Raw genomic sequence first — 109,439 nt, 5'->3', positions numbered from 1 at the left:
TCAGAAAGTATCATTAAGATTTCAGGCTTTCCCATATCAGAAATTTGGTGTTCAATACGGTGTTATTCGTGAAATAAGTCGAACAACGTTATCACCATCAGATTTGCTCTCAATTACACCTCTAACCTGGACTGTTAACGAAGGGCACTATCGTGTAATTGTTGAACCTAAATTATCCTATATTTTGGCCTATGGGAAAAAAGAAACACTCCGACCAGGAATGCTACTTGAAGGGGATGTCAGCCTGGACACCAGATATTTATGGGAATGGCTAACAGAACCAATCTGGTCTCTCAAAGGAAAAGTATGATGATAAAAACAAAATTGATCGATAGAAAACCCCCCCCATGATTAGACAAACAGAATCTGCGGAATGTGGTTTGGCTTGCCTGGCGATGATATCCAGTTGGCATGGGCTATTAATTGATCTACCCACACTTCGTAACCGTTTTAATATAAGCACGCAAGGGATGACTCTACAGCGTTTAATTGATTGTGCATCAGATATCAATTTTTCATCTCGACCAGTTAGATTGGAGCCAAACGATCTTAAATCACTCAATCTTCCCTGCATACTTCACTGGAATATGAATCATTTTGTTGTACTATGTAAGGTTCGTAATAATAAATTGACAATCCATGACCCCGACAAAGGAAAGTTATCTATTTCTGTCTCAGAAGCGGGGAAACATTTTACAGGAATAGCACTCGAACTAACTCCAAATAGTAATTTTACACCTCGTAATGAAAAAACAAAAATACGATTAAGGCAGTTAACAGGAAAAACTCAAGGGTTATTTTCTTCTATGCTTCGCATAATAATTTTTGCTCTGGCACTAGAAATAATCACTCTTGCTGGACCATTAATTAATCAAATTGTTATTGATGAAGTTTTAGTTGCTGCAGATGAAAATCTATTAACTGTTATTGTTATTTCTTTAGCTTTACTATCTATAACACAGTTGTTACTTTCCCTTGCCAGACAATTAACCAGTATAAACATGTCTGTAAATTTTAATATGCAATGGACTGCTAACGTTTTTCATCATCTATTGAGGCTTCCTCTCACATGGGCTTTGTTGAATAAATCGAACTTTTGCTGAGTTGAAGGATCAGATCACGTATCTTCCCGACAACGCAGACCGTTCCGTGGCAAAGCAAAAGTTCAAAATCACCAACTGGCCCACCTACAATAAAGCCCTCATCAACCGTGGCTCCATAACTTTCTGGCTGGATGATGAAGCTATTCAGGCCTGGTATGAGTCAGCAACACCTTCTTCACGAGGCAGACCTCAGCGCTATTCTGACCTTGCCATCACGACTGTGCTGGTCATTAAACGCGTATTCAGGCTGACCCTGCGCGCTGCGCAGGGCTTTATTGATTCCATTTTTTCTCTGATGAACGTTCCGCTACGCTGCCCGGATTACAGCTGTGTCAGCAGGCGGGCAAAGTCGGTTAATGTCAGTTTCAAAACGCCCACCCGGGGTGAAATCGCACACCTGGTAATTGATTCCACCGGGCTGAAGGTCTTCGGTGAAGGCGAGTGGAAAGTCAAAAAGCATGGCCAGGAACGCCGCCGTATCTGGCGTAAGCTGCATCTCGCCGTTGACAGTAAAACACATGAAATCATCTGCGCTGACCTGTCGCTGAACAACGTTACGGACTCAGAGGCCTTCCCCGGGTTAATCCGGCAAACCCACCGGAAAATCAGGTCAGCCGCCGCCGATGGCGCTTACGATACCCGGCTATGTCACGATGAACTGCGGCGTAAGAAAATCAGCGCGCTTATCCCTCCCCGAAAAGGTGCGGGTTACTGGCCCGGTGAATATGCAGACCGTAACCGTGCAGTGGCTAATCAGCGAATGACCGGGAGTAATGCGCGGTGGAAATGGACAACAGATTACAACCGTCGCTCGATAGCGGAAACGGCGATGTACCGGGTAAAACAGCTGTTCGGGGGTTCACTGACACTGCGTGACTACGATGGTCAGGTTGCAGAGGCTATGGCCCTGGTACGAGCGCTGAACAAAATGACGAAAGCAGGTATGCCTGAAAGCGTGCGTATTGCCTGAAAACACAACCCGCTACGGGGGAGACTTACCCGAAATCTGATTTATTCAACAAAGCCTCTCACATGGTTCAATGCCAGAAGCCAAGGAAGTATTGAAGCTCGTTTCAATGCCATAAATAACATTCAGCAATCCCTAACCTTACAAGTACTTGGCGGTATTCTCGACTTTCTTTTGCTTATAACATCGTTAAGTATGATGTTGCTATACAGCCCAACAATGACCCTAATTGCATTATTATCAGCTTTGGTTTACGGGATATTGAGAATTCTTTGGCATCCAGCTATACGGCAGGCAACAGAGGATGCCTGGGATGCTGAAGCTCGGGAGTCAAGTTATTTCCTGGAAACTTTAAATGGGATCTTAAGCCTCAGAGTAAATGGCGTTACAGCACACAGAGAAGCTGCCTGGCTGAATCTCAACGTATCGAGAAGAAATACACAGTTGCAACAAAGCCGACTCATCATGGGATTTGATATTGCCAATACTCTCACAAAAAGTATTGCTTCCGTGATTATTCTATGGAAAGGCGCAGGAGAAGTTTTAGATGGCAATTTCACCGTAGGTATGCTTGTAGCCTATCTCTCTTTTCATACCCGATTTTCATCCAGTATTAGTAGCCTAACTGACTCTATTTTTTCCTGGTGCTTACTTGACATTTACAATGAGCGTCTTGCAGATATTGTCATGACTCAAAGAGAGGATAATGCAGCTCAAACTAGTATTGAGTTAAAACACGAACAGTCTCCAATTTTTAACGCAAGTATCGCCCAGACTCCAAAAATAAAAGCAGAGTACCCAGTGGTAGTCGAAAATATCTCGTTTCACCACAAAGGAGAAAAACCATTATTATTCAATAAATTATCCTTAACCCTTCACCAAAATGAAATTTTAGCCATCACAGGAAAATCCGGATGTGGGAAGTCAACTTTATTAAATATTATCTTAGGAATTAACCATCCAACTGAAGGCTCAATACTAACTTTAGGTATAAAAAACAACCACCCGGCTTATTTACACATACGTAAAAATATTGGAACCGTTCTTCAAAATGATATTTTTGTTTCGAGGTTCAATAGCTGACAACATAATCTTCTTTCATGAAGAAAAAAACCACGAAAGAATGATTCACTGTGCGCAACTGGCCTTAATCAATGACGACATAGTAGCAATGCCCATGGGATATCAGACATTAATTGGTGAAAATGGGGGTGGACTATCAGGGGGACAAAAACAACGAATACTCCTTGCCAGAGCATTATATAAAAAACCGTTTTTTTTATTACTAGATGAAGCAACAAGCCACCTGGATGTAGAAAGTGAAATAATTATCAGTCAAACACTACGCCAAATCGGGCTTCCAATATTATTGATAGCTCACAGGCCTGAAACACTTGCATCAGCAGATCGAGTCTTACTTATGGAGCAAGGAACACTTACAGCAGTCAATTACGGGCCTTCTGTAGCAGGAAATTTATCAAAACAAAATTTATAGCAAGAGATTGGATACGTACTGAATAAATTGAAGCTTAAAGCGTGTCAGCTATCGTTTCATGAAACTGACCTGAATGTTTCATTGCAACATTTATGAAACACAACTAAACCCTAATACTCGGTTCCTTACTTTTTGGGTTAGTTATGGCTGATACGCATCTTCCACCGCGGGTGAACGACGACAAACCGGTTATCTGGACGGTTTCTGTCACGCGCCTGTTCGAACTGTTTCGCGACATCAGCCTGGAGTTCGACCACCTGGCGACCATCACCCCCATTCAGCTTGGTTTCGAAAAAGCGGTGGCGTATATCCGCAAAAAACTGGCTACCGAGCGTTGTGATGCCATTATTGCGGCTGGCTCCAACGGGGCGTATTTGAAAAGCCGTTTATCGATCCCGGTGATCCTGATTAAACCCAGCGGATTTGACGTGCTACAGGCGCTGGCAAAAGCAGGGAAGCTCACCTCGTCGATTGGCGTCATTACCTATCAGGAAACCATTCCTGCGCTTCTCGCCTTTCAAAAAACCTTTAATTTGCAGCTTGAACAGCGCAGCTATATCACCGAGGAAGATGCCCGCGGGCAAATCAACGAGCTGAAGGCTGGCGGCACGCAGGCGGTAGTTGGTGCGGGATTGATTACCGATCTGGCAGAAGAAGCAGGTATGACCGGCATCTTTATCTATTCGGCGGCCACCGTGCGCCAGGCCTTTGTCGATGCGCTTGATATGACCCGCCTGACGCTGCGTAGAAACGGTCAGTACGCTTCTGGCGATACGTTACGCACCCGCTACGCGCTCGGTGATATGCGCGGTCATTCTGCGCAGATGGAACAGGTGCGACACACCATTATGCTCTACGCCCGCTCGCGTGCGCCGGTGCTAATTCAGGGTGAAACCGGTACGGGCAAAGAGCTGGCGGCACAGGCCATTCACCGTGAGTTTTTCACTCGTCAGGAGAATCGGCGCGGTAAACCCTCACCGCCGTTTGTTGCCGTCAACTGCGGAGCAATCACCGAATCATTGCTGGAAGCGGAGCTGTTCGGCTATGAAGATGGCGCCTTTACCGGCTCTCGTCGGGGAGGACGCGCGGGCCTGTTTGAAATTGCTCATGGCGGAACCCTTTTTCTTGATGAGATAGGCGAGATGCCGCTGCCGTTACAAACCCGGCTGCTGCGCGTACTGGAAGAAAAAGAGGTCACCCGAGTCGGTGGGCATCAGCCTATTCCGGTCGATGTCCGGGTGATTAGCGCCACACACTGTAATCTGGAGCAGGAGATGAAACAGGGGGAGTTTCGTACCGATCTGTTTTATCGCCTGAGCATTTTACGCCTCAAGCTGCCGCCGCTACGCGAGCGCTTGCCCGATATCCTGCCGCTGGCAGAAGATTTTTTAAAACAGTCGCTGGCGGAACTGGATGTGCCGTTTTCTGAGCCAGTACGCAATGGGCTGGGTTTAAGTCAGCCGACGTTACTGAATTATGGCTGGCCGGGGAATATCCGCGAACTGCGTAATATGATGGAGCGCCTGGCGCTATTTTTAAGCGTCGAGCCGCAGCCGGAGCTGAATGTTGATTTTTTACAACAGCTATTACCGGAACTGGCCATTGTTGCAGACTCACCACAATCATCGTCATTGCTGACGCCGCAGCAGGTGTTGGCACAATTCAATGGTGATAAAACCGCGGCTGCACGCTATCTCGGAATTAGCAGAACCACGTTCTGGCGCAGATTAAAAGAAAACCCGCCGGTACAATGACCGGCGGGAATAGTGATTTTTACAGCAGCGTATTATTTTTTCTTGTAGATATTGGCTGTGCCATGGATTTTATTATCCGTTTGACCGGAAGTTAATACCACAACATCGGCACCTTTCTCTTCGGCTTTCTTCAGCAGTTCTTCTTTGGCATCTGCGACAGAAACTTCATTACTCGTTGAGATATCACCGATTTTTGTGTACTGCGACTCAACCTTTTCAAACTCAAGCTTTGTCATAAACTCCGCGGCATATGCGTTGGTCACGACAAAAGCTAACGCACCAATAAGTACTTTAATTCCAGTTTTCATAGACCAGCTCCAGGTTTTGTTATGACGCCATCATCGATCCCTGAACATGAGATAACGCGATTCAAGGATGATTAATAACTAGTCCAGCCTGGATAAAAAATCCACACTCAGCAGAAATATATAGAAATTTTGCAGCGCAGAAAAACCGGCCGTCGAGTATCAGCACATCAACCAGATCAAAGTTTCAATAGCCAGTGTGAGTTGATCCTCAGAACAGCCAGCTCGCTGAAATTATAGTGTTAACTTTATGAATATTTGAGGAATGGTTGTCTATGGAACCGCTACACGCCGTCATGCTCACCGTCAGCCTGTTTGTTTTAACCTTTTTTAACCCCGGCGCAAATCTGTTCGTAGTGGTACAAACTAGCCTGGCATCCGGACGACGCGCAGGTGTGATGACCGGTCTGGGGGTCGCCTTAGGTGATGCGTTTTACTCCGGCCTTGGGCTTTTTGGTATGGCAACGCTAATCACCCAGTGTGAAGAGATATTTTCATTGATTAAGATTGTCGGCGGCGTCTATCTGCTGTGGTTTGCCTGGAACAGCATCCGCCATCAGGCCACGCCGCAAATGCCCACGCTACAGCAGCCGATTTCCGCCCCCTGGTATGTATTTTTCCGCCGAGGATTACTAACGGATTTATCGAACCCGCAAACCGTACTGTTTTTTATTAGTATCTTCTCGGTCACCTTAAGCGCAGACACACCTACGTGGGCCAGACTGATGGCCTGGGCAGGTATTGTGTTGTCTTCCGTTATCTGGCGTATTTTTCTCAGCCAGGCATTTTCTTTGCCTGCAGTGCGACGGGCGTATGGTCGCATCCAATGCGTTGCCAGCCGAATCATTGGCGCAATAATAGGTGTCTTCGCGCTCAGGCTTATTTATGAGGGTATTAGCCATCGATAAAAGAGTTTAACTTGACCATCGTGAGGTAATTGTCCGTAATACTGCCTGAATTTTTAATCGCACGTTGAGTGGCAGCGAGATGGAACAGATTGAACCGGTAAACGACACATTACTCCTTACAGAATGGCAGGCGCTGATACGACAAACATCGCCTGACGTTCACACGCTCCTCACATCGTTAAGCGATGAAGAGATCCACCATTTAGTGACCGTTTTTTATGACTATATGCTCTCTCATGCCCAGAGTGCATTGTTCCTCAATACAGAACAGGTCAGTACCCGCCTCAGCGGCAGTATGTTTGACTGGTTACGCAGCGTGCTCGGCAGCGCGCACGAAGATCTCTCACAGCTGCTGGCCAAACAACGCAAAATTGGCGTAGTGCATGCCCGTATCGGTCTGCCCATCGATCTGGTGAACCGCGGCGCGCGTAAGCTCAAAGATGAGCTGTATCGGGTGTTGAAAACCAAAGCTGACGACTCGTCTTCCCTGCTGAGCAATGCTATCTGTTTCAGCAGTCTGGCAATGGATACTGCGCTGGAGGCCATGACCGTCTCCTATTCCCCAAGCTACCAAAACTCCCTGCATACACAAGAGCAGTATCGTCTGCAGACTATTTACGATGACGTTAACGTCGAGCGCGAGCGGCAAATCCGTTCGTTTACCGACTGGGAAAACCAGTTTATCTATAACATTGCTACCGGAATGCCTTTCGGTGAAATGGTGTTTCTGGCGAACTCTGATTTTGGTATGTGGTTCTCACATAAGGGAAAACATATTCTTGGCAACAGCAATTTGCTCAAAGAAATGGAATCACTGATTGCAGAGATCGACACCCGTCTGACGACAACCCTGTCACCTCAGCATCAGCCCACAGAACCCGAGCGGATGAGCTTATTACAGGATGTTCGCCAGCTGTCGGCAAAAATCCATTTCCTGCTCGCTTCAATGTTTGAGGCGCTGGTCAAGCAGGAAAATGGTAAAGATTCGCTGACCCAGTTGCTTAATCGCCGCTTTATTCCGACCATCATGCGACGTGAAATCTCGCTGGCGTTACATGCGCGTAAGCCTTTTAGCCTGGCGATGCTGGATATCGACTACTTCAAGCAAATTAACGATAACTTCGGGCATAATATCGGCGATCTGACGCTCAAAAATGTCGCAGCGGTCATTTATGATCATATCCGTAGCAGCGATTATATGTTCCGCTACGGTGGTGAAGAATTTATGATTCTGCTCGTCGAGTCAGATGAATCGCAGGCCAGTATTATTCTGGAAACGCTGCGCATGAAAATTGCTGGGATGCGCATGGCAGCCTCTGCGACAGAAACGTTTTCTATTACCGTCAGTATCGGTATTGCCGAATATGATTATCATCCCGACTACAAACAGCTGGTTGATAAAGCCGATCGCGCACTTTATCTGGCAAAAAGTAATGGTCGCGACCGCGTTGAGGTTTATCAGGAATAACCATTGCCCTGCAGAGAAATAAATACCCCGTTCAGGGTATTTATCTGGCTTGCGATAAATATCGAGCTGTTATTTTTATTCAGGCATATTTGCATGATGAAAATAACAGCCACGTAATAAGATGCAAATCAAATACACCAAATCTAAATAGCGCTAGCATATCCCGGTGATAACGCCTTCTGAATGCAGAAGGGGAAATATGAGGGATAGTATAAAATCATGAATGGGAAGAAGAGAACGCGCTGGCAGCGCCGTCCTGGCACGATCGGAGGCAAACTGCCGTGGAATGACTGGCGAAATGCCAGCAGTTGGCGAAAAGCCACCCAGTTTCTCCTGCTGGCTATTAATATTTATATTGGCGTAACGTTCTATTACTGGGTCCGCTATTTCGAAACCGCCGGCACCAGCGTCTATATTCCAAGGCCTGGTGGTATTGAGGGATGGCTACCGATCGCGGGCTTGATGAATATCCGCTATACGCTGGAGACTGGTTTTCTTCCTCCTATCCATGCCGCCTCCATGCTGCTGTTAGTTGCGTTTATCCTGATTAGTCTGTTGTTAAAAAAAGCCTTCTGTTCGTGGTTATGTCCAGTGGGCACACTGTCCGAACTGCTCGGCAATCTGGGGAAAAAAGTCTTTGGTCGCAACTTCACGCTGCCCCGCTGGCTGGATATCCCGCTGCTCAGTCTGAAGTATCTGTTGCTGAGTTTCTTTTTGTATATCGCCCTGTCGATGCCTGCACAGGGGATTCAGTATTTTCTAATGTCGGCCTATGGCATGATTATCGACGTGAAGATGCTCGATTTCTTTCGCCATATTGGCTCCGCTACGCTCATCTTTCTTGTCGTTATCAGCGTCCTGAGCCTGTTTATTCGCAATGCCTGGTGCCGCTATCTGTGCCCTTATGGCGCGCTGCTCGGCCTGTTCTCGCTATTCTCGCCGTTTAAAATCCGCCGTAACGCAGACAGTTGCATCGACTGCGGAAAATGCGCGAAAAACTGCCCGTCGAATATCCCGGTCGACAGACTGATTCAGGTGCGTACCGTGGAATGCACTGGCTGCATGACCTGCGTTGAATCCTGCCCGGTAGCCTCAACGCTGAGCTTTTCACTGCAGACTCCGCCAGGAGCACAAGGCAACGGTGGTAAATCGTTATGGCGTCAGAGGACGATGTCAGGTGTTGCCATGGCGCTACTGGTGCTTGGTATTCTGTTTGCCGCCGTAGGTTATGCGGTGTACGCCAACGTCTGGCAGACGCCGGTGCCGGATCATATGTATTTCCAGTTGATCCCGAAGGCCAGAATGATCGGCCATTAATGGTTTGAACTGTCTGCATTTATGCCGGGTGGCGACAACACCCTACCCGGCCTACACAGCGGATATCACCGGTTTATTTCTTCGCCCCGGATTTACCAATGCCCCGATACAGTTCGTTAATCCGCTTCACGGATTTAATTGATCGCTGCGGCGCAGTGGAAGCGACAGACAGCACAATCATTTCCAGACACACCAGCACCGTACCGTGGAGCGGCATTTTCCCATTCTCGCCGCCGCGCGGCACGTTAATCACCACATCCGCTTCTTTACTAAAACGGGAGTCCAGCGCGTTCGTCAGTAAAATAACCGGGACACCCAACCGCCTGGCCTCGCGAATGGTCGTCAGCCCTTCCCGGTGCGGAGATTTCTGCGCCATCATGATCAGCACATCTCCACGCTGCAATGCGATCAGTTGCTCCGCGAGGTTAATCCCGGTGCGATTAAATGCTACCGCAGGCAGGCCAATACGGCTGAGCAGACGAACGGTATAATCCGCCAATACGCCGGATGCGCCAATACCAAAAATTCCCACCTGACGGGCTTCTACCAGTAATGCCACCGCCTGGGCAATTGCATAGCGGTTTTGCGGTGTAGAAAGCGCTTCACAGGTACGCTGATGCCCCTGCAAGACAAAATCAATACTGGAATTAACATCGCAAGAGAGCGTATTCACCGTGGTGGTCATCTTCTCTTCTGAGGTCACGCCAGGGCCAAACCAGTGTTCAATGGTCTGCTTTAAATCGCGCAACCCGGCAAACCCCAGCGCCTGAATTGCCCTGACCACCGTCGCGTCAGATGTTTGCGTGGCGGCAGCGATTTCTATCGCTGTAAACTCCAGCACCACTTCGCGGTTTTCGTTGATATAACGCGCCACGGCCTGCATACGTGGCGAGAGTAAATGCGCCCGGGCGCGAAAACGGTCACCATAGACATCAATACGGTTTTTGGCTTTTTTCGCCGTCAGCATGGTTATTTAGCCTCCGGTAGCCATCGTCCGGCGATGTGCGTTTGCACCTGCGCCACCATCAGACTGAGCGAGGCATAGGAATTAGATATCGCCTCTTCACGGGAGAGTAAAACGTAATGTCCGCGCTGGCAGGCGGTCAGGAACTCACACCAGCCAGGCATCACCGCATCCATCGCCGCGATTTCATCCTGCGGTTTACCGCCGGTATCGCCACGCCAGGTCGCGAAGACAAAATCGGCATCCAGTTCAGGCAGACGTTCCGCACTGACATCAATGCGCCCACCCGGCGGAATACTGTCGATAATCTTCGGGAAAGTGAAACCAGCATCACGTAAAACTCGCCCCAGGGAATGATAGGTGTGCAACGCATTGATTTTGCCCTGATTGGCCTGTATTACCGCCACAGAGATGTGCTGCGTATCGACCGTCCGCTTGAGCTGGGCTATTTCTTCACGGTAGCGCCGTTCCAGCAATGCCAGCCGGTTCTGCGTACCGGTAAGCTGCGCCAGCTTGCGGTAGATTTCCGGCGCACCGCCATCAAGATGATCGATGCTGACCGTCGGCGCTATTTTTTCCAGTTGCTCAATCGGCGTGTTACGGCTGGGTTCGGTGATAATTAAATCCGGTTTTGCCGCCACAATGGCTTCAATATCAATGTCTGCCGTACCGATATACGTCATGTTCGAATTATCAAAATCCACGCCGGTCAGCAGCACGCCGGAGCGTAAAAAATGGCTGCCATCCGGGCGCGTTCGGCCATGACTGGCCACCGGAGGCACGCCAAGTTCGATCAGCGGAATAGTGATGTCGAGATCGTGCAATGACACAATACGCTGCGGATGCAACGGCACGTTCACCACTCGCCCGAGATCGTCAGTAAATGACTGAACAGGCTCCGCCGCCTGGACGGTGCAGCCGACCAGCAGCAGCAATGAAAAGATTAAACGCATATACCCTCTTAACAATTACAAACGATCCCGGCGACGCCAGAGCAACAGCAAAAAGAACGGTCCACCGACTAGGGCAATGACGATCCCGGCGGGGATTTGCAGTGGTGCAAACGCCAGACGACCCACGGTATCGGTGACCAGCACCAGCAACGCACCGATCAACGCACTTCCCCACAGCAGCGCTGTTTGTCCGCCACGCAGCCAGAATCGTGCCATGTGTGGCGCCATCAACCCGACAAAACCGAGGCTGCCCACGCAGGCAACACTGGCGGCGGTGAGTACAACCGGCGCGAGAAAACGCAACAACGCCAGTCGGGGTAAATGGACTCCTAGCCCCGCTGCCGTCGCATTGCCAAGTAGCGCCACATCCGAAGCGCGCGCCGTGGCAAATAAGATGATGGCCGCAGGCAACGTCCAGACCAGTGCCACCAGCAGCAGTGGCCAGGTGGCGGCATGAAGGCTCCCCGCCAGCCAGACCAGTGCAGTCTGTACGTCACGGACATCGGCGGTGGTCATAAATACGCCCATTCCCGCGGCAAAGAACCACGACACGCCAATGCCTATCAACACGAAGCGAGGCCGGGAGAAATCACGGGCCAGCAGCATCACCAGTGTGGCGACCAGTGCGCCGCCGGCCATTCCCGCCAGGGGCCGCCAAACCAGACTTGCTGACGGGAAAAGCAGCACCAGGGCCAGTACCACCACGCAACTCCCTTCTTTGACACCGATGAGCCCGGGATCGGCCAACCCGTTGCGGGTGATAGATTGCATCGCCGCCCCTGCCAATCCGAGCATCGCCCCGCACAGAAGCGCCATCAGCAGTCGAGGCAGTCGTACATCCCAAACGACATACTGTTGCTGAGCCGTCAACGCCTGAGGGTCAAACACCGCCCGTCCGATAGCGGAAGCCGGAACCGGGAGCGACCCCTGCATCACGCCAAACAGCAGTAATGCGATTGCCAGCACCGTCAGGCTGAGGCTGTACAGCACGGTTTTGGGACGAATGACACGAGAAAATCCACCCACCCGCCATGCACGAAGCCCTGCACGTTGCAGCATATCGTTCATTTCAAAAACCTCGACGCAATGAAAATAAACGCCGGTGCGCCCACCAGGGCGGTCATGATCCCTGTAGCCAGCTCCTGCGGAGCCAGCACCGTGCGGGCGGCAATATCCGCCAGCAGCAGCAGCGCCGCGCCCAGCAATGCCGACGTCGGTAGCATCTGACGAATATCTTTTGTTACCAGACGGCGGGTAACGTTAGGCACTAACAGGCCGATAAATCCCAGCGGCCCCACGACAGAAACTGCCGCACCGCACAACAGCGCAATGGCGATCATCGCCAGCAAGCGTATGCGCAGAATGTTCACCCCTAACCCACAGGCCATACGGTCGCCGAGAGCCAGAATATTCAGGCCCGGCGCGATAGCGATCGCCAGCACCATACCGGCAAGCGACGGGGGAACGGCACTTTTGACACTTTCCCAACGCAGACCCGCGAGATCACCCACCAGCCAGGTGCGCATTGCCAACAGGGTTTGTTCATCCAGAATCAGGATGGCCGCAGTAAGCGATGACACCATGGCCGACAGCGCCACGCCGCACAGCGTGACCTTCAGCGGCGTTAAGCCACCGCGCCCGGCAGATGCAAGCGCCATCACCAACGAAAAGAGTGCCGCAGCACCGCCTGCCGCCAGCAATGGCTGGCTTACCCCCGTCACGCCAAGCGCGGTGCACAACACAACGACAAACGCCGCACCGGCATTCAGCCCCAGAATATGCGGTTCTCCCAGCGGATTACGAATCAACGCCTGCAACAGAACCCCCGCAACACCTAACGCCGCGCCGACCAGCATCGCCGCCGTCATGCGCAGCAGACGTAAGGAGACAATAATCCGGTGGTCGAAATTTTTCGCGTCAAAGTGGAACAGCGCCTGCACGACGGTCTGCGGGCTGATAGTGCGTGCGCCCACACCCAGATGCACCACTGCCAGAACACACAACAGCAGCGTTAACACGGGGAACGCCAGCATAATCCGGCCACGGCGACGAGCCAGTGTGCTTGCCATGACCGTCATTGCTCTTGCCCGCCCGGCGCGCGGAACGGCATAAAGAACGGTTTGCCGGTGAGAGGATTCACCGACATCTGCACGTCGACGTCAAACACGTGCTTAATCAACTCGGGCGTGCAGTTTTCGCCATCATGCACGACGCCCTGCAACGTCCCCTGTTTGAGGAACACCAGCATGTCCCCGTAATTCACGGCAAAATTCAGGTCATGCAGGACCACAACCACAGTACGGCCATGATGACGAGTCAGTGAATGCAACAGTTCGAGGATCTCCACCTGATAGCGCAGATCGAGAAACGTAGTCGGCTCATCCAACAAGATGACCGGCGTTTGCTGTGCCAGCGCCATCGCAATCCAGCAGCGCTGACGTTGCCCACCGGAAAGGCTCTCTACCGGCAAATGCGCAAAATCAGCAGTTCCGGTTAACTGGAGTGCCTGCTCCACGGCGCGTTCGTCATCGTCCGTCCATTGCGAAAGCATGTTCTGCCAGGGAAAACGCCCACGCGATACCAGTTCGAAAACGGTAAGTCCTTCGGGCACCAATGGGGATTGCGGCAGGATGCCGAGCTGGCGTGAAACCGCTTTGGTAGGCTGTTGATAAATGGCTTTTCCATCCAGCAATACGCTGCCGCCGTGCGGTTTCAACATACGGGCGATAGTGCTTAACAACGTTGATTTACCCGAGCCGTTCGCCCCCACCAGTACCGTCATTTTGCCTTGCGGAATAGTGAGACAGATATCGTGGACAATGGTGTTATGGCGATAACCCGCAGAAAGCTGTTGTAGTTCAATGCCCGTTCTGTGGGCGATATTTTCCACATGCTGTGGCATGTTCACTCCTGCGCCGCCGCATGGCAAAGCCTGCATGCGTAATTCTCTAAATAAAAATAAAACTCATTCTCTTTGTGATCTTGCTGGCTTGCACTGTAGTAGTCAAGCAATTACACCCTGTAGTTACATCACCTGTCGCCAACAACTAAAGCACAAATAAAAAACGCTGAAAAATCAATAAAAATCATTCTTTTTCAATATATTGAAAATTAAATACCCTTAAAAAAACGACGGTTAAATTGCGTCAAATCGCTTGTAGTTTCTTTTTCAATTTTACGTTTACTACTACAAACACTCATGATTGAATGATTCTCAATTACACATCTGACGCCAGTAACGCTGGCTTACAGATGGATAAATGCAGGGCTGGCAAGCCGGGCAATGAATTGAATCAACTTGTTTCCCTGCCCATTTTTGGCAGGGTCTTTTGCGGAATAAATAAAATAATGGCTGAGTTAACGACTTACTTTTCGGGGATGAAAGGGCGGGCATTGTGCTCTGCTCTCTTTCTGGGCATGACAACAACACCTGCGGTATTTGCAGCGGAGAAAGAGACGACTCCGCCTAAAGGGGAAGATACCATCACCGTTCGGGCAGATGCATCGTCTGCCGATCAGGCCGTAACATCGGGTTATCAACCGCTGAGTTCGTCCACCGCGACGCTGACATCCATGCCATTGTTGGATATCCCACAAGTGGTGAACACTGTCAGCGATAAAGTTCTGGAAGATCAGCATGTCACGACGCTGGACGAAGCGCTGTATAACGTTAGTAACGTCGTGCAAACCAACACATTAGGTGGCACACAGGATGCGTTTGTCCGCCGTGGCTTCGGCGCAAACCGTGACGGTTCGGTGATGACCAATGGTCTGAAAACCGTGTTGCCGCGCAGCTTTAACGCCGCCACCTCACGCGTGGAAGTGCTGAAAGGCCCGGCCTCAACCCTGTATGGGATTCTCGATCCCGGCGGCCTGATTAATGTCGTCACCAAACGTCCGGAAACACAGTTTGGCGGGTCGATTTCAGCAACCTCCAGCAGCTTTGGCGGTGGCACAGGGCAGTTTGACGTGACCGGGCCGATTGAAGGCACGCAGTTAGCCTATCGCCTGATTGGCGAATATCAGCATGAGGATTACTGGCGTAACTTCGGCACCAATCAGAGCAGCTTCATCTCCCCGTCCCTTACCTGGTTTGGCGACAAGGCCACCGTCAACGTGCTCTATTCACATCGCGACTATAAAGCCCCGTTCGATCGCGGCACCATTTTCGATCTCAACACCAAACACGCGGTGAATGTGGATCGCAAAACCCGTTTTGATGAGCCGTTTAATATCACCGATGGCGAATCGGATCTGGCGCAGCTGAATGCCGAATACCGTTTCAACAGCGAATGGACAGCGAAATTCGACTACAGCTTTAGTCAGGATAAATACAGCGATAATCAGGCTCGCGTGATGGCTTATGATTCTGCAAGCGGAAATCTTACCCGCCGTGTTGATGCCACTCAAGGCTCCACTCAGCGCATGCACGCCACACGTGCCGATTTACAGGGCAACGTCGATATCGCTGGCTTTTATAACGAGATCCTCACCGGCGTCTCTTATGAGAACTACGATCTGCTACGCACCGACATGATCCGCTGCAAGAACGTAAAAGGGTTCAATATTTATAATCCTGTCTACGGTACGTTGGATAAATGTACTAACGTTTCTGCCGCTGATAGCGATCAGACTATTCAACAAGAGAGCTATTCTGCGTATGTGCAGGACGCGCTGTACCTGACCGATAAATGGATCGCCGTCGCCGGGATGCGTTATCAGTACTACACCGAATACGCTGGCAAAGGCCGTCCGTTCAACGTCAACACCGACAGTACCGACCAACAGTGGGTGCCCAAATTCGGTATGGTGTACAAACTGACGCCGTCGGTATCGCTGTTCGGTAACGTGTCGCGATCCTTCATGCCGCAATATTCTATCGCCAGTTATATTGGCGAATTGCCACCTGAAACTTCAACGGCTTATGAAGTGGGGGCAAAATTCGATATCTTTGACGGTATCACCGCCAATATTGCCCTGTTTGATATTGATAAACGCAATGTGCTGTACAACGAAATGATCAATGGCGAAACTGTGGCGAAAACTGCGGGTCGCGTGCGTTCACAAGGTGTGGAAGTGGATGTCGCCGGTTCGTTGACCACCAACACCAATATCATCGCCAGCTACGGTTATACCGCCGCGAAAGTGACGGAAGATCCTGATTACAAAGGTAAGCCGCTGCCTAATGTACCGAAGCATACCGGCTCATTATTCCTCACCTACGATATTCAGAATGCCTTTATGGGCAATACCCTGACGATTGGCGGTGGGGGTCATGGGGTGAGCCGCCGTTCCGCAACCAATGGCGCAGACTATTATCTGCCGGGCTATTTTGTCGCCGATGCCTTTGCCGCTTATAAAATGAAGCTGCAGTATCCGGTCACATTGCAGCTCAATGTGAAAAACCTGTTTGATAAGACCTATTACACTTCATCCATTGCCACCAATAATCTGGGTAATCAGATTGGCGACCCACGAGAAGTGCAGTTCACGGTGAAAATGGAATTCTGATCCTCTTCATCCATTAACCCTGCCAATTCTGGCAGGGTTTCCCGTCTGTCCTGCCATTTTAAGACAATTGAACTTGTGCCATCGTGCTCTCGTTTATACAACCTTAAATATCATCCGTAATAATTTTTCTATTTTGTTATGGGCGACTGGGATCAAAATAATGAACGGGATAACATCATGACTAAAATAAAACTGGCACTGCTATTACCTCTGTTTCTGGCAGGTTGTACGATGAGTGACGGGGAATTAAGAAACGCTTACGCTCAGCATTATCAGCAACCTACCGCCTATGTAGATGCTTATAAACAGAAAATAGCCAGTATGGATATTCATGCGCTGGCCCAATACGCCGCCGCAGAAGATAAGAAAAAAATGCGTGGGCAGCCAAGACTGAAAATCGACGAATTTATTACCATTGAGAACGTACAGGCGAAAGGAAATCGGGTGGTCTACGATTACTCACTGTCCGAAAACTGGCTGGCGCTGTCCGCAGATAAACAGCGCGAGAAGCAGACCAATATGAATAAAGACCTGATCTACCGTACCTGCTCGCTGGAAACGGTACGTCTGGCGCAGGCAAAAGGGCTGGAAGAAGAGCATAACTATTACAGTCAGTACCCAGACAAAGTCGCCTTTACTCTGAGAACCAGCGCGCAGATTTGTATGCAAAACGGTTTTACACAATAACCGCAATCCACTATGCCTGATGCGCTACGCTCATCAGGCATACAATTTGCACACTGCACCAGGCCGGATAAGGCGCCAGCGCTGCATCCGGCTAAAACATCAGAATTTCCAGGACACACTGCCGACAATGCTGCGCTCGGCGCCGAAGTAGCAGTATGAGAGCGAGTTACAGGCCGCAACGTAGCGCTTGTCGGTCAGGTTGTTAACGTTCAACTGCGCACTCAACCCTTTAATACCGATATTCGTTAAGTCGTAACCAATCACCATATCCACCAGAGTGTAGGACGGCAGGGTGTGAGTATTCAGGCGATCGCTGGTAATACCGTTAACGTAGCGCACGCCTGAACCCAACGTCAGACCGTCCAGCGGACCACTTTTTACATCGTAGCTCAGCCAGGCACTGGCCTGGTTACGCGGGGCGTACACTGCGCGCTTGCCCTGCTCTTCCGGGCTGCTTTTCTTATAGCGAATGTCGGTATAGGTATACGCCGCCTGCAAACGGAAGCTATCCGTCAGTTGGCTAATTGCCTCCAGCTCCACCCCTTCAGATTCAATTTCCCCAATCGAGCGGTATGGATCGGTCGGCTCTTCTTTAGTGGCTATATTCGTCTGATTGATACGGAACACCGACGCGCTGAACTGACTGTTAAGTCCTTCCGGCTCATATTTCAGCCCGGCTTCCCACTGCTTCCCTTTCATCGGATCCAGCAGGTTGCCGTTCTCATCGGCAAAACTGGTGGGCGTAAAGGCAGTGGAGTAACTCACGTACGGCGCAAAGCCGTTATCGAACAAATAGAGCAACGCGGCGCGGGTGCTGAAGTTGTTTTTATCCAGATCGCTGCGAGTATCCTTGATCTTATCAATGTTAGAAACGCTGACCTGATCGTAGCGACCACCGAGCGTAATACGCCAGCGATCCCATGACATCTGATCCTGCAAATAGTAACCCGTCTGTCGCAGCTTGTGTTTCTCACGCGCATACATGTCGATGTAATCAGGCTTCGCGCCGTACACCGGATTAAAGGCGTCAATCGGCGGGAAAGCGCCGTAGTAACCGGTAGTATTGTTGCTGCGATCCTGATAGTCGATCCCCACCAGCAAACGGTGGTTTACCTGCCAGGTATCAAAGCTGCCGTCGAGCTGGTTATCCAGCGTAATCGCCGACATTTTTTCATCGGAGCCGGAGTAGCCGCGATTAAGCTCGGTTTCATTCAACCAGCCCGCCGCATACACCTGGTTCAGCTCAACGTCGGTATGCAGATAGCGCAGCTTTTGCCGCACCGACCAACCGCTATCAAACATATGCTCAATGTTGTAGCCCACCATGTTTTCACGGCGATCGTATTTGTCATAATCATCCTCGCCTTCGTAAAAGGTATTGGAGATCTTTTGCCCGTAATGCGGAACCACGGTGCCGTCATACGGCAGACCGGAGTGGCTTCCGCCTTCCGGGTCACGGTGCAGATAGGCCATCAGATCCAGACGCGTCTGGTCGGTGATACGCCAGGTCAGGCTGGGCATCAGCGCGTAACGTTCTTCCTTCAATGGACCAAACTGCGAGTCCGCGTAACGCGTCATCCCGCTCAATCGCGCCGCCACTCGATCGTTATCATCCAGCGCCCCGGTGACGTCAAACGCCGCGCCGCGCTGGTTATTGTTGCCAGCAAACAGCTTCACTTCACCGCCCGCATCAAACGACGGCTTACGTGAGGTCAGCGCCACAATACCGCCCGGGGAGGAACGGCCATACAGTACGGAAGCCGGGCCACGTACGACTTCGATATCTTCGAGGAACCACGGATCAACCACCAGCGAGCTGTGTGAGTTGGTGTCGCCCATCATCTTCAGACCATCGAGATAGACGTTATCCAGGCTACCGTCAGAAAAGCCACGCAGCACGATGTAGTCAAAGCGGTTGGAGGCGCCAATCTGATTGCTGTACACCCCCGGCGTATAGCTGACAGCCTGGCGCACGCTGGTTGCGCCTTGCTCTTCAAACTGTTCACGGGTAACGATCGATACCGACTGCGGCGTTTCAATATCCGGCGTGGCAAGCTTCGTGGCCCCGCTCTGCATCTGCGAGGTGACAACCACCGTATCGTTTTTTGTTGTTTCCTGCGCCAGCAGAGGAAAAGCCACGCAGCCGGTCACCCATCCCACCAGCAGCGCCAAGCGAGTCTTCGCGAACATGAATATCTCCAAAGGCATGTCTAATTGTAAGTGAGAATTATTACCTTTTTGCTGACGGAGATAGCTATGCCGGATGCCAGGTTGCCTATGCGCAGTGCCAAATTGTCAGGAAATCACGTGCGTAAAACGCAAATATGGATTAGCAAGGTTTGAGTAAATCGCCGGGCGAAAAGCCGTAACGGCGACGAAAAGCGGTAGAAAAGTTGGTGGCGTGCTGATAACCCGACATCCAGGCCGCCTGCTGTACGCTATATCCTTCCAGTAGATAGCCGCGCGCATGTTCCAGACGGCAATCGCGCAGGTAGTCGAATACCGAACAGCCATAGGCTGCACGGAACTTACTGCGCAGGCTGCTGGGGCTCATCGCCGCGCGTTGGGCCAGTTCATTAAGGGTGTAGTCATTTTCGGGACTCTCCTCCAGCAGTCGGCGAACGACCTCCAGCCGCTGCTGCTCACCGCTCGTCGCAAGACGTTTACCGCTCTCGACTTGACACATGCTGAGACCATGACCGAACAGTTGTAATATCAGCCCTTCCAGCATCAGCTGACGAGAAACATGGCTAATCGTACTCTGCTGCGCGTACTGCAGTCCGCTGAGTAAAAACCCCGGTACCTGCCAGATAAGCGTCGGCGTCTGGCATCTTTCCCACTCGCGCATCAACGATTCAAGCAACCCCGTGCGATACGCGCCGTCGGGATATAAACCGAGCGATAATGTACGGAGTTTACTATCAGCATGATGACGGGCACGCATCGTCTGGTGCTCACTCAGGCGTGAGCTAAACGCCATGCCGGAGCACACCACATGCTCCTGTCCGTTAAGCGTCAGGATCACGCAGCCTTCCAGTACCACCAGCATATACAGAGGACTGTCGTGGCGAGAGGTGGTTTCATAGGGTTGCAATACCTGTACGTCGGAGTGCGTCACGCACATCCCGCAGGGGAGAGTCATCTCCTCAATTTCACCTTGCAGAACAGGGCTGCCAGACGGCAAATCCGGTCTCTGTGCCAACAGGGGAAAGCGGTAATCGATCCCGTAGCGCTCACCAAAATCCATAAACTCGCTGACGGAGAAAGTGCGAGCGACACGTCCGGAGGCATTCAGGGCGGTGGTGTTGTTCATGCTGTCTTCTGCACAGGAAATGGGATTAACGGTTTATAACTGAAGCAACATTACCATTACCTGCACAATACGACAATAATAATGAGAACCATTATCAATATAGGTAATCAGCAAAATAAACAGCTTAATCCAGCCAGTTTAGATCTACCGAGGAAGCAGACGGCGCAGCCTCTTTTAACCAGCGATACAGCAGCTCAATATTTCTGAGCCGTGTTGAAGCCTTTGGCCAGACAAGGTAATACCCCTCGCCAGTCGCCACAGCATCTTTAAACGGTAACGCCAACATCCCTGCCTGAATGGCCGCCAGGCATAACAGCAGGTCGGCAACAGACACGCCATGACCACTCATCGCGGCAAGACTACCCTGCTCCAGGGTGTCGAACACTTTGCCTCGCGCAAGATTCAACGCCGGAAACTTCCCAGTGCGTTGCAGCCACCGACGCCAGTCGCGGCGATCCGCTGAGGGATGAATCAGTTCACAGGCAGAAAGATCGCGCTGCGCCTGCACCAGCAGTGCGGGTGAACACACCGGGATAAGCCACTCCTGAAACAGCAACCGGCTGTCGGTATCGTCACCAAAATGGCCATTCCCTAACAGGATCGCACAGTCATACGGTTCACGACTGAATGATACGGAATCGGTATCCATCCAGACGCTGGAAATTTCGATCACCGGAGTCGGATGCGCTTCACGGAAAAGACGCAGCACATCCAGAAGCCAGCGCATTGTCAACGTAGACGGCGCTTTCAGCCGCAGCTCATGACTGCTGCTGCGAAAGGCATGACACGCGTGTTCCAGACTCTGAAACCCAGCCGTCAACTGCTGCGCTAACCCTTGGCCAGAAGGTGTTATCTCGATACGCGGGCCGCTGCGGATAAATAACTCACAGCCAAACCATGCCTCCAGCGTGCGAATATGACGGCTTACCGCGCCCGGCGTCACGTTAAGCTGAATAGCGGCTTTGCTGAACGATCCCAGACGGGCTGCGGCTTCAAAAGCCCTCAGGGCATACAACGGAGGTAGCGTCATCGTGAGTTTCTATGTTGAGTTTTACTCACAGTAGAGCGCAGTTTTATTCGTTTTTCAATGCGCTACGTAAACGGAATACTGGTGGAAAATATCATCAGGATAATCAGGTATGAATTTCACTTTACTGGCTGCCTATAGCCTCAGCGTAGTAACCCTGCTGTTAACGCCGGGTCCTGTCGTGGCGCTGATTACCACCACCGCGGCGCAGCACGGCTATCGCCGGGCTTTTCTCACGCTGATTGGCACTAACGGCGCTTCTTTAGTACTGATTGCTCTGGCTGCACTGATGCTAGCTGGCATGGTTTCAATCTCTGCGATATGGCTTGGCGTACTGGGTCTTGTGGGATCGTTGTATATCGGAGTGATGGCGATTAACGGCCTGCGGGCCAGGGCCTCAAACCCCGGGCTGGGTGCGCGAAAACGCGATAACAGCGGGCTTATCCACGGATTTCTGACCGGGGTCGCCAACCAAAAAGACATTGGTAATGACTCCAACTTATTGATAGTGTTTTATGTTCAGATAATGCCCGATGACTTTGTCATGCAGCTCCACCGATTTTGAGAACGACAGCGACTTCCGTCCCAGCCGTGCCAGGTGCTGCCTCAGATTCAGGTTATGCCGCTCAATTCGCTGCGTATATCGCTTGCTGATTACGTGCAGCTTTCCCTTCAGGCGGGATTCATACAGCGGCCAGCCATCCGTCATCCATATCACCACGTCAAAGGGTGACAGCAGGCTCATAAGACGCCCCAGCGTCGCCATAGTGCGTTCACCGAATACGTGCGCAACAACCGTCTTCCGGAGCCTGTCATACGCGTAAAACAGCCAGCGCTGGCGCGATTTAGCCCCGACGTATCCCCACTGTTCGTCCATTTCCGCGCAGACGATGACGTCACTGCCCGGCTGTATGCGCGAGGTTACCGACTGCGGCCTGAGTTTTTTAAATGGCGGAAAATCGTGTTGAGGCCAACGCCCATAATGCGGGCGGTTGCCCGGCATCCAACGCCATTCATGGCCATATCAATGATTTTCTGGTGCGTACCGGGTTGAGAAGCGGTGTAAGTGAACTGCAGTTGCCATGTTTTACGGCAGTGAGAGCAGAGATAGCGCTGATGTCCGGCGGTGCTTTTGCCGTTACGCACCACCCCGTCAGTAGCTGAACAGGAGGGACAGCTGATAGAAACAGAAGCCACTGGAGCACCTCAAAAACACCATCATACACTAAATCAGTAAGTTGGCAGCATCACCCCGGAAGTTTGCTTGTTACAAACGAAGTTAATAGAAAATACCGATGATCAGGGTATGAGTTACAAAGCCCACAATCAGCGGTACGGCGGTACGTTTAACCACATCAAATGGCGTTATTTTCGCCCCACTGGAAACGGCAATCACCACGCCGGAAACCGGTGAAATTGCCCGCCCCATATGTGATGCCTGCTGCATCGGCAGGATCATGGCAACAGCGTTAGCGCCCATACTTGCCGCGATTTGCGGGATCAGCTCAACGAAAGCAAGGAATGGCGCATTACCCGATCCCATAATAATTGCTGCCGCCAGCGTCACCAGCGCAAACACCACCGCCATAGCAAATGGGGGTAATCCCACGTGCTCCGCCATCAGGATTAATTGATCAATGGCACCAATAACTTTAATCCCGTGGGCAAAAACACCTGCCGCAACCAGCAGCCCAACTACCCCGGTAAAGGCAGTGCCCATGCCTTTAAGGAAATGGCTGAATCCTTCGCATACTGACTTTAAATCACGCACCCGCAGCCATTCAATCAACATACAGACAGCCATCGAAATGAGCACAATGGTGATAATATTCAGGTTAATACCACTGACAAACATTTCCGATGATCCCACCGCCATCAGTATCGGAAGCATCGGGAGCAGCGCATAAAAAGCCGGGGCTTTTCCTGAGTCAGTCACCTCAGCGCTACCGATTTCTCGTGGAAGTGTCCCCGCTTTACGGTCGCAATGCCGCTGCCAGAAGAAATGGCAGACACCGACGACCAGCACGGTTGCCAGCGCTGCGGGTCCCTGGTGGTAAACAACGTATTCCACCACATCCATATTGACCGCTTTAGATCCCCTGATAGCATCGATGGCCGTCGGGGTATATGCCACACCAAGCGAGGTGGCAATAACCCCAGCGGCTGAGGCCGCAGAAAGCCCTAACCCCAGCATAATGGGGAACATCGTCCCCATCAGCAACACGGCTAGCCCGGTGGCGGATGGAATGGCCAACTGCAGGAGGCTGGCGAGCAGATAGGAGAAAAATAGAAGCACATAGGGCGAACGCAGCGCGCGCAAAGGTTTCGTCACAACCCGCACAACCGCTTCATTTGCCCCGATATGATCCATGTAATGCGCAAATCCCATGAGCGCCATGATCATCAGGCCGAGATCGGCGGCACGCGTACTAAAGAGATCGCGCATCACCTCGAAAGGATCGAGAAATGAAATCCCCGTACTGGCAACACCCTTCGGTAATACAGAACCCCATCCGGTTAACGCCGTACAAATCATCAACACCAGGCCAGCAATGAACAACACGGGTTCAGCGCGATAACCTTTCAGGATCAGACGCGCGACCACCACGATCACCAGTAGGGCAATTAACACCTGAATCATGACTGAGCTCTCCCCTGCGCGAACTCAGCAAAGGTTTCCTCAATGACCGCTACCACGACATCGCTGGCGGCCCGCAGTGAACGCACCGGCAGGTATTCATAAATCGAATGAAAGTTATGGGCACCGGTAAAAATATTCGGGCAAGGTAGTCCTTTCTGCGATAACACTGCGCCATCATATCCACCACGCATGGCGACAGGTTGCGGGGTAATGCCACACTTCTGATACGCGCGTAACGCAATATCAATCGGGTAGTGAGCATCGCCCTGCAAGCTATTGAACACATTGGCATAGCGATCGGTTAAATGGCAGACCACGCTGTTTTCTCCCCACAGCGCGCAGGTGCTGACGGCCAGCTGGCGGATATATGCCATACGCGCCTTATACCCCTCTTCGGTAAACTCCCGGATATCCAGCTTAAGTACCGTACGGGCACTGTTACCCTGAAGTTGTTTTACCCAGTAATACCCTTCGCGTCCTTCCGTATACTCAGGCGCCTCTCCTCCGGGCAGCATCGCAATAAACTTATGCGCCATCAGCAGAGAGTTCTTCAGCTTACCTTTGGCCGACATAGGGTGTGCGGACTGGCCGGTAAAGATGATTTCCGCATCACCCGCGTTCCAGTTCTCATAGACAAATTCTCCAATGCCGCAGCAATCCAGGGTATAGCCAAAATCAGCCCCAAACGCCGCAACATCAAATGCTTTTGCACCTCGTAATCCCTGCTCTTCATCAGGAACAAAACCGACCTTCACCGGCCCATGCTTAATCTCCGGATGTGCGACAAGGTACTCCAGGGCATTCATAATCGCGGCGATGGCGGCTTTATCATCTGCCCCCAACAGACTGGTACCATCCGTCACCAGCAGGTCATCACCGATATAATTTTTCAGTTCTGGAAATTCACTTTCGCGCAGATAAATTTTTAGCTCCTGGTTCAGACACAAATCCCCACCGCTGTAGTGAAGACGTTGTGCTTTTGGGTGATGCTGCCAACTTACTGATTTAGTGTATGATGGTGTTTTTGAGGTGCTCCAGTGGCTTCTGTTTCTATCAGCTGTCCCTCCTGTTCAGCTACTGACGGGGTGGTGCGTAACGGCAAAAGCACCGCCGGACATCAGCGCTATCTCTGCTCTCACTGCCGTAAAACATGGCAACTGCAGTTCACTTACACCGCTTCTCAACCCGGTACGCACCAGAAAATCATTGATATGGCCATGAATGGCGTTGGATGCCGGGCAACCGCCCGCATTATGGGCGTTGGCCTCAACACGATTTTCCGCCATTTAAAAAACTCAGGCCGCAGTCGGTAACCTCGCGCATACAGCCGGGCAGTGACGTCATCGTCTGCGCGGAAATGGACGAACAGTGGGGATACGTCGGGGCTAAATCGCGCCAGCGCTGGCTGTTTTACGCGTATGACAGGCTCCGGAAGACGGTTGTTGCGCACGTATTCGGTGAACGCACTATGGCGACGCTGGGGCGTCTTATGAGCCTGCTGTCACCCTTTGACGTGGTGATATGGATGACGGATGGCTGGCCGCTGTATGAATCCCGCCTGAAGGGAAAGCTGCACGTAATCAGCAAGCGATATACGCAGCGAATTGAGCGGCATAACCTGAATCTGAGGCAGCACCTGGCACGGCTGGGACGGAAGTCGCTGTCGTTCTCAAAATCGGTGGAGCTGCATGACAAAGTCATCGGGCATTATCTGAACATAAAACACTATCAATAAGTTGGAGTCATTACCGTTTTCCTAATCTAGGGAAGGTGCGAACAAGTTCCTGATATGAGATCATCATATTCATCCGGAGCGCATCCCAGAGGGACATCATGAGCCATCAACTCACCTTCGCCGATAGTGAATTCAGCACTAAGCGCCGTCAGACCCGAAAAGAGATTTTCCTCTCCCGCATGGAGCAGATTCTGCCATGGCAGAATATGACCGCTGTCATCGAGCCGTTTTATCCCAAGGCGGGCAATGGCCGACGGCCCTATCCGCTGGAGACCATGCTGCGTATTTACTGCATGCAGCATTGGTACAACCTGAGCGACGGTGCCATGGAAGATGCCCTGTACGAAATCGCCTCCATGCGCCTGTTTGCCCGATTATCCCTGGATAGCGCCCTGCCGGATCGCACCACCATCATGAATTTCCGCCACCTGCTCGAGCAGCATCAACTGGCCCGTCAATTGTTCAAGACCATCAATCGCTGGCTGGCCGAAGCAGGCGTCATGATGACCCAAGGCACTTTGGTGGATGCCACCATCATTGAGGCACCCAGCTCTACCAAGAACAAAGAGCAGCAACGCGATCCGGAGATGCATCAGACCAAGAAAGGCAATCAGTGGCACTTTGGCATGAAGGCCCACATTGGTGTCGATGCCAAGAGTGGCCTGACCCACAGCCTAGTTACCACCGCGGCCAACGAGCATGACCTCAATCAGCTGTGTAATCTGCTTCATGGAGAGGAGCAATTTGTCTCAGCCGATGCCGGCTACCAAGGAGCGCCACAGCGCGAGGAGCTGGCCGAGGTGGATGTTGACTGGCTGATCGCCGAGCGTCCCGGCAAGGTAAAAACCTTGAAGCAGCATCCGCGCAAGAACAAAACGGCCATCAACATCGAATACATGAAAGCCAGCATCCGTGCCAAGGTGGAGCACCCGTTTCGCATCATCAAGCGGCAGTTCGGCTTCGTGAAAGCCAGATACAAGGGGCTGCTGAAAAACGATAACCAACTGGCGATGTTATTCACCCTGGCCAACCTGTTTCGGGTGGACCAAATGATACGTCAGTGGGAGAGATCTCAGTAAAAACCGGAAATAACGCCAGAAATGGTGGAAAAAATAGCCTAAATAGGCTGATTCGATGTGTTTGCGGGAAAAAAATCGGCCCAGATCCGCGAAATTTTAATCAGCGAGTCAGCTTGGGAAGAAATGACCTGCTTATTCGCACCTTCCCTATACAAGCCAATCTCTATCTCAACAAAGCGTGTCCAGTCACGATGAGCCAGTGCATTTACAACAGTTTCGCGAATAGCTTCCAGTGGATAATACCAGGTTGTTTCCCGACGTAGATGCGTATCGGGTAGAGGGGCCTCTGAAGTGATAAAGGGCATGATAGTTGACATCAAACGCTCAATCAATCCACCATCGATCAAAGCCTTTCCGGCTTCCTCAGTATCAAAACGCCCAACCATTGGACCATCCAGAATATCATCGAGTAACGGTTGGTACTCCTTATCCTCGCTGGCAAACGCAAAGACTCGGATATCTGGTCGATGCGAGAGTTCAACCATTTTGATTTTGAACTCAACGGGATAATTAGGGCTTTTTTTACGCACTGTGGTTAATGATTTCATGGATAGTGTCCACCATATTTGGTGTCCACTATCCTCTCAGGAATTTCAGGATCTGCCAGACGGTGCTGAGACGACGCTTACGAATGTTATACCCCCTGCTGCAGTGGAAAGACGTGGTGACAGATACCCCTTCCCCACATTCAGGCAGCAACTCTTTCATCAGTAGCAGGCGGGAATCAATATGAGCAGGATCGGTGTGGTTAAAACGATGAAGGAGCGATTTTGTCCGCAAAGAATCCGCTTTTATGGCGGGTTCAGCAGGGAAAAAGTAATCCCCATCTTTAAGACGGACACGTTCCACCCTGGTATCAGCGCAGGGCGGCAATTTATCATTCATTAATTCTGTTTCCTCCGTATGCAGCGTGGAGCCTTTCCTGTTACCGGTTTTATCCGGATGTATGCTGTCCCGTGAAGTGGCGGGCAAACTCACTTCTAAAAAATTACGGCCAGATCTTGTCATGCCTATCACAAAGTATCATAACCGAGCATTGTGTAAAGATGAAAACCGTCAAATTGAGCGCAATCGAGCTGCATGATATGATCAGAACCCTACTAAATCAGAAGTATTGGGTATGAGATTACTTTTGAGGAAGCACGTAAATGAAACGAGTGGTTCTGTTTTCATGTGGGAGCGCTTGTCGCTCCCTGAATAGTCCATGTGACAATGAAGATTAAACAGCATCATAACCAGCATGATGCCGTTGCATTTCTTGCATATCGGCAGACTACATCAGAACCCGGTAACCTTGGATGCTGGGATAATGGCAGAGAAGAGGCACTTACTGTATCTACGGTAAAAAGCGGTTTTGTCGATGAAGTTTTAAAGGAAACCCTCCAGAAACGCTGATGAAATTGCGCAGTTTCGCTGGCCTGATGCGACAACAACTCGCCAGTAGAATGGGTATTTCTTACAAATACCTGCGCAGCATAGAAGCAAACCCATCCAGAGCGAGCATTACTACACTTAACCATTATGCCAAGAAGTGTGGTGTTAAAAGCCCTTTGATTTATCTGTAAATAAGATAAAACATGATAATTTCATCAAGTTGCATGGTAATTTATCCAGGATCCATTTGTGTCCAGGACGTAAGTCTTCACAGCTGTCGAATCAATTCTATTTCGTAAGGCGGCTCACGTTTTTATGCCCTGAGCAGTGCTTTTCCGGCTGGAACTTTCCCCCACTCATTCACTGTGATTTAATATGCTAAACCGGTTTAATTAAGTTTAGCCTTGGAGGGTTTTAGCATGAAAGCAAAAGTTTGGGTTCTGGGCGACGCAGTGGTGGACCTGCTACCGGAGAGTGAAGGGCGCTTGCTACAGTGCCCTGGAGGCGCGCCGGCTAACGTGGCGGTAGGGGTTGCCCGCCTTGGCGGCAACAGCGGATTTATCGGCCGCGTCGGCGGTGACCCGTTTGGCCGCTACATGCGTCATACCCTGCAACAGGAGCAGGTCGACGTCAGCCATATGTATCTTGACGATCATCACCGCACGTCCACTGTGGTGGTCGACCTTGATGACCAAGGTGAACGCACCTTTACCTTTATGGTACGCCCCAGCGCTGACCTGTTCCTGGCTGAAGAAGACCTGCCACAGTTTGCCGCCGGACAGTGGTTGCACATCTGCTCCATCGCGCTCAGCGCCGAGCCCAGCCGCAGTGCTACCTTCGCGGCTATGGAGAACATCAAACGTGCCGGTGGCCGGGTGAGCTTTGACCCTAATATCCGCCTGGATCTCTGGCAAGATCAGAACCTGTTGCACGCCTGTCTCGACCGCGCCCTGCGTCTGGCGAACGTGGTGAAACTGTCCGAAGAAGAGCTGATACTCATCAGCGGGAGTAATGATATCGCGCAGGGGATCGCCAGCATCACTGAGCGTTATCAGCCTGAATTACTGCTGGTGACTCAGGGTAAAGCGGGCGTCATCGCCGCATTCCAGCAGCAGTTTATCCATTTCAGCGCTAAACCGGTTGTCAGCGTGGATACCACCGGTGCGGGCGATGCGTTTGTCGCCGGACTGCTTGCCAGCCTTGCTGCCAACGGGATGCCGGCGGATATCAATGCCCTGGAGCCAACGCTCGCTCTGGCGCAAACCTGCGGTGCCCTGGCAACCCTGGCGAAAGGCGCGATGACTGCCCTGCCATACCAGCGCGATCTACACCGCCAGATTTGATCCTAAATACCGTCGTACGCGGTCCACTTTGTTGCATCCATCACACTTATTAAACCGGTTTAGCAAAATCAATTTCAAAATGTTAAATGTCGTGCTTAACATTGCAACTAAACCGGTTTAGTAAAAACACACAATTTTTTATTTTCCTTTTGGGATGCAATCAATATGTTCAGAAAAAGCACACTCGCGGTTCTTATCGCTTTGCTAACCGGCGCCGCCTCAGCCCATGCACAAACGGATCTCAGCAGTATCGAAGCCCGTTTAATTGCGCTGGAAAAACGCTTACAGGATGCCGAAAACAGAGCGCAAACGGCAGAAACCCGCGCAGAGTCGGCAGAGAAGAAAGTACAGCAGCTCACGACACAGCAACAAAAAACCCAGGACAGCACTCAGGAAGTGGCTCAGCGTACCGCCAAACTGGAGAAAAAAGCCGATGAGAAAAGCGGGTTTGAGTTCCACGGCTACGCCCGCTCCGGCGTGATAATGAATGACTCCGGCGCCAGCACCAAATCCGGAGCCTACATGACGCCAGCAGGGGAAACCGGTGGGGCTATTGGCCGCCTGGGAAACCAGGCCGATACCTATGTTGAAATGAATCTTGAACATAAGCAGACCCTGGATAACGGGGCAACGACCCGCTTCAAAGTCATGGTCGCCGACGGTCAAACCACTTATAACGACTGGACGGCGAGCACCAGTGATTTGAACGTGCGTCAGGCCTTTGTTGAACTGGGCAACTTGCCCACCTTCGACGGGCCGTTTAAAGGCTCCACCCTGTGGGCCGGGAAACGCTTTGACCGGGATAACTTTGACATTCACTGGATCGACTCGGATGTCGTGTTCCTCGCCGGTACCGGCGGCGGTATTTACGATGTCAGGTGGAACGACAGCGTTCGCAGCAACTTCTCTCTTTACGGGCGTAACTTCGGCGATATTGCTGATACCAGCAACAGTGTGCAGAACTACATCGTCAGCATGAACAATTTCATCGGGCCGGTGCAGATGATGGTCAGCGGGATGCGGGCAAAAGACAACGACGAACGCCAGGATACCAACGGTAATCCGGTCAAAGGCGATGCGGCAAATACCGGTGTACATGCGCTGCTCGGGTTGCACAACGACAGTTTTTACGGCCTGCGTGAAGGTGCCAGCAAAACCGCCCTGCTCTACGGTCACGGACTGGGTGCCGAAGTTAAAGGTGTCGGCTCTGACGGCGCGTTACGCTCGGGGGCTAACACCTGGCGCTTCGCCAGCTACGGCACCACGCCACTGAGCAAGAACTGGTTTATCGCCCCGGCGATACTGGCACAAACCAGTAAAGACCGTTATGTCGATGGCGACAGCTACCAGTGGGCAACCCTCAACATGCGTCTGATCCAGGAGATCAATCAAAACTTCGCCCTCGCTTATGAAGGCAGTTACCAGTATATGGATCTCAAACCTGAAGGTTATAACGATCGCCATGCGGTAAACGGCAGCTTCTACAAGCTCACCTTCGCCCCGACCTTTAAGGTTGGCGACATCGGCGATTTCTTCAGCCGTCCTGAAATCCGTCTTTACACCTCGTGGATGGACTGGAGCAAAAAACTCAATAATTACGCCAGCGATGACGCGCTGGGCAGCAGTGGTTTTAAATCGGGCGGCGAATGGTCGTTCGGGATGCAGATGGAAACCTGGTTTTGATGGTTAACACCTGGCGACAGTAACCGCCGGGGCGACAAAATACGTTTCGTCGCCCCGGACACAATAACAACGAAGAGAATGCGCTCCGGCTACCACGGGACGACAACTCGAAAATCAATACGCATTCAGAGGGTACTATGGATTTTGAACAGATTTCCCGCTCGCTACTTCCGCTTCTGGGAGGCAAGGAAAATATCGCCAGCGCCGCGCACTGTGCCACACGCCTGCGCCTGGTGCTGGTCGATGACTCACTGGCCGATCAGCAGGCCATCGGCAAAATTGATGGGGTGAAGGGCTGTTTCCGTAACGCCGGACAGATGCAGATTATCTTCGGCACCGGGGTGGTGAACAAAGTCTACGCCGCCTTTATCCAGGCGGCAGGGATTGGCGAATCCAGCAAATCGGAAGCTGCCGACATTGCGGCGAAAAAACTGAATCCTTTCCAGCGCATTGCCCGCCTGTTGTCGAACATCTTTGTGCCGATCATCCCGGCTATCGTCGCCTCCGGCCTGTTGATGGGCCTTCTGGGGATGGTTAAAACGTACGGCTGGGTCGACCCGGGTAACGCCATCTACATCATGCTGGATATGTGCAGCTCAGCGGCGTTTATTATTCTGCCGATCCTGATTGGCTTCACCGCCGCCCGCGAGTTCGGTGGTAATCCTTATCTTGGCGCGACGCTTGGCGGCATCCTGACTCACCCGGCGCTCACCAACGCCTGGGGTGTGGCCGCCGGTTTCCACACCATGAACTTCTTCGGCCTTGAGATTGCCATGATCGGCTATCAGGGCACGGTGTTCCCGGTGCTGCTGGCGGTGTGGTTTATGAGCATCGTTGAGAAACAGCTGCGTCGCGTGATCCCCGATGCACTGGATCTGATCCTGACGCCGTTCCTGACGGTGATCATTTCCGGTTTTATCGCCCTGCTGATTATCGGCCCGGCTGGTCGCGCGCTTGGCGACGGTATTTCGTTTGTCCTTAGCACCCTGATTACCCACGCCGGTTGGCTGGCCGGACTGCTGTTTGGCGGTCTCTATTCGGTTATCGTCATTACCGGTATTCACCACAGCTTCCACGCCATCGAAGCGGGACTGCTGGGCAACCCATCCATCGGCGTCAACTTCCTGCTGCCGATTTGGGCGATGGCCAACGTCGCTCAGGGCGGTGCTTGTCTGGCGGTGTGGTTCAAAACGAAAGATGCCAAAATCAAAGCCATTACCCTGCCCTCGGCGTTTTCTGCCATGCTCGGCATCACCGAAGCGGCGATTTTTGGTATTAACTTACGCTTTGTAAAACCGTTTATCGCAGCCCTGATTGGCGGCGCGGTGGGCGGCGCGTGGGTGGTATCCATGCATGTTTACATGACCGCGGTGGGCCTGACGGCTATCCCTGGCATGGCTATCGTGCAGGCCAGCTCGCTGCTGAACTACATTATCGGGATGGTTATCGCCTTTGGCGTCGCCTTTGTCGTCTCCCTGGTACTGAAATACAAAACGGACGCTGAATAATGTCACATCCATCACGCCTGCCTGCGATTTTGCAGGCTGTTATGCAGGGCCAGCCGCGCGCGCTGGCCGACAGCCACTATCCCCGCTGGCACCATGCGCCGGTGACCGGGCTGATGAACGATCCCAACGGCTTTATTGAATTTGCCGGACGTTATCACCTGTTTTATCAGTGGAACCCGCTCGCCTGCGATCATAAGTTCAAGTGCTGGGGGCACTGGAGCTCTGCCGACCTGCTGCACTGGCAACATGAGCCGATCGCGCTCATGCCGGATGAAGAGTATGACCGCAACGGCTGCTACTCCGGAAGCGCCGTGGATAGTCAGGGCACGCTCACCCTGTGCTATACCGGCAACGTAAAATTTGACGACGGCAGCCGAACCGCGTGGCAGTGCCTGGCGACGGAAAATGCCGACGGCACGTTTACCAAACTCGGCCCGGTATTACCGCTGCCGGAGGGCTATACCGGCCACGTGCGTGACCCGAAAGTCTGGCAGCACGAAGGTCGCTGGTACATGGTGCTGGGCGCACAGGATTTGCAAAAGCGTGGCAAGGTGTTGTTATTCAGCTCAGCGGACCTTCATGAGTGGACGAGTCAGGGCGAAATCGCCGGTTATGGCATCAATGGCCTGGACGACGCGGGCTATATGTGGGAATGCCCGGACCTGTTTGCCCTCGGCGACCAGCATGTCCTGATTTGCTGCCCGCAGGGCGTGCCTCGTGAGAAAGAGCGCTATCTCAACACCTACCCGGCAGTGTGGATGAGCGGCGATTTCGACTACCACCGCGCGGCCTTCGAGCATGGCGAACTGCACGAATTGGACGCAGGGTTTGAGTTCTACGCCCCGCAAACCATGCTTACCAGTGATGGCCGCCGTCTGCTGGTCGGCTGGATGGGCGTGCCGGAGGGCGAAGAGATGCTTCAACCGACCCTCACCAACGGCTGGATCCATCAGATGACCTGCCTGCGTGAGCTGGAGTTTATCGATGGTCAGCTATACCAACGTCCTCTACGAGAGCTGAGCGCCCTGCGCGGCGAAGCGCACGGCTGGGCAGGGAACTCCCTGCCGCTGGCACCGATGGAAATCGTTCTACAAACCACTGGGGACGATATTTTGAGCCTCGATTTTGACGGCGCATTAATCCTTGAACGCGATGCCAGCGGGATCCGCCTGGCCCGACCCAGTCTGGCCAGCGACGAGAAGCATTATCGTTACTGGCGCGGAGACGTCCGCTCGCTGCATATTTTCATCGACCAGTCTAGCGTGGAGATTTTCATCAACGGCGGCGAAGGAGTGATGAGCTGCCGCTACTTCCCGGCCTGTTCAGGGCAGCTAATGTTCTCTGGCATCACACCGGACGCATTCTGCTACTGGCCGCTGCGAACTTGCATGGTAGAATAAGCGTTTTGCCTCAAGCTCATGGCGTCGTAATGAAAACTAAACGCGTAACCATTAAAGATATCGCCGAACAGGCTGGCGTCTCAAAAGCGACCGCCAGCCTAGTACTGAACGGTCGTGGTAAGGAGCTGCGTGTGGCGCAGGAAACGCGTGAGCGAGTACTGGCGATTGCCCGTGAGCAGCACTATCAGCCAAGCATTCACGCCCGCTCGCTGCGCGACAACCGCAGCCACACCATCGGACTGGTGGTGCCGGAGATCACCAACCACGGCTTTGCGGTCTTTTCACATGAGCTGGAAATGCTGTGCCGCGAAGCAGGCGTCCAGCTATTGATCTCTTGTACTGATGAAAACCCCGGTCAGGAGAGCGTGGTGGTCAATAACATGATTTCCCGCCAGGTTGACGGTCTGATCGTCGCTTCATGTATGCACAACGATGCCGACTATCTTAAGCTCAGCCAACAACTGCCAGTAGTGCTGTTTGACCGTTGTCCTAATGAAAGCCTGCTGCCGCTGGTGATGACTGATTCGATTACCCCAACGGCGGAACTGATTTCCCGCATTGCACCTAAGCATAGCGATGAGTTCTGGTTTTTAGGCGGTCAGTCGCGTCTGTCGCCTTCACGCGATCGTCTGACCGGCTTCACGCAGGGTTTGGCTCAGGCGGGTATTGCACTGCGCCCGGAATGGGTGATTAACGGTAACTACCACCCGAGCTCAGGCTATGAGATGTTCGCCGCACTCTGCGCGCGACTTGGGCGGCCGCCTAAGGCGCTGTTCACTGCCGCCTGTGGACTGCTCGAAGGGGTACTGCGCTATATGAGCCAGCACCATTTACTCGACTCAGATATCCATCTGACGAGCTTTGACGATCACTATCTTTATGATTCGCTGTCGCTGCGTATCGATACCGTACAGCAGGATAACCGCCAGTTGGCCTGGCACTGCTATGATCTGATAAGCCAATTGATCGAGGGCGATACGCCCGAAACGCTACAACGCTACCTGCCCGCAACGCTGCAGTTTAGGCATCAGTAATAACTGAGCATTTTTGAATACCCTACAGAGGTGAAATCTGGTGCGAATCCAACAATCAAAAATCAATATTTGTAGTGATGTGATGCGGAAAGGTCTTCACTGCATCAGTAATCACACCAATCGGGTTAAACGGCAAACTGAGTGGTGGTAAAGACTGACACCGGCATTATTACTGTCACTGTGGAACATCACTCCGGCGGGTTTACCGCAAGCTTCCCACGCAATTTCCAGCGCTTTGATGTCAGCTTGCTGTCCGGTGAGAATGACATTGCCCAACCCTCAGGTTTCCTTGCGAACAGATCGAGAACAACAGCAAGGTAAGCCCAACGCTTGCCTGTCCAGATATACGTCACATCGCCGCACCACACCTGATTCGGTTCTGTCACTGCAAACTGTCGCTCAAGGCGATTCGGGATAGCGGTGTGTTCATGACCACCACGTTTATACCGGTGAGTTGGCTGCTGACAACTCACCAGACCCGGTTCTTTCATGAGCCTTCCGGCAAGCCAGCGTCCCATTCTGAAGCCTTTCAGGGTTGCCATAATCGCGATACTTCTTGCGCCAGCAGAGCCATGGCTGATGTTATGCAGTTCCAGAACCTGACTGCGTAACACAGCTCGCCTGCCGTCTGGCTTTTCGGGGCTTTTTCCCCAGTATTTGTAGCTGCTGCGATGAACCCCGAACACGTGGCAAAGTGTGACCACAGGATACTGCGCTCTGAGTTTCCCGATTAACGAGAATTGTTCAGGGAGTCTGGCATCAAGAGCGCGGTAGCCTTTTTTAATATGTCGTTTTCCATTTCAATGCGTTGTATTTTTTTCTTCAGCTCACGTATTTCAATCTGCTCCGGGGTTATAGGAAAGGCTTTAGGTATTTTGCCCTGTCGTTCATCCCGCAACTGCTTTACCCATCGCGTCATGGTAGAAAGGCCGACATCCATAGCACTGGCCGCAGCTGCAACGGTGTAGTTCTGATCAAGGACCAGTTGAGCGGATTCGCGTTTAAACTCTGCGCTGAAATTTCTTTTTTTCATTGAGGCACCTGTAATGTTCTGAGGTGAGCATATCACCTCTGTTCAGGTGGCCAAATTCAGTAAACCACTTCACTTGAGATAGGCATACGGATCGTGCCCATTATTACGGGCCGACTGGATCAAACTCATGATCGCAGCAGCGCGCTTGAGCATGCGAACCCGCGCCGAGCATTTGAGAAGGCAACGGGATGAACGCTGGCTGGATAGCCGTGGTTTTCTGGGTAAGCAGGCGAATCCATTTGTGGACGAGGTTGGCATTGAGGCTGTAGCCCAAGGCGATGTTTGCGATGGAGGCATCGGGTTCAGAACACTCCTGAATGACCTGGGCCTTGAAAGATTTGCTGTTGGTACGGCGCTGAGGGCGCATGGAAAATCCGCTTGATGGGCCATGGCCTTCGGCGGCGGTATCGGGAAGGTGTGTTGGCCGGACGGATACTGTTGAACTACGTTGTCTGGGGCAACGGAAGTGTTTCGGCCCGACTCTGGAACGCGATCCGCAGCGACGACTGGGCAATTCCGCACGTTGGCCTGAGCAGCCTCGGGGAAATCGTCGTCTGGGCGCGCCCAGACGAGTTTCCGCCAAGGAACATGCAGACAAGCAAGGGGCTGCGGGCACTCGACTACAACGTGAGGATCGGTGTTTGATCGAGGCGCCTGTGGCACACGCAGGCTGACGAGCCAGGCGCTGTCCATTGCCTGATCAGGCCGCCCCCCTGCGCCTTGCCTGAGCAGTTGACCTGCATCAATGGGGCGGGAGAACGCTGTACATTGACTCTTGACTCTTGAAGTTTGTCATGGTAGGTGTAATATTTTACAAAGTATTGCAAGGATTTCCTTGGCCGGAACCGCAAAGCGACGCAATTGGAGAGGGTGAGATGAAAGCGCACCTACAGGTGATTTTCACGCTCGATGAATTGGCTGCGTACTTGAAAGTCGGCAAGCGGACGCTTTATCGGCTCGCCGCGCACGGGGAAATTCCGGCTTTCAAGGTGGACGGGACGTGGCGGTTTCGTCAAAGTGAAATCGATCAGTGGCTCAATGATCAGACCCGAGCCGGAGCAAAGAAGGAGGTGATGCGCAAGCGTGAACAGCAGAAGTCATCCGAGCAGCCCGTGTCGCCTGGGCGCAGTGTCAAGGCTCAATTGAAATGTCCGTTATCCAGCTCAATTAAAATGACCACTTTGATCTCTCATTCTCTTTACTGATAGACTTTCCTCCGACTGAAACAACAGGATGATTGAGCCCATGCTTCGATACGAGTTAACGCCGAACAATGCAGGTTTTATACTGTGGGGAGATTCAGAAGCCCTGAATGAATTACATGAACTCATTCATTACATCGTGGATGAAAGCCCACTGATTAAAGTTAAAGACGGATTTATGTTATCCCTTGCCTATGATATTCGTAAAGCACGGGAAGGTAATCGTCGTGTTGAGCAACATCAGTATGATCAACATGATACATATAAGCTTTATGGTGTTGAGCTTTTATGGCCTCTGGTCCTGGTACAGTCCTCAATACTCAGAAACTCAATGGGTTATATTCAGACAGACAAAAACCAGCTGTCTGTCATGTATGCCTTTGAATACCTGATAGAATCAGCATTAACAGAGTCTGAGAGAACAACGTCGAATGATATTATGCTAACAGTAAAATATGCATCAGACTCTGATTTTAATTTCATTGAGGATAATATTGACAGCAGGTGCTGCTATTTTATCAGCCTATCTCCGGAGCAAAGAAAAAAGCAGTTAATCAGTATTGTTCGTTCTTTTCATTCATTATGGGGTAAGTATGCCCGTGAAAAGCAGGACATAAAGATGCTGAACGAAATGAATAATACATCATGGGTCTGGCCGGACAATATCAACTGGTGAGCAACCACTGTCCGGCCAGTGAGTACCATCAGCGGGCTCTTTTACCAAAAATGTCCTCTGAACGTGACTGAAGCTGTTTGAGTGCTTCGAGCATGTCATCATTATCCAGTGAGCGCTGGGATTTCTTCCCTTCCTGCTTTGGCCGTCGTCGGGAAGGGCCATCTCCAGCGGGAATTGACTGAGAGCGCGTGTTATCCCGCTTGCTCTGCACCAGACTGATAAACTCCAGGGTTCGGCCAAGACGCTTGTTATCGACAATCGCGCCCTGGTCGATTTCTGACAGTCGGTCGTAGGTAGAGTAGGGAAGTAGCGTACCGTTCAGGCGCAGCTCTTTTCTGCCATCAGGATAGTGATACACATCGATATATTTACCTATTGCACGGCGACTCAGTTCGCTGTCTTCAATCAGGTACAACATTTTATCATATTGTATCGTCAACGATTTTGAGACTTTACGTTTTTCACGAACAGTGAAAATAAGCCCCAGGTCCTCATCATGTTCTACAGCACGGTGTACGTCAAAATCATGTCGCGGTACTTTGCCAAAACGGCGGTTATAGTCAGCCATATAGGCCTCAGCGAAGTCATTTGCAGCCTCCATTGAACAAATGCCCTGTAACCGCAGCTCTTTGACCAGACGATCCTGTAAAGTGAGGTGAGCTCGTTCTACACGCCCTTTGGCGGGACTGGTTTCTGCACAGATAGTCTGGATGTTCAGTTCATGCATGGCTCGCCCAAACTGAGTATGCCCGTCTCCGCCTGTGGCGTGTTTATTGTTAACACGAAAAACACCGGCTTTATCGCTGTACAGTGCCAGCGGTTTACCATGCTTATCGATATAGCGCCGCGTGGCTTCGAAGTAAGAAAACGTGGACTCCGATTTAACAAACAACAGTTCCATCAGTTTGCTGGTTGCATCATCAACATAGACCAGCGCGGTGCAGGCCGGGCCACGGCCTTCAAACCAGTCGTGATCACAGCCATCTATTTGTATCAGCTCACCAGTACACGGACGCCGGTACCGTGGTTGAGGGATCCTTGCGGCACGTTGTTTACGGGGAACCCATAAGCCAGCCCGCACCATGATGCGCCGGACAGTTTCTTTGCCAAGAAACAGTCCGTGGAGTTCTTCGAGCTTTTCACGCGCCAGAGTCGGACCGAAATCAGCATAACGCGTCTTGATCAGTTCCAGAGCCTGATCTGCGAGCCCGGGTGGCAACTGGCGGTTACCACGCATGCCACATCGTCTGCTGGCCATACCAAGCGGTCCGCCTTCACGGTAACGGGCAAGAAGTCTGCGGCATTGCCTGTCGCTGATACCGAGGTGCTCGGCCGCACGGCGCGTTGTGATGCGACGTTCAATGACGTCCTGTATAATCTTGATCCGGTTGATCTCTTTCAAAGTAAACACTCCTGAGCTTTCTGCGCTCATGATATGCCTCCCGGTAGTTTAAACGGACCAGTGAAGCTTACCATAGCGCGGACATCTGAATTGAGCCACAGGCGGACATTACTATTGAGCCATTACATGCAGTGCCCGTCGCAGCAGGCAAAGGGCTTGAGTAACTCGTTTTCCAATTTTTCTGGAGGTATGACATGGACATCGATTTCAAGAAGTTGGCTCCCTGGAACTGGTTCAAGAACGAGCAGCAAGAGCAGCAGACCGCCTCTTCCCTGCCAGTGCAGCGCAATGACCTGCCAGCGGCTAGCGGGCCAGTCAGCCCGATCCTGCAACTGCATCGGGAAATCGACCGGCTGTTCGATGACGCATTCCGGGGCTTCGGTTTTTCGGCGTTGAACATGCCGCAGTGGCCATCCGATTGGTCGGGCATGCTGAAGCCGGCCCTGGACATCCAGGAAACCGACAAGCAGTACAAGATTGCCCTGGAAGTGCCCGGTGTCGAGGAGAAGGACATCCAGATCACCCTCGACAACGACGTGCTGATGGTGCGTGGCGAGAAGCGCCAGGAACAGGAGAAGAAGGAAGGTGGCTTCCACCGTGTGGAGCGCTCCTACGGCAGCTTTCAGCGTGCCTTGAACCTGCCTGACGACGCCAACCAGGATTCGATCAAGGCATCGTTCAAGAACGGGGTGCTCACGGTCACGATCGACAAGCGCGAGGTCAGTGCGCCGAAGCAGGGACGCTCGATCCCGATCAACGGCTGACGTCGCCGGCTCGTTCGTCACAAGAAAAACCCGGCCCGAGACGAGGTGTCGCGGCTCGCGATGCCTCGTCGCCTCAACCTTGTCAACCTTCTCAGGAGCATCAGCATGGCCAGAAAACAATGCCAGGTCTGCGGCCAACCCGCCACCGTGCGGGTGGAAGCCAATCTCAACGGTCGTCACAGCACCATGCTGTTGTGCGACGACCATTACCGGCAATTAGTGCGCCAGCAAAAGCGCACCGTTTCGCCGCTGGAAGCCTTGTTCGGTTCGCGCAGTGGCCTGTTCGAGGACTTCCTCGGCAGTGACTTCTTCCGCATCGGCGACGACGCGACGCCAGTTGCCGCCGATACCGATGACGTGGTCGATGCCTCGTTTGGCGAGCCCGCCGCCGCAGGTTCGGGTGCGCCGCGCCGTCGCGGCAGTGGGCTGGCCAGCCGCATCAGCGAACAGTCGGAAGCCTTGTTGCAGGAGGCCGCCAAACACGCTGCCGAATTTGGCCGCTCCGAGGTGGATACCGAACATCTGCTGCTGGCGCTGGCCGACAGCGACGTGGTCAAGACCATCCTGGGTCAGTTCAAGATCAAGGTCGATGACCTCAAGCGGCAGATCGAGTCTGAGGCCAAGCGCGGGGACAAGCCCTTCGAGGGCGAGATCGGCGTGTCGCCGCGCGTGAAGGATGCGCTCAGCCGCGCCTTCGTGGCCTCCAATGAACTCGGCCATTCTTATGTCGGTCCAGAGCATTTCCTGATCGGTCTGGCCGAGGAAGGCGAAGGGCTGGCCGCCAACCTGCTGCGCCGCTACGGCCTGACGCCGCAGGCGCTGCGCCAACAGGTCAGCAAGGTGGTCGGCAAGGGCGCCGAGGATGGACGCGCTGAGACGCCGACCAACACGCCAGAACTCGACAAGTACTCGCGCGACCTGACCAAGATGGCGCGCGACGGCAAGCTCGACCCGGTGATCGGCCGCGCGCAGGAGATCGAAACCACCATCGAGGTGCTGGCCCGGCGCAAGAAGAACAACCCGGTGCTGATCGGCGAGCCGGGTGTGGGTAAGACCGCCATCGTCGAAGGGCTGGCGCAGCGCATGGTGGCGGGTGAAGTGCCCGAGACCTTGCGCGACAAGCGCCTGGTGGAACTCAACATCAACGCCATGGTGGCCGGCGCCAAATATCGCGGCGAGTTCGAGGAGCGCGTGCAGAAGGTGCTGAAGGAGGTGACCGAGCACCAGGGCGAGCTGATTTTGTTCATCGACGAGGTGCACACCATCGTCGGTGCCGGCCAGGGCGGTGGCGAAGGCGGGCTGGACGTGGCCAACGTGTTCAAACCGATGATGGCGCGCGGTGAACTCAACCTGATCGGCGCCACGACGCTGAACGAGTACCAGAAATACATCGAGAAGGATGCCGCACTGGAGCGGCGCTTCCAGCCGGTGACGGTGCCCGAGCCGACGGTGGCCCAGACCATCATGATTCTGCGCGGCCTGCGCGACACCTTCGAGGCGCACCACAAGGTCAGCATCTCCGAGGACGCGATCATCGCGGCGGCCGAGTTGTCCGACCGCTACATCACGGCGCGCTTCCTGCCGGACAAGGCGATCGACCTGCTCGACCAGGCGGCCGCGCGCGTGAAGCTGTCGGCCACGGCCCGGCCGGTGGCCGTGCAGGAGCTGGAGTCCGAACTGCACCAGCTGCGGCGTGAACAGGATTACGTGGCCGCGCGCAAGCAGTACGACCAGGCCGCCGAGCTCGGCAAGCGCATCGAAGCCAAGGAGGCCGAGCTCAAGAAGCTCGTCGAGGACTGGGAGCGGGAGCGGGCCTCCGGCAGTGCCGAGGTAAAGGCGGAACACGTGGCGCAGATCGTCTCGCGCCTGACCGGCATCCCGGTCAACGAGTTGACGGTGGAAGAGCGCGAAAAGCTGCTGCACTTGGAACAACGGCTGCACGAGCGCCTGGTGGGACAAGACGAGGCGGTCCGTGCCGTGGCCGATGCCGTGCGGCTGTCCCGCGCCGGCCTGCGCGAAGGCAGCAAACCGGTGGCTACCTTCCTGTTTCTGGGCCCGACCGGGGTGGGCAAGACCGAGCTCGCCAAGGCATTGGCCGAATCTATCTACGGCGATGAGCACGCCCTGTTGCGCATCGACATGTCGGAATATGGCGAACGCCATACCGTGGCGCGGCTGGTGGGCGCGCCTCCGGGCTATGTCGGTTACGACGAAGGCGGTCAGCTCACCGAGAAGGTGCGGCGCAAGCCCTACAGCGTGCTGCTGCTCGACGAGATCGAGAAGGCACACCCTGACGTCTACAACATCCTGCTGCAAGTGTTCGACGACGGTCGCCTCACCGACGGCAAGGGCCGGGTGGTGGATTTCACCAACACCATCATCATCGCCACGTCCAACCTGGGTTCGGACATCATCCAGCGACGGCTGAAGGCGCGTGAGGCGGCTGGCGAGGAGTACGAAAAGACCAAGGCCGAGGTCATGGACGTGCTGCGCGGCCACTTCCGGCCCGAGTTCCTCAACCGCATCGACGAGATAATCGTCTTCCATGCGCTGGGCAAGGAGGAGATCCGCCACATCGTCGGCCTGCAGCTCGATCGCGTGGCGCGCAGCGCCGCCAGCCAGGGCGTGACGCTCACTTTCGATCAGACGCTGATCGACCATTTCGCGGAAGAAGGCTACAAGCCCGAGTTCGGTGCGCGTGAACTCAAGCGCCTGATCCGTAGCGAGCTGGAAACTGCGCTGGCGCGCGAGATGCTCGGTGGCGGCATCGGCAAGGGCGATCACGCCAGCGCACGCTGGGACGACAAGGCCGAACGCGTGGTGTTCGAACGCAAAGAGCCACCGCAGACCCCGGCCGAGCCGGAGCTGCCGGATGCCGCGAAGGCGACCGAGACGCCGCACGGCGACGCTGGCAAAGGCTCGCGCAAGAAGAAGTCGGCGAGCGACGCATCTTGATGGCGGGCGAGGCTGCCGTGTCCGACCCCATCGGCCTGGCATGGGCAGCCTCCCTGGCCTCGATCGCGGTGGCGGTCGTGGCCGCGGGTCACGCGGTCGTCTACAAGCGTGATCCGCGGTCGGCCACGCCGTGGGGGCTGCTCATCAGCGGCGGCACTGCTCTCCCGCTCGCTGGCCATCCGTTTGCGTGACGGTGCGGCCCGTCTGTTCACCTGATCCTCTGGCAACTCGACTTTCGAGGAACACGGCCCATGGAAAAAAAGAATCAATGGAATACCGGCTACTGGATCGTTGCACTCCTGCTGTTGTTGAGTTTGCAGAGCTACTGGCAGACGGCGAAAACCGTCGAGCCGGTGCCCTACAGCGAGTTCGAGAAGGCGCTGGCCGAGGGGCGCGTGGCCGAAGTGCTGGTGTCGGATCGTACGGTGACCGGGCGCCTGAAGTCGCCGGACAGCCGGGGCAAGACGACGATCGTTGCAACGAGGGTCGAACCCGATCTTGCCGATCGCCTGTCGAAGTACGACGTGCCCTATGCCCGCGTGTTGGAGAGCACCTGGCTGCGCGATGTGCTGTCGTGGATCCTGCCAGCGGTAGCCTTCTTTGGCGTCTGGTTCTTCCTGTTCCGCCGCTTCGCCGAGAAGCAGGGCATGGGCGGGTTTCTCAACATCGGTAAGAGCCGCGCCAAGGTGTTCGTGGAAAAGAACACCGGTGTGACGTTCGCCGATGTCGCGGGGGGGGATGAGGCCAAGGCGGAGCTGGTCGAGATCGTCGATTTCCTGAAGAATTCGCAGGACTATGGCCGTCTCGGGGCGCGCATTACCAAGGGCGTGTTGCTGGTCGGCCCACCGGGCACCGGCAAGACATTGCTGGCCAAGGCTGTTGCCGGCGAGGCGGCGGTGCCCTGCTTCTCCATCTCCATCTCCGGCTCAGAGTTTGTCGAGATGTTCGTCGGCGTGGGTGCGGTCCGTGTGTGCGAGCTGGCCCGCGGGCAGGCACCGGCCATCATCTTTATCGACGAGCTCGATGCGCTGGGCCGCGCGCGCGGCGTCGGCGGCCACGACGAGCGCGAGCAGACCCTCAACCAGCTGCTCACGGAGATGGACGGCTTCGACAGCTCGGTCGGGCTGATCATCCTCACCGCCACCAACCGCCCCGAAATCCTCGACCAGGCGCTGCTGCGTGCCGGCCGCTTCGACCGCCAGGTGCTGGTGGACCGGCCCGACATCAAGAAGGGGCGGCTGGACATCCTGAAGGTTCATGTCAAGAAGGTGACGCTGGCCCAGGATGTAGACCTCGAACAGGTAGCCGCACTGACCACGGGCTTTTCCGGCGCGGACCTCGCCAATCTGGTCAACGAGGCGGCGCTGGCGGCGAGGAGACGCCGTGCGTCCGCCGTGGAATTGCAGGACTTCACCGCGACCATCGAGCGCATCGTGGCGGGCCTGGAAAAGAAGAGCCGCGTGCTCAACCCCAAGGAGCGGGAAACCGTGGCCCATCACGAGATGGGCCATGCGCTGGTGGCGCTGGCGCTGCCCGAAACCGACCCCGTACACAAGATCTCGATCATCCCGCGCGGCATCGGCGCGCTGGGCTACACCTTGCAGCGCCCCACCGAAGACCGCTTCCTGATGACGCGTACCGATCTCGAGCACAAGATCGCCGTACTGCTGGGCGGGCGTGCCGCCGAAAAGCTGGTGTTCGGCGAGTTGTCTACCGGGACGGCGGACGATCTGGCGCGAGCCACCGACATCGCCCGCGACATGATCACCCGCTTTGGCATGGACGAGGGCCTGGGCTACATCGCCTTCGAGGCGCAGCGGCCCCGCTTTCTCGATACACCTGAACTGGCCCACGGCGGTTGCCGGTTGGCCGAATCGACCCAGGCGCGCATCGATCAGGCTATCCGCGACATCGTGATGGGCGTGTTCGAGCGCGCCTACCGGATTCTCGACATCAACCGCGCGGTGCTGGAGCGCTGTGCGCGCGAGCTGCTGGCGCGGGAAACGCTCGACGAAAGCGATATCCGTCAATTGACTCAAGGACTTGTTCGGAACTGAAAACAGTAGTAGGTGCCATTCAGAGTAAACCGACGGCTCTGTTCAGTGCGTCATCCAATTCGTCGGCATTGTTCAAGGAGAACCGATATGTCTGCATTGACACCGTGGGACCCCTTCCGGGAACTGGATGAATTGCAAAACCGCCTGGCGACGATGTTCGGACGAATACCCCAGCGACAGGGCGCCCGTACCGGCAACGAAGCCATGACCACGGCGGACTGGGCACCAATGGCGGACATCAGCGAGGATGAGAACGCATTCCTCCTCAAGCTGGATCTGCCGGAGGTCCCCAAGGATGCCGTGCGCGTCAGCGCGGAAAACGGTGTGCTCACCATCAGCGGCGAGCGCAAACTGGAAAAAGAGGAGCAGGGCAAGAAGTTCCACCGCATCGAACGTGCGTATGGCCGCTTTGTGCGCAGCTTTGTCTTGCCTGACAACGTTGATCCGACCAAGGTGACGGCTTCCATGAAAGACGGCGTGCTGGAAGTGCGGCTTGTCAAGGCCGAGCAAGCCAAACCGAAACAGATTGAAATCTCAGTCAACTAACTTCAATCAAGAGCCCAAGATCATGAATATCAAACAGCCACAATACACCTTCTCCGCACTTGCCCTGGCGGTCGTCGTCGGACTGAGCGGACCGGCTCTGGCCCAATCGGCGGCAGGTTCTAGCCCAGGTGCTGCAGCACCCTCTGCCGCATCCAAGGCGGCACAGCCACAGGTAGATGACAAGGCCGCCCGGGAAGCCGATAAAAAGCGTGCCGAGCTCACTCAAGACGCCATCACGGCGCTCACCAAGACCCAGGAGGCTTTGACCCTCCTTGATGCAAATAAGACCAAGGAGGCGCTTGCTGCGCTGGAACTGGCCAGCGGAAAGATGGAACTGGTATTGGCACGCGACGCCAAACTTGCTTTGGCGCCGGTCGATGTACGCGTCATCACCCACGATATCCACGCCAACGTGGAATCGGTAAAGAAAGCGGTCAAGTTGTCTCGGGAGTTGTTGGGTGATGGCGAGGTGCAAAAGGCCCGGCCCATCGTTGCCAATCTGGCCAGCGAAATCGTAATCCAAACCGACAACCTTCCGATGGCAACGTACCCGGCAGCGATCAAGTCGGCCGCACGGCTCATCGACAGCGGCAAGATCGACAACGCCAAAGCGGAACTCGCCCGAGCACTGAACACGCTGGTGGTGACCTCGGTCGCCTTTCCTCTGCCCGTGCTACGGGCCGAAGCCGCGATGGCAAAAGCTGAAAAGCTGGCCGAGACCGACAGGCGCGATGCCAAGCAGAACGAGGAGCTCAGCACCTTGCTGTCGTCCGTGCGCACGGAGATCGAGATGGCGCAGATCCTGGGTTATGGCAAGAAGGCGGACTTCAAACCCATCTTCGATCAGGTGAAGTCCATTGAGCAAAAGTCGGCTGGTGGCAAAAGCGGCAAGGGATGGTTCGACGAGTTGAAGACGCGCATCCAAAAGCTGTTTTGAGGTGATGAAGGGGCTGACTGCTCTGTCGGTCAGTCTCGCGATGTTCGCATTCAGCCCCAATAGATTCGCCTATTTTCACTATCTCATACGAGGCATATCACCATGAATGAGCAAACACCGAATCCCAATGCGACGAACGAAGGAATAAACGAACAGGCCGCGGTAAGCAGCCTTCCTGTCAGTCCAGAGTCCAAGCCTGAAGTCGTCACGGAGGTACAGCCTGAGGTTCAGAAAGAAACGGACTCGCAGGCGGAAGACAAACGTAAACAAGTCCTCGATGAGGCAGTCTCGGCCTTGTCGCTGACCAAATCCGCGCTGGCCGCACTTGACGGCAAGGACACTGCACGCGCATTGGCAACGCTGGCCGAAGTGACGGGAAAGCTGGAGCTGATCGTCGCGCGCGAACCCACGCTCGCCCTGGCCGGCGTTGATGTGCGCACCATCGTGCACGACTTGTTCGCCAACACGGAAACCATTGAGGCGATGACCGACGAGGCGCTGGATGCCCTCAAACATGGCGAGGTGCAACAGGCTCGCCACGTGCTGGCTTTGCTGGCCAGTGAAATCGTGATCACGGTCACCAGCATCCCTTTGGCGTCCTATCCCGCAGCCGTGAAGGCAGTCGTGCCGCTGATCGATCAGGGCAAGATCGAAGAAGCCAAAGCCGCGCTGCAGTCAGCGCTCAGCACGCTGGTCGAGGAGCGCAGCGTGCTTCCGCTGCCCGTCCTGCGTGCGAAGCTGCTCCTGAAGCGCGCCGAGCCCCTGGTAGAAGATGGTCAGCGCAGCGAAGCATCCAATGAGCGCCTGGAGACATTGTTGAACGAAGCCCGGCAGCAATTGGAAATGGCAGAACTGCTGGGCTATGGAAAAAGGAAGGACTTTGAGCCCCTGTACGCTGAACTCAAGAAAATCAAGGAAAAGACGGGAGGGGGAGGCTGCGGAAAAGGCTGGCTCGATGAAGTCAAGGCAAAACTGTCCAAGTTGTTCTGAAACCCCTGGATAGGGGGCGCATAGCGCCCCCTCTCTTGTTCCATGAGTGTTTGATTTTTTATTCTGTATAGATCTTTAGGAGATATTGCATGAATACAGACACCATCGCTAATTCCAATGCGGATGACCCCACCAAAGCACTGTGTTCGCTGAGCCAAAATTGGTGGCTTTTTGTGCTGCGTGGTGTCTTGGCATTGATTTTTGCAGCCCTCGCGTTCTGGATGCCACAATCGGCTCTGTTGGCCATGACCATCATGTTCGGCGCATTTTCCTTGGTCAATGGCGCGTTCAACTTGTTTGCAGCGGTGCGCCATATACAGAAAAAAGAGCGCTGGGGCTGGCTGCTGTTCAGCGGCATTGTCGGCATACTTACGGGCGTCGTCGTCCTGGTTGCTCCTTGGGCCGCCACGATAGTCTTGGCTTCTTTTTTATGGGCTAGCGTGGGCTTCTGGGCGATTTTCACCGGTGTGCTGGAGATATCCGCCGCCGTTCGGCTGCGTCGGGAAATCAAGGGTGAAATCTGGCTTGCCCTCAGTGGACTGCTCTCGATTATCCTTGGCGCTATCGTCTTGTGGATATTTTTTACCCGTCCGGTCGAGTCATTCGTGGCCGCAGGCTGGCTGTTGGGTTTCCATGCGGCAGTCTATGGCGTCACGCTTTTGTTCTTGAGTTGGAGTCTTCGCAAAACGCGCCTGGGGTAAGAGCGTGCCAAACCAAAATCTATGGATATGAGCATCCTCGATTCATACCTCCATAGAAATGACATCGAAGGAGTCATACATGCAGATGCAATATAGCTATCGAGCTATCGACAAAGAGTTTCATGAACCTTGGCAGAGAACTTTGGGAAATGTGATCGAGCACGCCCTCAAGCCATTGCTCGACAAACACACTAAAGATTCAGCGCAACTTCAAATCGTCCTTGATCGCGACAAGATCAAGCGGCAATTTCTGGCCAGTGGCTATATGCACCTGCCCGGCAAAAAGATTGTCAGCGTTACTGCATCACATGACGAGCTGACGCCCCTCGCGAAGATGCTCGCACAGTCGTTGTTCCGTCAGGCCAGGAAGCATTTTGACCGACTGCATGCTCAGGATCAAATCAAGCGCAAAGCACGACGCGAGCGCTTGCGCGAGCTCAAGGTGCGGATTGCCGCAAAACCCGCATCAGCCGCCCATGAGGCCGAGGTGACCCGAATGCCTCTACTGTCGAAACTTGAGGCTGTCGCAAGGCGTGAGCTGGCTTATCTGCGGGCCGTCGGCGATTTACCGCGCGATTATCCGACGCTGCGCGACGTGGTGGATGAAGCGATTGTCCGAGCTGAGGTGGAATGGCAATCCGTGCCGGGGGAAAAAGAGGCTTACACCGATCTTTTGAAGCATCTGTTCGCCGTCCTGGATAACGAAGTGGCAAGCAGCCGGCAATTTGGCGAATTCGTTTCTCTGGACGCGCCGGTCGAACCGGATGCCCAAGACGTGGCCGAGGCCATGGTGGAAGAGGAAATCTTCGAATTTTATCAGCCCGATGACACACTCAAGCTGGCCGATATCTTCGCTGGCAGTCAGCATCCCGATGTCGCAACGATCGCGGAACAGGAGGAGCTGATTGATCGGTCGAGCGAGCTCGCTTTTGCATTTGACCTGCTGAAGGACATGCCGCGTTTGTGGCGGCGCATTTTTCTGCTTATCCGTGTGGACGGGCTGAATGCCAGCAGCGTCTCTGAAATCCTGCTGATTCCTAGTAAGGAAGATGCTGTCCGAAGGTGGCTCATGCAGGCCGAAGCATTCATCGCTGCTCATCTGGAAGAGGCCGGAGTAAGCAAAAACGGGAACGATTGGCTCCAAGGCGTTGATTGGTCGGCATTGTCTGTGACCCGAAGCGAGGCAGCCTCACTGTGGTCCAAGGAGGCGAACCATGAAGAATGATCTTCACCTCGTCTGCCCGCATTGCCAGTCCATCAACCGCGTACCGACTGCGAAGCTATCGGAACATCCCAACTGTGGCCGCTGCCAGCAGCCCTTGTTCACGGGCGAGCCCATCGAGTTGACCACGGCGACGTTCTCGCGCCACGTGGAGCGCAGCGATCTGCCGCTACTGGTCGATTTCTGGGCGCCATGGTGCGGGCCGTGCAAGATGATGGCGCCACAGTTCCAGCAAGCGGCGCACCAGCTCGAACCGAGGATCCGGCTGGCGAAGGTGAATACCGAGGCTGAGCCCCACCTGGCCGCGCAGTTCGGTATCCGCAGCATCCCGACGCTCGCCCTGTTCCAGGGTGGGCGGGAGATCGCCCGTCAGGCCGGCGCGATGGGCGCGCAGGACATCGTGCGCTGGACGTCGACGCAAGTGGGACGCTGACCGATGCAGGCCTTACTCGGCGATACGCTAATCCTGCTGGCGGCTTGCAGCCTGGCGTCGATGGCGACGGCGGCGTTCAGAGTGCCCGCCTTGCTGGGGTATCTCTCTGTCGGCGTTGTACTGGGCCCCTCAGTCATCAGCGTGATCGCGCCGGGGGAGACGCTGAGCTTTCTGTCCGAGCTGGGCGTGGCGCTGCTGTTGTTCATGGTCGGACTGGAATTCTCCCTCGGACACTTCTGGCTCGCCCGCAGGACGGTGCTGATGGCGGGCGCTCTGCAGATGATCGCCGTGGCCCCGCCGCTGATCCTGCTATTGATGTGGCTGGGGCAGCCCGGCCAGAGCGCCGCGCTGCTCGGCACTGCGGCGGCCATGTCGTCCACGGCGCTGGTCAGCCGACAACTGGCCGACCAAGGCGAGCTCACCACCCGCCACGGCCGCAGTGCCATCGCCGTGCTGGTCTTTCAGGACCTGGCCAGCGTGCCCCTGCTGGCCTTGCTGGCGATCTGGGCGCGCGGCGAGTCGCCGAAGATCGAGCATGTGCTGCTCGAAGTATTCGGTGTGCTGCTGCTGTTCGCGGCAGCGGCCCTCGCCTCGCGCCGTCTGTTGCATGGCCTGCTGGGCTGGGTGGCGCGGCGGGGCCACGAGGAATCGTTCGTGCTCGTCTCCTTGTGCGTGGTGGTGGCTGCCGCCGCCGCTGCGCACGCGGTCGGCGTATCCGCCGCCCTGGGGGCCTTCCTCGCCGGGATGGTCCTGGGCGAGAGCGACTTCCGGCACCACATGGAAAGCCACCTCAGGCCCTTTCGCGATGTGTTGTCGGGCGTGTTCTTCGTGACCATCGGCCTGCAACTGGACGCAGCACAGATTCTTTCGGCACCGCTGGCGGTGCTGGCGTGGCTGGTGGTGCTGGTACCAGTCAAGATCCTGCTCAATACGCTGGCCTTGCGGGCGACGCGCCTGTCCGCCCTCGATGCCTGGCGCGCGGGCATAGCGTTGGGGCACGGCGGCGAGTTCGCCCTGCTGTTGTTGGGCACGGTCTTGCAGCAGCATCTGATCCCCGCGACCGTCGTCCAACCCATGCTGGTCGCGCTGGTGCTCAGCATGGCTCTGGCACCGCTACTGATCCGCCATCACGATGTACTTGCCCGGTTCTTGAGCCGCACCGGCGGCGTCATTCAGCCACCCCAGGCTGAAGAAGTCGAGATCGCCGCGCAGACGACGCGATATCGAGACCATGTCATCGTTTGCGGCGCGGGCGAGCTTGGCCTTACAGTCAGCGAGATTCTTCGCCACGCCGGCGTGGCGCATCTGCTGCTGGAGGCGGACGCGCAGAAGGTCGAGGCCGCGCGTGCCGCCGGCGCGCCGGTGTTCCATGGCGATGCCAGTCGGCCCGATACCTTGCTGGCTGCCGGCTTGACGCATGCGCACTTGGTGGTGCTGACGTTCGCCCATGCCCAGCAAGCGTTGCGCATCGCCCAGGCGATTGCCGAGCGCCGTCCGGCGCTGACCTTGTGGGTGTCATGCAGAAGTACGACCGCGGCCGATGCATTTCGCGCCATGCCCAACGTGCGCGTGTATCAGCAATCCTTTGCCGCAGCTATTGGGCTGGCGGAACAGGTGATGTCGACGCTTGGCATGTCGACCGAGCTGATTGAAGGACACATCAACGCAATGCGCCGCCGTCTCGACAGCAGCCGTTTTCCAGGGAGTTCATCGTCATGAAATCAACACGCCTTAACCCATTTCAGGTCTTGCGTGACCAATTAGCCATCATGAGTTTTTACGAGCGCTTCGAGCAGGTCGTCGCGCTCGTGCTGTCGGCGGTGATCGCCGTCATCATCGTGGTGTCGCTGTTCCAGCTCATCTCCATCGTCTTCACGCTGCTGGTTCTCGATGCCTTCAATCCCCTGGACCACAAGGTATTCCAGAGCGTGTTCGGTATGATCATGACGCTCTTGATCGCGATGGAGTTCAAGCATTCCATCGTGCGCGTGGCGCTGCGTCGGGACAGCATCATCCAGGTCAAGACAGTGGTCCTGATCGCGCTGATCGCACTCTCCCGCAAGTTCGTGGTCCTCGACTCCGACGCGAGCCCCGCAAAGATAGCCGCGCTGGCAAGCGCCACGCTGGCTCTGGGTGCGACCTACTGGCTGCTGCGCAAGCGCGGCGACCGCGCCGCCGAGACCTCTGAGCATGACCCGTCATCATCCCAGTGATCCGCGCACGGCGCTCTTGCAACACCGCTGGCTCAACCGCCTGCAGACCGGGCTGTTGGTCCTGACCCTGGTCGGGATCGCAGCCGCAGCAGGGAGACTGCCGTTTGGGGAAGGCTGCCTGTGGCTCGCGCTGTTTGCCGTTGCAGGTGCGTTGCTGCTGGAACCGGTAGCCGCGTCGGCGCTGAGCTTGCGCCTGTACCGCGTACGGGCCTTGCACCCGCAAGAAGCCCACGAGATGTGGGCCCGGTTGCGCGAGCTGCCCGCCCGTGCCGGTTTGCCCGCCACGCCGGTGCCGCACTATGTGCCCAGTGCCGTCGTCAACGCCTTCGCCACCGGATCGAAGCAGGAGGCATCGATCGCCCTCACCGATGGCCTGCTGCGCAGCCTGAGCCCACGCGAGCTGGCGGGTGTGCTCGTGCACGAGGTCGCGCACATCGCTAATGAGGATCTGCGTGTCATGGGGCTGGCGGATTCCGACAGTCGCCTCACGAGCCTACTGGCCCTTATGGGACAGATCGCGATCCTGCTCAGCCTGCCCGCGCAGCTGGTTGGCGCGGCGGAGGTCTATTGGCCTGGTCTATTGTTATTGGCCGCATCGCCCCAGCTGGCTCTGCTCGCACTGCTCGGCTTGTCTCGCGTGCGTGAGTTCGACGCTGACCGCCTTGCGGCGGAACTGACTGGCGACCCGCAGGGGCTGGCGTCCGCGCTGGCGAAAATCGAGCGGGTCAGCCGCTCCTGGCGTGCCTGGCTATGGCCGGGATGGGGCAATCCCGAGCCCTCCTGCTTGCGCACGCGTCCGGCAACGCAAGAGCGCATCGCACGCCTGCTGACGTTGGCGCCTGGGCCAGCATCAGCGTTGCCACTCCGCGCGCCCCATTTTTTGCCGGAATCCGCTTTGGCGACGCGCCCACCGCGCTGGCGCCCGAGCGGGCTGTGGCGCTGATTGCCCATCAACAGGAGACGTCTCATGGCCTATCTCGACCCGTACCAACGCCCCGCGCCGGACCGCTTCGTCCGGCGCGGGCTCTTCATCACCGCCTGCATTGCCGCGCTCATGCTGCTGTGGCAGTTTCTGCCCGCCATCGAAGCATGGTTCAGTCCGCGCGAGGCAGCAGAACGCACCGTGATGGCGCGTGGCGATCTGGCGGCGGACGAGAAAACCACCATCGAACTGTTCGAAAAATCGCGCGCCTCGGTGGTCTACATCACCACCGCGCAATTAGTACGCGATGTCTGGACGCGCAACGTGTTCTCCGTGCCGCGCGGCACTGGATCGGGCTTCATCTGGGACGACGCCGGCCACGTCGTCACCAACTTCCACGTCATCCAGGGCGCGTCCGAAGCCACCGTCAAACTGGCCGACGGCCGCGACTACCAGGCCGCGCTGGTGGGGACGAGCCCCGCGCACGACATCGCCGTGCTCAAGATCGGCGTCGGTTTCAAGCGCCCGCCGGCCGTGCCGGTCGGCACCAGTGCCGACCTCAAGGTGGGTCAGAAGGTGTTCGCTATCGGCAACCCCTTCGGCCTGGACTGGACGCTCACAACTGGTATCGTCTCCGCGCTCGACCGCTCGTTGCCGGGAGAAGCGGGCGGCCCGGCCATCGATCACCTGATCCAGACCGACGCCGCCATCAACCCCGGCAATTCCGGTGGCCCGCTGCTCGATTCGGCTGGGCGGCTGATCGGAATCAATACCGCCATCTACAGTCCGTCTGGCGCCTCGGCCGGCATAGGCTTTGCGGTGCCGGTCGATACCGTCATGCGCGTGGTGCCGCAACTCATAAAGACCGGCAAGTACATCCGTCCGGCGCTGGGCATCGAGGTGGATGAGCAGCTCAACGCGCGTCTGCAGGCGCTGACCGGCAGTAAGGGCGTATTCGTATTGCGCGTGACGCCGGGCTCGGCGGCGCACAGGGCCGGGCTCGTCGGCGTCGAGGTCACCGCAGGCGGCATCGTGCCCGGCGATCGCGTTATCAGCATCGACGGTATCGCCGTCGACGACGTCACCACATTACAGGCCCGGCTAGACGACAAGAACGTTGGAGATGTTGTGGTCTTGTTAGTGGAGCGGGCCGGCAAGACTCGCGAGATGCTTGTGGAACTACAACCGGGAGTTTGATGGAAAGTGGGTCATGGATCTGCACAGCGAAGCAGCCAAGCGACTTCAGCCTTGCGCCGAACTACGAGCCCTAGCTAGGGATGGTCTGAAGTAGCCCTGTATTTCCGGCTGACTTCAGCCACTGCTGATTTTGAAAGCGGTGAACCGATCAAAAACGATCGGATCACCCGCTCATTTCGGTGCTTTCAGCCGTCGCGAGCACCTTGCGACGGCCATTTTCCGCATTACAGGCGCACCTCTCCTGCGCTTGCCAGCAAATGTCGGCGGGCCATCCATAGGTTCGACAGGGCAAACAGCGTCACCAGTTGTGCAGTGTTCCTCACCAGCCCTCGGAAACGTACCTTGGTGTAGCCGAAACTGCCGCTTGATCACGCGAAACGGGGGCTCTACCTTCGCTCGCACTTGCGCCTTGGCCTTCTCGATCTTGCGCTTGGCTTTGTACAGGGCGCTGCGTTTATCGAGCATCTTGTAGGTGCTGCGGCGTGCTGCGACCTGCCAGATCACTTCTCGGTCGGCATGCTCGGAGCGCTTTTCGACGCCGGTGTAGCCGGCATCGGCGCAGACGACGTTCTCGTCGCCGTGCAGCAGCTTGTCGACGTGGGTGACATCCGCCACGGTGGCTGCCGTGCCCACCACGCTGTGTACCAGCCCCGATTCATCATCAACGCCGATGTGCGCCTTCATGCCAAAGTAATACTGGTTCCCCTTCTTGGTCTGGTGCATTTCCGGGTCGCGCTTGCCGTCCTGGTTCTTGGTTGAACTGGGCGCGTGGATCAGCGTGGCATCGACGATAGTGCCCTGGCGCAGCGACAGACCGCGATCCCCCAGGTAGCCATTGATCACGCAGAGGATGCCGGCTGCCAGCTCATGTTTCTCCAGCAGACGACGGAAGTTGAGGATGGTGGTTTCGTCAGGAATACGCTCCATGCTCAGCCCGGCTAACGGACGTAGGATGGTCGTCTCGTACAGCGCTTCTTCCATGGCCGGATCGCTGTAGCCGAACCAATTCTGCATCAGATGGATACGCAGCATCGCCATCAAGGGATACGCCGGGCGACCTGAATCGACACGGGTTTAACAGACACCTCAGAGTCATTTAAGATGGCTTAAAGAGAGGTGCCCATGAGCGGTAAGCGTTATCCCGAAGAGTTTAAAATTGAAGCAGTCAAACAGGTTGTTGATCGTGGTTATTCTGTTTCCAGCGTTGCAACACGTCTCGATATCACCACCCACAGCCTTTACGCCTGGATAAAGAAGTACGGGCCGGATTCCTCCACTCATAAAGAACAGTCAGATGCTCAGACCGAGATCCGCCGTCTCCAGAAAGAGCTGAAGCGGGTTACTGACGAACGGGACATATTAAAAAAAGCCGCGGCGTACTTCGCAAAACTGTCCGACTGAGGTACGCCTTTATCCGTGACAACGCCCGTTGCTGGCCTGTTCGCCTGCTCTGTCGGGTGCTGGATGTTCATCCCAGTGGCTTTTACGCATGGCTTCAGCAGCCGCATTCACAACGCCATCGGGCAGACCTGAGACTGACAGGACAGATTAAACAGTTCTGGCTGGAATCGGGATGCGTCTATGGTTATCGCAAGATCCATCTGGATCTGCGGGACAGCGGGCAACAGTGCGGAGTCAACAGAGTCTGGCGACTGATGAAACGTGTCGGGATAAAGGCTCAGGTCGGATACCGGAGCCCGTGGGCACGTAAAGGCGAGGCCAGTATCGTGTCGCCCAACAGGCTCCAGCGACAGTTCAATCCGGATGCTCCGGATGAGCGTTGGGTAACCGACATAACCTATATCAGGACCCACGAAGGCTGGCTGTATCTTGCTGTGGTTGTTGATCTGTTCTCACGCAAAATTATCGGCTGGTCCATGCAATCCCGGATGACAAAGGACATTGTCCTGAACGCACTGCTGATGGCTGTATGGCGGCGTAATCCCCAAAAACAGGTGCTGGTTCATTCGGATCAGGGCAGTCAGTACACAAGCCATGAGTGGCAGTCGTTCCTGAAATCACACGGACTGGAGGGCAGCATGAGCCGTCGCGGTAACTGCCACGATAATGCGGTTGCAGAAAGCTTTTTCCAGTTGTTGAAACGCGAACGGATAAAGAAAAAGATCTACGGAACGCGGGAGGAAGCCCGCAGCGATATTTTTGATTACATCGAAATGTTTTATAACAGTAAGCGTCGGCATGGTTCCAGCGATCAGATGTCACCGACAGAATATGAAAACCAGTATTATCAACGGCTCGGAAGTGTCTAGATTATCCGTGGCGATTCACTATCACCTTGCAGCCGATCACTCAGGTGAAAACTTCGTCTGGCTGTCCGCTGAGCAACGTGCTGACTGGAATGCGTTTCGTTTGCCTGCCACGGATAACGACATTCGCCAGGTTGACGCGATTCCTAGTGAGGAATTACGCGCACTGGCGCTGAGTATTAAAGGTGACAATAAGATACAGGAAATGACCCGCTCGCTTGGAATTAAGCGCCTGACCAGTCAGGCAAAAAAAAGGATTGAATCAATACTTAATGTTGTTTGAAGGTCAACCGTGTGGAAAACCACTTTTAGAGACTAATAGTCTGAAATATAGAGTCTTAATCGACCATTTTGAGACCGGATGTATTAAAGTCGATTTCTGACACCTCTTATCGTGGTTTTCCACATCACCAACATCGACCAGTTGGGCGTAATTAAGGAGTACTAACCTGCTCCCCGTATTTTCACACAGACTGCTGTTAGTTACTTCCGCTTTTGGCACAAAACGGCCTATCAGCATTATAAAAATATTCAGATATATATCATTCCTCTGAACATACACAACTAACGGCAGAATCTCACGATTCTGCCGCTTTTTTATTATTTTTCAGGGGGGGAGTAATGAATAATTCTGAAGGTTTGAAGTCGTTTCACTAATCGCTTTATGACCTACCGTAGTGGGTACCGGCTGATTGCGCAGCAGGGCCATTAGTTCCTGCCAGTATCACCGGCGTTAACATTGAAGACGACTAGGGCAGGCATGGAACTTTGAACCGGATGCCGGTGAAGGTCTTAACCGCTATACCCGCAAGCCAGGCATCTGTACGGACGTATCCATCTGCTGGCTCCGCATGATTTACCAGCAACATTTAATCTTCCCGAACACTCATTATTACCGCATACGCCAGCCGTCGCCGCTGGCGTTTTTTTATTGACGGAGACATACCCATGACAACAGCGACAAAAAACAACCTCGCATCTGCTGCTAACGAATCCGAATTTGAACTGACCGTAACGCAGATACCCGACGAACAGCGTATCTGCTTCTGGCCGCAGTACTTTGGCTCTATCCCACAATGGATAACGCTGGAACCCCGCATTTTCGCCTGGATGGACCGCTTCTGTGACGAGTACAACAGTGGTATCTGGTCCTTTTACACGCTCAGCAATGGCGGCGCGTTTATGGCCCCTGATGCTGACGTTGACGATAAATGGCATCTGTTCAACGGTATGAACGGCAATGGCGCGGACATGAGTGCTGAAGCCGCAGGCATTGCTGTCTGCCTGATTGAATACAGCCATCACGCCTGCCGTACAGAGTGTGACGCAATGACCGCGCACTATTACCGCCTGCGGGACTATGCCCTGCAGCATTCTGAAGCCCACGCCATTTTGCGTATCATTGACTGACCGGAGGAGCAACGAATGAAACAGCTTTCCTTTTTACCCGGCGAGATAACGCCACAGGACCGGCGTCTCATTCAGCGGGCGCTCAGGGCTCTGGAGCGGCACCTGCATGAGCCTGGGGTAGCCTTCACCTCCACTCATGCCGTCCGGGAGTGGTTGCGGCTGCATATGGCCGCGCTTGAACGGGAAGAGTTCCGGGTGCTGTATCTGAACCAGCAGAACCAGTTGATTGCCCACGAAACCCTGTTTGCCGGTTCTATTAGCAGTACCGAGGTACATCCCCGCGAGGTGGTCAAGCGCGCTCTGTACTTCAACGCGGCAGCGGTAATACTGGCGCATAACCATCCTTCCGGCGAGACGACGCCCAGCCAGGCTGACAAAGCCCTCACGCAGCGACTGGTTCAGGTACTTCAACTGGTGGATATCCGTGTCCCTGACCATCTGATTGTCGGCGGCAGGCAAATCTATTCGTTCGCAGAACACGGTCTGCTGTGAGGTATTACATGAAAATTATCAGTAAACGCCGGGCAATGACGATATACCGCCAGCATCCTGAGTCCCGAATCTTTCGTTTCTGCACCGGCAAATACCAGTGGCACGGTAGCGTCTGCCATTACACCGGCAGGGACGTTCCGGATATCACAGGAGTCCTGGCGGTATACGCCGAACGCCGCCAGGACCGCGAGGGGCCTTATGCCTGCCTGATGAGCATCACCCTGAACTGACAATAAAGAGGTTATCAATGAGCAAAATCACATGGGGTCTGCAGCGTGATATCACGCCACGTCTGGGAGCCCGTCTGGTGCAGGAAGGCAACCGACTGCATTATCTGGCTGACCGGGCCAGCATGACCGGCAAGTTCAGTGACATCGAATACCGGAAGCTGGATGAAACATTCCCGCACTTTATCCGCCAGATGGAATCGATGCTGACCACTGGTGAACTCAGCACCCACCATGCCCACTGCGTTACCCTGTACCACAACGATTTAACCTGCGAAGCCGACACCCTTGGCAGTTGCGGCTACGTATACATCGCCATTTACCCCACTCAGCGTTAATTACCTTCACGAGAGCAAACATGAAAACTTTACCTGCAACAACTCAGCGGGCGGTGAAGCCCTGCCTGTCACCCGTGGCTGTCTGGCAAATGTTACTGACACGTCTGCTGGAACAGCACTATGGTCTGACAATAAACGACACGCCATTCTGCAATGAGGCTGTGATTAAGGAACACATCGATGCCGGTATCACCCTAGCCGATGCCGTGAATTTTCTGGTAGAAAAATACGAGCTGGTTCGTATAGACAGGAAGGGATTTAGCTGGCAGGAACAATCTCCTTATCTCCGGGCTGTAGACATTCTGCGAGCGCGGCAGGCAACTGGCTTGTTGCGGCAAAGCCGTAACAACGTAGTACGATGAACATTGCGTACAACCTTCCCGATTTACATTTCTGAACTTCCTCCCTTGTTTACCTATTGCGTAATGCGCCTGCTACTACCCGGCGGGCGCGTTATCTTTTTACGGACAAACAATCATGCAACCAGAAGTTGAAGTATTAACCGATCATAATGAGCTAATTTGTTCGAGCTTTATTGAACACATTGCCAACACATTAAATTTAGGAGTGGTGTAGACATGGACAACTAAACCTGCAGCCACGGATGTATAGTGAGCGAAGCCCTATCAGGCCTTTTTGGTCAGTAGATAAGATTGATCTTCGTTGATAGAATTTACTTACACCAGCTGTTACATGAAAATAATTTTTTGGTGGGAGAATGATAAGATCTTACGTAAGAATTTGATTTTAATGGTGCGATAATAGGAACCGATAAACAACATCAATACAATGATTTTATTGATAAAAATAAAATCGAAAAACATTCCTATACACACCACTATACACATTGACGGGTGCGTTCATTTTTCATACGAACTAATTAACAGAAAAAAACTTTTTTTTAGAAAAACTGTTCACACTGTTCACTAATGGTTTTTGTTTATAATATTCATTAACTTATGCGGTGAATGGTTGGTGAACAGTGAACACTTTACTGTTCACTTTTGCCGTTTTGCAGGTAAAAAAAGACCGGCGATTGCCGGTCAGAGTAAGTTATCTCGCTATGGGATCATCGCATTTCGGCAGCCAGTCGGCGTTGCTTTCTTCCCTGAGCGCCAGATTGGTCTGTATGCCCTGATTTTTCCGGCGCTTTTCATAGCTCAGCCCGTACTCTTTCAGCATGGCTGACAGCCCCTTGCCGAACATGGTGAGGCTCAGGGTATTCCTGTAGCCGTGGGCTTCCATATACGCCAGATAGGCATGATACAGATACAGACGCGGCTGACGCGGTATGATGCTGGCATTGCCAATATACATACCCTCAGGCTCCGGCAGGGCTTCCAGATAGCCGCAAAAATCAAATGTCGGGTCGGCATCGCGCTTGATGCTGAGCGCCTCGTCGGAGTTCTGCTGTGACTGGAGCAGTGCGCGGGCAGTCATCGGATCGCTGAACTTCTGCATTAGCTGGCGCACAATCACGGCCAGCTCACGGGCGATTTTGTTCTTAAGCTGCGGGTCGCGTTCCTCCGGCGCAATCTGCTCCGGGAAATGCAGGATCACCCGGCGACGGGAAACACCGCCGCTGCGGTCAGTAAAGCGCATCGGGTTATTGTTCACGGCCAGAACCACCGCCGGAATATGGGTGGAGTACGCATCCTTGTATTTCGGGTCAACGGAGACCGCATCCCCGCCAGTGATGGCCTTGAGTCCTGCCCCGTCACCGCTCCACTTTTCCTGGTCAGGCAGGCGAATCAGCGAGAAGCCAATTAGCGCGGCACGTTCGCGCGGTGATTCCAGCGTTTCGATGGTGGCCGATGTGGCGTTATCTTCCCCGGCAAGCATGGTCGCAATTTCGGCCAGAATACTTTTCCCGCTGCCACCCGGCCCGGTCACTTCGAGAAAGAGCTGCCAGTCGTAGCGGTTCGCCAGCACCATAAACAGCGCGGCCAGAATCACGTCGCGTTTTTCCGGTCTGCCACCGGCGGCGCGGTCGAGCCAGCGCCAGAAATCCGGGGCGTGAGTTTCCAGCGTTTCACCCTCGACCGGCGGGGTAAAATCGACATCACAGAGCGTGCGCAGCCAGTGTGATTTATGGTGAGGGTTGAATGTGCCGGTGGCGGTATCGAGTACGCCGTTGCGAAAACCAATCAGACGGCGCGCCGGGGCGTCCTGCTGCGGAATAATCAGTTTCAGGGTCTCCACAACTGAGGCGATTTTCCCCGACGAGAACGGCGCGCGCAGACGCTGGAACAATCCGGCCACATCGCGGGCAAAATCCGACGGTGGAATGATTTTCCATATCCCGGCCTCATAGCGGGACAGGAGCTGGCCGTTCGCGTCCACGGCCAGCGCTTCGCCGTAATGTTCATGCACCCGCATTGCCTTTTCACTGGTGCTCATGGCGGTAAATTCCGCCTCACTCATGGTAGTGAAAGGACTGTCAGCCGGTGGCCGGATGGCGTCATAAATGGCTTTCCGCGTGGCCTCCTCTCCTTTCTCTATAAACGCATCATTCCAGTCACCGAACACCGGCGGCAGGGCGACAATGCCTTCACAGGCTTCTGCGGCCGCCGCGGCTTTGTTCTGGCCGTCACCGTTAAGGTCACGGTCGGCGGCGAGCACAATCTGACAGGCCGGGTGTTTCTGACGGGCAAGGCTCGCCAGAGAAAGGAGGTTCACGGACGACAGCGCCACCATAACGGTTTCGCCGGTCAGGTGATGCACGGTGAGCGCGGTCGCATAACCCTCCGCTATCCACAGGCGTTTTCCGGCCTGTTTTTTCCCTTCGATGGTATGGCTCGCTCCTTTTACCGCCCCGCCTTTCAGGGTGCGTTTGAGACCGTCAGAATTAATAAGCTGAACGTTAACCAGTGCCCCGGCATCGTCATACAGCGGGACAACCATATCACCGGCGCGGAACGTCACGCCGCCGGTTTTGTGTGTGGCCGTCAGCATGACACACTCATGACCGGGGAATCCCTTGCGGGTGAGGTAGGCGTTGCCGCTGGCCGTGCGGGTTTTCTCCATGAGCTTAACGGCCAGCCCGGCCGCCGCTTTGCGGTCAGCATCGGTTTCAGCTTCTGCGGCCGCAATCACTTCCGGGGCGACCGGCGACAGATTTCCGGTGACGGCATTCACCTTTTGGGCGGCCTCGGAGGCAGATACATCGAATACCTTCTCAATCAGTTTCAGTCCGTCACCCGCGCCGCACTGGTTACAGAACCACGTCCCGCGCCCCTCTTTGTCATCGAAGCGGAAGCGGTCAGAGCCGCCGCACACCGGGCAGGACTGATGGCGGTTTTTAATCACCTTCACACCCAGCGCCGGGAGGATACGCGGCCAGTGGCCGCACGCCTGTTTTACGGTTTCCGTTACGTTCATTTTCATGGTTATTTTCTCCCTCAGTGCAATACAGGCGATGTGATATGACGGGCGCAAAGTTCATCCATCACCGCGAGCCCGAGAAAGGACAGTGAGGGCGCGGCCTTGAGTGGTCCGGCTTCCATTAAATCTTCCAGCAGTGCGCAGGCAATCTGACGGCCTTTTTCCTCACCGTGCTGACGCAGATAGAAACCCTCCAGCTCGGCGGCAATGGCGCTTTCCAGTGCATCGAGGGTGAGGTAGGGATAGCGGTGCTGACGCTCGCATACCGTCAGCCATGCACAGGCCACGGCGCGACGATACAGCGCGGCGCGTAATACGGGGGGTAATGGCTTTTTCATACATTCCCTTCCCCGGTCAGCCACTGCTGATTGCAGCGTTCGACCACACCGTCGAGCTGGGCGGTCATGAGGTAAATCACGGAGGTGAGCTGTGACTGCTGCACCGGGTCACGCCTGACGGTCGCACAGTCCTGCACCTGCATCAGCTCATTGACGAGCTGGCCGATGTTGCGCATGTGCTCAAGGCATTCGAGGTCACGGGCGGTAATGGTGGTGTGTTTCATGCGCGCACCTCCGCAACCGGCAGGCGGCCAGCGAACGAGAGGACGTAATCGCGAACGAGGGAAAGCCGTGCGGCGTGTTCATCACCGGCAACAGTGCGGAGCATACAGATACGGGGTTTACGGTCTGCACGACGAACGGCGGCAAACACAAAGACAAACTGCGGGTGTGACGGAGTGAGGGTCGTAGCCATAGGGGCAACCTCCTTGAAGTAGCGGTTATTGCCACCACCGGAGTTCCTACGCTCATGGGTGGTGACCCGAACGGGGGTAGGAATACCGGCCTTCAAGGAAACCGGCCAGCCCGAAGGCTGCCCCGCCCGGACCACCATTATCTGACAGGGGCTAAGGTATAAGCACCACAGCCCGAAAAATGGGTGTGCCTGAGCAACGACATAAAAAAAGACGCATGGCGCGTCTGGTGTCGCCTTGAAGTAACTCGGGTTCCTACGCCCGGCTGCCGATTTTGCGACAGCGGGGAAACTATACCTGGAAACGGCGAAAAGAAGCAAGCCAGAAAAAGGGACGGTTTGCTGAACGGTCATCATCATGCGTCATAGCCCCGGTTGCGTTCGGCAATACGATCTGCCATCCATGCGGTGATTTCAGACTGCGCCCACGCCACGTTTTTACCGCCCAGGCTGATTTGTTTCGGGAAAGCCTCGCGGCTGATGAGGTCGTAAATGGTCGACCGGGACAGGCCGCACAGATGCATCACTTCGGGCAGACGGATAAAGCGCTCATGAACGGTATCAGAGACCGGCATCAGCGGCGCGGCAGGGGCAGAAGACGGGGAAGAAAAAGCGGTGTGCATCGGGCTACCTCACAAAGTCCATACAGTGCCGGTCGTGTCCGTCCGGCTTCGGGTAGCTCTCTATTTTGTGAATATTTTCCCTCAGGGCAACAAGTCTTTTTATAGCTCCTCGTCACACAACAGAGCGATTTTTGAACAATGGCAAACGCTGGCAAACAGATGCAAATCAATGCATTACATTGCAGTAACTTTAAGTACTTTCACTTATATATTTCCTCATAATTAATCGGAAAAAAGACTAAATCCGACACCCCAGGCAAAAAGCAAAAGGTGAACAGTAGTGAACAGTCGGTGAACAGTTACACCCTCAACTGTTCACCCTTTATCTTACTGTATTACTTATCTTTTTCTTTTCAGTGAACAGTAGTGAATAGTTATAAGTAAAAAAACAAACAGTGAGTAAGGTTTTCCTGAGACCTTTCTCTGGCCAGCCGGGTTTTAAGGTCTGTTTGTGCCATTTTTGCCACAACGGCAATGAATCGTGTTGTTGTGTCTGGCGCGGCAGAATCTCCTCAGGTTGAAACGAAGAGGAGACCCGACATGACTCAGACCGCTGTTATTCCCGACTACCTTAAACCTGCAATGGAACGCCTTGAGACTGCCCGCTCGGCGCATCTCGTCAATGCCAGCCGTATGGATGAAACCACGACGGCCATCAGCCAGGTGCAAACGCAAAAAAAGGAACTGGAGCAGGAAAACGGCAATGATTCCGGCGCATGGCGCGCCGCCTTTCGTGCCGGTGGTGCTGTCATTACCGACGAGCTGAAACAACGCCATCTGGCGCGCGTGGCACGGCGGGAACTGGCGCAGGAATGTGACAGCATGAACGAGGTACTGTCTTTTGAGCTGGACAGGCTCAAAGGAGCCTGTGACCGCACGGCCAGAGCATACCGTCAGGCACATCACGGCGTCCTCAGTCAGTATGCAGAGCATGAACTTGATGCTGCCCTGCGTGAAAGCTGCAGTGCCCTCATCAGAGCAATGAAACTCAACATACTGGTTCTGAATAATCCGCTTGCTAATACGACCGGGCATCAGGGATATATCGAACCGGAAAAAGTTGTAATGCAGCAGGTGAAAGCGTGGCTTGAACAGGCCGTAAAGGGCTGCAATATCCGTCTGACCGATGAACCGGTGCTGTTTAAAACAGGGCTGTCGGCTTCCACACTGCCGCATATGGAACATGACGTTGCGACCACGCCCGGTCAGCGAAAAGTCTGGCAGGAAAAAATGCGGGAACGTGAAGCTGACCTGAAAGCACGGGGGTTATTGTCATGATGCGCTGCCCTTTCTGCCGCACGGCGGCACACGTTCGCACCAGCCGCTATATGTCTGAGAGCGTCAAAGAGAGTTACCTGCAGTGCCAGAATGTGCACTGCTCGGCGACATTCAAAACGCATGAGTCCATCTTTGAAGTGATACGTTCGCCGGTCGTCGATGAGAAACCCGCGCCGGTGCCGACAGCCCCCGTGGCACCCCGTCGGGTAAAAGGCTGCTACAGCTCGCCGTTCCGCCATTAATCAGGAGAGACAACCCGTGACCACTCTGACCTTACAGCAGGCCTATGACGCCTGTCAGACGAACAAAACCGCGTGGCTGAACCGTAAAACCGAACTGGCCGCCGCAATGCAGGAATATCAGGAATTATTGCTGGATGACAATGTATCAGGCTCCCGCAGATTACCGATGCTGCGTGACCTGATTGACGTAAAAAAATGGGAAGTTAATCAGGCCGCCGGTCGCTACATCTTCTCGCACGAGGAGGTGCAGCGCATCAGCATCCGTAACCGGCTGCATGATTTTATGCAGCAGAACGGCGCAGAGCTGGCCGCCGCACTGGCACCGGAGCTGATGGGGATTAAAAACCAGCCCGCGATGATAAAAAATCGCGCGCTTGACCGTTCAGTCGCTTACCTGAGGGAAGCTCTTTCCGTCTGGCTGACCGCTGGAAATGACATTAATTATTCTGCACAGGATAAAGATATTTTAACGGCCATCGGATACAGGCCTGACGCGCCTTCGCGGGATGATAATCGTGAAAAATTCACCCCTGCACAGAACATGATTTACACCCGTCGACGCGCCGGACTGGCCGCGCAGTAGCCTGTCAAAAAATCCCCGTAAATCCCGCTATTTTTAACGAAATAAGCCATGCATCCATAAGGTGCATGGTTTTGCATGCATTTTCTCGCTCCGGCATGCCAGACCAGCGCCAGTCGTGGCGCGGCCTGAGACCATCTTTGCACCTGCATTAAAAGCGGCCCATTAAGCGGGCAGGCGTGGCGGGGAGAGCATTGCGCGCTGAGGCTGATAATTTAATTTCCTATAAATTTTTTGGTTTTCAGGCATTATTCGCCAGAAGGAACGTTTAGAAAAAGACCACTACAATGAATTGCAGTGGTCTTGCGGGATATCTAGCGTTGCATTTCAGTTACTATGAAATTTTCCTCTGTAATAGAATTCATTATTTCAAAGTACAATTCTTCAGGTTGAATAAATGCTAGCTCTTTGCAAAGGCTGACAATGGAATCACTATAAGTGATACCCATTCGAGGATTGAAAAGTTCAAACCTCTTGATAGGTCTTTTATTCTTTGAGTAAAAGTTTAAGGTGAAATATATAAGCACCTGTCTAAGATCGTAAACACTAAACTTCCTGTCTCCTGATTTTATTTCAACAAGAACATTTGAATAGTAAATATCGCCATATGAGTTATTAATTACTCCGCATCCATCGAACTGTGGAGATACTTCAACTTGGTTTTCCATTCCATATCGAGAGAAAATATTTCTTGCAATTTCCCTGATGGTATTATATTCGATCATACTTAAAGGTAGTTTGAAGTTAGAACCATAAGAGAATCGCTGTAGATATTCTTTTGTTTTTTCAAAAATATCCTGAAAATCAGCGCGATGGAATATATCTTGCGCTAAAAGAATATCCCTGTCTAATAAATCATTCTGTATTGCTGTATATAAATTAAATGCACATTCATTGACAAAGACGTTATTTGACCTGTTAGCAGTATCATCTAGAGGGGGATAAACGTCATCTATGAGACTGCCGTTAATAATGCGTATGAAGTTATTAGCATTTGGAAGTAATTGATTCCAAAATGAAGTGAATTTTCTAGAAAATGTTAATTCAGAAATCATAGCGCATCCTCAAGATTTCTTGCGGTATGTCTTTGACTTGCCCAATCCCTATAAATCATCTCTATAAAGTTGAATGATTTCTTATTATGCTCTCTCCAGTGCCTTCCTTCATCACCCAAGATATAACTTGAAACAATCAATAGTCTTCTCTGTAACGGATGCATTGCAGAAAAGTTTTTTTTGATGTCAGAAAGCCATGCGTAAGAATTAATCTTTGCCATTGACTGAGTAACTATGTTTTTGACTAAGATGCTTTCTGGATTCTTATTGTATATATCACTAAGAATTAGAGTGGATTTTTCTGAATTTTCTTTTGAGAGCATTCGGGCTACATAGGCTAAGTTAAGCTCAGTACTCAAAATATATGAATCTTCTTTAATTAGTGCAGTTATCTTATCAAGAATTATATCTTTGGTTTCTGTGCTTAACTTTTGCCAGTTGGAATTAGCCACTTGAATTATTGTTGTAAATATTGGATACAACTCATGCAAGTTATTGAACATTACTTTGAAAGCACTGCTTATTATTTCGTCTGATGTTGCTGAGAATGCCTTTATCAAATGCTTGCTAAAAGATTGATTGATTTTTGATTTTTGTAATTCGCTACTCAACATTGCTAACAAGTCAAAATCTTTTAAGGATTCCTTTATCTCTTCATATTCTTCTATTGCGTTCGCTGAATAAGGATCAAACCTTATAGGCAGACTCATAAATTTAGCCTTCATAGGAGATTCTTCATCTTCATCATTACCATGCAATTTAGCTTTAGTAACTGAAAGAAACTCTTCTTTAGTAACAATATTGGTTTTTTGTTTCTGTAAAGTCAGCCCTTCATTTTCCATCAATTTTTTACTAAGCAAAGTTAAAACCTTATGAGCATCCTCCCTAGAGTGACAAAAGATAACAAAATCGTCGACATAACGTTTGTAGTTAATTCCATTCATAGACAATAATTTATCAATAGAATCTAGCGCTAGTTCTGCTAATATTCTAGATGCAGGGCATCCAACTGGTACTCCATATGATTTTGTTTCACTAAATGTCTGCAATAATTTCTTAATTTTGCCAGCGTAATCTTTGTTGGGATCTATTCTGTCTAACGCATTTTCTAAACGGTGATGATAAATACGCGGATAGAAATCTGCTATATCGCATGTAAGCACATATTTTATTTCATCATTAGAACATTCAGTGATACTGTCTTCTTGATATTTTCTCCATGAAATATCCTTATCAAAAAGAGAACCATCTGCAAGGTTTGGTTTAAAGCGATATGAATAAACCTGAGTTCTGGTAGATCTATTCCTTTCTATATCATCTGCGATTTTTAAAACCAAACCAAGAAAGAAAGCATTCCAAAATGGGTCTATTTGACTTGCCCACCTGTAACCATAATAACCGATACTCGAAAAACTATTAATTATGTTTGGTGGAATCTCGATCCGTTTATTTTCAAAGTCATCAAATGTTTGCATTAATGCAGTTTTTACTTTCTCCTTATCATCTTCAAACAACCGACTTTCGAATGGATAAGGGAAAATATCTGTATCACCGTGTTTAATGATATTTTCCAACGCAAGCTCAAAACAATTTTCTAATTTGTTACTATCAAACTCGTTACTCATTCACAATCTCCTTATTTAAAATATAACTTGAATACCACTGCATCATATCTCGGCGCTTATCAATATATTGAGCATGATTATACGTACCTCTAATATTATTCTTATCTATATGCGCAAGTTGTATTTCTATCCAAGCTGAATCATATCCTTTTTCATGGAGGATAGTAGATAAGGAATGTCGAAATCCATGACCAGTGACTTTACCGCCATAACCAATGCGTTTGATTACCTGATTTATGCTTGCTTCACTCATCGGCTTGTTCGGATCGTTCCGCCCCGGAAATGCATAACGATAATTCCCTGTCATCATTTTGAGTTCATTAAGTAAATCTAACGCTTGAGACGACAGTGGCACAAGGTGTGCCCTACGCATTTTCATCCTTTCTGCTGGAATTTCCCAAATAGCGTTATCCAGATCAAATTCCGACCATAATGCAGCCCGTAATTCGATGGTTCTTACACCCGTAATCATCAGTAACTTCGTAGCAATCTGGACAAGCCGACTACCTGTGTAACTGTCTAAAGCACACAGAAAATCAGGTATCTCATCAGCCTTTAAGAACGGGAAATGATTGGATTGATGTACTTCAAGAGCACTGGAGAGATCCGCTGCAGGATTAAATTCAGCCCTTCCTGTAGCAATGGCATAGCGGAAAACTTCTGAGCATCGCTGCCGAACTTTGCGCATTTTTTCTAATGCACCGCGCTTTTCGATTTTACGCAGCACATTAAGCAGTTCTAGCGGTTTAATTTCGCCGACAGGTCTCGTACCCACATAAGGAAAAATATCGTTCTGAAACGCTTCCATGATATCTGACGCATATCCTACCGACCATTTGGCGGACTTCATCTGATGCCACTCTGTGGCTATCTTTTCAAACGCGCTTTCGGATTCCGTTTGCAAAGCAATCTTCTGCTCTTTTCTAACCTCACTCGGATTCTTTCCTTCGGCTACCAGTTTTCGAGCATCGTCGCGACGAGAACGCGCATCGGCAAGTGTGATCGTCGGGTACACACCCAGCGAGATCATTTTTGGTTTACCGGCAAAACGATAGCGGAACCGCCAGCTCTTGCTTCCATTAGGTTCTATAAGCAAAGACAGCCCTTGCCCATCTCCAAGTGTATAGGCTTTAGCTTCAGGCTTAGCGCGGCGAATCTGCATATCGTTTAAAGGCATGTGTATAGGAATCCAGACCGAACAGGAACATATACACAATCCTATACACATTCAGTACCGGATTCTACTGGATGGTTACGGACTACTATGGACTCAAAATAAGAAAAAACGTTATAAATCAGTAGATTTACGGACTAATACGGACGTTTGAGGAAGTTGAGATGGTGCCGATAATAGGAGTCGAACCTACGACCTTCGCATTACGAATTAGTAGAATCACATTTAACTAGCTGTTTTACATATACATTGCCGCATTCACAATAAGTAACTTGATGGCACGTGATGTAAGAAAGTGGACTACGTTTTACCGTGTGCGACACAAAAATGGCACAACAATGCTCCAGACTTTCTCCTATAGGTTCCTATGCAGGATAAGCAGGCCACTCAACATCTGGCGCATTGCTTACATCCAGTCGGCGTAATTTAGTACGATACTCCCGCAACGCAGTGAGTTCTGCCAGTTCTGCATCGGCAATATCACCATCATCCTGTGCCTCAACAAGACTATTGATACGAAGTGTCAATGCTGACATTCTGCTGGTACGTTCAGCTTCGGCGGTCGCAACATAATCAATCACAGGTTCTGACGCTACAGGATAGCCATTGTCATCAGGCTTAATGATTTTACCTTTACCCTGAGCATCAAAGAGTGCCTTATAATCAGAGTCCGTAACAGGAATTGCATCCTCAGGCCATCCCGCGCCAGATTCGTACTCACGCTTGTCATCTACAGGGAAAAAACCCTGGCGTGAAGCGCTGTAATAATATCGCCACGACAATACCGGGTGCCCGGTATCATCGGGAACGATAATTTTCCCCGTTTCAACTCCCGCCTGCAGCTGCTGATAATCCATATCAGTAACGGGTAAAACATCCACCGGCCATTCGGCAGGAATCTTATCTTCATCATCAGGAAGTGCAAAAAAAGCACGCCATGACGCGCTGTAATAATATTGTGAATTCATATCAGTACCCGATTGCCAGATATTTACCGGAGCGAGGGTTATTATCACTCGCACCTTTTTGAAGCACCGCGCCAGAAGCTGAGTAACTCTGACTTCCTATTTGCTGTGAAGCGCCGCCATTGCCAGGGATGGGAATAACCATAAGGCACCCATTTTTAAACGCTTTGGGGAAAGTCACGCTAGTGCCTGCTCCTCCTGCAGCATCAGGTATGTTCCAGTCTCCAACACGGAACTGGAGCTGAGATGAAAAAGCATCCCACCACAACCCATTCCCGTCAGTAGACATGCCATCTTTCATGAATGCGTCCAGCCAGCCGCCCCATTTACTTCCTGTTAAATTACCGTCAGTAGCCAGAATGCAGGTGCTACCAACCTGGAGACTGGTTTCAGCTGTGAGCTTTCCTTTAAAGAAATTATTCCCCGGCGTCAGCGAGGCAATATCGTTGCCACCAACCTGAATAACCAGGTTGTTAGCGCCGCCAATTAGATTCACATCGCCATCACGCAATACGACCTTTGGTGCCTTAAGTGATTCAGCCGCGGCTACCTGTTTAACGTGATAAAAACTATCTGACGTCAGCGTTGCAACATCTTTACCGCCAACCTGCATGACAAGATTATTTGGACCTGAGTAGAAAATAATATCCCCATCTCTGAAGATGTATTTTGGTGACTGAAGAACCTCACCTGCAGAGATAATTTTTTTATGAAAGAAGCTACCCGCTTTTATTTCTGCAACAGGCCCCCCACTCACGGTAAAGACTAATGTCGTCCCATCTGTAGAAGAGGTGAGGATTATCTTTCCATCCAGTAAAGTTATAGAGGGTGCCTTCAGTCCACCAAACTTTGGAGTGTCGGTCTTTCCCAGACCAAGGTATGTGAGAATGTCAGCAATAGTACCTTTCCCGATAATATCTCGACCGACAGAAGTTAAATCAGTCTGCGATGCGGTATCAGTTCCAGTGAAATACGGGAGTTTATTTGCACCGGTTGTGAGCCCTGCCAACGCCGTCAGCGTGGCGTCAAGCGCCTGGAAATCCTTACCGAACGCGGCGGACATTTTGGCGATAAACCCGTTCAGGTCACCATCATCAAGTACATCCAGACCGCTTTTGTTGGCGGTGTACTGCGCCAGCGCTGCAGCTATAAAGCTGGCCTGTCGAATGGCTTTGTTTACCTGAGCACTGGAAGCTTTGCCAGCCGTGAAGCCAGAAAGCAGAGCCGGAAGCGATTCCCAGTCAGCCTGGGCCGTCACGTTAGCATTTGCCGCTGTCGCGAACGGTTTAAAGTTGTTTGTTGCCATTAGAGTATTGTCCCCCATGCTCCAACATCGAACCCACCGATGTATTCGTTATCCATATCAAACCCAAAGAATTTAGAGCCCTCGGATGGTGCTTCTACCGAAGGCGTTTCAACATCACCGGCCCATACGCCAGCTGCTTTAACGGTGAGATAGCCCTGTTTAATAGCGGCAATCAGTTCGAGTGACACATCAGAAATATCAGTCTCGGGGAATACCCAGACCGATATCGTCATGTCCTGGTTGTCGACAATTTGCATCCTCAGGCCTGAGCCTGCGGTAGCAGCGTCAAGGATGGGAGGCAGTGAATCATTGCGGCCATCCCAGTTGTTGATAGCGATTTTCGCTTTCAGAATGATGCGGTACGTCTCATCGCTTAGCGTCGTATAGCCAGAATCAGGATCATATGGCCCCTGCCAGATGCCCTGGTCATATCCAAGCCCGTCAGTGTCCCAGCTGAAATAAACTCCGCTAATTGGCTGGCTGACTATGCGACTGCGTCCGATCCACAGACCGAGGATGTCGAGCTGTACACCGACAGCAGTATCGATATCGAAGGCTGTTATAAGCCCTGACATAGTGCTGGACACATCAATCAGCGGGCGGGTGCTCAGATCTATATGGTCAAAAAAGAGTGGCTTGGTAGCGTGGTAGTTAGTGATCAGTTCGGTGTATTTGCTCATGAGGTCACCGTGATACTGATATTCGCGGTGCTACAGGACGCAGAAGCATCATAGGCAATATCAATGTTTGATGCCGATACGCTGCCTGATGACTTACCGATCAGCAGGTCGGTAATATCGTAATAGCGGGCATTTCCGCCGCTCACCACGCCAAGGTTTGCCGGGGAATAAATACGGCTCAGCAGCACGTCGTCGCCAATTGTCAGGCCATTAATATAATCGGCAACAGCCTGTTTGATCTGCTCGCCGATTTGAGAGGTATACCCGGTAAAAACTTTCAGGGTAATGGCTACGAAAATCGGTACGTCGGTCGAGCGCGAAAAGTTAATGACGTGGGGATTACCGTAAGTATCTGGCACCGTGACAGAAGTTTTCCCGTAAGTTGCTGTTCCCTGCCCTTTATTGCCCCTGATAGTCTGGGCGATTTCTGTCACATCACCGCCGTCAACAATCGCAGAAATGGAATGAGGCGGCAGCCCGTTGCTATCTGTCGAGCCAGTGTCATTCTCGTACAGTTTGTGACGTGTCACGCCATTAACATTAGCAATAGCACCGTCGACACCTTCAAACGGGGTGATTGACGGTAGCGCGACGCTCTGGCCCTGCCGGATGCGAAGCTCCGCGTCTGTCTCGGCCGGAGAACCAACCGTAGCCGCTGCTGGGTTGGTGACTGATACCCATCCGCGAGTCGGTGTGTTAATGGTGGTGATAGTCCCGGCCATCGCCGCAACCGAACCGCTATTCGCACATGTGGCCGTCACCAGCACAGTACCGTCAACGCCGATCGCTACACTCGCGGGAAAATTCCAGATAATGCCGTTTTTATCCCGTGCGGAGCCATTCGTGATAGTCGTGCCTGCCGTACCGGTTAACAGAAGGTCAGCAGTAGAGTTTGTCGCTACTTTTCGCGTGATCCCGTTAATTTTCACATTGCTGCTAAGCGCTGCGGCCTGCGCTGTCATCGGTGAAAACGAGTTGTAAATCTCGATAGCGGTGTTGTTAGCGTCATGCACGGCAAGAGCCGCCAGCGCGACCATCTGCCCGTCTTTGCTGTCTGGTTCGAGGTAGGCATCACTACCGTAAATCTGCCTGAAATAGCTGGTCAGTGTATCTAGGATTGTCTGGTAATCAGGCGCACTAATCCCCTGGGCGGTTACCGTTGCCGATAGCCCCAGCGTGTCGAGGTTCAAAGCCATTTATGCCTCGCTTGTTACAGTCGTCTGGCCGTAGATTGTGTCAATGGAGGAAGTGAAGGTGACGCGACGGCTGGTGCCGTCATAATTGGTATCGAAGGAAAGAATCGACAGAACGCCCGGTGTGTCCTGTATGCGTTCACGTATAGCCAGGATGTAGACGTCAGATCGCTGTTTACCAAGCACCGACTGAACATACGGCGTGCCTTCCGTCAGATCGAGAAACCACTGACCGCGCCACAGCTCGAAGCGGGTTTTTACTGCCTGGGCGACACACTCCGGGCTGTCGATAAGGAAGGTATCGTCACCCTGCCCGAAAGTGTAATCGCCGTCAGCATCTTCGCGACGGTATCGCATTATTGCGGCCCTCCAGTAGTTCCCCCGCCTGTCTGAACTCCGCCATGTTTATGCGTGGCGACACTTATACCTGAAGCTGTCACATCATTCGTTACCGTAACCGGCCCAAGCATCGTCGCAGTACCACCACTTTCTCCCATTCCCTGAGACAGGTTACCGTTAATCGTTACGTTGCCGTTCAGCGTGATAGTCGGGGATGTGATTGTCGTTCCACCTTCAGCCGTAGCCGTAAGCTGGCCCGGCGTTTTAATGGTGATGTTATGTCCTGCGGCGACCTCTACGAACGCCGCGCCATCATCGGTTCGCAGCTGCGCGGCGCTAGTACTGATACCGCTGATTTTCTGTGCTTGCGACTGCGGGCCAACGATGGCGAACGCATCAGACAAGTCATGCTGGCGCGGGTCGACGGTCTCCTGAACGCCGCCGCTCTGCCACCAGAAATCTATGCATCGGTCAGCAAAGATCAGCAGACACTCGTCGCCTTCTTTTACCGGAAAGGTCAGCGTGCAACCGCCGCCGCGCGGAAAGATAACCGGCACATCCACCAGCGGTTTTAATTCGGTAGAGCCATCGCCAACAATACCGCGAAGCGCTACCTCTACCGTGCAGGTAACAGTATCAGGATCGAACGACTGAATGATGCCGGGCATCGCTACACGCATCTGGGTAGACACCGAATCGGCAATGGCCTGCGCGGTCTGCTGCTCGCCGCCGATCTGTGATTGAGTTGGAATTGGCATAAAAACCCCATAAAAAAACCAGCCGAAGCTGGTTTGGTATCAATTATCTGTTAATAACTAAGCTACATTAGCGCCATGAACAAGATGACGCAGAGCTTTGACGCCCTCGGTGTTATAGCGAAAAGCTTCGACCTGCTTGCTGGAGTGCACTGATTTGTCCATTACGAAAATACCGTACTCGTCAGTTTTCAGGTTATTCGCGTTGGCAATGCGCCCGATTTTCTGAGCGGACACACCAAGCATTTCTGCCACCTCTGTCGCGCTATGGTAGTGATCTTCCAGTTTAGGTAACGGAAGAAGCTCAATGCCAGCAGCATCATTGACAGCGCGAGCCATTGCGGTCTGCTTTGCCACATCACTTAATTTTGGCATGTAAGACAGCGCCAGACTGATAGCCTCAACCTCCATTTTAATAGCTCGCGCACGGCGAAATTCTGGCAGGTGAGAGGCTGATTTAAGCGGCGCGACACTACCAGACTCAAGCTGACGCCAACGAGTAGCAACCTTATGGCGCAGTGGGATGCTATACCCCATCATCAGTGTCATGGTCAAATCTTGGTCAAGCCAATACTCCTGATATGTCCTCCCTCGATCATCCTGGTAATCTCCTGAGAAGTCAGGAGATTGAAGATTGAGCGAATCGAACATTTTGCGGCAATCGGCCATAACATTGTCGTGCCGCTTACCGGTCAATTTAGCAATCTCACGGCTTGACATTTTAGTGACAACAGATCTTGCATTTGCTACAGTTTGTTTAGTCATATACGTTCCGATACGTTGTTAGACTTCAGTGGACCGCCAGTTACAGCTGGCGGTTTTTCTTTTTGCATCATTGCAAAAATCCTTTCCCATAAGAGAAGACGTTCTTCCAGTTGTTGTCTCCCCATGGATGTTCTTCTATGTGAGAGGTTTCGCGTTGCAACAGCATTCGCGCTTTATTGATGTTTCGAGTGTAATTTGTGCCGATGGAGCCGAATCTCGGAGCCATACGATGCTCGGCTACGCACAGAAGCGGATAAACCTCTTTACACGCTTCAAACATCACTGCGCTTGAGCGCCAGAGGTAAGCCAGGGTGCAGAGTTCTTCATCACTGAACTGCTTAGCTATCGGGGAATTCGAAACTTCACGATCAAGGATATCCAGAACCCAGCGGCGAAACTCTTTAGCTTTTGGGGTGCGGGCAAACATGGCGATCAGGTGTGCGCCACGCAGAGAAAACGCGCGAGTCATCTGGTCTCCGTAAGGGGTGGTCACTTTGACCATCCCTGTCATTTTCTCTGTAAATTCATCAGCATGACGCGAATAGATCCGTTGAACAGCTTTATCATCAGCATACTGAAGCGCATAACCAATCTGGCTGGCGGTTAACCAAGTTTCATCAATATTTTCGACTGGTTGCAGATGAATACCTTGGAAGTTGAGATCTGATTTCGCTACAATGCTCATGTTGGTTTCCTTGCATACGGTTACTGACATAGAGGCCCGGTTTGTGTTAGCGCACTTCCGGGCTTCGCTGTTATTACGCTTTAATAAAGCCATCTTCTTTCAGACTCCTTTCAATGCGTTTAATCACCTCGCTGTTCACGGAGCGCCCTTCTTGCTTTGCAGCTTTCTTAATTATTTCTTTCAGTTGTTCAGGGAACCGAATCCCTGTTGGTGCGATGTTACTTGCGTTTTCCATTATACCCCCAACCATTTGGTTACATGATGTAGTCATGGCTAAATACTACATCATGTAACTATCATGTCAAATGAATTTTGACTACATTATGAAGCTAGTTTTGTACGAGGAATCACTATGAAAGGTGCAAGCTTGATCGCCCCGTTTGGTCTGCGCATGCCGGAAGAGTTAAAAGAGAAAATTGCAGAACGAGCAAAAGCGAATGGGCGCTCTATGAACGCCGAGATTGTGCAAATACTTCAAGATGCATTGCCGCCTGACAACGATACGAGCCATTCGTCATCAATCACTAAGCGTGATGAGTTCTTTAGTAAGGTGGATAATATGGATGAATTTGCCGCAGCAATGGCGCATGCCTCCAGTGTTTATCAGGAGATGTTGTCAAAAATCGTTGAAGAACACATGGGGAAAAATAACAAAAAGCCCACTAAGTAGTGGGCTAGTTTGTTTTCAAACAGTCGTATGTTGCATATTGCCTTGGCGCACTCATGTCAGCCTGGGCAAGCTGAACATTCAATATGCGCTTATTGCCATTGCGTTTTATATACTCCATACCCAGCCATTTACCCGGCTGATTAGTCTTTACCATCCATTCATATTTGATGTTGCCATAATCCCCATTACCTTTAAGGAAGGTAAACTTCTGAGACTCCGGGCGAACACCATTAATATGCATAAACCCGTCATTGCTTGACGTTAGGGTAAAATCACCACAGCGAACATCAGCCAATACGGCAGTTGAAAACAACGTAAAAATTACGGTAGCAAAACGTAAAATAAACACCTTATTGCGCCTTATTCATCGTTGAAGAACTTTGCAAATCGCGGCTGCCACGCGCAAAACACATCAAATCCATGTACCACGCCTGACCTCTGGTGTCACCAGTATAATCGATAGCTTTGACGATATAAACGCCATCCGTCGCAATGCTGGCTGCCTGTGACGTTGTGCCTGTCAGCACACGGTTGCCGTTCTCTTCTGTTTCGGTGATGCGACCGGGCGACTGTGCGATTTCGCTATTGCCGAGCGCGGCGCGGTACACCGAAGCCTGATCGAGCTGGATAAGACCATTAATGCGGATGTTCGGGTTTATCAGGCACCGCACGTTTACGCCGCTGCCCATCGTTTGTTGCGGCATACCGATCAGGCCAGTATCTGCATTCAACAAAATAGCTTCGTGAATATATTTATCCTCCGGCACCATCTGGACCTGACCATCCACCAGTTGCCATGTCGCTTTGCACTGCGCAGCAATATTATCCATCACGTTACGGGTGGATGAATAAATCGCACGGCCACGAGGAAACACGGTATCAGGAAAGTCACCGGTAATGCCCTGTGTCACGCCAAACGCGTTGAAATCCTGCATCGTCGCCCGGTGCAGATCCGCAACGGTATAGCCAGCGGCAAGCGTGGTGATGGTGGTCGCATAGAGGAACGCTTCGTGATCACCAATGGCCTGAATCAACACCCAGGAATCCGTAATGTTGTCCTTCCCGGTGACGGTGAAGCGAATATCACCGTCAAAAATCAGGCCGTAGTTCTGACCGTTCACCTGTCCTATCTGGTCTGGTGAAATCTCCCGGGCGACGCCGACCTGGCTCGCATCAACATCCGGCGCTATACCGTCATACCCGGCAATTATGCGAACTTTGGCAAACTCCTGCCCCAGTATCTTGTTCGTGGTATCAGTCGAAAGGTTGTAAATTTTCACGTTTGCCACGCGCGGCCAGCGTGTATCTGCCCACTCGATCTGGAACGTGACCTTAAAGTCAGACAGGGAAATCCCCTGCCCGTTCTGGTCCAACAGCTGCAACTCAAAATGGCGCATCCAGTTAAGAGACATTTCTACTCCTGCACGAAAATGAGGTGGCTGTATGTGCCGAGGTTGGTTTTGGTGGGCTCGTCTGGTGCGCCCTTATCGGTCGCCACCACCAGCGCGCCATCAATGCCAAGCTGTGGATATTGTCGCAAAAGGTTCACGCCGGTCAGTAGAGGTACGCCAGAGAGAAGCGCAGCACCGCCGCTATCCATCACGTCCATAATCCAGCCAGCCGCATCACGCCAGATGATCCTGAGCGTATACGTGGTATTGCCCAGCAAAACGCGGAACTGCTGATTGTCAGGAGAAAGCGGTATTTCGTTAAACTGCATATCATCCCCCGAATGCTGATGTAACGCTTCCGCCCAGCTGGCTCAGCAAGGATTCGTTTGGCGGTGTAGTGGATTTCGTCCCGGAATTCTGCACCGCCGATGTGCTGACGCCATCCTGCATATCTGATTTATCTGCAACGCTAACGCTCTGCGTCTGCGACATGATCACTTCACGCAGGGTAAGCGTGCAGTTCAGCACGTTCTCGCTGGTTTTATCCGTTGTCACCTCGATGGCTCGCACCAGCATATTGCTGTATACCCGCTTTCCGGTCACCACATCGAATGGCACGCGCTCAAGCTGCATATCCAGCAGCTTTTGGTATGTCTCCTTTGGGCTAAGCCCAGCGCTAAGACCGATTGAAGATGTATCAATGAAATCCAGCAACGAACCGCCACCAGCGAAGCCGCATTCCATTGTGACTTCACTGGGGCGCTTGTACGCATGATCGGCGATGAAACCCGAGGCACTATTCGTTGTTGGCTTCTCCACCGGGTGCTCAGTAATTTCGAGCGCATCAGAATGCTTTTCGGAGACGACCACGCTGGGAATTAATATGCCAATTCGCCGGGATTGCTGGCGAAAAATAGCGGAGAGAATATCCATTAGCTCGGCACCGTTCGAAGTTGTTGAGTAAGTTGTGAATTAACGTTCTTCTGCCGCTCAACTGTGATATTGGCAGCCTCACGTGGATCAGATACACCGTGAATATTAATAACCGTTTCTTGCTGTATGTTTTGTGAAGCACCGCCACCAGCGGCCATACGAACCAATTCACTTGGGTAAGGGTTTCTCCCGTTCTCATGATGGATAATTCCATTCATCAGAGAGGACATTACCTGCGGATCTTTAAGGTTGAGAATGGCATCAGGAGCCACACCCATCATTTTCGATAACTGAGCAATGTAAGCACCGGTATTATTTTCATTCCCCGGTGCCCACGTAGAGATTATATCGTTAAGGGTTTGCAGCGGCTTGCCTGTCGTCTTACCTTCAAAGTAGCGCATTAATTGTCGGGAAAGCGCTTTCAGGCCATCATAGGCAGTTTCAAACCGGGCGAACCTGCCGCCAGGCCTTTCGAGCGTCGCCCCAGATTGCCCACGAAAGTCGATATTACCGGGGTTATTATTTCTAATACCTCGTGGAGCTTTAGCAGACTGGGCATGTTGGTCAGGCTCATCATCACCAAACCACCCGCGAATGGTTCTGCCTACGCTGCGCGGGTCAAATCCCAGATTCTCCTTAACCCAGTCAGCGCTTCTGTTGGCGCTATCCTCTACTGCCGGTGTGGCACTCGGTTGCCCGCTGCCCTGATTTAGCAGCTGTTTGCCTATACTAGCGGCCTGCGCCCAGTTGCCATCTTTTATGGCATTCAGCAAATCAGCGATCATGTTCAGCATCTTGCCGAACTCACCCATTTGCGAAATGAAGTTGCTAAAATCCCACTTTAGGGACCATGACTTGGGGTCAATACCGAGCAACTTAGCCAGCGCTTTTGTCAGGTCCGTAACAGTCTTTTTCAGGTCACCAATCATTTTGACGGCCTGATCAATTTCAGTCTTCCATTTCCCCCAGTCAATCAGGCTTTTGCCACCTTCTTTCCACGTCTGGTAATCATCCAAGAGCAGACCAAGTGCAATAATAAGCGTCGTTATCATGCCCAAGGGTGATGACATGAAAGCGGTATTTAGCAGCCGCCATGCAACCAACAGCCCACTGAACAATGCGATAAGCTGCTGCGTGGCTGGGTTCAGCTTTTTGAACCAGGCGATCACACCCTCAACAGCTTGCCCAGTTCGCCATAACACGCGGGTAATCGCGTCACCTGCCCAGAGAATTCCTTTGATGATCTTCGTGATGACCGCTTCAATCTTCGGCCAGTTGTCGAGTATCTGCCTGCGGAAGTTATCAATACTGCCAGCAAGGCCACCAGCTAGGTTAGAGCCAATCTTGTCTTTCGCCTGTCCAAGCGTCATCGTCAGATTACGCATGGAGGTCATGAAAATATTGGACTGTTTAGCCGCTGACTCAGCATTAAAACCAATACGCTTTGCCGTCAACGCGTACTCAGAACTGAGCTGCCCCATCCCTCTGCGCATCGCCATCAGCGTGTTTTCATCGATGCCAAGCATCTGCGCGTATTGCTTCGCGCGGTAATACGGCATGTTGTTGAGCTTTTGCCCAACGCCAGTAAAGATGGCCGCAGTATCACGCATCTTTCCGCTGGCATCGCGAGTCTGTACGCCCAGACGGTTCAGGAACCCTTCCGCCCCCGGATTGCTACGCATGAAGCCAGCCAGCCCTTCTAGGGAAGACATAGCCGACTCAGCGCTGGCACCGGTTTGCGATGCGGCATAGCCCAGCGCTTTGATGCCCTGGACGCTGGCCCCCGTCCGCTGGGATGCCCAGTAAATTTTATCCAGACCATTCGCAATCTGGGTGGTAAATCCGACAATGCTCAGCGCTGCGCCTTCCACCACCGCGCCGACCTTCAGAACGTTCGCGGTAACGCCTTTCAGCACAGCTTCGAACTTATTAGCGCCAGCCTGATCGATATCGAACCCCAGCGAAACAAGGAAGTCTTTAATCGTATCTGCGTTACCGCTCATTGGCCGCTCTCCATTTATCTACCCGGGCGTCGTTATCCTCGCGCATGTCGAGGTAGTCATTGAGAAGCGCGATGCGGCAGAGGTCTACCGCGCCGCTGTTAAGGTCTTTCTGGTCAATATGGAAGGCAAGCGCCGGACGAAGAATAAAATCTTCACCGCCCGGCAGGCTGTTGAAGGTTATTCCACTGGCGGGGTGGGCGTCTCGCTGGTAGGGAGTCCTTGCAAAAAATTTCCCAGCGAGTCGGCGACCACCCGCGCCACCAGTTGCAGCATGGTCAGCAGGTCGATATCGTCAAACGCCATTTCGCCATGCTGGCAGACCGGCACCCAGCCTTTCATGTGCTCGCGTGAAACAACGGAAAGGCAGGGGAACAGGATAGCGTCCACGTCGCCATCGCTCAGATCGGACACTGCATTGGCAATCTTTGGCAGGATGGTAGCCATCGCGCCTTCGGTGTCTTTGCTGCTGATCTTCTCCTGAACGCTCCGAAAGTCAGAAACCATCCCGGCCAGCACCGGCAACAGCTTGCGGGACACCTTCAGCTGTTCGAAAACGCTGAGTTTTGCAGTGCGATATTTCACGCCCTTAATTTCGAATTCCATGCGTTAAAACTCCCCGAGCAGCTGGTCAATCTTGCCGCAATCGAATACCCAGGCGACAGTTCCGCCCTCTTTGGCGTTATTGAAATCAGGCTGTTTCTGGAATGCACACGAACGCGCAGTAGAAATATCACCCGATGCCGTGTTGCGAATGACGATCACGTTATTGCCCCAGGTGGCAGAGGACTGGCTTTGCGCGTTATACGCCAGAGACAGCTTTTTATTCACCGGGGAGGTTTTCAGCAGCGTCACCGTAATGGTGCCTGACTTATCGGCGTGCAGGCTGTGCATCACCTCGCCATCGGCACCGATGGTCATGGTGTTTTTGTTGCCGCCCATGGTCTGGGTGATACCTTCCTCAGAGTTCGCAGAACCCTGACCAAGATCGATAACGCCGGTCGGCCCGGTGAGCGACGCGGTTACATCGAGAAAAGAATAAGTTGCCATTTATCGCTCCTTAGCGAACCACGTTGATCTGCACATCGGCATAATGAACTGCGCCAGCCAGCTTACAGGCCACCTGGATTAACGGTGCTTTGCGCGCTTCGCGGTCGGCCTGCGCCTGTTCGGACAGCGGTTGCGCATACACGTAATAGCCTTTGGTCAGCGTATCGCCGGAATTCAGCTGTCCGATAGGGCCACCATTCCACACGCCAGCCGCTACCAGACCATTCGTGACGGACTGATCCATGGACTGTTCAACGTTGGAAAGCAGACGGGTCACACCGGCATCAGTCTGCGGAATTTTGGTGGTGCTGGTGTAAAGCAGGTTATAGAGGTTGGTCTGAACGTAGTTCTGCAACCAGTCGAGCCCGTGGCGCTCGTCGAAGAAGTCGCCGTTCGCCATGACACCCTGTTGCAGGATCGCCGTGTCGTTGGCGTAGTACACGAACACGTTCGCATTCTTCGCATCCACAGCCGCCGCCTGGCCTACCGTCAGCGTTTCGTAGGTTACGCTTGGTTCCTGTTTGAATTTCAGGGTAATGGTGGTATTGCTGCCGTTGAAATTGACAGTAAACGCGCGACCGAAAGCTGAAACCGCCGCATAAGGGCTGCTGGTGGAATACTGAATAAAGGTCCGGGAATACTTGCCAGCCTTTAATTTTGACGCAACATCGGTCGTCGAGGTCGTATTGATAATCTCGGCATCGGCAGAGGTTACCCCGAAAATGCGGCTCAGACTGGACGCTTCGATGAGTTTAGCAACCTCAATCACGTCGTCAGCATCAAGCACATCACCGCCATCAGCAACATCATCAGCGACAACCAGCCCATACCAGTTGGTATATTGCAGGCAGGCATTAACAGCTTGCACGATGGTTTCCACGCTTCCACCTTCGGAAGAGGTCAGCGTCTTCGCCCAGCGGCCAACATAAACCTGCGTCGGCTTCGGCGACTGGCTGAAAAATACCTGCGCCGCTTTATATTCCGGGCTGTCGACTCCGAAGTCTTCGCCAATGTCCTCAACGGAAGCATAAAGGCGAATGCGCTCCTGCACCGGAATGACAGTGGAAGAACCGAGGATCAGCAGCGCGCCGAAGTTACGACCAGTAGCCGCTTTCGGCGAGATGATCACATCAACGTTTACAACGTTGGATACAGGTAAGCCCTGCGTCATAGTTTATTCTCCAAAAAAGGTGACTGGCGCTTCCACCAGCGATTTGATGCCGTACTCGCGCACAACCTTCCGGCGCAGGCGAACCGTCATGTCGTAGCGGCGAACCCATTGCTGGTTGATAAGCTCGGGGAAAGGGGTCAGACCGGTATAGTCGCCCAGGGATAAACCGAGCGCGTTCAGCTCAGCATTATTTTGCGGGACAGATATGCCATCGCGAAAACGGGACGCATAAGACATACCAGCCGGGCCATAGAACGACGCCATGCACTCGAACGTTTCATGCCGCCAGAGCTGAGCGCCCTCATCGGTCTGATTGGTGAATGCAGGACTGTTATCAATGGGCCACCCGGTAACGCCGAACGCGCACCAGTTCGTTTCAACTGACGGTAGTGATGGCTGTTCTTTCTGCCAGCGCGGGCGAACCATCCCAGCTGGCAAGCCGGAAACGTTGCGCATCCACTGGCTTAACAGCCTGTCGAGCGCTTCGTCATAATCCGGATCGCCGCTGGTGGGTGTCAGCCAGCCACGCTCTGTGCTGGTGTTATTGCTCAACGGGAGTACCCCCATCAAACGGCAATAGTTCGCAATGTGCCTGGACGAAGCCAGCACCGTAAGCCGTATACGGATCGACGAATGTCACACGATAATCACGGTTCTGATACGTCACGATATCGGCATCACGGCCAGTCTGCCCCTGTGTCAGCCGCTCAGTTGTCACGATAAGAATCGCGCCGCTGATAACCTGCCCGGCCTGCATGCGGCGGTTTTCCAGAGAGCGGTCAACGGTAACAACCCCGGCAAACTGCGTTTTAACTTCGCTGTCACTGCCGATCCCGTCCTCGTCCACCGTTTGCGCGCGACGCGTTACCCACAGGTTGAAGTCGCAAAAATCGGGGTCAAAAAGTACGTCCGTCACATCAAGATTCGGCATCTTTATCCCTCACAACATGAGTTATCGCGGCAAGATATTTACCTGTATCGTAAAGAGGCTTAGCCAAAGTGGTGCCTGGGGATTCGCCAGCAGCCCGTCGCGCAAGTTCCGCTTTCGCACCTTTGCGACCACGGCGCGCGCGTGCTTCAACGGTGCTATCTGCAAGCGGAGTAAAATCGGCAGCTTTGATGTAATTTTTCACACCTCTTGCTGCCACTGTACCTGCACGGTTGAGAGCTCTTTCCGCACCCGCCGCATTACCATCAAGCGCAGCCTGCGCCGCTGCTTTGAGCTGCGGCACTGTCTGTTCCTCTACCGATTTAACGCCGGGGATCAGGTGCGGGCGTGGGGGGATGTTTTGCGCTGGTGAGCCGTATTCGTTGACGTAACCGATCCCGGCATTACCAAACGGAACATCCTCACGCTCGCTGTCTTCTTCAGGAATGCCGACCAGCACATCCTTTTTGGTTAGCGACCTGAGCGCATCCAGAATGGCCTGAGCGTTATCCACCCTCGTTGTTACACCGCTTTTGAAACTCATAGCTGGCGACCGCCCGCACCGAACATCGTGATCAGCTGATAAAATTCAGCGCCGTATCGGGTGTTATTCCAGAAGCCAGCGTCAGGGTTTAGCGTCGCGCTGGTGTCATAGCTGACGCTTACCTTGTCAACGGACTTGGAGGACTGCACACCATTGGTTGAACCGCCCGGGCCGCCAACCAGCATTGCCCGGCTATCTGCCGCCCATAGCGTCATGTAGTGAGCCACGAACAACTCGGCAAAATACGGAAACAACTCTTTGCCGGTGACGTTTTCGCTCAGCAGCACATCGGCCAGATTCAGACGAAACTGGATTTGTGCTTCTGGATATTTGGCAGGGTCAACAAACTGCGGGAAGTCGCGGCGAAAATCACTTACTGTTGGCAGGCTTTGATTCTTTGGCATCTTTCGCCCCATTACCGCCAGTCTGGGCGGCAGCAATCTGCGCTTGCAGGCTGTCGTTCTGCTCTTGCAGCTTGAGCAGCGCTTCTTTCAGGTCGGCAATCAGCTGATCTTTATCGACAATCTGCTTATCTTTGTCGGCAATCTGCGCTTGCAGGCTGTCGATAACGGGTTGCAGATCATTGGTGTCGCTAATCACGCTTTCGGAAAGCTCAGAATGCGCCCGGGTGAACCAGTGCGACGCGACCTCTTCCGGTACGTTATGCCGTCCCCGGCCAAACTCCTGTTTTGACTGATCGCCGAGCGTCAGCGTAAACGGGGTGTGAACATGGATGGTAACCAGCTTTTCTTTCGCCATTTTCAGTTTCCTTCTGGCCCCTTTCGGGGCCGTTCTGGTTATCAGATACCGTCCACGTAGGATAGGGTTTCTTTGTACACTGGCTCAACCGCACCGAGCTTGCCGTAGTAGGTCGCAATCTGGTACAGACCGCGATACTGGATAGGAACGCTCTGCAACGGCACCAGCGGATAGCGCACGTATTTCTTGTCGTTGGTGTAGGCGACCATACGGTCTTTACCGCCAACCCCGCGCCCTTTCAGCCATTTAACCGCTTTGATTTCCAGCGGAACGCCGTTCTGGTGGAAAGCGATAGTGTTCACAGCCAGATAGGTCAGCAGCGACTGGTTACCCGCTTCGGAAACCTTACGGCTCGCCAGCAGTGAATACTGTTCTGGCGGAATGCGCAGATCAGAAGGCACGACGGAATAACCGGAAGCTGCCCAGGCATTCGACAGAATGCTGTTCACACTATCGAGGATCTCGTCGTTAGTGGAGTTCGCCCAGGTCTTCGGCGCGTTGTTCAGCGTCACACCAATGAGGTTTGCCAGACCTTTCAGTCCGAGCGCATCATCGCCGATGTAAACCTGCTCGTCGTTGTCCATCTGCCATTTGAGCTGCATACCGTCGTACTTCTGGGTATCAATCGGGCGGCCTACCTGCTGAGCTGCTGCCAGCTCTACAACGGTCCAGCCCAGTTCCATGCCCCAGAGGTTCAGCGGATTGCCGTCTCTGCCGATATCAACGTTCACGCCAGCAATAGCAGTGGAGTCTTTGCCTACCCAGTTTTTACCGTTCGGATTTGCGCCAGTTCCCGCCGCGCCAAAGCTGGTGTTAGTCCAGCTGGAAATGTCATCTGCGATAGAAACGTCTTCACGCAGCTGAATATCGCGGGTCCAGGTGTAACCCACCAGCGGCAGGTTCAGCGTCTGGTCGAGTCGCTCCAGCTCCCCGATGAGAAAGGCACCAGAGCTATCAACGGTTGCCTGATCAAAAGTAATCATTCGTCTGTTCCTTAAATCTTCCAGGAGATTTCTGCATTGCCGTTAGCGTCACCGGCCCCTGTGAATTCGGCGTTGGTCAGCGCCACGTTTTTGCCACTGACGGACGTGGACATGAAGCCGCCCAGCGGCACGTCAATGGTTGAATCGAGCGAAACAACCACGTAGACAGGCGCGCCTTTTTTGATGGTACTGGCATCGAATCCAGATCCGAGGTTAACGGTCATGTAGCCACGCTTCATGGCGTCGCCCGGGAAGTTCTTATCCGTCCCCACCTGGCGAACCATGTCTGGCTGCGATGTGGTTGGATACGGACGAACGTAGATACCCTTCACCTTGTCGGCGGTGTCACCGTCCGCCAGCGGCACGAAAAAGCCGTCAGCGTCGTATTTTCCAGCCAGACCATAGGCAGCGAAGGCGTTAGCGGATTTAAGGATCACCGGTTCGACGGTTAAGTCCTGCGGGCGAGAGATAGCCCCGGCAATGCCAACAGGCATCCGGTACAGATATGCAGTCATTGGATTATCCTTTGCGGCTAGACCAGAAGTCGGCGTTTTGTTTGTTCAGGGAAGCGATGCTGGTCATGCCCATATTTTGGCGTTGTGCATCGCCCGTGGTGCTGCTGGTGTTTCGCCCTTTGGCAATCTCAGACACGGCGTTAAATGCCATATCGACCGATTGCTTAGGCAATTTGCGGATATCAGCATCACCGACAACCTGGCGAACCAGTGTTTTGTCAGCGGCAGCCAGCACATCACGTTTGAACGCGGTCGGTTTCACCTTACGGCTCAGATCGATACCCGGGACGATAACTTCGGCACGATAGGCAGAGTCACCGGTAATCGTGGTTTCCTCTTCGTCGTCCTCGCCGTCGCCGGTCGCATTTCCTTCCAGCTTAGCCAGCAGGGCTTTGAGCAAGGTTTTGATATCGTCCTCGCCGTCGCCGGTTGGCTCTCCACCCATCTCCGGCTTTTTGTCCGGCAATGGTTGCTGCGGTGAAAGGTTAATGTTGAGGTTAACGCCGCTCGGCAGATCCCCTTCATCACCCGTTACCGCCGCTGGCGCAGAGTCCAGCAGTTCGTTCATGGTGTCAGCGTCACCCGTTTTGATGGCCGTGCGCATGCGGGTCCACCAGCTTTTCTTTTGATTTGCCATTGTGTCTCTGTCTCCAATTGCACAACGATTTCCGGCTCTGCCTTTAGGGACAAGAGCCACATGGTTTCCGGTAATATCGACCTGTTCGGCTTTACCAGGCTCGGTCTGCTCGTACTCCGCGTCATAGCCGCACGACACTTCGCGCAGACCATCTTCGATCAGCTGAATGGCGCTTTCGTCTTTGACGATAAGGTCAGCCAGCATCAAATCAGACTGATCACCAGTCCCACGCCGCACGTTCTGAAGATGCCCGACAGCAAGCTCTTTCCAGTTCTCGGGATTTACCAGCCGCACATTCCCGTTTTCATCTTCAGGATGCAGGATCGTGATGCTCATCCCTTCGAATGAGGCGAGCGTGGCCGGATGGAATACCTGCTCAGGAGAGCGCGTTACGACTATCTCACCGAGCTTATCGGGTTTGAGGTTTGGCAGATCGGCAGCGCCGTAGAGCTGTTTACCCGTTCGACCTATCGGCACGTCTTTGCACAACAGAGAGCCGTCAGCCAGCTGATAGCGGGTTTCACCCAGCCGGGTATTGAAAAAATATTTCATGGTTTACCTGCGATTCAGGCGAGATAAGAATGAGGTTTGGGGAAGACGATTTCTTTGTAACAGCGGCAGTTCGGGAGCTCACCAGCGTGACCGGTCATGCCGTCAAGCGTTGGAGGTCGGCCCCATTCGACAAACTTCCCTTCCATCTCCCGATGAGAATGTCTGACGTCGCCATCTTCGGCTGTACGCCAGATATAACCATTTGAACCGATAGACAGCGCACGCGCCTGATCCAGCGCGCCGGTTGCGCGTCCAAGCTCGGTACGTGCGATAAGGTTCGCTCGCGAGCGTGACACGTCACCTGATGCCGCTATCTCTTTCGCGAATGGCTCAGCGCGTCCACCAGTCACAACGGCCTCGATGGCTTTGTTCTGAATGTCATACACCCGATCGGCGGCCTCAAGAGGCAGCGATTTGATGTACTTAATTTGCTCGGCGACGATGGATTTCATCACCTGGCCTACCGGGGCGCGGTCAACCATGTTGCGCAGCTCTGCGCTGATGTTCCGGCTGTGCTGACGCCACTGCTTTTCATTCTGGCGCGCTATGTCTGCGGTGAAGTTCTCAGCTACCTTCGTCGCCCAGGGGGTGATGATTTCGCTGTAGCGCTCCAGCGCATCCATTATTTCGGTGACGCTATCGTTTGAACCATCGTAGCGCCCATTTACGATATCCCCGACCGCCCGCGCTATCTGCCGTAGGCTCGTTCGATATCGGATCTCCGCCTGGCGACTCTGGCGGTTTGTCGCCAAGTTCGCCGATGCCTGGCGGCGCTTCGTCTTCGGCATTCTCTATGTCCTCGTCGGTAATGGATGCCCCGATGCCGGTGACGTCAGAGTTTTCGCGCAGGTCGGTCATCGCCGCCTTACGCGTCATCAATCCGTCGCCCAGCGCGGTGCTGATCGCGTTGGCGGTGTTTACGGCCACCGTTGAGCGGTCAACGTCAGACATTTGCCATAGCGGGTTAAACTCAAACGTGAAATCGTCCGGCAGCGGCTTACCTAGATCCGAGCGGTGCATAATGTCCAGTATCCGGCGCATCGGCAGCCGTAAGCGGCGCTCCTGCAATGAGCTCACCCGGTCGTAATAGTTGGCGAGGTCTGCGTCACCAGTAGAGAAGCCTTTCGGGGATTGACCGAACAGTCGCACCAGCGGGATACCAACGGCACCGCTGATCTGCTCAGCAAACTGCGAAAGAATGTCATCCAGACCACTAAAGCTGTACTGGTGGGTTTCGAACTTATCCCGCGAGTCCATGAGCGTCATACCTTCATTGCTCTGGAGCTGGCGGATCAGGTCGATGTTCTTCAGCAACGCTTCGAACGCCGGGCCTCCAAGCGCGATAAGCTCGCGCAACTTCTCCACGCTATAGGTACGCAGATGCGCTTTATAGACCAGCTGCGCCGCGCCGACAGTAGCGCTATCGAACGCAGTAAGCCGATCCCAGATACGCTCTACAACCGACATTCCCCATTCGTTTTCGGTCATCTTCTGCTGGAATGGCAGCGTGACGCCATCAAAGCGGATCAGGCGGCTGTGATGGATGCGCCAGGCCGGAATGCCCGTTGCGGTGGTCACCACGTCGTAAAACTCAGGCTTGCCGAGGTCCGGCCCCATCTCTTTAATGCGGCGTGTCAGCACCGGGTTAATCATCCAGCGGTCGAGCGGGAGAATGCCCTTAAACTTGCCTTCTCCAATGGTTTCGAGCCGCAGCGGGGTCATTGGTGCCTGCCCCTCAATCATGATGAAGCCAACCGCGCCGCCGTAGAGACGCGACCATTTCAGCACGTCGTTCAGCGCATCCCAGATCTGCAACTCATCCAGCTGCGCTTCGAGGGTGCCACGGTCTTTGGCGTCAATCTCCGAGGTGATGCGAATGCCTTTGCGGGTCATATCGTCCGGGATAGCGTCGACCGCTTCGCCGATAACCCACGATCCGCGATATGACCATTCCACCAGCATGCGGTTGCGGCTGGTGAAGTTCGCCCGGTAGGTCGATGCTGAGTGCTGGTTAGGCGTCTGCATCCCCACGCGGGCGACAAAGTTTTCATAGCCATCAGCGGTGGCCTGCGCCGTTCGCTGAGAGGCTTGCTTGTTTCGTGCCATCAGGCCTGTCTCCCTAGCAGCTCCCAGATGTTCAGGGCTGAATTCATTGGCGCGTAGCTGATCATCACCGAGTCGGCGAGGTTCGGCGACTTGGTGCCGTCAGGCTGTTTATCAACAACGATTTTCCCCACACCGTTAATGGAATAGGTCGGTTGCGACAGCTCGATGATGAGTTTGTCTTTGCTCGCCATGGCGCTGCTGATTGAGATAATTTCGTCCGGGTTGTAGGCCATTCCCTCAACCACGGCGCGATAGGTGTTCTGGAAAAGCTTGCGTAATTGCCACCAGCTCTGGGCCTTGGCGTTAGCAAAGAAGTCCTTGTTCAGGCGGGCGGCCTGTCCGTTGTCGCCGCGCACCGCTTCGTCGTCCGGATCAAACACCGCGCCGCTACCGCGAAACGGTGTGGCGAGTATTGACGGTCGGCGCGCAGCGTTACGCAGTTCGTTGATGGCACGCGCATCGCCGCGAACGCCAGCGCCCAGACCATCCTCGTCGAAGCGAAACTCTTCGAGGTTGTCCTGTTCGCAAAAGCCGAAGACCTTCTCAACGGACTGGTAAATGTCGCTGCCCACGCCGGACCATTCCCGCACGTTCTCCAGGAGGAAACCGTGACGGGTCGAAAAGGCGTTTTTGTCCCGGCCTTCGTCGGCGACGTCCATCGCGCCCAGTCGTTTGCCCGTTGGCTGAATACCCAGCTTGATATGCGCGTCGACGGCAGCCTGTACCCAGTCGGACGGGATCAGGACGCCTTCCGCTGATGCGCTGTAGTTCAGGTCAAGTTCCTGCGCCACCACCACCGGATTGTCGATTTTCTCGCATTCCCTGCGATACCACTCTTCATCCTTGCGCGGGTCATTTCGCCAGTGGAATGTGAATACCGGTATCTTCCCGCCGTGACGCTTCTGCGCGAACGGGTTCGCCATGCCGTTAACCGAACTCAGGTCGATACGGCAGCGGGTGGTTTGCGACAGCGCCGCATCAATCAGCAGAGGACGCTGGAGGAATGCAGCCTCATCCACCAGGTAGAGCGTGGTACGGTCACCACGTCCGATATTGTCGCCAGCCTCGCCTTTGATGACCGCGCCAGTATCGGGAAACTCAACGCGCATGTAGGGCGCGTGCTTCTTCTCGTCCCACGAACCGCGAAACTCGACGGGCAGCGTTTCCACGAACTTGCGCGCCTTCCAGAACAGCGCTTTCGGGTCACCGGTGCTGTCGACGTATTCCTCTTTACGGGAGCCGAAGCCGATAACCATTTCTTTGTTGAACAGGCAGAGCGAGCAGGCCAGGCCGATCGCCGTCCAGCTGAGCCCCATTTCGCGGCTCTTTTCGGTGATGCCGTTCTCCAGCTTTTCGCGCCGCTCCATGATCCAGTGAATCCACTCTTCCTGTTTCGGGAACAGCAGAAAAGGGATGGTGACCGGCAGGCCATAATCGATGTTACGCGGGTCAGTAGTCATACCCCAGTCGATGATGAACTGTGCCGGGTTGGTGCGGTAAAACTGTTTTAGTGCTGGCAGCATTTCAGGGTTCTGGCGAATGCGCTGTAAGCGCTCCATCCGCCATTCAAAAACCATCTGGTAATCAGGTTTTCTGAAATCGAATTCAAACGGGAGAGGCATGATCACCCCATCATCTTGCGGTAAATCTCTGCGGCCTGATCTGCGGTGAGGTTGGTCGTCTCGGTTTTGATCGGGCCGCCATCCTTGCCGGTGCTTTCAACCTTCAGCTTATTGGTGTAAGCGTCGCCAACCTCTTTCGCGGCCTGTTCAATCAGCTGCGCCGTCAGGGAGAAGTTTTTCATCCCCTCGGTTTTGGTTGCCATGCGGTCAAGCACGCGGAGGCGATAGGATTTGTTCGCGATCGGAATGTCGCTGGTTTCGGTCAGGAACCGTTCGCGCGTCGCGTGGAACATCTCGATCCACTTTTTAGCGAGCGTCTTACCGCTGGCCTTCGTGGGGTCGTGAGATTCAGCCTGCTGGCGGGTGATCTTGATCCCGAATTCTTTATGGACAGCCTCGACCACCTGCGATGGCGTGTCATAGCACGCAAGCGACTGAATGATGAAGGCTTTCACATCAGGTTTTAATGCAGCCATAAATCACCATTCGTCTTATACAGTCCAGTATTTAAGCCAGTCGCAGCATGCACGTCCCGCACGCTCTGGCAATATCGAGATGAGCAACCTCCGCTGGCTGATTCGCCGCATCAATCATTTCCTGCACGTCCCGGCTCGCGCCGTAACGGCGAACCACGCCCACAAACTCTTCCACGTCATGGCCGCGCAGCTTCAGCTTTGGCTGCCCTTCCTGCGTGAACTTCGGCGCACCAAATTCATCTGTCGCCTGGCAGATGTGATAAAGCTCGTGCTCTATCAGCGCGCAGAATTCCAGATCGGAACATTGCGAACAGTAATCGGCGGCCAGCGTGATGATGAACTGCGGCACCCTGCCGAACCATTCATACATCTGCTGCTCCATCCGCGCTTTCTGCCAGCCTCCTGCCCGCATTGCCACTTCTTCCGCCTGCCCAAGCACGGAGCGCCCTTTCTTCTCGAAAGCGTTCGATGCCCAGAGAAAGCACAGATCCGCTTCAAGCAAATGCTGGTGGTCAGGGTTGTAGAGGTCACCCTCATCGCTCAGGATGTGCTGATTCAGCCACTCGCCAACGTCATTAGCGGGCATAATGCTGATGTACGGCTTCGGGTCAGGTGGCATCGTAAAATGCGCTGGCGGGTGAGGTCTGTTCATGAATAATTCCAGTGCTCCATTATCGAAGCCCCTCAGTGAAGGGCTTCTGTAATGCCGCGATCAGCCAATAAGTAATTCCGGCTGCGTTACCTGCATGATGTGCTCATGTTCGAGCTCCAGGACGCGCTTCTCTTTCTTCCGCTCGTTCATCAAACGGCTTCCGATCGTGCCTTTCAGCTTTGAGCGCGTTTCTTTGATGGCGTAGCGATGCTGCAATTCTTCACCCATCGCCATGCGCCGGTTTAGCTGCTCGGCCATCCAGTTGAAGGCATTGATGTAACACTCCTTCACTGCGGCAGCTGTTTTGCCAGTGAATCCCATCACTAGCATCATGCATCCGTCGCGGGTGATGTTATACATAGGCTGAACATCGCCATTTTTATCAATGAAATCAATGGGCGCAAAATTGCGCTGGGTGAAGTCATCGGAGCATTTCAGGTTACGTATGGCACGCAAAACGTCTTTGTGTCGCTTGCCAAAGTAATCCGCCACCTTGAGTGATGTGGTGATTATCTTGTTGTCGAGGGTCGTGACCATTTCGCGGAAGTCGAAGGCCGGAATAACTGACGGATTATTCATAGCGTCTTTACCTTTTAGAAAGTGAGCCTGTCTCACAGAAAAGCCGCCCGAGAGAGGTCGCCACCTATAACGGCATTTCTCAGGCTCGCTTACTGAAAGGCTCTCGTTAATATGCGCGTGAGATGCGCGTTTACTGCGGACATAAAAAAGCCCCGCATCGCGAGGCTCATTAAATTGACTTTGTGATTTGCAAAAAAATTATTTCAGGCATTGCGTCCTGATGTATTCCTGCAGGTAGTTAACCTGCGCGGTTATCCTGTCGATTCCACTTCGGAGACGGTAATAATTGAGTTCAGCATCTGCTGTAAGTCTTGGGCTTTCTCCATCGCCCATGCTGCTGGCTCCGGTCGTTGACTTTGCACAGGTGGCGGCGACTTGCAGCCGCTTACGGCCAGCAATGACATCGCTATGCAGACGCTCAATGGTTTCTTTCGCATCAGCCAGTTCTCCGGTGTATTTGGCATCCAGTGCAGCGACATCACGCTGGCGGGTCTGCATGTCTTTAATGGTGGCGGTCGCCAGGAGGAGTTTCTCAGTGGCCTTATCGCGCTGGTCTCTGTAAGTGATGGCGTTGTCGCGGTAGTGGTTCACGAAGAAAGCCAGTGCGCCGATTAACGCCAGCACCAGCAACTGCAGCCAGTAACGCTTAACCAGTGCGCTAATCATGACAGGAACAGAGCTCGCTCTGCCTTGCGGCGATTCGTGAGCCCCGGCATCACCTTTCCGCCTGATTTATTCCAGCGCAGAAATTCATCTGCCGCGCCTTTTATATCGCCAGCATTCAGCTTTTTCAGCAGTGTAGATGTGGAAAGAGCACGCGACCCAACGTTGTAAGCGAACGACACCAGTGCGTCGAACTGGCCTTGTGTCAGCTTCACCCTGACAACTTTCAGCACGTCATTCTCATAACCAACAAGCCCTGTTTTCAGAAGCCTGTCAGCGGTTTGCTGGTCGATAGTCATACCGCGCTTTACTGGCTTTCCGTCAACCGGATGGGTCCAGCCATAGCCGATGGTCCACGGCGCATCTCCCGTTCCGGGGTCGGGGTAAGCAGTCAGCCGACAACCTTCAAATTTTTTTATCAGAGCAATTCCGTCAGGACTGGTTTGCATCGTCAACTCCCGCCTTTTTTGCTGCAAGTTTTTTAATAAGATTGCCGATCGAATCGGTGCCGATGTATCCAATAAAGACGCTGGCTATGTAGGCGAGGTTGCTGCTCAGGCCGATAAAGTCCAGAAGGTCACGAACGAACCAGGCAATCATCGCGCACATCAGCGCATCAATTAGCGTTTTTGTTACCGCGCCGCCGTTATAGCGACCACGCAGATACGCCATGATAAAAGCCAGCATTGCACCAATACCCTGCTCCTTGGCGGCAAGTAGCGCAGCGATGAAATCTTGTTTGTATGGCATTTTCATAGGCCTCACCTCCGATTTTCCGGATGGTGCTGTGTGTGTTTGTAGGGGAAAGGCCGTCAGACTCTGATTGCTACATGGCATCTGAAAATGATATCTGCGGCCTGCAATAAAAAAGCCCACGGCGCGGTGGGCAATAGAGGGTAGTGCGTTGAGCTTTTGCTCTTATGGTCCTGGTAGGTATTTGGCGGGACAGGAAGGATTCGAACCTTCGACCAATCGGTTAACAGCCGATCTCACAACCTCTGTGCTTCTGACCCTGAATGCAAAAAGCCCCTGCATTTCTGCAAGGGCTTAAATGTGGTTCACACCGCTCCGCGCAAGGCATCTCCGCTGGTGGGTAAGCTCTTTCGCCTTTGACGTCCGAGCATATCTGAATTATGCAGTTTCAAAACTCGTTTTCAAGTCTTTTTCGCAAGTTTTTGCATTTTCGAAGCCTAATTCATCTTTTAGCGTGAAGAAGACAGCAGAGTTGAACAACTCAATACACCAGCGCACACGGTCAATACATTGCTTTTCGGTCAGAAACGGCGCGTAGTAATACTGCATCCATCGTGCCATGCCATTGATGGTTTTCCGCCAGGTGTAATAGTCCTTCCCTATCTCATACACGGGATTACCCGGCTTGAAGGACTTCAGGATGATAGCCTCCATGAATGCAGCTTCCTCCTGATCCCCGGCATTGCCAATCAGGTCAGAAAGTGATTTCTTCGGCCAAATGATGGCTTTCGCCTGCTCAAACAACGCATCGCCGGTATAGCCAATTTTACGCAGACCAGACAGCACGGTAGCGATCCGCTCCTGCTGCTCGCCAGTCCAGCCGGTCAATATCATTGACCACATACCACCGCCACCAGAAAGGTGCTCTGTTCCGCTGCCCCCGTACATACCGCCCCAGTGGTTCAGCAACGAACGAACCCAACGGCTTTGCGATGGTGTCAGTCGGCGGTATTTCCCCAGGTAAGATCTGCGTGGTGCTGCTGCCAGCATCACCCAGGCGTTTTGCGGGTTGGTACGCTCAACAGACGCTTTCTGGTAATTGTTAATGTCGTTGCGTGTCATTGTCCGTTCTCCCGAATGATGATCTGGCCTTTTTCTCCCCATAGCTTTGTAATGCGACAATCCCAGACGCTGGAATCATCATCAAACAGGGCATCCATCAGTGCTTTAAGCATGTTGTCGCAGTCTGGTTTTGACTTGTGCGGTTTGCCGTTGAATTGTTCTCGCTTCTTTTTGCTCCAGCTCGGGGGCATTGGCATAACGAAAGTGACGTGCGCGCCGGACTCCGGCAGGTGGATTTTGCGCAGGCGAGCTTCATCGCAGAACGCGCGGTAACGCATGACCTCTGGGCGTGTTTTCCATTTGTCTGCGCGGGTTTGTCTTGGCTTAGGTACAGGGGTAATCTCATAAATCACTTGCATATGATCGCCCCATCAAGCTTCAAGCCTCGACGAATTCTTGCGTGTACTGTGTCCGGCTTCATGCCTACAGCTCTCGCATACTCACTGGCTGATATTTTTTGACCATCAAACATTACAAAGACGGTATTTCTTTTATTATTTTGTTGGCTGCGATTCGTAACCCATCTAATGTTTCCGGGCTCGTAGTTCCCATTGGTGTCAATCCTGTCAAGACTGTAACCATCTGGGCGAGGACCGACGTATTTGAAGAATTCTTCAAAACTCTCTACCCACTCTTTACAGACAGTGATCCCCCTACCTCCATAATTTGAATAAGACCTTACATTCGGATTAGAACACCTGTTTTTCATATCAATCCACGCTCGGTATTCCGGCGTGTTTTTCATCCCATGCTTAGCCTTGAAGCGCCCAGAGCCACCCATATTTTTAAGTGCGTTATCGCTAAGCAATCGTCCAGTTTTGTCAATTTTCATGCTGGCACCACCAGCCCAAGGCGGGCGATCTGGATAACGGTCAGAACGATAGCGCGGTCCATAAGCTGGCGACGTTCGTCGCGCGATAGCTTGCTCCCGTTGTCGATGCTGTCGTGGCAGCAAACGCAGATCGCCGCCGTGGCGCAATCATCAGCTTTCAGGCCCATGCCTTTGCCTTCGTTGCGATGTGCTACCTGCGTCCCCCACGAACCGCATAACACGCACTGCTCGATCTGCCCGACAGCCGCGAGCCATTTTTTGCTGCGGTAGGTTCTCTGACTGGGGTTATTTCGCATTGCTTTCCCCCCAGCGCTTTGCCCATTCGATTTCATTGCGGGATTGTTCGCTGAAAGTGACTCCCTGCTGGGTGCCGAACCAGTAAATCGTCTCGATGACTTCGACCATCTGGGGGATGGTCATTTTGCTGGTGCGCTTGCCGAACATCACTACGCCGCCGTCAAGGCCGGGGGCCATTCGCTGTTCCTGCTTTTTGGTCTTCGCCACCAGCGCGGTGATGAGGTCTTTCCAGTCGTCGGAATCGTATTTATTACCGAACCAGAGAACCTGGTCGGAAAGGTCTTTCAGGAGCGGCCACATCTTGCGATTTTGAATAGCGGTGCGCGTCGACTCTTTGACGTCGAGAATAAGCGGGCGCTTGCTGTCGACCGGCAACTGACGAATGTAGTTGATAGCGTTCTGCTTAACGATTTCGTTAACGAGGTGGAATTGTTGGCTCACGCGTCACCCCCGAAGAGGTTAAGCGACAGATACGACAAATCGCTGACGTCGGATAACGTCAGGCGATTGTGTTTAAGCTGGTGGTGCTGCGCCATGGTGTTCTCCGTGGCGCGAATGTCCGGGTGTCAGTTGTTCAGGCTGACAGGGATATTATGGCTGGGCATTGTGGCAAAAGCAATTTAACGCCGACAAAAAAAGCCTCCGAGGAGGCTTGTATATTATTGATTATATTGTGACATGTCACAGAGCAAGTTTTGTTTCGTGCCAGCCACGCGTAACCCAGCATTGCGAATCACCGTCGCACGGACACGACTTAACCGGCAGCGCATCGCCGCATTTACCGCAGCGGTTCGCGCTGATCGACTTGATACGACCACGAACGCGGGCATCGTCCTGGCGGATCAGCATCGCGACGTATTCGCTCATTTCATACGGCGCTCGCCCTGGGCGGCGGGCGGCACAATTGCGCTCCAGCATCTCCAGTTCCTGTGTATCAAGTATGAGCTCAAATTTACGCCCACCAGCAGCGGCTTGCCGGGCGCGCTGGGCAGCTTTGCGTTCGGCGGCGGTTTTAGCCATTATCCGGCCCCTTTGGCTTGTGGATGCGAATAGTCATACCGCTTTCAGTGGTGACCACCATGGCATTCCCCGGCTGGATATCCCCAAGGTTAAACGCCTCGTAAAAGGAATCCAAAGCCAGCAATTTCTCATCCTTACGATTCCACCACCGCCAGCCTTTACGAAGTGCTACGCCGAAAATCCATTGCCCAGCCTTGTAAGCCATAAAAAACCAGATGAGCACCACCTGAAAGAGGACAATCCAGTCAATAATCGTATATTTCGCGAAAGCGTCCATCACTTCCCCTCCTGCCTGGTAACTGCTGGAAATGGCATCCAGTGAGATACCAAAATGGAGTGAGAATGTTTCTCTAATGCCCAAACAAATTCACCGTAATCGGTTAGGTATCCAGTTACTGGTTCAGCCACATCGGGACCGAACAATGCGACAGTCTCACCAGTCTGAGGCATCCGATCACCTACTGGAATCCAACCATCCGGGATTACCGGAGAATTGCCAGGCTCCTTGATGTGTAATCGCGGCTCTCCGTCCTTCGGTTCAGGCCACTGGCGCGCCATGTTCACTTTCAGCTTTTCTTCCATCGCTGCTGTGATTTCGCCGTCAGAGATACCGGCACGCCGCTGGGCATCCCACAAGAGGAATTGGAGATCCGCCCACTCGGATAAATCATCTGGTGCTGCGGCGGCCTCCAGCGCTTCTTTCGCCAGGTGTTTTAGCGGACCGACAGGGCCAACATCTCCAAAGGTTTCCAGTGACCATGCAGCGTGCCGATCACGTATCAACCTGCGTAATTGCGCCGATGATGCTGACTCGCCGATATTGATGGTAATGCGTGGTTGCATAGGCGGCACCTTTGGCCCTTTTGCTGGTGGAAATTTATCAGCCATCAGTATTCTCCCCAGCTATATTCTGATGCAATCGGCCCCGGCTGGTTGGCAGCGAGGAATATATCGCTATCCGGCAGTTTTTCGACCTTACAGCGATATCCCTCGGAAATGATCCCGGCCTCACGAAGACCAGCGAGGCACATACGCGCTGTCTCTTCTGCGAGATGGATCTTGCTAATCTGGTGAGTTTTTCGGCGAACAAATGCCTGCAACGCCTCTTCTTTGGTGTAATGGTAACTGGAGCGATCAGCGCCTTTTAAGCAGCGTTTAACATGGTGTTTCTGGTTGGTTCGTTGCCCACCAGCACGGTATTGAATAAGCTGCTCATTGGTCATGTACGGCATATCTTCGACGTGCCAGAAAGTCTTGTCTGTCTCGCGGATGATTACGCGCTTCCACAAAGTGACGATCGGGCGGCCTTCGCTGTCGTTCCCGTCGTAGTAGCGATAGCAGTATTTTTTGCCTTCGGTGATTCTGTTCATGCGGCACCTTCCTGAATAACAAGACCTTTCGATTCAATGCGCTTATGACGCTCCCAAAACCACTGGTGGAGTTCCATCAACTCTTTGTCGAGTGGCGCGTATTCGCGGTCAAAATAGGCCTGAGCGTCTTTCTCGTCCTCGCTAGGTAGCTCACCGGGACCAAGCAGGGTGTTAAAAATCCATGCCATCCCGTTCTTGGCGTCGCCGGTGATGCGCCAGTCTATAACAGCAGCTTGCATCACAAGCAGGTTCTTACCGAACATCCGATCAAGCTCTTTGAAGCGATTGCAAATGTACTCGTTCTCGTCTTTCAGCTCGGCATTCTGCTTTTCTGCGTCAGCCAACACATCAGCGCGAGCACGCTGTACATCCAGCTGCGTCGCCAGTTCACGCACCAGCGCGGCAGACTCAGCGCAATGCAGCTCTTTCGCCAGCGCATGTCCGGCAGCTACGAGTTCTTTGGTTTTGTTGGTCATACCGCGTTCTCCTGATGAATAATTTCCAGATCCAGCTTTTGAGCCAGAGCGTGTTCCGCTTTTGCGCCTGCTGAGCTCTGCCAGCCTGACAACAGGAAAATGCCGTCAGCGCAGCGAAGCATCGCGAGACAAATATCCATGTACTCTGGCTGACTCAGGCCATCAGGAAGCGTCGCGGGGTTTAACACCACATGGCCTTCCGAAGCCAAGCGCATAGCCTCAAAATGGAACGCAGGGCGGTTAAATTTCGGGATACCGGTCATTGGCCCAGCAATGTAAATTTTCATCAAAATTCCCTCTTTTTGTTGGGTCTGGCATCATTCGCGCGGCGTTTCTGCTCAGCGGCAGCCTGGTCACAGTCGTAGATCGCACCGTTGCGCTGGTCGCAATAAACAACGCCGGTCGGGCCGTGGCGGTTCAGGCGCAACAGCAATTCGGTAGCCGCCTGATCTGCGTTTTCGTCGTATGCACCTTCGCGGTAGATTCCGATCCAGTAATCACAATCCTGCTCAATCTGCCCGGTATCGCGGGAATCACTCGGCATCGGGCGTTTGTTGGTGCGCTTCTCCAGATCGCGGTTCAGCTGGGTAAGCAGCACCACGATGCAGTTCAGTTCCTTCGCCAGGTTCTTCAGCCCCTTCGTGATAATCCCGTAGGCCAGGTCGTTACGGTCGGCCTTGTCGGCAGCCATCAGGGTCAGGTAATCCACCAGCACCATGCCGACAGCGCCGCGTTCGCGTTTAATGCGACGCGATTCTGCAACGATGTGCGCCAGCGTTATCCCGGGCGTGTCGTCGACGTACAGATTTCCGGTCTGGGCCAGACGTCCACCAGCAGCAAAAGCCATTGCCACTTGCGCGTCGTCGTACCGATCGCCATAAAACACGTCGGTATTCACGCGGCTGACCTGCCCGATCATGCGCTCCACGATCTGCTTATCCGGCATCTCAAGGCTGAACATCAGCGCGGGGAGCTGCTCAACTTCGGCACAGTTGACGGCCAGCTGGCTATACAGCGTGGTTTTACCCATCTTCGGACGTGCGCCGATCACCATCAGAGCGCCTTTAACCAGCCCTTTCGGTTGTAGCAGTTCATCCAGCGAGCCGATCCCCGTCGACAGTCCACGCGTTGCGTCTGAGTCGCTCCAGCGCGCTTCCACCTCGTCCACCCAGTCGCCCATCACTTCCGAGAACTCGCGGAGCCCTCGACGATTACCGGTTTTCGCGTAGTCAGCGATATCGGTGAACAGGGTCTGAATAGCGTCAAACTTCTGGCTGGTGGTCATCCCGTTGCGGGAATACAGCAGCTCGGTGGCGCTGGTCAGCTTGTCGATGCCGTAGCGCTCCATGGCTTTCTCGCGCACCAGCATGGCGTAGTGAACGATGTTCGCCGCGCTGGGGGTGTTTTTGGATATTTCGGCCATGTAAGCGAAGCCACCAGCCTGCTCGCCAAGCCCTTTCGACTCCAGCGACTCAATCAGGGTGATCAGGTCGATAGGCTTCTGGTTGGCTACCAGCTCCCGCATCTCGGCGAAAATAACCTGGTGGGGGCGGATGTAGAACGATTCTGGTTTGAGCATCGACATGGCGGTCTGGCAGCGATCGCTACCGCTATCCAGCATCATGCCGCCCAACACACTTTGTTCGGCTTCGATGTTCTGAGGGATCATGTTCATGTCGGTCATAGCGCCTTCTCCCTGGTTTTCAGCAGGGTGTCAGAGCGCAACAGATAATCGAAACTGGCGCGCCAGCCTCTGTCGTTCTCACCGAAGTAAAATTTTGGTGCTCGTTCAGCGAACGCGGCGAAGTAATTCTCCACAGCCTCGACAGTTGGCTCTTTCAGTTCGGTCAGCAGGCGTTTGATAGCACGGCGACGTTTGTCGTTTAGTGCCTCTGCCTGGGGAAGGCGGTCTCCCAGGGTGGTGTTGTATGCAGACAGCACCGCCTGGTAGTCGATCTGAGTTTTCTTAGAGACAGGTTTTTCTTCCTGCCCGATACACTCCCCCTCTGGGGGTTGGGGGGTATTGTTTATTGTCTTTTGTATATTGTCTTTTGTGGTTAGCAGATCCTGCTTAGTTTCAAAAGCAGATTCTGCTAAGGTTTCGCCATCATCCTTAGCACCTTCCGCTAATGTTTCCTTAGCACTTTCCGCTAAGGTTTTATTAGCAACTTCCGCTAAAGAATCCTTAGCAGGTTTAGCTAATGTTTTGCAGAATCCGTTAATCTTTGTTTTCCACTCGATGGTGCTGGTATTCATACCCACGCTACGCCCCTCCTGGACCAAGACTTTTTTGGCAACAAGCTGATTTTTTGCTGTCGAACAGTGTGTGTGATGCTTGGCAATCATCTGCTCAAGCTGGTCATTGCTAACCCAGTCCATCTTCTTGTTGTAGCCATACGTCTTGCGCCAAACAGCGAGGACGACACACAGCTCTGTTTCGCTTAGTCCGGATGCCATGACAGCATCGAGAAGCTCATTAGCAACACGAGTAAAACCATCTTCCAGCTGCGCCACGCGATGCTCCACGACCTCCAGCGGCGGCCTGTAGTCTGCTAACTTAACGACGCCCATTTTTCACTCCCGATGTAGCCAGAGCCAGACGGATCACGCCAACAAGACGTTCAGCGAACGCTCTGTTTTTTGACGCGGCGACCACCAGCCCATCAGGAGAATCCTGAAGGCGTCGTTCCTCATTTTCCTGGTACTTTTTGCGCTTTGGCATTAGAATTGACCTCGCAATTTACTCACGTTTGTTGCACCTGAAAGCCGTTGCTGTCTCACCAGCGCGGCTTTCGCCTTTTCAGAACAGGCCCGGCTGGGCGTTCCGTTTAACTTTTCGCTTCTCAAAGCGGTCAGCAGGTAACTGCTGCTTCTCCGCCCACAGCTTTGCGTGCCGTAAAACATCATCAAAAATCTTCCCCTTTCTGCTTGCCTGGCTCATGCGCTTGTACATGTCGATAGCCTGGAATGCCCCCCCTGAGCCACTCCCAGAGAGAAACCGAGCTTCAGCAGTTCTTCACGAACATGCTTTTCGATGAATTCGATATGGTTCATGGCTTAATCCCATCCCAGAGCATCAGGTCTAGCCCGTTCAGCCTTAAGCCCAGCATCAGCAAGAATTTCAACAGCGGTTAAGTAATTTCTGGATACCAGCACCGCTCCCGGTGGCGCAGCCTGAATACCCAGAAAGGCCAGCTCTTTCGCCATGGTGCTGAAATGCCCCTCAGCTTTGCGCCTGCTGGCTGTCGACTCGCTGATGCCCATATGCTCGGCGTAAGACTTCTGGCCCACTGATGCAAGCCGGTTGAGCAGGACGCTTTCGATCTCAACCGGATTGATAACTGGCGGGTCTAACTTTCGTGCGATTGCGTTCTCCATGGGTGATAATCCTCATAAAGTGAGTTACGCCACTGGTTTGACTAAATGGCGTGGTTATTTGGATGTGGGAAAATGGATGGAAGATCAGGCCGAAATTCGTATGCCTGAATCTCTCCGTTAACGGCATTAACAAGGTCTGGGACATGAACAGGAGAAATACGCTTCTTCCCGTTCAACCAATCACAGATCGTTGATTGGGCCTTTCCACAGCGTTTAGCTAACTCTTTCTGACTACCGACAAGGGCAATCGCTTTTTCTACTGCGGGGTTCTTCATAATCACCTCAGCTATCATTTTAAAGCGATTATGAATATCACTTTAGCGATTGTCAATCGCCTATGCGATTCTTTGCCAAACAATCGCCTTGGCGATACTATTTAAAGAGGACTTAAAAAGAGGCTTTTATGGGATTCTCAGAACGCTTAGGGCACGCAATGGACGTCGCTGGATACACGCAGGCTAGGCTGGCGAAAGATGTAGGCATGGCTCAGTCCAGCGTAAATAAGTTACTTAAAGGTGCGAACGGCTCACGAAAAACAGTAGAGATCGCATCTGTTCTGGGTGTGCGTCCTGAATGGCTTTCAACGGGGCAAGGTGAGATGTTGGAATCTGGCATTCGCGAAGCAAACACGCTATACCAAATTAAACCAGTTATGAATGAGGTTTACCGCGTGGATGTGCTTGACGTTAAGGCCAGCGCCGGTCCTGGCTCGCTAGTTACCAGTGATTTTATCGAAACCATAAGAGCAATCGAATACACAACTGAACAGGCTCGCGCACTTTTCGGAAACCGCCCCGCAGATAATGTAAAAGTTATCACTGTTAACGGCGACAGCATGGATGGAACCATCTCACCAGGAGATCAAATTTTTGTTGATACTGGCGTGACTTATTTTGATGGTGATGGCGTTTACGTATTTGTGTTCGGAAAAACTCTGCACGTCAAAAGACTTCAGATGCAAAGAGATCGGCTTGCTGTCATCTCAGACAACCCTATCTACGAGAAATGGTATGTTGAGTCAGAAGACGAAGATCAGTTCTACGTAATGGCTAAAGTGTTACTAAGACAATCAATAGAGTACAAGCGCTTCGCATAAACCCGGCTTGCCGGGTTTTTTATTGTCCCTGACCTGATTAAAATCCCCCCAATCCCTTCGCTAATGTCATTTCATCGCACATTTCCCAATCAAATAAATAACCTTATAAATCATAAAATTATCGCTTTAGCTAAATAAATTATCGTTTAGGCGATTGACTCAAATAATCGCTTTAGCTATTGTTAGCTCATCCAAACAACGCATTCAAACGCGAATGCCCGGGTAAAAGTTCTGGCAGCCGGGAAGACGGCAAGGGGATGAGATGAAAACTAACCACGCAGTACCAAACAACGGTCGTGCAGTCGTCATGCGCAACAGTCGCACCGGCGCAGCATGGCAGGTTTCCTACGACTACCGCGACGGCACCTACTGGCACGAACCGCAGGGCAACCTGCGCAACATTCGCCGCCCTTATGCCTCACGCACCATCGAACCAAATCTTGTGCCAGCGGGGACTCACTGATGGGAACCCTGTACGCATTAGTGCTGACCATCATCATGACGAACGGTGATTACCAGGATGCTGTCGTCGGTATTTTCGACAATCAGCAGCAATGTGAAGCGGCAGCTAGTGAGCAAATGGGGCGTCACTAACTGCTATCCAGTCGAAGGCATCATTCACGCTGACGAAACGCCAGCAGGATATGACGCGAAATTTTGAGGGATAAGGGATGTGCAACTGCATTAATGAGGTCGGTGCTCAGATCGAAGCGCGACTGAAAGAGAAGGTTCCGGAAGGTGCTGAAGTAAGCGAAAGCACTTTTGATACCGGTTGGGATAATCAGGTTCTTTCTCTTTCCGAAGGCAAACTGTTTGTGATGCTGAAATACAAACTGGCGTATCGGGCCAAAAAGAAAAACGGCGAAATGGCTAAAAACCTGAACCGCCTTGAAACCAACGTAAAAATGAGTTTCTGCCCGTTCTGCGGCGAATCGCAGGGCTAAAACCACCAGCAAAACCGAATTTAACCGAACGGTCGGCTAATCAAGCGACAGGACTTCTACACCAAAAATTTAAGGATCAGCAATGTTCGACTTAATTAAGCACCTCGTTAAAAACGATATTCAGCACACTGTTTCCGATAACGGGAATATTACCGTCACCCACAATCTGGATCTGGAAGATGTTAGCGGCGTCGACGCCTTGCCGGACAATCTGACCGTGGGCGGCTCGCTCGACCTGGAAGGCACCAGCATCACCGCGCTGCCGGACAATCTGACCGTGGGCGGCTCGCTCTACCTGCGCGGCACCAGCATCACCGCGCTGCCGGACAATCTGACCGTGGGCGGCTCGCTCGACCTGCGCGGCACCAGCATCACCGCGCTGCCGGACAATCTGACCGTGGGCGGCTCGCTCGACCTGCGCGGCACCAGCATCACCGCGCTGCCGGACAATCTGACCGTGGGCGGCTGGCTCGACCTGGAAGGCACCAGCATCACCGCGCTGCCGGACAATCTGACCGTGGGCGGCTCGCTCTACCTGCGCGGCACCAGCATCACCGCGCTGCCGGACAATCTGACCGTGGGCGGCTCGCTCTACCTGCGCGGCACCAGCATCACCGCGCTGCCGGACAATCTGACCGTGGGCGGCTCGCTCTACCTGCGCCCGGAGAAGATCACGAACGTTTCTTACCGTGAAAACTGCGGTTACTCCAGCCGTACCATTTTCGCTATGTGGACCGGTAAAGAGTTTCGGATCGCTGCGGGTTGCTTCTTCGGTTCCATCGAGCAATTCGAACAGGCAGTCGACGACAATTATGACGGCAATGCAGCCGAAGCATACAAAAAGGCGGGGCGTGATTGCGTGGCTGAACTGACAGAAAAGCTCAACCCGAAAGACTGAATTGATTCCGGCAGCCTCCACGGTGCCGGGCTTCCAGAACAGGAGAAAAAGCGATGCGATCCGAAAACCAACAGCAAGCCATGAACCTTATCGCGCTGCTGTGCCTGATGTACCACTTATCGCCAGCTGACCTTGAGGCCATCGCCCACCAGCTCGCGCACTTCGATGCAGTTTGTGATTACAGAACACAGGGGGTTGAGCATGCTCAAAGTTCTTACTGATTTACAAAGGCGCATCCTGGAGCGTTGCACCCTTTCCGCTTCCGGATGCCTTGAATGGCAAGGCGCTGTTGATGGTTGTGGTTATGGGCAGATCCGAGACCGTGGGGCGTTACGTAAGACACATCGCATCATGGCAAATGCACCGGATGGAATCCATACGCTGCACTCATGCGACAACCCTAAATGCTGCAACCCCAGTCATTTGTCGCTGGGAACTCATACCGACAACATGATTGATAAATCGAAGAAAAGACGAGTCGCTAATGGGTCAGGTACCCAAAAGCTTAGCGAAGAAGATGTACGCAATATCCGCATAAGCAGCGACACGCATGAAAGACTGGCTCAGATGTATGGGGTCGCAAGAACAACCATCACCAATATCAAATGTGGAAACCGTTACGGGTGGGTAAAAGATGAATAACAGCAACTTATTGAGAGTGATCGACACCGAAACGACTGGGCTGGAAGGCGGCCCGGAAACCGTGGTGGAAATCGCCAGCGTCGATATTGTCGATGGTGTGATCTGCAACCCAATGAGCGACCTCGTTAAGCCAGGCGTGGCGATCGGTTTTGAGGCCATGGCTATTCACCATATCACCGAAGACATGGTGGAAGGCGCGCCGCTGCTCAGTGAAGTAATTGGCCGCTATCTGGGGGCTGATGCCTACGTCGCTCACAACGCGAAGTTCGACAAATCCAAGCTGCCGCAGATTGATGCGCCGTGGATCTGCACCGCCAAGCTGGCGCGATCACTTCTGCCTGAGCACAAGAGCCACAGCAACCAGTACCTGCGTTACAGCCTCGGGCTGAAACCGGAAGTACCGGAAGGGCTTTATGCTCACCGTGCGCTGTATGACTGCTACGTCACCGCCGAATTGCTGCTTTATATGGGCCGCCTGGCGAAATGGACGATGGGCGAAATGCGCGCTATCTCCAACAACCCTTCCCTGCTTAATGCGCTCCGCTTCGGTAAGCACAAAGGCGTCGCGTTCTCCGAGCTGGCAAAGACAGAACCGGGTTACCTGCGCTGGCTCGTCGCCAACAGTGATGATGAAGATGTGCTGTTTACGGCCAACCACTGGCTGAATGGGGGCAAATGATGGGTACTCCAGTGCTGATCCTCGGTGACTCTGGCGCGGGCAAGTCCTACAGCCTGCGCAACTTCAATCCGGACGATGTGATGCTGCTCCAGTGCATCCCCAAAATGCTGCCGTTCAAGTCTGCGGGCTGGAAACTTCACGGCAAGCTGCTGCCAGACGGAAGCAAACAGCGCGGTAACGTTCTGCGCTCGGATAACTGGGAAACGGTGCTGGACACCATCTATCGCATGGTGCAGTCGAAAACGCGTCGCGTCCTGATCATCGACGATTTCCAGGTGGTCATGCAGCACGAAAACATGAACCGCGCGTACCAGACCGGATATGCCAAGTTCACCGAAATGGCAGATCACATCTGGCGAATCATCATGGCGGCCACCGAGCTGCCGGACGACTTCCGCGTTTATTTCCTGGCTCACACCGAAGAGACCGAGGGAAAGATCCGCATGAAGACCACCGGGAAGATGCTCAACGAAAAGCTGACGCCAGAGGGCTATTTCTCCATCGTCCTGCGCGCCATCAAAAAGGACGGCAAACACGTTTTTCTCATCAAAGGCGATGACAACGACACCGCCAAAGCGCCGCCTGACCTGTTCCCTGATCAGACGGAAATGGATAACGACCTCCACGCTGTAGACGTGGCTATCACCGAATTTATGACCGAATTGTAACTTTGAGGATTTAACGATGAACCAACCAATGACTTTTATGTGGAACAACGAAACGGCTGAGATGGCGAAGAAAGCTGGCGCAACTGGCGGGATCAGCGAAACCGGCGCTTACGAAGGCGAAATCGTTTCTGCGGTGTACAC

General features: G+C 53.4%; 128 protein-coding genes, 1 tRNA gene and 8 pseudogenes (2 of these 137 cut by a window edge). 58 read left to right on the top strand and 79 right to left on the bottom strand.

The window, feature by feature from the left end; all coding sequences use genetic code 11:
* From C2U41_RS02370 to prpR, 5 genes and pseudogenes are all read left to right on the top strand, one after another.
* A protein-coding gene (locus C2U41_RS02370; RefSeq protein WP_103849218.1) for an HlyD family secretion protein crosses the window boundary here: on the top strand, positions 1-310 show its 3' end. Its footprint begins 944 nt before the window's first position; 310 of the gene's 1,254 nt are visible here — the last part of the coding sequence; its start codon lies off the left edge, out of view; its stop codon occupies positions 308-310.
* A gap of 37 nt (positions 311-347) precedes the next feature.
* Positions 348-1,073 (top strand): annotated as a pseudogene (locus C2U41_RS02365) (cysteine peptidase family C39 domain-containing protein); the annotation flags it as partial.
* Between the two features lie 76 nt (positions 1,074-1,149).
* On the top strand, positions 1,150-2,073 hold the full coding sequence (locus C2U41_RS02355; protein ID WP_001118619.1) for an IS5-like element IS903B family transposase: 924 nt from the start codon (positions 1,150-1,152) through the stop codon (positions 2,071-2,073).
* Between the two features lie 54 nt (positions 2,074-2,127).
* Positions 2,128-3,565 (top strand): annotated as a pseudogene (locus tag C2U41_RS02350) (peptidase domain-containing ABC transporter); the annotation flags it as partial.
* 143 nt (positions 3,566-3,708) lie between these two features.
* Positions 3,709-5,319, top strand: a complete 1,611-nt coding sequence (gene prpR, locus C2U41_RS02345) for a propionate catabolism operon regulatory protein PrpR (RefSeq protein WP_048216784.1) — start codon at positions 3,709-3,711, stop codon at positions 5,317-5,319.
* A gap of 32 nt (positions 5,320-5,351) precedes the next feature.
* Here prpR and yahO read toward each other — a convergent pair whose 3' ends face one another.
* Positions 5,352-5,627 carry a DUF1471 family periplasmic protein YahO gene (gene yahO, locus C2U41_RS02340; RefSeq protein WP_003021310.1) on the bottom strand — a complete coding sequence of 92 codons (276 nt, stop codon included), beginning with the start codon at positions 5,625-5,627 and terminating at the stop codon, positions 5,352-5,354.
* A gap of 272 nt (positions 5,628-5,899) precedes the next feature.
* Between yahO and C2U41_RS02335 the strand changes: the two genes are divergently transcribed.
* From C2U41_RS02335 to C2U41_RS02325, 3 genes are all read left to right on the top strand, one after another.
* A complete protein-coding gene (locus C2U41_RS02335; RefSeq protein WP_003838673.1) occupies positions 5,900-6,532 on the top strand; it encodes a LysE family transporter in 633 nt (210 codons plus the stop codon).
* A 79-nt stretch (positions 6,533-6,611) separates the two neighbouring features.
* The gene (locus C2U41_RS02330; RefSeq protein ID WP_103849223.1) at positions 6,612-8,000 is read left to right on the top strand and encodes a diguanylate cyclase; all 1,389 of its coding nucleotides are present in this window, start codon (positions 6,612-6,614) and stop codon (positions 7,998-8,000) included.
* Between the two features lie 219 nt (positions 8,001-8,219).
* On the top strand, positions 8,220-9,317 hold the full coding sequence (locus tag C2U41_RS02325) for a 4Fe-4S binding protein (RefSeq protein WP_032937015.1): 1,098 nt from the start codon (positions 8,220-8,222) through the stop codon (positions 9,315-9,317).
* Positions 9,318-9,390: 73 nt separating this feature from the next.
* Here the strand turns inward: C2U41_RS02325 and C2U41_RS02320 are convergent, their stop codons facing one another.
* The 5 genes from C2U41_RS02320 to C2U41_RS02300 are packed head-to-tail and all read right to left on the bottom strand — an operon-like array spanning position 9,391 to position 14,136.
* Positions 9,391-10,284 (bottom strand): MurR/RpiR family transcriptional regulator, encoded by an 894-nt coding sequence (locus C2U41_RS02320; protein ID WP_003021298.1) that lies wholly within the window; start codon positions 10,282-10,284, stop codon positions 9,391-9,393.
* Between the two features lie 2 nt (positions 10,285-10,286).
* Positions 10,287-11,234 (bottom strand): ABC transporter substrate-binding protein, encoded by a 948-nt coding sequence (locus C2U41_RS02315; protein WP_003021295.1) that lies wholly within the window; start codon positions 11,232-11,234, stop codon positions 10,287-10,289.
* Between the two features lie 15 nt (positions 11,235-11,249).
* On the bottom strand, positions 11,250-12,302 hold the full coding sequence (locus C2U41_RS02310) for a FecCD family ABC transporter permease (RefSeq protein ID WP_103849224.1): 1,053 nt from the start codon (positions 12,300-12,302) through the stop codon (positions 11,250-11,252).
* Positions 12,299-13,312, bottom strand: coding sequence for a FecCD family ABC transporter permease (locus C2U41_RS02305; RefSeq protein WP_003021289.1), 1,014 nt, complete (start codon positions 13,310-13,312; stop codon positions 12,299-12,301). Before C2U41_RS02305 ends, C2U41_RS02310 begins: the two co-directional genes overlap by 4 nt.
* Positions 13,309-14,136 carry an ABC transporter ATP-binding protein gene (locus C2U41_RS02300; protein WP_032937018.1) on the bottom strand — a complete coding sequence of 276 codons (828 nt, stop codon included), beginning with the start codon at positions 14,134-14,136 and terminating at the stop codon, positions 13,309-13,311. The genes C2U41_RS02305 and C2U41_RS02300 overlap by 4 nt, the downstream gene beginning before the upstream one ends.
* A gap of 446 nt (positions 14,137-14,582) precedes the next feature.
* Here C2U41_RS02300 and C2U41_RS02295 point away from each other — a divergent pair, with 446 nt between their 5' ends.
* Both C2U41_RS02295 and C2U41_RS02290 read left to right on the top strand, forming a co-directional pair.
* Positions 14,583-16,745, top strand: coding sequence for a TonB-dependent siderophore receptor (locus tag C2U41_RS02295; RefSeq protein ID WP_048216788.1), 2,163 nt, complete (start codon positions 14,583-14,585; stop codon positions 16,743-16,745).
* A 177-nt stretch (positions 16,746-16,922) separates the two neighbouring features.
* A complete protein-coding gene (locus C2U41_RS02290) occupies positions 16,923-17,432 on the top strand; it encodes a hypothetical protein (RefSeq protein WP_003021281.1) in 510 nt (169 codons plus the stop codon).
* Between the two features lie 99 nt (positions 17,433-17,531).
* Here the strand turns inward: C2U41_RS02290 and foxA are convergent, their stop codons facing one another.
* The 3 genes from foxA to C2U41_RS02275 form a co-directional block, all read right to left on the bottom strand.
* Complete coding sequence (gene foxA, locus C2U41_RS02285; RefSeq protein ID WP_103849225.1) at positions 17,532-19,640, bottom strand: ferrioxamine B receptor FoxA; 2,109 nt, start codon at positions 19,638-19,640, stop codon at positions 17,532-17,534.
* Between the two features lie 121 nt (positions 19,641-19,761).
* Positions 19,762-20,745: a helix-turn-helix transcriptional regulator gene (locus C2U41_RS02280; RefSeq protein ID WP_103849226.1), complete on the bottom strand. Its 984-nt coding sequence runs from the start codon at positions 20,743-20,745 to the stop codon at positions 19,762-19,764.
* 124 nt (positions 20,746-20,869) lie between these two features.
* On the bottom strand, positions 20,870-21,775 hold the full coding sequence (locus tag C2U41_RS02275; RefSeq protein ID WP_103849227.1) for a LysR substrate-binding domain-containing protein: 906 nt from the start codon (positions 21,773-21,775) through the stop codon (positions 20,870-20,872).
* 109 nt (positions 21,776-21,884) lie between these two features.
* On the opposite strand from C2U41_RS02275, the pseudogene C2U41_RS02270 reads away from it, so the two are divergent.
* Positions 21,885-22,304, top strand: a pseudogene (locus C2U41_RS02270) (LysE family translocator); the annotation flags it as partial.
* On the opposite strand, the gene C2U41_RS02265 reads toward C2U41_RS02270, so the two are convergent.
* From C2U41_RS02265 to pepT, 3 genes and pseudogenes are all read right to left on the bottom strand, one after another.
* Positions 22,272-22,969 (bottom strand): IS1-like element IS1B family transposase gene (locus C2U41_RS02265; RefSeq protein ID WP_095033700.1). Its coding sequence is split into 2 segments (ribosomal slippage): positions 22,272-22,720 and positions 22,720-22,969, totalling 699 coding nucleotides; the frame shifts between segments, so codons are not numbered across the junction. The pseudogene C2U41_RS02270 and the gene C2U41_RS02265 overlap by 33 nt on opposite strands.
* 82 nt (positions 22,970-23,051) lie before the next feature.
* Positions 23,052-24,413 carry a C4-dicarboxylate transporter DcuC gene (dcuC, locus tag C2U41_RS02255; protein WP_003830889.1) on the bottom strand — a complete coding sequence of 454 codons (1,362 nt, stop codon included), beginning with the start codon at positions 24,411-24,413 and terminating at the stop codon, positions 23,052-23,054.
* A pseudogene (gene pepT, locus C2U41_RS02250) lies at positions 24,410-25,393 on the bottom strand (peptidase T); the annotation flags it as partial. The gene dcuC and the pseudogene pepT, both read right to left, overlap by 4 nt.
* A 57-nt stretch (positions 25,394-25,450) precedes the next feature.
* On the opposite strand from pepT, the gene C2U41_RS02240 reads away from it, so the two are divergent.
* A protein-coding gene (locus tag C2U41_RS02240) for an IS1-like element IS1B family transposase (RefSeq protein ID WP_095033700.1) occupies positions 25,451-26,148 on the top strand; the annotation gives its coding sequence in 2 pieces (ribosomal slippage) (positions 25,451-25,700 and positions 25,700-26,148; 699 coding nt in all).
* A gap of 98 nt (positions 26,149-26,246) precedes the next feature.
* Positions 26,247-27,227, top strand: coding sequence for an IS5-like element ISKpn26 family transposase (locus C2U41_RS02235; RefSeq protein ID WP_032170067.1), 981 nt, complete (start codon positions 26,247-26,249; stop codon positions 27,225-27,227).
* Between the two features lie 38 nt (positions 27,228-27,265).
* Here C2U41_RS02235 and C2U41_RS02230 read toward each other — a convergent pair whose 3' ends face one another.
* Positions 27,266-27,775, bottom strand: coding sequence for a hypothetical protein (locus tag C2U41_RS02230; RefSeq protein ID WP_181013983.1), 510 nt, complete (start codon positions 27,773-27,775; stop codon positions 27,266-27,268).
* Positions 27,776-27,803: 28 nt separating this feature from the next.
* Positions 27,804-28,235 carry a maltose acetyltransferase domain-containing protein gene (locus C2U41_RS02225; RefSeq protein WP_174329993.1) on the bottom strand — a complete coding sequence of 144 codons (432 nt, stop codon included), beginning with the start codon at positions 28,233-28,235 and terminating at the stop codon, positions 27,804-27,806.
* Between the two features lie 386 nt (positions 28,236-28,621).
* On the opposite strand from C2U41_RS02225, the gene C2U41_RS30055 reads away from it, so the two are divergent.
* The 6 genes from C2U41_RS30055 (at position 28,622) to C2U41_RS02190 (ending at position 35,569) form a co-directional block, all read left to right on the top strand.
* A complete protein-coding gene (locus tag C2U41_RS30055) occupies positions 28,622-28,792 on the top strand; it encodes a helix-turn-helix domain-containing protein (RefSeq protein ID WP_077258089.1) in 171 nt (56 codons plus the stop codon).
* A 228-nt stretch (positions 28,793-29,020) separates the two neighbouring features.
* On the top strand, positions 29,021-29,944 hold the full coding sequence (locus C2U41_RS02210; RefSeq protein ID WP_003029584.1) for an aminoimidazole riboside kinase: 924 nt from the start codon (positions 29,021-29,023) through the stop codon (positions 29,942-29,944).
* Positions 29,945-30,109: 165 nt separating this feature from the next.
* On the top strand, positions 30,110-31,627 hold the full coding sequence (locus C2U41_RS02205) for a carbohydrate porin (protein WP_003029587.1): 1,518 nt from the start codon (positions 30,110-30,112) through the stop codon (positions 31,625-31,627).
* Positions 31,628-31,764: 137 nt separating this feature from the next.
* Positions 31,765-33,135 carry a sucrose-specific PTS transporter subunit IIBC gene (locus C2U41_RS02200; protein ID WP_000345204.1) on the top strand — a complete coding sequence of 457 codons (1,371 nt, stop codon included), beginning with the start codon at positions 31,765-31,767 and terminating at the stop codon, positions 33,133-33,135.
* Positions 33,135-34,535, top strand: coding sequence for a sucrose-6-phosphate hydrolase (locus tag C2U41_RS02195; protein WP_003029589.1), 1,401 nt, complete (start codon positions 33,135-33,137; stop codon positions 34,533-34,535). Before C2U41_RS02200 ends, C2U41_RS02195 begins: the two co-directional genes overlap by 1 nt.
* A gap of 29 nt (positions 34,536-34,564) precedes the next feature.
* A complete protein-coding gene (locus C2U41_RS02190; RefSeq protein WP_003029591.1) occupies positions 34,565-35,569 on the top strand; it encodes a LacI family DNA-binding transcriptional regulator in 1,005 nt (334 codons plus the stop codon).
* Between the two features lie 165 nt (positions 35,570-35,734).
* On the opposite strand, the pseudogene C2U41_RS02185 reads toward C2U41_RS02190, so the two are convergent.
* Both C2U41_RS02185 and C2U41_RS29460 read right to left on the bottom strand, forming a co-directional pair.
* Positions 35,735-36,602 (bottom strand): annotated as a pseudogene (locus tag C2U41_RS02185) (IS3 family transposase); the annotation flags it as partial.
* A gap of 72 nt (positions 36,603-36,674) precedes the next feature.
* Positions 36,675-36,761 (bottom strand): annotated as a pseudogene (locus tag C2U41_RS29460) (transposase domain-containing protein); the annotation flags it as partial.
* 222 nt (positions 36,762-36,983) lie between these two features.
* On the opposite strand from C2U41_RS29460, the gene C2U41_RS02175 reads away from it, so the two are divergent.
* From C2U41_RS02175 to C2U41_RS02165, 3 genes are all read left to right on the top strand, one after another.
* Positions 36,984-37,247 (top strand): hypothetical protein, encoded by a 264-nt coding sequence (locus C2U41_RS02175; protein WP_003847756.1) that lies wholly within the window; start codon positions 36,984-36,986, stop codon positions 37,245-37,247.
* Between the two features lie 230 nt (positions 37,248-37,477).
* Positions 37,478-37,807 (top strand): helix-turn-helix domain-containing protein, encoded by a 330-nt coding sequence (locus C2U41_RS02170; RefSeq protein ID WP_233901301.1) that lies wholly within the window; start codon positions 37,478-37,480, stop codon positions 37,805-37,807.
* A gap of 40 nt (positions 37,808-37,847) precedes the next feature.
* Positions 37,848-38,480, top strand: coding sequence for a DUF6904 family protein (locus C2U41_RS02165; protein WP_001567369.1), 633 nt, complete (start codon positions 37,848-37,850; stop codon positions 38,478-38,480).
* 28 nt (positions 38,481-38,508) lie between these two features.
* Here C2U41_RS02165 and C2U41_RS02160 read toward each other — a convergent pair whose 3' ends face one another.
* Positions 38,509-39,912: an ISNCY-like element ISKpn21 family transposase gene (locus C2U41_RS02160; protein WP_001567368.1), complete on the bottom strand. Its 1,404-nt coding sequence runs from the start codon at positions 39,910-39,912 to the stop codon at positions 38,509-38,511.
* Between the two features lie 164 nt (positions 39,913-40,076).
* On the opposite strand from C2U41_RS02160, the gene hsp20 reads away from it, so the two are divergent.
* From hsp20 to C2U41_RS02090, 14 genes are all read left to right on the top strand, one after another.
* The gene (gene hsp20, locus C2U41_RS02155; RefSeq protein WP_003847761.1) at positions 40,077-40,646 is read left to right on the top strand and encodes a small heat shock protein sHSP20; all 570 of its coding nucleotides are present in this window, start codon (positions 40,077-40,079) and stop codon (positions 40,644-40,646) included.
* 105 nt (positions 40,647-40,751) lie between these two features.
* Complete coding sequence (gene clpK / locus C2U41_RS02150; protein WP_003847763.1) at positions 40,752-43,601, top strand: heat shock survival AAA family ATPase ClpK; 2,850 nt, start codon at positions 40,752-40,754, stop codon at positions 43,599-43,601.
* Positions 43,601-43,792 (top strand): hypothetical protein, encoded by a 192-nt coding sequence (locus tag C2U41_RS02145; RefSeq protein ID WP_001446316.1) that lies wholly within the window; start codon positions 43,601-43,603, stop codon positions 43,790-43,792. The genes clpK and C2U41_RS02145 overlap by 1 nt, the downstream gene beginning before the upstream one ends.
* A gap of 60 nt (positions 43,793-43,852) precedes the next feature.
* The gene (ftsH, locus tag C2U41_RS02140) at positions 43,853-45,658 is read left to right on the top strand and encodes an ATP-dependent zinc metalloprotease FtsH (protein ID WP_003847766.1); all 1,806 of its coding nucleotides are present in this window, start codon (positions 43,853-43,855) and stop codon (positions 45,656-45,658) included.
* An 87-nt stretch (positions 45,659-45,745) separates the two neighbouring features.
* Complete coding sequence (gene hsp20-GI, locus C2U41_RS02135) at positions 45,746-46,204, top strand: small heat shock protein sHSP20-GI (protein WP_001275372.1); 459 nt, start codon at positions 45,746-45,748, stop codon at positions 46,202-46,204.
* A gap of 22 nt (positions 46,205-46,226) precedes the next feature.
* Positions 46,227-47,141: a heat resistance protein YfdX1 gene (yfdX1, locus tag C2U41_RS02130; protein WP_003847769.1), complete on the top strand. Its 915-nt coding sequence runs from the start codon at positions 46,227-46,229 to the stop codon at positions 47,139-47,141.
* Positions 47,142-47,243: 102 nt separating this feature from the next.
* Complete coding sequence (yfdX2, locus tag C2U41_RS02125) at positions 47,244-48,131, top strand: heat resistance protein YfdX2 (protein WP_003847770.1); 888 nt, start codon at positions 47,244-47,246, stop codon at positions 48,129-48,131.
* Positions 48,132-48,220: 89 nt separating this feature from the next.
* Positions 48,221-48,832 carry a heat resistance membrane protein HdeD-GI gene (gene hdeD-GI, locus C2U41_RS02120; RefSeq protein ID WP_003847772.1) on the top strand — a complete coding sequence of 204 codons (612 nt, stop codon included), beginning with the start codon at positions 48,221-48,223 and terminating at the stop codon, positions 48,830-48,832.
* Positions 48,833-48,911: 79 nt separating this feature from the next.
* Positions 48,912-50,057, top strand: coding sequence for a hypothetical protein (locus C2U41_RS02115; RefSeq protein WP_003847774.1), 1,146 nt, complete (start codon positions 48,912-48,914; stop codon positions 50,055-50,057).
* Positions 50,047-50,487 (top strand): heat resistance system thioredoxin Trx-GI, encoded by a 441-nt coding sequence (trx-GI, locus tag C2U41_RS02110; RefSeq protein WP_000786814.1) that lies wholly within the window; start codon positions 50,047-50,049, stop codon positions 50,485-50,487. The genes C2U41_RS02115 and trx-GI overlap by 11 nt, the downstream gene beginning before the upstream one ends.
* A 3-nt stretch (positions 50,488-50,490) precedes the next feature.
* Complete coding sequence (kefB-GI, locus tag C2U41_RS02105) at positions 50,491-52,206, top strand: heat resistance system K+/H+ antiporter KefB-GI (protein ID WP_003847777.1); 1,716 nt, start codon at positions 50,491-50,493, stop codon at positions 52,204-52,206.
* A complete protein-coding gene (gene psiE-GI, locus C2U41_RS02100; protein ID WP_003847780.1) occupies positions 52,203-52,700 on the top strand; it encodes a heat resistance protein PsiE-GI in 498 nt (165 codons plus the stop codon). Before kefB-GI ends, psiE-GI begins: the two co-directional genes overlap by 4 nt.
* Complete coding sequence (locus tag C2U41_RS02095) at positions 52,678-53,643, top strand: zinc metalloprotease HtpX (RefSeq protein WP_003847782.1); 966 nt, start codon at positions 52,678-52,680, stop codon at positions 53,641-53,643. Before psiE-GI ends, C2U41_RS02095 begins: the two co-directional genes overlap by 23 nt.
* Before the next feature lie 24 nt (positions 53,644-53,667).
* A complete protein-coding gene (locus C2U41_RS02090) occupies positions 53,668-54,819 on the top strand; it encodes a S1C family serine protease (RefSeq protein ID WP_003847784.1) in 1,152 nt (383 codons plus the stop codon).
* Positions 54,820-55,043: 224 nt separating this feature from the next.
* Here the strand turns inward: C2U41_RS02090 and C2U41_RS02085 are convergent.
* Positions 55,044-55,884 (bottom strand): annotated as a pseudogene (locus C2U41_RS02085) (IS5 family transposase); the annotation flags it as partial.
* Positions 55,885-55,941: 57 nt separating this feature from the next.
* Here C2U41_RS02085 and C2U41_RS02080 point away from each other — a divergent pair.
* From C2U41_RS02080 to ykfI, 8 genes and pseudogenes are all read left to right on the top strand, one after another.
* Positions 55,942-57,089 (top strand): IS3 family transposase gene (locus C2U41_RS02080; RefSeq protein ID WP_103849485.1). Its coding sequence is split into 2 segments (ribosomal slippage): positions 55,942-56,179 and positions 56,179-57,089, totalling 1,149 coding nucleotides; the frame shifts between segments, so codons are not numbered across the junction.
* The gene (locus C2U41_RS02075) at positions 57,082-57,369 is read left to right on the top strand and encodes a hypothetical protein (RefSeq protein WP_146051406.1); all 288 of its coding nucleotides are present in this window, start codon (positions 57,082-57,084) and stop codon (positions 57,367-57,369) included. The genes C2U41_RS02080 and C2U41_RS02075 overlap by 8 nt, the downstream gene beginning before the upstream one ends.
* A gap of 460 nt (positions 57,370-57,829) precedes the next feature.
* Positions 57,830-57,922, top strand: a pseudogene (locus C2U41_RS29920) (DUF905 family protein); the annotation flags it as partial.
* Positions 57,923-58,034: 112 nt separating this feature from the next.
* Positions 58,035-58,496: an antirestriction protein gene (locus C2U41_RS02070; RefSeq protein ID WP_003031344.1), complete on the top strand. Its 462-nt coding sequence runs from the start codon at positions 58,035-58,037 to the stop codon at positions 58,494-58,496.
* 15 nt (positions 58,497-58,511) lie between these two features.
* On the top strand, positions 58,512-58,988 hold the full coding sequence (locus C2U41_RS02065) for a JAB domain-containing protein (protein WP_003031345.1): 477 nt from the start codon (positions 58,512-58,514) through the stop codon (positions 58,986-58,988).
* Between the two features lie 8 nt (positions 58,989-58,996).
* The gene (locus C2U41_RS02060; protein ID WP_003031346.1) at positions 58,997-59,218 is read left to right on the top strand and encodes a DUF987 domain-containing protein; all 222 of its coding nucleotides are present in this window, start codon (positions 58,997-58,999) and stop codon (positions 59,216-59,218) included.
* Positions 59,219-59,235: 17 nt separating this feature from the next.
* Positions 59,236-59,553, top strand: a complete 318-nt coding sequence (locus tag C2U41_RS02055; protein WP_003031347.1) for a type IV toxin-antitoxin system YeeU family antitoxin — start codon at positions 59,236-59,238, stop codon at positions 59,551-59,553.
* Positions 59,554-59,573: 20 nt separating this feature from the next.
* Positions 59,574-59,915, top strand: a complete 342-nt coding sequence (gene ykfI, locus C2U41_RS02050) for a type IV toxin-antitoxin system toxin YkfI (RefSeq protein ID WP_003031349.1) — start codon at positions 59,574-59,576, stop codon at positions 59,913-59,915.
* A gap of 691 nt (positions 59,916-60,606) precedes the next feature.
* Here ykfI and C2U41_RS02045 read toward each other — a convergent pair.
* From C2U41_RS02045 to C2U41_RS02025, 5 genes are read right to left on the bottom strand one after another with little or no spacing between them, the layout of a single operon-like run.
* Positions 60,607-62,940 carry a primase-helicase zinc-binding domain-containing protein gene (locus C2U41_RS02045; RefSeq protein WP_103849115.1) on the bottom strand — a complete coding sequence of 778 codons (2,334 nt, stop codon included), beginning with the start codon at positions 62,938-62,940 and terminating at the stop codon, positions 60,607-60,609.
* 14 nt (positions 62,941-62,954) lie between these two features.
* A complete protein-coding gene (locus tag C2U41_RS02040) occupies positions 62,955-63,275 on the bottom strand; it encodes a DUF5375 domain-containing protein (protein WP_021563885.1) in 321 nt (106 codons plus the stop codon).
* Positions 63,272-63,499 carry a hypothetical protein gene (locus C2U41_RS02035; protein WP_002444348.1) on the bottom strand — a complete coding sequence of 76 codons (228 nt, stop codon included), beginning with the start codon at positions 63,497-63,499 and terminating at the stop codon, positions 63,272-63,274. The genes C2U41_RS02040 and C2U41_RS02035 overlap by 4 nt, the downstream gene beginning before the upstream one ends.
* Complete coding sequence (locus C2U41_RS02030) at positions 63,496-64,047, bottom strand: host cell division inhibitor Icd-like protein (protein ID WP_034920516.1); 552 nt, start codon at positions 64,045-64,047, stop codon at positions 63,496-63,498. The genes C2U41_RS02035 and C2U41_RS02030 overlap by 4 nt, the downstream gene beginning before the upstream one ends.
* Positions 64,044-64,310, bottom strand: a complete 267-nt coding sequence (locus tag C2U41_RS02025; protein WP_000556587.1) for a helix-turn-helix transcriptional regulator — start codon at positions 64,308-64,310, stop codon at positions 64,044-64,046. Before C2U41_RS02025 ends, C2U41_RS02030 begins: the two co-directional genes overlap by 4 nt.
* A 540-nt stretch (positions 64,311-64,850) precedes the next feature.
* Between C2U41_RS02025 and C2U41_RS02015 the strand changes: the two genes are divergently transcribed.
* Genes C2U41_RS02015 through C2U41_RS02005 form a run of 3 tightly spaced genes read left to right on the top strand, consistent with a single transcriptional unit; the run spans position 64,851 to position 66,413 of the window.
* Positions 64,851-65,588: a hypothetical protein gene (locus C2U41_RS02015; RefSeq protein WP_002444335.1), complete on the top strand. Its 738-nt coding sequence runs from the start codon at positions 64,851-64,853 to the stop codon at positions 65,586-65,588.
* On the top strand, positions 65,585-65,830 hold the full coding sequence (locus C2U41_RS02010) for an ogr/Delta-like zinc finger family protein (RefSeq protein WP_000984211.1): 246 nt from the start codon (positions 65,585-65,587) through the stop codon (positions 65,828-65,830). Before C2U41_RS02015 ends, C2U41_RS02010 begins: the two co-directional genes overlap by 4 nt.
* A gap of 16 nt (positions 65,831-65,846) precedes the next feature.
* A complete protein-coding gene (locus tag C2U41_RS02005; RefSeq protein WP_103849113.1) occupies positions 65,847-66,413 on the top strand; it encodes a phage polarity suppression protein in 567 nt (188 codons plus the stop codon).
* Positions 66,414-66,724: 311 nt separating this feature from the next.
* Here C2U41_RS02005 and C2U41_RS01995 read toward each other — a convergent pair whose 3' ends face one another.
* From C2U41_RS01995 to C2U41_RS01940, 12 genes are all read right to left on the bottom strand, one after another.
* Positions 66,725-67,465 (bottom strand): hypothetical protein, encoded by a 741-nt coding sequence (locus tag C2U41_RS01995; protein WP_103849112.1) that lies wholly within the window; start codon positions 67,463-67,465, stop codon positions 66,725-66,727.
* On the bottom strand, positions 67,462-69,090 hold the full coding sequence (locus C2U41_RS01990; RefSeq protein WP_103849111.1) for an RNA-directed DNA polymerase: 1,629 nt from the start codon (positions 69,088-69,090) through the stop codon (positions 67,462-67,464). Before C2U41_RS01990 ends, C2U41_RS01995 begins: the two co-directional genes overlap by 4 nt.
* Positions 69,083-70,267: a tyrosine-type recombinase/integrase gene (locus C2U41_RS01985; protein ID WP_103849110.1), complete on the bottom strand. Its 1,185-nt coding sequence runs from the start codon at positions 70,265-70,267 to the stop codon at positions 69,083-69,085. The genes C2U41_RS01990 and C2U41_RS01985 overlap by 8 nt, the downstream gene beginning before the upstream one ends.
* Positions 70,268-70,629: 362 nt before the next feature.
* On the bottom strand, positions 70,630-71,232 hold the full coding sequence (locus tag C2U41_RS01980; RefSeq protein WP_224776480.1) for a tail fiber assembly protein: 603 nt from the start codon (positions 71,230-71,232) through the stop codon (positions 70,630-70,632).
* 1 nt (position 71,233) lies between these two features.
* Positions 71,234-72,535 (bottom strand): gp53-like domain-containing protein, encoded by a 1,302-nt coding sequence (locus C2U41_RS29625; protein ID WP_233901288.1) that lies wholly within the window; start codon positions 72,533-72,535, stop codon positions 71,234-71,236.
* Entirely contained in the window at positions 72,535-73,215 is a 681-nt protein-coding gene (locus tag C2U41_RS01970) for a DUF2612 domain-containing protein (RefSeq protein WP_049043303.1), read from the bottom strand. Before C2U41_RS01970 ends, C2U41_RS29625 begins: the two co-directional genes overlap by 1 nt.
* Positions 73,212-74,411: a baseplate J/gp47 family protein gene (locus tag C2U41_RS01965; RefSeq protein WP_103849109.1), complete on the bottom strand. Its 1,200-nt coding sequence runs from the start codon at positions 74,409-74,411 to the stop codon at positions 73,212-73,214. Before C2U41_RS01965 ends, C2U41_RS01970 begins: the two co-directional genes overlap by 4 nt.
* On the bottom strand, positions 74,412-74,765 hold the full coding sequence (locus C2U41_RS01960) for a hypothetical protein (RefSeq protein WP_016239889.1): 354 nt from the start codon (positions 74,763-74,765) through the stop codon (positions 74,412-74,414). It abuts the gene before it with no gap.
* The gene (locus C2U41_RS01955; RefSeq protein WP_048219596.1) at positions 74,765-75,505 is read right to left on the bottom strand and encodes a phage baseplate assembly protein V; all 741 of its coding nucleotides are present in this window, start codon (positions 75,503-75,505) and stop codon (positions 74,765-74,767) included. Before C2U41_RS01955 ends, C2U41_RS01960 begins: the two co-directional genes overlap by 1 nt.
* A gap of 57 nt (positions 75,506-75,562) precedes the next feature.
* Entirely contained in the window at positions 75,563-76,267 is a 705-nt protein-coding gene (locus C2U41_RS01950; protein WP_094543343.1) for a Rha family transcriptional regulator, read from the bottom strand.
* Between the two features lie 67 nt (positions 76,268-76,334).
* A complete protein-coding gene (locus C2U41_RS01945) occupies positions 76,335-77,045 on the bottom strand; it encodes a P22AR C-terminal domain-containing protein (RefSeq protein WP_374755694.1) in 711 nt (236 codons plus the stop codon).
* Positions 77,026-77,187 carry an Arc family DNA-binding protein gene (locus C2U41_RS01940; protein WP_094543345.1) on the bottom strand — a complete coding sequence of 54 codons (162 nt, stop codon included), beginning with the start codon at positions 77,185-77,187 and terminating at the stop codon, positions 77,026-77,028. The genes C2U41_RS01945 and C2U41_RS01940 overlap by 20 nt, the downstream gene beginning before the upstream one ends.
* A 156-nt stretch (positions 77,188-77,343) precedes the next feature.
* Between C2U41_RS01940 and C2U41_RS01935 the strand changes: the two genes are divergently transcribed.
* A complete protein-coding gene (locus C2U41_RS01935) occupies positions 77,344-77,622 on the top strand; it encodes an Arc family DNA-binding protein (RefSeq protein WP_369700970.1) in 279 nt (92 codons plus the stop codon).
* A gap of 4 nt (positions 77,623-77,626) precedes the next feature.
* Here C2U41_RS01935 and C2U41_RS01930 read toward each other — a convergent pair whose 3' ends face one another.
* The 44 genes from C2U41_RS01930 to C2U41_RS01725 all read right to left on the bottom strand — a co-directional run bounded on the left by C2U41_RS01930 (position 77,627) and on the right by C2U41_RS01725 (position 104,646).
* Positions 77,627-77,971: a hypothetical protein gene (locus C2U41_RS01930; protein WP_233901286.1), complete on the bottom strand. Its 345-nt coding sequence runs from the start codon at positions 77,969-77,971 to the stop codon at positions 77,627-77,629.
* Position 77,972: 1 nt separating this feature from the next.
* A complete protein-coding gene (locus C2U41_RS01925) occupies positions 77,973-79,034 on the bottom strand; it encodes a hypothetical protein (RefSeq protein ID WP_103849107.1) in 1,062 nt (353 codons plus the stop codon).
* A 2-nt stretch (positions 79,035-79,036) separates the two neighbouring features.
* On the bottom strand, positions 79,037-79,342 hold the full coding sequence (locus tag C2U41_RS01920) for a phage baseplate plug family protein (RefSeq protein WP_001160174.1): 306 nt from the start codon (positions 79,340-79,342) through the stop codon (positions 79,037-79,039).
* Position 79,343: 1 nt separating this feature from the next.
* A complete protein-coding gene (locus C2U41_RS01915) occupies positions 79,344-79,946 on the bottom strand; it encodes a phage baseplate protein (RefSeq protein ID WP_103849106.1) in 603 nt (200 codons plus the stop codon).
* Positions 79,946-81,949, bottom strand: a complete 2,004-nt coding sequence (locus C2U41_RS01910; protein ID WP_060615222.1) for a hypothetical protein — start codon at positions 81,947-81,949, stop codon at positions 79,946-79,948. Before C2U41_RS01910 ends, C2U41_RS01915 begins: the two co-directional genes overlap by 1 nt.
* On the bottom strand, positions 81,939-82,022 hold the full coding sequence (locus C2U41_RS29620) for a DUF6889 family protein (RefSeq protein WP_371831623.1): 84 nt from the start codon (positions 82,020-82,022) through the stop codon (positions 81,939-81,941). The genes C2U41_RS01910 and C2U41_RS29620 overlap by 11 nt, the downstream gene beginning before the upstream one ends.
* Positions 82,023-82,126: 104 nt before the next feature.
* Positions 82,127-82,552 carry a phage tail assembly chaperone gene (locus C2U41_RS01900; protein WP_103849105.1) on the bottom strand — a complete coding sequence of 142 codons (426 nt, stop codon included), beginning with the start codon at positions 82,550-82,552 and terminating at the stop codon, positions 82,127-82,129.
* Between the two features lie 3 nt (positions 82,553-82,555).
* Positions 82,556-82,996, bottom strand: coding sequence for a DUF3277 family protein (locus C2U41_RS01895; protein WP_000257257.1), 441 nt, complete (start codon positions 82,994-82,996; stop codon positions 82,556-82,558).
* Positions 82,997-83,006: 10 nt separating this feature from the next.
* Positions 83,007-84,167, bottom strand: coding sequence for a DUF3383 family protein (locus tag C2U41_RS01890; RefSeq protein ID WP_103849104.1), 1,161 nt, complete (start codon positions 84,165-84,167; stop codon positions 83,007-83,009).
* Between the two features lie 3 nt (positions 84,168-84,170).
* Complete coding sequence (locus tag C2U41_RS01885; RefSeq protein ID WP_422647630.1) at positions 84,171-84,719, bottom strand: phage neck terminator protein; 549 nt, start codon at positions 84,717-84,719, stop codon at positions 84,171-84,173.
* On the bottom strand, positions 84,709-85,098 hold the full coding sequence (locus C2U41_RS01880; protein ID WP_045356294.1) for a hypothetical protein: 390 nt from the start codon (positions 85,096-85,098) through the stop codon (positions 84,709-84,711). Before C2U41_RS01880 ends, C2U41_RS01885 begins: the two co-directional genes overlap by 11 nt.
* The gene (locus tag C2U41_RS01875; protein WP_103849103.1) at positions 85,085-85,639 is read right to left on the bottom strand and encodes a hypothetical protein; all 555 of its coding nucleotides are present in this window, start codon (positions 85,637-85,639) and stop codon (positions 85,085-85,087) included. The genes C2U41_RS01880 and C2U41_RS01875 overlap by 14 nt, the downstream gene beginning before the upstream one ends.
* Positions 85,636-86,043: a DUF4054 domain-containing protein gene (locus C2U41_RS01870; RefSeq protein ID WP_103849102.1), complete on the bottom strand. Its 408-nt coding sequence runs from the start codon at positions 86,041-86,043 to the stop codon at positions 85,636-85,638. Before C2U41_RS01870 ends, C2U41_RS01875 begins: the two co-directional genes overlap by 4 nt.
* Complete coding sequence (locus tag C2U41_RS01865) at positions 86,009-86,398, bottom strand: STY1053 family phage-associated protein (protein ID WP_103849101.1); 390 nt, start codon at positions 86,396-86,398, stop codon at positions 86,009-86,011. Before C2U41_RS01865 ends, C2U41_RS01870 begins: the two co-directional genes overlap by 35 nt.
* Positions 86,399-86,439: 41 nt before the next feature.
* Positions 86,440-87,381, bottom strand: a complete 942-nt coding sequence (locus tag C2U41_RS01860) for a DUF2184 domain-containing protein (RefSeq protein ID WP_103849100.1) — start codon at positions 87,379-87,381, stop codon at positions 86,440-86,442.
* A gap of 11 nt (positions 87,382-87,392) precedes the next feature.
* The gene (locus tag C2U41_RS01855) at positions 87,393-87,896 is read right to left on the bottom strand and encodes a structural cement protein Gp24 (RefSeq protein WP_006120173.1); all 504 of its coding nucleotides are present in this window, start codon (positions 87,894-87,896) and stop codon (positions 87,393-87,395) included.
* Positions 87,897-87,900: 4 nt separating this feature from the next.
* Positions 87,901-89,085 (bottom strand): DUF2213 domain-containing protein, encoded by a 1,185-nt coding sequence (locus tag C2U41_RS01850; protein ID WP_103849099.1) that lies wholly within the window; start codon positions 89,083-89,085, stop codon positions 87,901-87,903.
* A gap of 14 nt (positions 89,086-89,099) precedes the next feature.
* On the bottom strand, positions 89,100-89,708 hold the full coding sequence (locus C2U41_RS01845; RefSeq protein ID WP_233901285.1) for a phage head morphogenesis protein: 609 nt from the start codon (positions 89,706-89,708) through the stop codon (positions 89,100-89,102).
* Between the two features lie 13 nt (positions 89,709-89,721).
* Positions 89,722-91,191: a DUF1073 domain-containing protein gene (locus tag C2U41_RS01840; RefSeq protein ID WP_103849098.1), complete on the bottom strand. Its 1,470-nt coding sequence runs from the start codon at positions 91,189-91,191 to the stop codon at positions 89,722-89,724.
* On the bottom strand, positions 91,191-92,813 hold the full coding sequence (locus tag C2U41_RS01835; RefSeq protein WP_103849097.1) for a TerL protein: 1,623 nt from the start codon (positions 92,811-92,813) through the stop codon (positions 91,191-91,193). Before C2U41_RS01835 ends, C2U41_RS01840 begins: the two co-directional genes overlap by 1 nt.
* A gap of 2 nt (positions 92,814-92,815) precedes the next feature.
* Positions 92,816-93,289 carry a DUF2280 domain-containing protein gene (locus C2U41_RS01830; RefSeq protein WP_047063822.1) on the bottom strand — a complete coding sequence of 158 codons (474 nt, stop codon included), beginning with the start codon at positions 93,287-93,289 and terminating at the stop codon, positions 92,816-92,818.
* Positions 93,290-93,320: 31 nt separating this feature from the next.
* Positions 93,321-93,941, bottom strand: coding sequence for a putative metallopeptidase (locus C2U41_RS01825; protein ID WP_021241733.1), 621 nt, complete (start codon positions 93,939-93,941; stop codon positions 93,321-93,323).
* Between the two features lie 60 nt (positions 93,942-94,001).
* Complete coding sequence (locus C2U41_RS01820; protein ID WP_001064347.1) at positions 94,002-94,520, bottom strand: Rha family transcriptional regulator; 519 nt, start codon at positions 94,518-94,520, stop codon at positions 94,002-94,004.
* 198 nt (positions 94,521-94,718) lie between these two features.
* The gene (locus C2U41_RS29455; protein ID WP_001549455.1) at positions 94,719-95,186 is read right to left on the bottom strand and encodes a lysis protein; all 468 of its coding nucleotides are present in this window, start codon (positions 95,184-95,186) and stop codon (positions 94,719-94,721) included.
* Entirely contained in the window at positions 95,183-95,632 is a 450-nt protein-coding gene (locus C2U41_RS01810) for a lysozyme (protein WP_001195013.1), read from the bottom strand. The genes C2U41_RS29455 and C2U41_RS01810 overlap by 4 nt, the downstream gene beginning before the upstream one ends.
* Positions 95,616-95,939, bottom strand: coding sequence for a phage holin, lambda family (locus C2U41_RS01805; protein WP_000783764.1), 324 nt, complete (start codon positions 95,937-95,939; stop codon positions 95,616-95,618). Before C2U41_RS01805 ends, C2U41_RS01810 begins: the two co-directional genes overlap by 17 nt.
* 182 nt (positions 95,940-96,121) lie before the next feature.
* A tRNA-Asn gene (locus C2U41_RS01800) sits at positions 96,122-96,196 on the bottom strand.
* A 118-nt stretch (positions 96,197-96,314) separates the two neighbouring features.
* Entirely contained in the window at positions 96,315-96,998 is a 684-nt protein-coding gene (locus C2U41_RS01795) for a hypothetical protein (RefSeq protein WP_103849096.1), read from the bottom strand.
* Entirely contained in the window at positions 96,995-97,357 is a 363-nt protein-coding gene (locus C2U41_RS01790; RefSeq protein WP_103849095.1) for a RusA family crossover junction endodeoxyribonuclease, read from the bottom strand. The genes C2U41_RS01795 and C2U41_RS01790 overlap by 4 nt, the downstream gene beginning before the upstream one ends.
* Complete coding sequence (locus tag C2U41_RS01785; protein WP_052674422.1) at positions 97,348-97,830, bottom strand: AsnC family protein; 483 nt, start codon at positions 97,828-97,830, stop codon at positions 97,348-97,350. The genes C2U41_RS01790 and C2U41_RS01785 overlap by 10 nt, the downstream gene beginning before the upstream one ends.
* A complete protein-coding gene (locus C2U41_RS01780) occupies positions 97,827-98,126 on the bottom strand; it encodes a DUF1364 family protein (protein WP_044702921.1) in 300 nt (99 codons plus the stop codon). The genes C2U41_RS01785 and C2U41_RS01780 overlap by 4 nt, the downstream gene beginning before the upstream one ends.
* Entirely contained in the window at positions 98,116-98,568 is a 453-nt protein-coding gene (locus C2U41_RS01775) for a recombination protein NinB (RefSeq protein WP_103849094.1), read from the bottom strand. Before C2U41_RS01775 ends, C2U41_RS01780 begins: the two co-directional genes overlap by 11 nt.
* Positions 98,569-98,808: 240 nt before the next feature.
* Positions 98,809-99,147 (bottom strand): hypothetical protein, encoded by a 339-nt coding sequence (locus C2U41_RS01770; protein WP_103849093.1) that lies wholly within the window; start codon positions 99,145-99,147, stop codon positions 98,809-98,811.
* Positions 99,140-99,424, bottom strand: coding sequence for a DUF4752 family protein (locus C2U41_RS01765; protein WP_103849092.1), 285 nt, complete (start codon positions 99,422-99,424; stop codon positions 99,140-99,142). The genes C2U41_RS01770 and C2U41_RS01765 overlap by 8 nt, the downstream gene beginning before the upstream one ends.
* Positions 99,424-99,990 carry a dATP/dGTP pyrophosphohydrolase domain-containing protein gene (locus C2U41_RS01760; protein WP_374755695.1) on the bottom strand — a complete coding sequence of 189 codons (567 nt, stop codon included), beginning with the start codon at positions 99,988-99,990 and terminating at the stop codon, positions 99,424-99,426. Before C2U41_RS01760 ends, C2U41_RS01765 begins: the two co-directional genes overlap by 1 nt.
* A gap of 44 nt (positions 99,991-100,034) precedes the next feature.
* Entirely contained in the window at positions 100,035-100,517 is a 483-nt protein-coding gene (locus C2U41_RS01755; protein WP_103849090.1) for a hypothetical protein, read from the bottom strand.
* On the bottom strand, positions 100,514-100,993 hold the full coding sequence (locus C2U41_RS01750; RefSeq protein ID WP_374755693.1) for an ead/Ea22-like family protein: 480 nt from the start codon (positions 100,991-100,993) through the stop codon (positions 100,514-100,516). Before C2U41_RS01750 ends, C2U41_RS01755 begins: the two co-directional genes overlap by 4 nt.
* Complete coding sequence (locus C2U41_RS01745) at positions 100,990-101,280, bottom strand: DUF4406 domain-containing protein (RefSeq protein ID WP_103849089.1); 291 nt, start codon at positions 101,278-101,280, stop codon at positions 100,990-100,992. Before C2U41_RS01745 ends, C2U41_RS01750 begins: the two co-directional genes overlap by 4 nt.
* Positions 101,280-102,677 carry a DnaB-like helicase C-terminal domain-containing protein gene (locus tag C2U41_RS01740; protein WP_103849088.1) on the bottom strand — a complete coding sequence of 466 codons (1,398 nt, stop codon included), beginning with the start codon at positions 102,675-102,677 and terminating at the stop codon, positions 101,280-101,282. Before C2U41_RS01740 ends, C2U41_RS01745 begins: the two co-directional genes overlap by 1 nt.
* Positions 102,674-103,564 carry a replication protein gene (locus tag C2U41_RS01735; protein ID WP_103849087.1) on the bottom strand — a complete coding sequence of 297 codons (891 nt, stop codon included), beginning with the start codon at positions 103,562-103,564 and terminating at the stop codon, positions 102,674-102,676. Before C2U41_RS01735 ends, C2U41_RS01740 begins: the two co-directional genes overlap by 4 nt.
* On the bottom strand, positions 103,551-103,715 hold the full coding sequence (locus tag C2U41_RS29450; protein ID WP_021241755.1) for a hypothetical protein: 165 nt from the start codon (positions 103,713-103,715) through the stop codon (positions 103,551-103,553). Before C2U41_RS29450 ends, C2U41_RS01735 begins: the two co-directional genes overlap by 14 nt.
* Before the next feature lie 78 nt (positions 103,716-103,793).
* Complete coding sequence (locus C2U41_RS29445; RefSeq protein WP_000278093.1) at positions 103,794-103,946, bottom strand: hypothetical protein; 153 nt, start codon at positions 103,944-103,946, stop codon at positions 103,794-103,796.
* A gap of 104 nt (positions 103,947-104,050) precedes the next feature.
* A complete protein-coding gene (locus C2U41_RS01730) occupies positions 104,051-104,371 on the bottom strand; it encodes a CII family transcriptional regulator (protein WP_103849086.1) in 321 nt (106 codons plus the stop codon).
* 41 nt (positions 104,372-104,412) lie between these two features.
* Positions 104,413-104,646, bottom strand: a complete 234-nt coding sequence (locus C2U41_RS01725) for a transcriptional regulator (RefSeq protein WP_000795144.1) — start codon at positions 104,644-104,646, stop codon at positions 104,413-104,415.
* Between the two features lie 128 nt (positions 104,647-104,774).
* Between C2U41_RS01725 and C2U41_RS01720 the strand changes: the two genes are divergently transcribed.
* The 10 genes from C2U41_RS01720 to C2U41_RS01680 form a co-directional block, all read left to right on the top strand.
* Positions 104,775-105,467: an XRE family transcriptional regulator gene (locus C2U41_RS01720; RefSeq protein WP_044702929.1), complete on the top strand. Its 693-nt coding sequence runs from the start codon at positions 104,775-104,777 to the stop codon at positions 105,465-105,467.
* A 262-nt stretch (positions 105,468-105,729) separates the two neighbouring features.
* The gene (locus C2U41_RS01715) at positions 105,730-105,930 is read left to right on the top strand and encodes a hypothetical protein (RefSeq protein WP_021241757.1); all 201 of its coding nucleotides are present in this window, start codon (positions 105,730-105,732) and stop codon (positions 105,928-105,930) included.
* Complete coding sequence (locus C2U41_RS01710) at positions 105,930-106,061, top strand: DUF1482 family protein (RefSeq protein ID WP_233901284.1); 132 nt, start codon at positions 105,930-105,932, stop codon at positions 106,059-106,061. The genes C2U41_RS01715 and C2U41_RS01710 overlap by 1 nt, the downstream gene beginning before the upstream one ends.
* A gap of 77 nt (positions 106,062-106,138) precedes the next feature.
* Complete coding sequence (locus C2U41_RS01705; RefSeq protein ID WP_021241758.1) at positions 106,139-106,411, top strand: hypothetical protein; 273 nt, start codon at positions 106,139-106,141, stop codon at positions 106,409-106,411.
* A gap of 82 nt (positions 106,412-106,493) precedes the next feature.
* The gene (locus C2U41_RS01700) at positions 106,494-107,309 is read left to right on the top strand and encodes a hypothetical protein (protein ID WP_103849085.1); all 816 of its coding nucleotides are present in this window, start codon (positions 106,494-106,496) and stop codon (positions 107,307-107,309) included.
* Between the two features lie 53 nt (positions 107,310-107,362).
* Positions 107,363-107,530: a hypothetical protein gene (locus tag C2U41_RS29440; protein ID WP_170976130.1), complete on the top strand. Its 168-nt coding sequence runs from the start codon at positions 107,363-107,365 to the stop codon at positions 107,528-107,530.
* Positions 107,511-107,951 (top strand): HNH endonuclease, encoded by a 441-nt coding sequence (locus C2U41_RS01695; protein WP_044702471.1) that lies wholly within the window; start codon positions 107,511-107,513, stop codon positions 107,949-107,951. The genes C2U41_RS29440 and C2U41_RS01695 overlap by 20 nt, the downstream gene beginning before the upstream one ends.
* On the top strand, positions 107,944-108,630 hold the full coding sequence (exoX, locus tag C2U41_RS01690; RefSeq protein WP_103849084.1) for an exodeoxyribonuclease X: 687 nt from the start codon (positions 107,944-107,946) through the stop codon (positions 108,628-108,630). Before C2U41_RS01695 ends, exoX begins: the two co-directional genes overlap by 8 nt.
* The gene (locus C2U41_RS01685; RefSeq protein WP_000537165.1) at positions 108,630-109,298 is read left to right on the top strand and encodes an AAA family ATPase; all 669 of its coding nucleotides are present in this window, start codon (positions 108,630-108,632) and stop codon (positions 109,296-109,298) included. The genes exoX and C2U41_RS01685 overlap by 1 nt, the downstream gene beginning before the upstream one ends.
* Positions 109,299-109,314: 16 nt before the next feature.
* Positions 109,315-109,439: the 5' portion of a hypothetical protein gene (locus C2U41_RS01680; protein ID WP_103849083.1), read on the top strand. It continues 607 nt past the right edge of the window; 125 of the gene's 732 nt are visible here — the first part of the coding sequence; the start codon lies at positions 109,315-109,317; the stop codon falls past the right edge of the window.

The organism is Citrobacter freundii complex sp. CFNIH4, from assembly GCF_002934505.1.
In the GTDB taxonomy this organism is placed as follows: Bacteria; Pseudomonadota; Gammaproteobacteria; order Enterobacterales; family Enterobacteriaceae; genus Citrobacter; species Citrobacter freundii.
Note: the sequence above shows the minus strand (reverse complement) of the source record. Positions and strands in the feature narration are given on the sequence as shown.

What these genes read in the sequence shown, in the direction of transcription:
- prpR (WP_048216784.1), top strand. Translation starts at nt 3,709, where the DNA reads ATGGCTGATACGCATCTTCCACCGCGGGTGAACGACGACAAACCGGTT.
- yahO (WP_003021310.1), bottom strand. Translation starts at nt 5,627, where the DNA reads ATGAAAACTGGAATTAAAGTACTTATTGGTGCGTTAGCTTTTGTCGTG.
- C2U41_RS02335 (WP_003838673.1), top strand. Translation starts at nt 5,900, where the DNA reads ATGGAACCGCTACACGCCGTCATGCTCACCGTCAGCCTGTTTGTTTTA.
- C2U41_RS02330 (WP_103849223.1), top strand. Translation starts at nt 6,612, where the DNA reads ATGGAACAGATTGAACCGGTAAACGACACATTACTCCTTACAGAATGG.
- C2U41_RS02325 (WP_032937015.1), top strand. Translation starts at nt 8,220, where the DNA reads ATGAATGGGAAGAAGAGAACGCGCTGGCAGCGCCGTCCTGGCACGATC.
- C2U41_RS02320 (WP_003021298.1), bottom strand. Translation starts at nt 10,284, where the DNA reads ATGCTGACGGCGAAAAAAGCCAAAAACCGTATTGATGTCTATGGTGAC.
- C2U41_RS02315 (WP_003021295.1), bottom strand. Translation starts at nt 11,234, where the DNA reads ATGCGTTTAATCTTTTCATTGCTGCTGCTGGTCGGCTGCACCGTCCAG.
- C2U41_RS02310 (WP_103849224.1), bottom strand. Translation starts at nt 12,302, where the DNA reads ATGAACGATATGCTGCAACGTGCAGGGCTTCGTGCATGGCGGGTGGGT.
- C2U41_RS02305 (WP_003021289.1), bottom strand. Translation starts at nt 13,312, where the DNA reads ATGACGGTCATGGCAAGCACACTGGCTCGTCGCCGTGGCCGGATTATG.
- C2U41_RS02300 (WP_032937018.1), bottom strand. Translation starts at nt 14,136, where the DNA reads ATGCCACAGCATGTGGAAAATATCGCCCACAGAACGGGCATTGAACTA.
- C2U41_RS02295 (WP_048216788.1), top strand. Translation starts at nt 14,583, where the DNA reads ATGGCTGAGTTAACGACTTACTTTTCGGGGATGAAAGGGCGGGCATTG.
- C2U41_RS02290 (WP_003021281.1), top strand. Translation starts at nt 16,923, where the DNA reads ATGACTAAAATAAAACTGGCACTGCTATTACCTCTGTTTCTGGCAGGT.
- foxA (WP_103849225.1), bottom strand. Translation starts at nt 19,640, where the DNA reads ATGCCTTTGGAGATATTCATGTTCGCGAAGACTCGCTTGGCGCTGCTG.
- C2U41_RS02280 (WP_103849226.1), bottom strand. Translation starts at nt 20,745, where the DNA reads ATGAACAACACCACCGCCCTGAATGCCTCCGGACGTGTCGCTCGCACT.
- C2U41_RS02275 (WP_103849227.1), bottom strand. Translation starts at nt 21,775, where the DNA reads ATGACGCTACCTCCGTTGTATGCCCTGAGGGCTTTTGAAGCCGCAGCC.
- dcuC (WP_003830889.1), bottom strand. Translation starts at nt 24,413, where the DNA reads ATGATTCAGGTGTTAATTGCCCTACTGGTGATCGTGGTGGTCGCGCGT.
- C2U41_RS02235 (WP_032170067.1), top strand. Translation starts at nt 26,247, where the DNA reads ATGAGCCATCAACTCACCTTCGCCGATAGTGAATTCAGCACTAAGCGC.
- C2U41_RS02230 (WP_181013983.1), bottom strand. Translation starts at nt 27,775, where the DNA reads ATGAAATCATTAACCACAGTGCGTAAAAAAAGCCCTAATTATCCCGTT.
- C2U41_RS02225 (WP_174329993.1), bottom strand. Translation starts at nt 28,235, where the DNA reads ATGACAAGATCTGGCCGTAATTTTTTAGAAGTGAGTTTGCCCGCCACT.
- C2U41_RS30055 (WP_077258089.1), top strand. Translation starts at nt 28,622, where the DNA reads ATGAAATTGCGCAGTTTCGCTGGCCTGATGCGACAACAACTCGCCAGT.
- C2U41_RS02210 (WP_003029584.1), top strand. Translation starts at nt 29,021, where the DNA reads ATGAAAGCAAAAGTTTGGGTTCTGGGCGACGCAGTGGTGGACCTGCTA.
- C2U41_RS02205 (WP_003029587.1), top strand. Translation starts at nt 30,110, where the DNA reads ATGTTCAGAAAAAGCACACTCGCGGTTCTTATCGCTTTGCTAACCGGC.
- C2U41_RS02200 (WP_000345204.1), top strand. Translation starts at nt 31,765, where the DNA reads ATGGATTTTGAACAGATTTCCCGCTCGCTACTTCCGCTTCTGGGAGGC.
- C2U41_RS02195 (WP_003029589.1), top strand. Translation starts at nt 33,135, where the DNA reads ATGTCACATCCATCACGCCTGCCTGCGATTTTGCAGGCTGTTATGCAG.
- C2U41_RS02190 (WP_003029591.1), top strand. Translation starts at nt 34,565, where the DNA reads ATGAAAACTAAACGCGTAACCATTAAAGATATCGCCGAACAGGCTGGC.
- C2U41_RS02175 (WP_003847756.1), top strand. Translation starts at nt 36,984, where the DNA reads ATGGGCCATGGCCTTCGGCGGCGGTATCGGGAAGGTGTGTTGGCCGGA.
- C2U41_RS02170 (WP_233901301.1), top strand. Translation starts at nt 37,478, where the DNA reads ATGAAAGCGCACCTACAGGTGATTTTCACGCTCGATGAATTGGCTGCG.
- C2U41_RS02165 (WP_001567369.1), top strand. Translation starts at nt 37,848, where the DNA reads ATGCTTCGATACGAGTTAACGCCGAACAATGCAGGTTTTATACTGTGG.
- C2U41_RS02160 (WP_001567368.1), bottom strand. Translation starts at nt 39,912, where the DNA reads ATGAGCGCAGAAAGCTCAGGAGTGTTTACTTTGAAAGAGATCAACCGG.
- hsp20 (WP_003847761.1), top strand. Translation starts at nt 40,077, where the DNA reads ATGGACATCGATTTCAAGAAGTTGGCTCCCTGGAACTGGTTCAAGAAC.
- clpK (WP_003847763.1), top strand. Translation starts at nt 40,752, where the DNA reads ATGGCCAGAAAACAATGCCAGGTCTGCGGCCAACCCGCCACCGTGCGG.
- C2U41_RS02145 (WP_001446316.1), top strand. Translation starts at nt 43,601, where the DNA reads ATGGCGGGCGAGGCTGCCGTGTCCGACCCCATCGGCCTGGCATGGGCA.
- ftsH (WP_003847766.1), top strand. Translation starts at nt 43,853, where the DNA reads ATGGAAAAAAAGAATCAATGGAATACCGGCTACTGGATCGTTGCACTC.
- hsp20-GI (WP_001275372.1), top strand. Translation starts at nt 45,746, where the DNA reads ATGTCTGCATTGACACCGTGGGACCCCTTCCGGGAACTGGATGAATTG.
- yfdX1 (WP_003847769.1), top strand. Translation starts at nt 46,227, where the DNA reads ATGAATATCAAACAGCCACAATACACCTTCTCCGCACTTGCCCTGGCG.
- yfdX2 (WP_003847770.1), top strand. Translation starts at nt 47,244, where the DNA reads ATGAATGAGCAAACACCGAATCCCAATGCGACGAACGAAGGAATAAAC.
- hdeD-GI (WP_003847772.1), top strand. Translation starts at nt 48,221, where the DNA reads ATGAATACAGACACCATCGCTAATTCCAATGCGGATGACCCCACCAAA.
- C2U41_RS02115 (WP_003847774.1), top strand. Translation starts at nt 48,912, where the DNA reads ATGCAGATGCAATATAGCTATCGAGCTATCGACAAAGAGTTTCATGAA.
- trx-GI (WP_000786814.1), top strand. Translation starts at nt 50,047, where the DNA reads ATGAAGAATGATCTTCACCTCGTCTGCCCGCATTGCCAGTCCATCAAC.
- kefB-GI (WP_003847777.1), top strand. Translation starts at nt 50,491, where the DNA reads ATGCAGGCCTTACTCGGCGATACGCTAATCCTGCTGGCGGCTTGCAGC.
- psiE-GI (WP_003847780.1), top strand. Translation starts at nt 52,203, where the DNA reads ATGAAATCAACACGCCTTAACCCATTTCAGGTCTTGCGTGACCAATTA.
- C2U41_RS02095 (WP_003847782.1), top strand. Translation starts at nt 52,678, where the DNA reads ATGACCCGTCATCATCCCAGTGATCCGCGCACGGCGCTCTTGCAACAC.
- C2U41_RS02090 (WP_003847784.1), top strand. Translation starts at nt 53,668, where the DNA reads ATGGCCTATCTCGACCCGTACCAACGCCCCGCGCCGGACCGCTTCGTC.
- C2U41_RS02070 (WP_003031344.1), top strand. Translation starts at nt 58,035, where the DNA reads ATGACAACAGCGACAAAAAACAACCTCGCATCTGCTGCTAACGAATCC.
- C2U41_RS02065 (WP_003031345.1), top strand. Translation starts at nt 58,512, where the DNA reads ATGAAACAGCTTTCCTTTTTACCCGGCGAGATAACGCCACAGGACCGG.
- C2U41_RS02060 (WP_003031346.1), top strand. Translation starts at nt 58,997, where the DNA reads ATGAAAATTATCAGTAAACGCCGGGCAATGACGATATACCGCCAGCAT.
- C2U41_RS02055 (WP_003031347.1), top strand. Translation starts at nt 59,236, where the DNA reads ATGAGCAAAATCACATGGGGTCTGCAGCGTGATATCACGCCACGTCTG.
- ykfI (WP_003031349.1), top strand. Translation starts at nt 59,574, where the DNA reads ATGAAAACTTTACCTGCAACAACTCAGCGGGCGGTGAAGCCCTGCCTG.
- C2U41_RS02045 (WP_103849115.1), bottom strand. Translation starts at nt 62,940, where the DNA reads ATGAAAATGAACGTAACGGAAACCGTAAAACAGGCGTGCGGCCACTGG.
- C2U41_RS02040 (WP_021563885.1), bottom strand. Translation starts at nt 63,275, where the DNA reads ATGAAAAAGCCATTACCCCCCGTATTACGCGCCGCGCTGTATCGTCGC.
- C2U41_RS02035 (WP_002444348.1), bottom strand. Translation starts at nt 63,499, where the DNA reads ATGAAACACACCACCATTACCGCCCGTGACCTCGAATGCCTTGAGCAC.
- C2U41_RS02030 (WP_034920516.1), bottom strand. Translation starts at nt 64,047, where the DNA reads ATGATGATGACCGTTCAGCAAACCGTCCCTTTTTCTGGCTTGCTTCTT.
- C2U41_RS02025 (WP_000556587.1), bottom strand. Translation starts at nt 64,310, where the DNA reads ATGCACACCGCTTTTTCTTCCCCGTCTTCTGCCCCTGCCGCGCCGCTG.
- C2U41_RS02015 (WP_002444335.1), top strand. Translation starts at nt 64,851, where the DNA reads ATGACTCAGACCGCTGTTATTCCCGACTACCTTAAACCTGCAATGGAA.
- C2U41_RS02010 (WP_000984211.1), top strand. Translation starts at nt 65,585, where the DNA reads ATGATGCGCTGCCCTTTCTGCCGCACGGCGGCACACGTTCGCACCAGC.
- C2U41_RS01995 (WP_103849112.1), bottom strand. Translation starts at nt 67,465, where the DNA reads ATGATTTCTGAATTAACATTTTCTAGAAAATTCACTTCATTTTGGAAT.
- C2U41_RS01990 (WP_103849111.1), bottom strand. Translation starts at nt 69,090, where the DNA reads ATGAGTAACGAGTTTGATAGTAACAAATTAGAAAATTGTTTTGAGCTT.
- C2U41_RS01985 (WP_103849110.1), bottom strand. Translation starts at nt 70,267, where the DNA reads ATGCCTTTAAACGATATGCAGATTCGCCGCGCTAAGCCTGAAGCTAAA.
- C2U41_RS01980 (WP_224776480.1), bottom strand. Translation starts at nt 71,232, where the DNA reads ATGAATTCACAATATTATTACAGCGCGTCATGGCGTGCTTTTTTTGCA.
- C2U41_RS29625 (WP_233901288.1), bottom strand. Translation starts at nt 72,535, where the DNA reads ATGGCAACAAACAACTTTAAACCGTTCGCGACAGCGGCAAATGCTAAC.
- C2U41_RS01970 (WP_049043303.1), bottom strand. Translation starts at nt 73,215, where the DNA reads ATGAGCAAATACACCGAACTGATCACTAACTACCACGCTACCAAGCCA.
- C2U41_RS01965 (WP_103849109.1), bottom strand. Translation starts at nt 74,411, where the DNA reads ATGGCTTTGAACCTCGACACGCTGGGGCTATCGGCAACGGTAACCGCC.
- C2U41_RS01960 (WP_016239889.1), bottom strand. Translation starts at nt 74,765, where the DNA reads ATGCGATACCGTCGCGAAGATGCTGACGGCGATTACACTTTCGGGCAG.
- C2U41_RS01955 (WP_048219596.1), bottom strand. Translation starts at nt 75,505, where the DNA reads ATGCCAATTCCAACTCAATCACAGATCGGCGGCGAGCAGCAGACCGCG.
- C2U41_RS01950 (WP_094543343.1), bottom strand. Translation starts at nt 76,267, where the DNA reads ATGACTAAACAAACTGTAGCAAATGCAAGATCTGTTGTCACTAAAATG.
- C2U41_RS01945 (WP_374755694.1), bottom strand. Translation starts at nt 77,045, where the DNA reads ATGGCTTTATTAAAGCGTAATAACAGCGAAGCCCGGAAGTGCGCTAAC.
- C2U41_RS01940 (WP_094543345.1), bottom strand. Translation starts at nt 77,187, where the DNA reads ATGGAAAACGCAAGTAACATCGCACCAACAGGGATTCGGTTCCCTGAA.
- C2U41_RS01935 (WP_369700970.1), top strand. Translation starts at nt 77,344, where the DNA reads ATGCCGGAAGAGTTAAAAGAGAAAATTGCAGAACGAGCAAAAGCGAAT.
- C2U41_RS01925 (WP_103849107.1), bottom strand. Translation starts at nt 79,034, where the DNA reads ATGTCTCTTAACTGGATGCGCCATTTTGAGTTGCAGCTGTTGGACCAG.
- C2U41_RS01920 (WP_001160174.1), bottom strand. Translation starts at nt 79,342, where the DNA reads ATGCAGTTTAACGAAATACCGCTTTCTCCTGACAATCAGCAGTTCCGC.
- C2U41_RS01915 (WP_103849106.1), bottom strand. Translation starts at nt 79,946, where the DNA reads ATGGATATTCTCTCCGCTATTTTTCGCCAGCAATCCCGGCGAATTGGC.
- C2U41_RS01910 (WP_060615222.1), bottom strand. Translation starts at nt 81,949, where the DNA reads ATGAGCGGTAACGCAGATACGATTAAAGACTTCCTTGTTTCGCTGGGG.
- C2U41_RS01900 (WP_103849105.1), bottom strand. Translation starts at nt 82,552, where the DNA reads ATGGAATTCGAAATTAAGGGCGTGAAATATCGCACTGCAAAACTCAGC.
- C2U41_RS01895 (WP_000257257.1), bottom strand. Translation starts at nt 82,996, where the DNA reads ATGGCAACTTATTCTTTTCTCGATGTAACCGCGTCGCTCACCGGGCCG.
- C2U41_RS01890 (WP_103849104.1), bottom strand. Translation starts at nt 84,167, where the DNA reads ATGACGCAGGGCTTACCTGTATCCAACGTTGTAAACGTTGATGTGATC.
- C2U41_RS01880 (WP_045356294.1), bottom strand. Translation starts at nt 85,098, where the DNA reads ATGCCGAATCTTGATGTGACGGACGTACTTTTTGACCCCGATTTTTGC.
- C2U41_RS01875 (WP_103849103.1), bottom strand. Translation starts at nt 85,639, where the DNA reads ATGAGTTTCAAAAGCGGTGTAACAACGAGGGTGGATAACGCTCAGGCC.
- C2U41_RS01870 (WP_103849102.1), bottom strand. Translation starts at nt 86,043, where the DNA reads ATGCCAAAGAATCAAAGCCTGCCAACAGTAAGTGATTTTCGCCGCGAC.
- C2U41_RS01865 (WP_103849101.1), bottom strand. Translation starts at nt 86,398, where the DNA reads ATGGCGAAAGAAAAGCTGGTTACCATCCATGTTCACACCCCGTTTACG.
- C2U41_RS01860 (WP_103849100.1), bottom strand. Translation starts at nt 87,381, where the DNA reads ATGATTACTTTTGATCAGGCAACCGTTGATAGCTCTGGTGCCTTTCTC.
- C2U41_RS01855 (WP_006120173.1), bottom strand. Translation starts at nt 87,896, where the DNA reads ATGACTGCATATCTGTACCGGATGCCTGTTGGCATTGCCGGGGCTATC.
- C2U41_RS01850 (WP_103849099.1), bottom strand. Translation starts at nt 89,085, where the DNA reads ATGAAATATTTTTTCAATACCCGGCTGGGTGAAACCCGCTATCAGCTG.
- C2U41_RS01845 (WP_233901285.1), bottom strand. Translation starts at nt 89,708, where the DNA reads ATGGATGCGCTGGAGCGCTACAGCGAAATCATCACCCCCTGGGCGACG.
- C2U41_RS01840 (WP_103849098.1), bottom strand. Translation starts at nt 91,191, where the DNA reads ATGGCACGAAACAAGCAAGCCTCTCAGCGAACGGCGCAGGCCACCGCT.
- C2U41_RS01835 (WP_103849097.1), bottom strand. Translation starts at nt 92,813, where the DNA reads ATGCCTCTCCCGTTTGAATTCGATTTCAGAAAACCTGATTACCAGATG.
- C2U41_RS01830 (WP_047063822.1), bottom strand. Translation starts at nt 93,289, where the DNA reads ATGGCTGCATTAAAACCTGATGTGAAAGCCTTCATCATTCAGTCGCTT.
- C2U41_RS01825 (WP_021241733.1), bottom strand. Translation starts at nt 93,941, where the DNA reads ATGAACAGACCTCACCCGCCAGCGCATTTTACGATGCCACCTGACCCG.
- C2U41_RS01820 (WP_001064347.1), bottom strand. Translation starts at nt 94,520, where the DNA reads ATGAATAATCCGTCAGTTATTCCGGCCTTCGACTTCCGCGAAATGGTC.
- C2U41_RS29455 (WP_001549455.1), bottom strand. Translation starts at nt 95,186, where the DNA reads ATGATTAGCGCACTGGTTAAGCGTTACTGGCTGCAGTTGCTGGTGCTG.
- C2U41_RS01810 (WP_001195013.1), bottom strand. Translation starts at nt 95,632, where the DNA reads ATGCAAACCAGTCCTGACGGAATTGCTCTGATAAAAAAATTTGAAGGT.
- C2U41_RS01805 (WP_000783764.1), bottom strand. Translation starts at nt 95,939, where the DNA reads ATGAAAATGCCATACAAACAAGATTTCATCGCTGCGCTACTTGCCGCC.
- C2U41_RS01795 (WP_103849096.1), bottom strand. Translation starts at nt 96,998, where the DNA reads ATGACACGCAACGACATTAACAATTACCAGAAAGCGTCTGTTGAGCGT.
- C2U41_RS01790 (WP_103849095.1), bottom strand. Translation starts at nt 97,357, where the DNA reads ATGCAAGTGATTTATGAGATTACCCCTGTACCTAAGCCAAGACAAACC.
- C2U41_RS01785 (WP_052674422.1), bottom strand. Translation starts at nt 97,830, where the DNA reads ATGAAAATTGACAAAACTGGACGATTGCTTAGCGATAACGCACTTAAA.
- C2U41_RS01780 (WP_044702921.1), bottom strand. Translation starts at nt 98,126, where the DNA reads ATGCGAAATAACCCCAGTCAGAGAACCTACCGCAGCAAAAAATGGCTC.
- C2U41_RS01770 (WP_103849093.1), bottom strand. Translation starts at nt 99,147, where the DNA reads ATGGCTAAAACCGCCGCCGAACGCAAAGCTGCCCAGCGCGCCCGGCAA.
- C2U41_RS01765 (WP_103849092.1), bottom strand. Translation starts at nt 99,424, where the DNA reads ATGGACGCTTTCGCGAAATATACGATTATTGACTGGATTGTCCTCTTT.
- C2U41_RS01760 (WP_374755695.1), bottom strand. Translation starts at nt 99,990, where the DNA reads ATGCAACCACGCATTACCATCAATATCGGCGAGTCAGCATCATCGGCG.
- C2U41_RS01755 (WP_103849090.1), bottom strand. Translation starts at nt 100,517, where the DNA reads ATGAACAGAATCACCGAAGGCAAAAAATACTGCTATCGCTACTACGAC.
- C2U41_RS01750 (WP_374755693.1), bottom strand. Translation starts at nt 100,993, where the DNA reads ATGACCAACAAAACCAAAGAACTCGTAGCTGCCGGACATGCGCTGGCG.
- C2U41_RS01745 (WP_103849089.1), bottom strand. Translation starts at nt 101,280, where the DNA reads ATGAAAATTTACATTGCTGGGCCAATGACCGGTATCCCGAAATTTAAC.
- C2U41_RS01740 (WP_103849088.1), bottom strand. Translation starts at nt 102,677, where the DNA reads ATGACCGACATGAACATGATCCCTCAGAACATCGAAGCCGAACAAAGT.
- C2U41_RS01735 (WP_103849087.1), bottom strand. Translation starts at nt 103,564, where the DNA reads ATGGGCGTCGTTAAGTTAGCAGACTACAGGCCGCCGCTGGAGGTCGTG.
- C2U41_RS29450 (WP_021241755.1), bottom strand. Translation starts at nt 103,715, where the DNA reads ATGCCAAAGCGCAAAAAGTACCAGGAAAATGAGGAACGACGCCTTCAG.
- C2U41_RS29445 (WP_000278093.1), bottom strand. Translation starts at nt 103,946, where the DNA reads ATGTACAAGCGCATGAGCCAGGCAAGCAGAAAGGGGAAGATTTTTGAT.
- C2U41_RS01730 (WP_103849086.1), bottom strand. Translation starts at nt 104,371, where the DNA reads ATGGAGAACGCAATCGCACGAAAGTTAGACCCGCCAGTTATCAATCCG.
- C2U41_RS01725 (WP_000795144.1), bottom strand. Translation starts at nt 104,646, where the DNA reads ATGAAGAACCCCGCAGTAGAAAAAGCGATTGCCCTTGTCGGTAGTCAG.
- C2U41_RS01720 (WP_044702929.1), top strand. Translation starts at nt 104,775, where the DNA reads ATGGGATTCTCAGAACGCTTAGGGCACGCAATGGACGTCGCTGGATAC.
- C2U41_RS01715 (WP_021241757.1), top strand. Translation starts at nt 105,730, where the DNA reads ATGAAAACTAACCACGCAGTACCAAACAACGGTCGTGCAGTCGTCATG.
- C2U41_RS01710 (WP_233901284.1), top strand. Translation starts at nt 105,930, where the DNA reads ATGGGAACCCTGTACGCATTAGTGCTGACCATCATCATGACGAACGGT.
- C2U41_RS01705 (WP_021241758.1), top strand. Translation starts at nt 106,139, where the DNA reads ATGTGCAACTGCATTAATGAGGTCGGTGCTCAGATCGAAGCGCGACTG.
- C2U41_RS01700 (WP_103849085.1), top strand. Translation starts at nt 106,494, where the DNA reads ATGTTCGACTTAATTAAGCACCTCGTTAAAAACGATATTCAGCACACT.
- C2U41_RS29440 (WP_170976130.1), top strand. Translation starts at nt 107,363, where the DNA reads ATGCGATCCGAAAACCAACAGCAAGCCATGAACCTTATCGCGCTGCTG.
- C2U41_RS01695 (WP_044702471.1), top strand. Translation starts at nt 107,511, where the DNA reads ATGCTCAAAGTTCTTACTGATTTACAAAGGCGCATCCTGGAGCGTTGC.
- exoX (WP_103849084.1), top strand. Translation starts at nt 107,944, where the DNA reads ATGAATAACAGCAACTTATTGAGAGTGATCGACACCGAAACGACTGGG.
- C2U41_RS01685 (WP_000537165.1), top strand. Translation starts at nt 108,630, where the DNA reads ATGGGTACTCCAGTGCTGATCCTCGGTGACTCTGGCGCGGGCAAGTCC.